The organism is Rubritalea tangerina (genome assembly GCF_042683245.1).
Taxonomy (GTDB): domain Bacteria; phylum Verrucomicrobiota; class Verrucomicrobiia; order Verrucomicrobiales; family Akkermansiaceae; genus Rubritalea; species Rubritalea tangerina.
The window spans coordinates 115,343-230,685 of sequence record NZ_JBHUJB010000021.1 but is presented as its reverse complement, the minus strand read 5'-3'; the positions used below and the strand labels follow the sequence as shown (position 1 = coordinate 230,685).

The window sequence follows — 115,343 nt, the reverse complement described above, 5'->3', positions numbered from 1 at the left end:
CGAAGTGCGAGGGACTGTGACTCATAAGCAGTCTTCGACAGTAGTTCCATCAGTTCCTGGATATTTTGGCGCTTCTGATGTTCTTGGTGATGTTGCGGAGTTGCAGGTCAATACGATGGGGTCGATGCAGGTTGTTGAGCGAGAGATGGTTCTCAATTACACTTTGTATGCTAATGATGAGGGGAAGGTGATGGATGTGAAGCCAGTGGAGGGGGTGGACTATGAGGTGGATAAGGATGAGCAAGCTGTTATCAGCACATTAGTGGATGAACTAGGTTTGCGGGAGATGGATAGCCCGGAGGATGTGGTGGTGGCGATTGAGAGGTATTTTGCGAAGGCCTTTGAGTATTCGACGGATTTTGATCCAGGCGAGCGCGATTACGAACGGACCAAATTGGAGTGGTTTCTAGAGACGGTAAAAAAGGGACATTGTGAATACTACGCAAGCGCAACTGTACTCTTACTTCGAGAAGTGGGCATACCAGCGCGCTACACAGTGGGCTATGCGGTGATGGAAAGAGATGGAGACCGCTGGAATGTTAGAGGGACGCATGCGCACGCATGGGTGAGAGCGTACATTGATGGTAAATGGATAAATGTGGACACGACTCCACCTGATTTCCGAGGTGTTGCAGCGCATAGTGAGATCAATCCAGTGGATTGGTTACGTGAGCAGATTGCTATTCTGCGGGAGGATTTTTTTATATGGCGGATAGATCCGGAGAATCGCAGTCTCTTTTTAACACGTGCAGGTATCGCAGGAGGGATCTTAGTTTTGTGGATTGTCTATCGTTTGTGGAGTGCAAGAAGCCGACGCGAGTCAGATGGGCAGATCGGTTATCTGTGGGACGGGGATGTTGTCGTGACCCCATTGCATAAGTTAGAGAAGCTGGTACGCAAGAAGGTGGGGCCGAGAGGTGCTGGGGAGGATTATGGTGCGTGGGTTGGTCGGCTAAAGGAATTCGGCGAGGTGGATGCTGCTTTGGTGGATTCTGTGGTGATGGAGCACAGGAGGTTAAGGTTTGATCCGCGAGCGGTTGCTGAGATGGCGGAATTGCAGTCGATGGTAGGTGAGCTTAAGTCGCAGTTGCGAAAAGTGTCAGGACCGCGGCATCAGAGTCCTGAAGGTTGAGTTGGAAGTCTGCATGCCAAGATTCGAGTGACCAGCCTGCTAGGTTGAGCAGCGACCTTAGCTCTGGGAGAAGGTACCACTGAAGTGATTGCTCGGTTTTATATTCTGCGGTGGTCGCTCCTCGAGCATCTTGGATAGAATAGTGGTGTTCTCGGTGGAGGGATTGTTCGACTCGATTAATCGAGTGTCTGGTGTGGCAGAGGGCGAGTGAAGAATTTTTGTATGGTGATTGTTTATCGAGGTTCCAGGTGTCGCACTCGAGTTCATCGGTGATTTCAGCCCATGGTATGAAGGTGGTTAGGTAGAGTGCGGCGCCGGGTTTGGCGTGCTGCTTTAGGTTGATGAGTAGAGCGTGGGCGTCTTGGCGGCTGAGGAGTTGGAGGGTGAAAGCGGGAATAGTGATAGCTGCGTAGCAATGGGGGAAGTTGAAGTGCGTGGCGTCACCGAGGTAGTAGTTAGAGGTGTTCGATTGTTTTTTTAGCAATGCGAGCATTTCCTCTGAGGTGTCGATCCCATCGATATCGAAACCTTGTTTGAGCAGAGGGAGGAGGAGTCTACCTGAGCCGCACCCCACTTCTAGAGCACGACCGGGATGGTGGTGTAGAAAGTGTGAGAGGAGTGGGAGTTCGTCAGCGTGCTCTTGTTCCGCGTGCCAAAAGTGGTCGTGAAGTTCAGCTTCGAGGTCTTGGTACATGGCCTATGAGTGTTAGGTTACGCAGGTTGTGCGTCTGATTTCGGGGTGACGAAGGCGTAAATGGTGTGACCTACGGTTGGGGGTTTGGTGTCATCGTGTGCTGGTCGCAGTCCCTTGTCAGGGCTGCTAATGAACATGAGGATGGCATCTGGGTTGCGGGCGAGGAAGTCGTCGTATGTGAACTGTTCAGAGAGGGTGGTTGTTTTAATTTCTCTACCGTCAGCACTCATGCGCGAGAGCTCCTTGTGGTTTGGGCGTTTTGGGAAAATGATTCTACCCCGCATATGGGATGCAACGGCGGTGGTGTGGTGCGCGTTGTCATCGAGTGGAGCGACTTGCCAAACATCTGCGGAGCCGAAGATGTGGTTGAATTCGCTGGCAGCGAGGCTGTTGACTTCGTCGTTATGGGTGCCGGCGATGAGTTGGCCGAGGCCAGAGAAGTCGAGCTCTTCCTCTACGTATTCAGAGAGGATGTTGGCGCGTTTCGCGGGGAGGCCATCCACTGTGGCGGCAGCGATGTTAGAGTAATTTGTGTCGAGGAGGAGGACTTCGTGGCCGTCATTTTGGAGGGCTTTGGCGAGTTTACGGATCCAGCCATCGGCTCCGGCGAAGAGTACGCCACGAGGGTTTTTAGTGGCAATGCCGAGGTAGTTAGCGAGTGGGGAAGCGACGAGGCCGTAGATAGTCACTGTGCCGACGATGACAATGAACATGATTGGGACCATGAGTTTTGCTTGTTCGACGACTTCAGGTGGGAAGCCATTGACTTTTTCTGCGGCGTGGGTGAGCTCAAGAGCAAAGATGGCAGTGACAGCGGCGGCGACGATGCCGCGAGGTGCGAGGGCGGCTAGGAAGGTGCGTTCTTTGAAATTGGTTTGTTTGAGAAAGAGAGTCGAGAGGTAGATGGAGAGTGGGCGCACGAGGATGACGAGGAAGAGGAGGAGTCCGATGCCAGGTAGGAGCGCATTCTGCAGGCTAGTGGCATCTACTCTACCCGATAGAATAATGAAGAGGAGTGAGATGATGAGCGTGCGGAGCGTTTCCTTGAACTCGAGGATGTGTTTGACCGAGACAGATTTCTGATTCGCCAAGGCAATACCAAGTACAGTGACTGTGAGGAGTCCTGATTCTTTTTGGATGGCATTGGAGACAGAGAAAGCCATGGCGATAATAGCCAGCAAGAATACTGAATGCAGGAAGTCGGGGATGAGGTGGTGTTTGAGGAGGGCCTCGATGACTTTAGCGAGGAGGAAAGCGAAGACGACACCCACAAGTAGTGTGATGCCAAGGGCATTGAGGATGGAAGCTTGGGCTTGTTCGACGCCGCCCGCGAGAGCGGTTTGGAATGCGAGAACGGCCATAATAGCGCCGATAGGGTCGACGACAATTCCCTCCCATTTGACAATGGAGCTCATTTTCCTTGAGGGTTTTATGTGGCGCAGTAATGGGGCGATTACTGTGGGGCCGGTGACTACAAGGATTGAGCCCATGATGGCGGCGACGCGCCAATTCCAATCAAAGACATAGATGCCAAGAAGGGTGGTGAGCGCAAATGAAATGGCCACTCCGATTGTGCATAAGCGGAGAACAGGGCCTCCACTTTCCTTAAGTTCAGAAAATTTGAGTGTGAGGCCGCCTTCGAAGAGAATGACGGCTACGCAGAGGCCGACGAGTGAGAGAATGATGGATTCACCATCTGGGCCTGGGAGGAAATCATCGATGTTGACGCCGAAGAGTTGGCCGGCGGCAAATCCGAAGAAGAGTAGGAGAAGGATGGATGGGAGCTTTAGGCGCCATGCGAGCCATTGAGCAAGGATACCTAGACCTAGGACGAAGGTGGCGAAGATGCCGAAGTCAATTTCTATGAATTCAAACATTTAGGATGATAGTGTGAGATGCTAGGCCGTGTGGACAGTAATCCTCTATCCGTTGGCCATTGTTAGGGGTAGTATTTGTAACTTGTGGCTTTTAGGCAATCAAAGTTGGGGATTTGAGGTGATTTTTCTGTCGGAGGTTTTTTAGGAGATGGGGTATTGGGATTAAAAATCATTTACGGGACTGAAGTCTTTCAGACTTCTTGTTGGTTTTTTGCAAGTTCCCAGAGTTGGTGCTCTGGGCTGGGAGTCGAAACCTCGTTGAGGTTTTTGAAGAGTCTGCGTTCAGTATGTCTATTCAGGGATTGGATTTTTAATTAAGTGCTATACAGCCCAGGGGGTCGCCTTCGGTTCGACCTTGGGCTGGGGGAGTTAATTCCGTTGGGATTTTTAGGAGTGATATGTATGGATTTAGGTGGGCTACTTGGTGATAGATAAAGTGGTTTTTGACCCTTTTTAGTCTTAAGTTTGGATTTGCGTATTCTGCAGAAAGGTGGGGTGAGAAGGGGTGAAATGTGTATGATGGATGTAGTGTGCAAGTGGGGATTGGCGGGTGATGTATGGACGATGTGGATGCGTTTTGTGTAGAGCTAGGTAAATCGTGTAAAATTTTCGTTTGCTACCTTGACGTGTGGGGGTGAGTTGGCCAGTGTGCTAGCCATTCCAATGACCAGCGACTGGTCTTAGGGAAAACCCACTAATATATACCCTATCTAGAGAAACCCGTGTATTCGAACGAAGATTATTTGTTAGAGTTGATCATTGAGTCTGGATTGATCAGCCATGATGACATAGCGGCAGCGCGAGCGCAGCTCACCGGCACAGAGAGTGTTGTGGAGCGATTGATTCGCGAGAATCGAGTCAGTGAGGAACAGGTGGCACAGGTCTGTGCACAGAGTTCGAGCATGGAGTACATTGACTTACGCAGTACGGCGATATCGCCTGACATGTTTGATCATATTCCAGAGGATGTGGCACGGAGATTCCGTGTTATTCCAGTGATGGACGATGGGTATGCATTGACGGTAGCAATTTCTGATCCGCTCAACTTTGAGGTGTTAGACACCTTGCCGCACGTGATTGGTCGTGAAGTGAATCCTGTGTGTGCGACTGGCAGTGCGATCGACCAATGTATTCAGACGTACTATGGTGGTGGCACAAGCGACGAGGGAAATTTGGATGAATTTTCGTTTGGTGACGAGGATGCTGACCCGAATGATGCGCCGATCATCAAGATGGTGCAGCAGATATTGGTAGAGGCATTGAAGATGCGGGCGAGTGATATTCACATTGAGCCATTAGAGGCATCCTTGAGGATTCGTTACCGTGTGGATGGTAAGTTGATTGAAGTAGATAATCACCCTAAGAAGCTGTTGCCGGCGATTATTGCTCGCCTCAAAGTGATGAGTGGTACGATGAGTATTGCTGAGAAGCGCTTGCCTCAGGACGGACGTATTCAGATTAAGGCAGGTGATAAGGAGATTGATTTGCGTGTCTCTAGTGTGCCGAGCAACCACGGTGAGAGTATCGTGATGCGTATATTGGACAAGTCAGCGTTGGTGTTAGGTCTTGGCGAGTTAGGGTTCTTATCTGATGACCAGGACGACTTCAGACGCTATATTAAATTGCCCGATGGGATTATCTTGGTAACTGGTCCGACGGGTTCTGGTAAGACGACAACATTGTATGCTTGCTTGAACTACATCAACCAGCCTGACCGCAAGATCATCACAGTGGAAGATCCTGTGGAATATGAGATGCCGGGTATCAACCAGGTGATGGTGAAGTCAGACATTGGGATGACATTTGCGGCGGCGCTGAGAGCGATGCTACGTCAGGCTCCTAACGTGATTATGATTGGTGAGATTCGTGATGCAGAGACCGCGAATATTGCGATTAACGCCTCGCTGACAGGTCACTTGGTGTTCTCTACATTGCACACGAATGATGCTCCGAGTGCGGTAGCGCGTTTGGCGGACATTGGTGTGAAGCGATTTTTGGTAGCCAGTGCGGTGCGTGCGATTATTGCGCAGCGCTTGGTGCGTAAGTTGTGTCCGGTTTGTAAGGAGCCAGCTGTGTTAGATGAGCGTGAAATGCGCATGCTCAATATTGATCCAAATCAGACAGCGAGCACAATTTATGGACCTAGTGGTTGTGAGCAATGCCGCAACAAAGGCTATAAGGGACGTATGGGGATCTTTGAGATTCTCGAAGTAGACGACGAAGTGCGTCACATGATTAATGAGAACCTGACCTCACCGCAGTTGAGGACCAGGGCTCGAGAGTTGGGGATGCGAACCCTCCGAGAGGATGGCATTCGAAAAGTGCAGGCTGGGCTGACCTCAGCTGCAGAAGTAATTAGCGTAACAATGGCTGACAACTAACCCCAAGAGAGCAATGGACAATCAACAAGTTTTAGAAATATTCATGGGTCGTGGCATGGTCGATAAGTACCTTGCGCAGGACATAATGTCTTCAATGGAGGCAAGCGGGAAGACAATGGCAGAGACCTTGCATGACTTTGAGGTCATCTCGCACAAGGATGAGATTTGGCCAGTCATTGCCTCTGAGTTGAGTGCGGAGTTGGTAGATCTGAACCATTTCAATCCGCCGGCTGAGTTATTGAGTTTGGTTCCAGCGGGCATGGCTCGTCTGCACGGGTGTTTACCAGTGAATGTGGGTCCGGAAGGGTTGCACGTAGTATTATCTGACCCTCTCAATCCGCAAGCCGCTGAAGATCTACGCTTTGCGTTAGGTAAAGAGATCATCATTGCGGTAGCACCAGATTACTTGGTCGAAGAGAAGATCGACGAACTCTATGGGGGCAGCGGCAGTGCGATGGATGGTCTTCTAGATCAGATCGATGTTGTTACCAATGAGGATGGTACTGAGGATGTGGCTTCTGAAGCAAACTCCGCCCCGATCATTCGTTATGTGGACCTTGTGTTGTTCCAGGCGATTAAGGAGAAGGCTTCAGACATTCACTTTGAGCCATTTGAGAATGATTTCAAGATTCGCTACCGTGTGGATGGTGGCTTATTCGAGATGGCACCGCCACCGCCGCATTTGGCGAAGGCAATCATTTCGCGTGTGAAGGTGATGTCTAACATGAACATTGCTGAGACACGGGTTCCTCAGGACGGACGTATTGTTAAGCAGATTGGTGATCGCCAGGTGGATATGCGTGTATCATCTCTGCCTACTCAGCACGGCGAGTCAGTGGTGCTTCGTGTGTTAGATCGCAGCAGTGTGAATCTCGACATGGAGTCCGTGGGATTACCTCAGCACATTTACGATTATGTGAATGAAACGATTTTGAAGCCGAATGGTATCTTTGTTGTGACTGGTCCAACGGGGGCAGGTAAGACGACGACATTGTATGCGGCGCTACGTAAGATTAACACGATTGATGCGAAATTGCTCACGGCGGAAGATCCGGTGGAATATGACATTGATGGGATTATTCAGGTTCCGGTGAACGAGCCGATTGGTTTGGATTTTGCGAGAATTCTACGAGCATTCTTGCGTCAGGATCCAGACCGCATATTGGTGGGTGAGATTCGAGACAAGGAGACAGCGCAAATTGCGATTCAGGCTTCACTGACTGGTCACTTGGTCTTGAGTACATTGCACACGAATGATGCACCAGGTGCCGTGACACGATTGGTTGATATGGGTGTAGAACCCTTCTTGGTTGCAGCCTCGTTAGAGGGAGTCTTAGCGCAGCGTTTGGTACGTACGATTTGTCCTGATTGTCGTTCACCGTATGATCCGAACGAAGCGATTCTAACTCAACTGGGAGTATCACCGCATGAGTTAGGCGACAAGGAGTTCTATACTGGTCGCGGGTGTGATACATGTGGCAACTCAGGATACAAAGGGCGTCAGGGGCTCTTTGAGCTTCTCGACATTACAGACCCGATCGGTGAGCTCATCACTGAGAGAGCTCCAACAGTGGTGCTGAAGCAGAAGGCGATCGAGCTTGGGATGCGCACCCTGCGTGAAGATGGACTCGCGAATATCTACTCAGGGCGCACGACGATTGAAGAGGTACTTAAGTACACCTAATAAAAAATGGGAGATTGCATTCTTTAAGCTTTTCATGGGCTGGTGATCCCTCCACATTCACTGACTATAAATATTTAAAAAAACACTCATATGGCGAACTTTCAATATACTGCGCTCGATGCAAAGGGAGAGCAGACAACCGGCTCGGTACAAGCGGGCAGTGAAGCGGAAGCGATTCAGCAGCTTCGCAACCAAGGTTTATACCCGACACAGGTCGTAGAGGAAGGCAAGGGCAGCGTGTCAGCTCCTGCAGCAAAGGGGAAAGGTAAGGCAAAGCCTGCACGCAGCAAGTCCAAGGGTAAGACTAAGGCGAAGAAGACGACAGGGGGTAAGATTAAGCCGAAGACTTTGATGATTTTCACACGTCAGTTAGCGACCTTGATTGATTCAGGTCTGCCATTGATGCGTAGTTTGACAGTGTTGGCGAAGCAGGAACCCAACCCAGTGCTAAAGGGTACATTGAACTCATTAGCTGATTCCGTGCAGAGTGGTTCTACGTTTTCGGAGTCGTTAGCTCAGCATCCACGGATATTCAACAAGTTGTATGTCAACATGGTGAAGGCTGGTGAGCTTGGTGGTGTTCTTGAAGTGGTACTTACGCGTCTTGCTGAGTACATGGAGAAGGCGAACAAGTTGAAGAACAAGATTGTTGCGGCGATGGTGTATCCATTGATCGTGATGTTCATTGCGGTGGCGATCTTGGTGTTCTTGATGTTGGTTATTGTACCTAAATTCAAGGAGATGTTTGATGAGGGGACTCAGCTTCCGAAGATTTCGGAGATTGTGTTTGGATTCTCAGACAACATGATTGCGATGACTGGACCACTACCCAATGCGGTATGGATTCTACTCGCAGTTGGAGGAATTTTTGCAGGTGTGAAAGCCTGGGGCACGACACCAGGTGGACGTAAAGTGTTGGATAATCTCAAGCTTAACTTACCTTTGTTTGGTGATATTCAGCGCAAGAGTGCGATTGCTCGTTTTTCCCGTACACTTGGTACTTTGGTAACATCTGGTGTGCCGATCTTGCAGGCACTAGCGATCACCCGTGAGACCGCAGGCAATGTGATCATTTCTGAAGCAATTGATAAGGTTCACGACAGTGTGAAGGAAGGTGAGTCGATCGTGACTCCGCTGCAGGCGAGCAAGGTTTTCCCGCCGATGGTTATCAGCATGGTAGATGTTGGTGAAGAAACTGGCCAGCTTCCTGACATGTTGCTTAAAATCGCAGACGTCTATGACGATGAAGTGGATGGCTCCGTGACGGCATTGACCTCCATTATTGAACCAGTGATGATTGTCTTCTTGGCGGGTATTGTGGGTTCTATCGTATTTGCGATGTTCTTACCATTGATCAAGATGATTCAGTCAGTGGGCGGCTAGTCGACAGCGCTGCCTCTTGTGGGGTGTGCTAGAATAAGGAACGGACAGCACACCCTAAACCCAAACAAACGCAATTGATGAAGACAAATAAGACGGCGAGCCGAAAGGGCTTCACGATGATCGAAGTGCTCACTGTGATAGCGATACTCGCTGTCTTGGGCGGCATTGGATTTGGCACGTACATGGCGGTGAATCGCCAAGCAAAGGTGACTCAGTGCGAAGTGATGATCGAAAATGTCAGTTCAAATTTGGAGTCACTGAGCTTATCGAAAGCTGATGTTGCCGAGCTTGGTAGCATGTTGGACAGTGAATCTAGAATGCCTACAGGAGATGGTGGCAACACGAGCACTGAAAACCTGTATGCCGTACTTGCTGGCGATTACGACTTGGACGGTGAGGTAGATGATGATCGGACACCAGCTTTTCCCGAGATTGACCCACAGTATGAGGGTAAAGGGCGTTATGTGAATGCTGACTTGTTGATTGTGGATCCGTGGAAGAAGCCAATGCGCTACAACCACAGTTCAGATCCCGCTGCTAATTTAAACAACAATGTTGTGAATGGCTTCGACTTATGGTCTGCCGGTCCGGATGGTGAGTTTGACACCGAGGACGATATTAAGAATTGGTAGTTTGAATGGCCATAAAATTTGGAAAGCGTCTCAATGAGGCGCTTTTTTTGTGGCGTGGTGGCTGGTGTGCTGTCGAGCTGAGCGGCTGTTGGTAAAGAATGGTTAAATTCGTATTGGGAATGGGATATATGCTTTACAGATGGCTGAATATACGGTTTCTCACAGACGGAAAATGTTTGTTAAGAGCCGCATGAGAAAAATGTGGTGCAGACATCTTCGACCATTCAATGGGATTTGAGCCGAGTGAGATAGCGCCGAAGCGCACCGCCGGCCAGATTTCAGGAAATAACATCCATCCAAAAGCTTGTGTGACGTGATTACGCGAGCATCATTATAATGAGTACCAAAAAGACTGCGGCTAAGAAGACAGCCCGCAAGCGTACAGCAAAGAAAGTTGCAGAATCTAACGAGATTGAAGCAAATGAAGTAGTTGCTCCCGAAGTGACCAAGGAAGAGCCAGCTAAGGAAGCCACTGAAGAGGCACCTGTTGCGAAGAAGCGCTCTACGAAAAAGACAGCAAAGAAGGCCGCTAAGGCAGCAGAGGGCGAAACTCAAGAGAGTGAGAAGCCAGCCGAACCTATTCAGGGTGTGCGCGACGTGCGCAGCCAGAAGAGTGACGAAAGCAAGCCTGAGGTGAGTGAGCCTGAGGTAGAAGCAAAGCAAGCTGAGCCAAAGCAGAGCGATGCGAGAGAAGATGCGGATCAAGAGCAAGGTGGAGGTAATAAGCGCAACCGCCGCAACCGTCGCAATCGCAACAAAGGTGAGCAGGGGCAGGTAGCACAACCAGCACCCGTATTGCCGATCGATGCGAAAGAGCTCAGCAAGAAAGCGTGGAAGGTTTTCTTAGGTGAGGTCAACGAGGAAGGGCTTGCGTTGATTGGTGACAAGGAAGGTCGCGATTTGGCTAAGCGTAGTTTCCGTCTCGCTGAAATTTTCTTGGAAGAGCAAGCTCGCAAGACGACACCAAAGCCAGCTGCGCAGCCACGCAGAAGGCAGCAGAATGAGACACCTAAGGCTGTGGAACCAGCTGCTGCCGAAATCAGCGAGGAAAAGCCAGAGGTAGATACTGAGGATTCCTAAGAGCTCGCATTGAAAAATTTGTCAGGCGCATCCGCAGTCGTGGTTGCGCCTTTTTTGTGCTCTAGAACGAATGTGTACAGCGAGAGTATTACGCGACAATTATCCTCAATCCTGTTGGCTTAGAAAATTAGGCGGCAGAAAAGTTGATCATCTGGGTGGTTTTATGTCTCTATAAGGTGAACTATGAACCGATTTAGGAAGTTAATAATGGGGTTGGTATGGTTATCAGCCAGCACATGGGGAATGGCACAGCAGCCGAATATCATCTTATTCATGACTGATGATATGGGGATGGAATGTCTTGGGGTGTATGGAGCTGAGACATACAAGACGCCGGTGCTGGATCAGATGGCTGCGGAAGGGATGCGATTTGAGCATTGCTATAGCCAACCTTTATGCACGCCGTCTCGTGATCAAGATCATGACCGGTCGCTATAATTTCCGTAACTATGAGAAATTTAAGTATCTCAACCCTAACCAGAGGACATTTGGGCATGTGGCGCAGAGTGCGGGATATACAACTGCAGTAGCAGGCAAGTGGCAACTTGATGGTTCGCTTGAGGATGATTTCTCAAGAAAATTTGGATTTGATCAGTATTGTGTGTGGTACTTGAACCAGAAGATGTTTGGATCACGCTATTTGCATCCTCGATTGGCTCAGAATGGTAAAGAAGTTGGTGGAAAGGGATTGTACGGGCCAGACATTGTGAATGACTTTGCGCTCCAATTCATCAGTGAGCATAAAGATGAGAAATTCTTTTTGTACTACCCGATGATTTTGCCGCATTTTCCATTCGAGGCGACACCTGATAGTGATGACTGGGACCCAGCGGCGGCGAAGCCAAAGAAGAATGCGAAGTATTATGTGGATATGGTGGAGTATGCAGACAAACTTGTAGGCAAGGTGTTAGCAAAGGTGGAGGAATTAGGCTTAGAGGATAACACGCTTATTTTATTCACCTCGGACAATGGGACGATGCGTGGGATTCACTCTCAATGGAATGGTCAAGACTACGCTGGCGGCAAAGGGCGCTTAGACAACACAGGTACTCATGTGCCGTTGATTGTGCGCTGGAATAAGGTAGTCAAGGGGGGGCAAGTTAGCAAGGCGCTCGTGGATTTCTCAGATTTTTTCGCTACCATCCAAGAAGTTACTGGAGGTGTGGGACCAAAAGACTACACGATAGATGGCAAAAGTTTTCTACCGCTTTTGAAGGGCGATGTATACTACCAGGAGCGTGCTTACACTTATTGTTATTACGACCCAAAGTGGGGGACTCCAGAGTTAGGAGCATGGGTACGCAACCAGTCGTACAAAGTCTATGGCAACGAGGGGCCATGCTATGATGTTTCAGCGGACTACTTTGAGAAAAAACCACTCGTGGGAGATACTGCGAAAGCAGAGCTGGCCCAGTTAGAAAAAGTAATGGCGGAGAAAGAGGCTGAAGGTGGGGTGTTGAAGTTGAAATTCAATCGCGATGGATTCCCAAAGGAGAAGAAAGGGTCATCCAAAAGAGGTAAATAGCGGGGACGCACTCCTATAGTTTCAGCTAAGCCCTCGATGGCATTTCTTGCGATTAGGTTGAGGCAATGGCTCCAGTTAGGCGCCTCTACACAGCATTCAATGAGCATGACATTGGGGGATAGAGACTAAATTACTTTCAAGTCTTTAGTCTTTCAGACTACTGGTCGGCTTATTGCCATTCCCCAGAGTTGGCTCTGCCACTCTGGGCTTGGAGCCGAAACCTCGTTGAGGTTTTTCAAGAGTTTAAGCCTATTGGTCAGGGAAATCGTCTCTCACAATGATATCCATTACTTTTCTGACACCAGCTAGACTTGCCAGATGTGTGTTTGGATTTCGAAGGGTTGGATGGAAGTCTGATGGGGGATGTTCTCGAGTGGTCTCTCTAGAAGGTCGGTAGGTGTGGGTGCAGCTTGTAGGATGGGTGAGCTAATTGTGATAGGTCCACGGGAGTTTCGCGTTTCCACTATCCGGGTGACTGGTTTTTGGGATTTTTCTGAGAGCTTGAGAGCGGCGAGTTGGACACCAGGTTTATCGATCTTAATGAGCGACTGAGTGGATGGCAATTTGCCCTCGCTTTGCTCCGTGGGCTGGACAAGAAGGGGGGAGTTGAATGCGCTGGCTTGCTCGATTACATCTGATTGTTGGAGTGTGCCGGCATGTGGATAGAGTGCATAGCTGAAGCGGTGGGTGCCTCTATCAGCTTCAGGGTCTGGAGCATTTGCGGACTTCAAGAGTGTGAGTCGCATGGTGTGCTCACGGATATCCATGGCGTATTTTGAGTCATTGAGGATTGCGACTCCGTAGTCGCCCTCTGAGAGGTCAGCCCATTGGTGGACCGGGACTTCAAACTTTGCTGCATCCCAGCTGGTGTTATCATGTGTTGGGCGCTCTACGTGGCCAAATTGGATATCGTAGCTAGCACGTAGTGAATGGATGTTAGTTGGGAAGGCGACCTTTAAGAGTCTGTCGCGCTCTTGCCAGTTGACTTCGGTATCAAAATCTATCCGTTTGGTGCCAGCTGAGATTGTCATCTTCTGGGTCAAAGTGGAATCTCCGAATGCAAATTTCAGTGTGAAAATGCACTGTAAGTCGTTAGTATTGTGTAGGTGTAGGGATTTTGGTGAGTTTAGGTTCTCCGTATTTTCGGTATAGAAGACATCAAGGTCCCAAGCATTCCAGAAGTTAGGGATGTCGTGATGGAGTTGGAACAGGTTGGCTGGTCCACTGAGTGTTTCTCGGTTTAGCTCGAGGTCTATGAGGCTTTGGATTGTGCCGTCATGGTTCAGTGTGATTTCAATGAGGCCATTATTGATAATGAATCCTGAGGGTGATTGGGTGAGTGTGAGTTTAGGAGAGGATTGTTTAGGGGGATTGGATGCAGAGATGGTTGTGTAGCCGCACTGAGGGACTGTGATCTCAGTGAGTTCACCATCAGGGAGAGCAATAATCTCGGTGCGCTCGTGGGCAAGGGTATTCCATACCACCAATGGGTCTTGGATTTCAGAGGTGTCTATTTGTTGGGAAACTCGTTGTGATGCAGAAGTAAGGACGGCATTACCAATTGCTTGGATCGTCTCATAATCACGGTCAGAGTCTTGATAGACCCAATTGATAGATGATCCAGGGATGATGTCGTGGAATTGATTGAGCAAGAGAAGCTTCCAAGCGCGGTCAAGGGCGACGGCGGTTATTGAGCTCTCTTTCTCATGGATATGGGCGGGGACATCATAGACTGCGCGATCAGGTGCTGGATCTGACTCTAGCAGTTCGCCAGGGTTGACGATTGAAGCAATGGTTTGGAGGAACTCAGCATCTCTGAGGAGAAGTTCTCCTTTGCGGTTTCCTAACTTATTTTTCGCTTGAGAGGTGAGAGTGCCTCTATGGAGTTCTAGGTAAAGTTCACCGCGCCAAGTGGGGAGGTCGATAGCGTCCACTTTTGCGGCAGCGAAAAATTCTTTCACAGTAGAAGTTTCGACCTTTGGTAGGCCTTCGAAGTTTTCCCAACGCTTTAGGGACTCGAGCATTTCGTCTGTGGGGCCGCCACCGCCGTCACCATAGCCGTATGGGATGAGCGCGCGTGTGGCACGATCAGTTTCTTGAAAGTTTTCCTCGGAGCGCTTGAGATCCTTTGCTGTCAGTTGGCAGTTATAGGTATCTACTGGTGGGAAGTGGGTGAAGATCTTAGTGCCATCGAGCCCTTGCCATTGGAATGTGTGGTGAGGAAACTTGTTGGTGTCGCTCCACGAGATCTTCTGGGTGAGGAAGGAATCGACTCCAGATTTGACAAGGATTTGTGGTAGGGAAGCGGCATAGCCGAAGACATCCGGGAGCCATAGGTCGGTGATTTCGAGATCAAATTCTTGTTGGTAGAATTGTTTGCCGTGGAGGGTTTGGCGCACGAGCGACTCCCCTGAGGGGATATTGCAATCAGCTTCAATCCACATGCAGCCGATTGCTTCCCATTGGCCACGTTTGATAGCAGCCTTGATATCTTGGTAGATCGATGGGTAGTAGGCTTTCATCCAGGCGTATTGCTGCGGTTGGGAGCAAACAAATGTGTAGTGCGGGTGCTTTTCCATTAAGCGCAGTGCCGAACTAAACGAGCGGGCGCACTTGCGGATAGTTTCGCGCAGGGGCCAGCACCAGGCTGTGTCGATATGACAATGGCCGACCGCTGAGATCTGGTGATTTGTGTCGCCATTGCGTTTGCTGAGGACATTCGCAAGGATTGCGCGTGCGGACTCGAGTGCCTCAGGGGATTGTTTTTCGAGTTGTGTGCAGACTTCATTTAGTGCGCGGAGCAATTGGCCTCGCCTTGGTGAAGTCTCAGGGAGGACAAGCATTGCCTGGTGGCAGCAATTGAAATCAATAGAAAGTTGGTAGGCTGTGTTAGATTTAGTGGACAACTGGGCAGTTTTTAGGGCGTAGAGGTGGTCGCCGCCATACTTTGGGTCGAGTAATTCACCATCTGTCCAGCCCCACTGAGCACCTGGATTGGCTGCAGCTTCGATGAAGAACTCAATGACTTCCCCCCCCTGGGATGGATCTGCGAGTGGGATCGCTTGGCGGTTTCGATTGATTGCAGTGGTTGGTGTGCCGTCTAGGTAAATGAGGCCTTCTCTGCCGAAGCCTTCGTGGTGGTCAAATGAGAGATTGATACGTGCGACAACTGATTCATTGGCCCAATCGTTAGGGATGGTGGTAGTGACTTTAAACCAGGTGGTGTCCCACTGGGCGCCCCATGATTGTCCCTCAGCGATTGGGGCATAAGTAGCGTCTTTTGCCTCTTCATAGCTGATTGGTGGGCCAGCCACTTCATAGGCGGCAATCTCCAAGGGGATAGATTTAGGGTAGATCAATGGGTTGAGTAAACGTTCGGCAGCGGTGGCGATACGCTTTTCGTAAACCTTGGTGAGCTTTTGCATAGTGTGGTAGCTGGAAATGGTGTGGTAGCAGAGACTGAGCAGGTCTCAGTCTCATGAAATTGGGATTGGGAGGAAGAATGTTGTGTGAAGCAGGGGGGATTCGAAGGGTTTAGATGGAGATATTGCGGATGCTTTCTCCTGGCTCGTAGTCCATGAAGAAGAACTTGTGGTTTAGCTTTTTGGAGGGGTTTTCTAGGGCAATGGTGGAGAGGCGAGCGATTTCACGAATCAAGGGGCCACCACGGGTGCTGTAGTAGCCAATTTTAGGAACGAAGGCCTCTAGCAAGGGGTCTGAGCCGATATGCAGTAAGGAGACATCCTCTGGGATGCTGAGTTTTCTCGATGCGAGCCAGGTGATGAGGGTGATGAGTTCCTTCGGGCCTGAAGTGATGAATGCGGTGGGAGGGTTTGGGTGAAGAAAGAGTCTATGCAGGAGTTTTTGGAGGCTTTCGGTGCTGCCTTGGTAGTGAGGGAAGTTAAATTCTTTTTGGACTGGAATGCCCGCTTTGAGCATCACTTCTTCCATGTGGGTGGAACTCTGGGCGTGATGCGTGAGTGGGCGGACAATGCGCCTGTGGCCATTGAGTAATAATTTGTTGATAGCATGGGAGGTTGCCGAAGCGGAGTCGTACGCGACCACTGGGAATTCGGCTTTGACATTGCCACCGCATGCGATGACCTGCTTATTGTTAGCGCGCATGACCTCCGCGACTTCTGAATTGAGTTCATAGACGATCCAGAGTGTGGCGCGGTGGGATTTGATGAGTTCTTCGATGCGTGGGCGAATATCGAGCTTCGCTGAGGTATAAGGGAGGTTATGGAAGTAGATGTTTTCTTCGAGTGCGGGGAGGTGCTGGATGAGTGAGGTGAAGAGGTGCTGCGCCGAGGCATGCATTTGCTTGAGTGGCTGCGGGAGCAGGATTCTGATCACCTCAAGTTCTTGGGCTGGGGTTTTAGTGTGTGATTTCGGGAGGGTGATAGAGCGGCGCTTACCGGGCTCCGCTGGGGAAATGAGCTTTTCACCTTCGAGGATTGTGAGGGCCTCACGAATGGTTTTTCTTGAGACACGCAGGCTGGTTGAGAGTGGGGTTTCGCCGGGGAGGATATCGGCGAATTTGCCATCTAGGATTTGCTGTCTGAGGATTTCAGCAGCTTGGGTGGCGAGGCTAATTTTTTTAGGTGCTTGCATGTTATGTAGGTGTTCTACCACCTCTCGACTCGGATTTGACGAATGGTGAGTGGTTCAGTCTTGGAAATTCTGGGCTACGTGATTTTAGAGTAGAGCGGATTGTTATCCATCAGGTCATTGTTGTCATTCAGTTGTCCCGCGCGTGCGGGACTCCTTCACTCCGATCATTCGTTCATTCCGCTTCGTTCGATGGTATTAATTTTCCGCTTGGTAGAGTTTGGTAAGTTCTTCAAGCGATTTGCCGGTGAGTTGTTGCCAGATGGCATCGTTGTATTTTCCGTCGCTGCAGGCGCACGAGACCTTGGCTGTGATGGGCTTTTTGTAGGTTTTTTCTAACCAGATGAGAAAGGCAGTGGAGCTCCAGTAGGATCCGAGAGGATTCTTTCGGTTTTGGTGTTTGAGGTTTCTGCGGGCCCAGAGGCTTTCGGTGTGGAGCATGTAACGGATGTAGTCGGCTGTGCCTTCGGAGAACCAAGTGGGCGCTTTGCCGCGGTAGTTTTGGACAAAGTGGGTGAGTTCGTGGGTAAAGACTCCGTATGTGTCTTTGGTGTGATTTTTGAGGTGATTGGTACTGATGACCATGGTGGTACCGGAGACATGTGCTGGGTGACCCATTTTCGAGTAGAAGCAAAGATAGAGGTGCTTTGGGGTTGTTGGGAGCGGCGCGTCGAGGAGCTTGGCGATCATTGGCCATTCGATGAAGTAGCGCTCGATGAGGTCATCGATGACCTTTTGTTGGCTCTGCGCTCCATCGATGTCCACGGTGATCTTTAGAGGGATTTTTTTGTCTCCGTAATTGATCGTTTTTTCTTTGGAAATGAGGGTCAGCGGGTCACTGCTGATCTTGATCTCACGGATGACAACCCAGCTCCAGCCGTCGCCATAGAATGCGATGCGCGCTTTGGTGGCATCAAAGGTCACTTTGCCCTGAGCCTTGCCTTGGCGGAATCTACCGATGGTTTTCCATTGCTTACCGTCTGCAGAGACTTGCAGGTTCGCATTGTGAATCTGATCGCGGCCATTGGCTTGGCCAGAGTGGACAAAGACGTTTTTGCCTTTGAGCGATTGTGCAAAGTCGACTTGAAAGATGTCACCACGCCTTGGGTTGCGGTCTGACCAAAAGTGGGTATCTGGTAAGCCATCAGTCGCGAGTGTGCGGGTGTGCTCTTTATATGTTGGGAGTGTGGTGTGGTGGTTTGTCGGCTCTATGGCGTGTGCGCCAAGTGCGGTGGATGCAAGAATGGCTATGCTGAGTGTGTGTTGGTGAACGTTTTTCATGAAATGGATTGGGTCGCTTTGGCTAGTTGTCCCAAATCTATACATGTAGCATAGCGGCAAACTTAGAGGAGATAAACATGTTTCCTTTGTGGACAGGTTTTTTGGCGCAAAAAAAGCCAAGTGCACGGGTGGCACTTGGCTGGAAGTAAAGGGGTTAGATCGGATGGGATTATTCGTCGATGAGGGCGAACTTGAGTTCCCCTGAGGAGACGACCTCACCATTGACGACGCATTTACAGTGGGCGAAGCCGATGTTGCGGCGCATTTTTAGAATTTCGGCTTCGATGAAGAGTGTGTCACCAGGAAGGACTGGGTGGCGCCATTTGACGTTGTCTGCACTCATGAAGTAACCAATCTTTCCTTGGTTTTCTGGTTTGCGCAGCATGAGGCAGGAAGCGACCTGAGCCATGGCTTCCACCTGAAGGACGCCTGGCATGATAGGGTGGCCTGGGAAGTGACCAGGGAAGAAGGGCTCATTGATGGTGACATTCTTGACGCCAGTGCACTTGTTATCACCTTCGAAGTCGATGATACGGTCGACGAGAAGGAATGGGTAACGGTGCGGAAGAATTTTAAGGATGTCGTTGATATCGAGGACTGCCTCACCCTTAGGGATGGCAAGTGGTGGCACCATGGAGCGCATTCGGAGGTACTCCCGCTTGAGGATGGAAGCCATTTTGGTATTCGGGCCGTGGCCAGGCTTGACGCAGATGACGTGGCCTGTGATGCGCTTTCCTGAGAGCATGAGGTCGCCAATAACATCGAGTGCTTTGTGGCGCGCGAATTCATTGTCGAAGCGCAGTGGCTCCTTGCTCATGACTTCTTCGCCGCGGATGACGACGGCATTCTCGAGTGAGCCACCTTTGATGAGACCTTTGTCGAGAAGGGGTTTTACATCTTCGTAGTAGACGAAGGTGCGGGCAGGGGCGATTTCCTTCTCGTAGATTCCAGGGGTGACGATGGATGAGAAGAACTGGGTGAAGCGACCTTCTGGGCCGACATTGGTGCACGAGATGCGGAAATTTTTATCTGGGACGATGGTGATGTATGAGCCATTGCCAGAGTCGAAGTAGAGGGGTTCGCGGATCTCCCAGACTTTGGCAGGGACGTCCTGGGTGACGATGCCGGCTTGTTTGATAAGTTCGACATATGGGGCGGCTGAGCCATCTCCGATTGGGGGCTCGTTTGCATCCATTTCGATAAGGGCATTATCCACCCCCATACCTGTGAGAGCAGAGATGACGTGCTCGACTGTGTGTACCTTGACGGAGCCTTCAGCGAGGGTAGTGGCGCGTTCTACGGTTTGGACTTTATCGACGTCAGCATCGATGAAGGGTTGGTCATCGAGGTCGATGCGGCGGAACTGGAAGCCAGAGTCAGCTGGAGCAGGCTTAATAGTCAGAGTCACTTTCTGTCCCGTGTGAAGGGAGGAGCCTTCGAGGGTAGCTGGAGCAGCGAGTGTTTGTTGCATTTCAGTCGGCATGCGCTGAGTGAAAGCATAGGTGTCGAAACATGCAAGTTTTTTGGGTTTTCAGGGAGAAATCAGCGGCTATGTTGCCGGCATGCAGCCAGAGATCGTGCAATTGATAGATATGGCACTCCGTGAAGACATTGGGAGTGGCGATGTGACTTCTGAATACTTTGTGCCATCAGAGAGACAGGCACGCGCGTATATGTTGGTGAAGGAGACTGGGGTTGTGGCTGGATTAGAGGTGGCTGAGCTTGTATTTAAGACCGTTGATCCTGAGCTAGAGGTACGGATGATGAGTGAGGATGGTGCACGTGTCGCAGCTGGCACGCGGGTGATGGAGATACGAGGTTCGGCGAGGTCACTTTTGACAGCGGAGCGGACGGCTCTCAATTTTGCACAACGCTTGAGTGGGGTGGCGAGCAAGACTCAGCTATTTGTGGAGGCTTGTGAGGGCACTGATGCTGTCGTGCTCGATACGCGAAAGACAACGCCAGGCTGGAGGTTGTTAGAAAAAATGGCTGTAAGTAAAGGTGGTGGAGGTAACCACAGGATGGGGCTCTACGACCGCGCGATGGTAAAGGATAACCATTTGGTTGCTGAGAGTGGGGGACTGCAAGCAGGTATTGATAGGCTGAAGAAGGAAAAGCCAGAAGTAGAGGTTGAGTTAGAAGCTGACACTCTTGACCAGGTAGACGCCTTCCTCAAGCTGCAGGGGGTGGATTACATCTTGCTAGATAATATGAGTAATGAGTCCTTACGTCAGGCAGTAGCGATGCGTGGAGCGGATGGACCTAAACTTGAGGCGAGTGGAGGAGTGAATCTCAGTACCATTGGAGAGATCGCAAAGACAGGAGTCGATTTTATTTCGGTGGGGGCGGTGACGCACTCGGCGGTGGCATTGGATATGTCACTCGAGTTTGTGGATTAGCGCTCACACTGGTGTTGTGCCAACTAAGTCGTCAAAATATCATTGTTTGATATTGGGTGAAGGGTGCCTCCCGTTAGTTGCTTCTATCGAGAGGCTCGCTTGTTTTTCTGATCGCCAAAGTTTAGGGTTCGCGACACTGGCGGTTAGCTTGGGGGGAGTCATGCATTCACCACACCAAGGTGATGAGGGGGGGTATCATTTTCCGGTCTGAAGTCTTTCAGACTTCTCATCGGTTTTTATAAGCCCCCAGAGTTGGCTTAGCCACTCTGGGCTTGGAGCCGAAACCTCTTTGAGGTTTTTGAAGTGTTTAAGTTCTCAGTGTTTATTGAGAACCCCCTCTGGGTTTATTGATCAGTAAAACTAAGCTTTCGCAATGATGTCCACTACTTAGCTGAGACCGCACTAGCCATGGAGTAGGTTTCATTTGTAAGCTTGCAGTCTTACAGACTTCTGGTTGTGTTTTTTATGTGAGCCCCCAGAGTTGGCTTGACCACTCTGGGCTTGGAGTCGAAACCTCTTTTAGGTTTTTGACGTGTCTGGGTTCTTGATGTTTATTGAGGGCTTTTAGTGTGGAGAATCTCTTTGTAGCACGGATATCATGTTGGTGCTTCTCTAACTTTTTCCAGCAGAGATGGTAGTAGGGAAGCGTGGCGGATTCATTCATCGGATGGAGGGAGGCGATGTCGGTGTGGAATCGCTGTGACATTTTGGTTGCAATAATCAAAGTGGTCGCTAGAAGCGCGTCGTGGCTGGCAATAATGTTGGTCACACTCATGGAAGCCTCTGATGGGGCAGGAAATAGATGGGGAATTCGGTGATACCTGAGATGGTTATTCCGAAGCGGTGCCGCCACTGTGATACTAGAGAGTACTAGTTAAGCCAGGTCGCCAGCCATGAGTTAGAGAATTCAAACCCTTGCGGAGCACAAGGAGAGAAAAATGAAAATGACTACATCTAAGAGCCCGAGTGTGGGCGTAAAAGTTGTGGCTGGTCTTATGGTGGCTGGTCAGGTGTCGGCTGTGGCTGACGACGCGAAGAATGCGAGTGTCGGAGCTACGGATACATTAGATCCAACGACAGTATTGGCATCGAGATTTGAAAACCCGGTCGACAAGACAGTGTCCTCTGTATCTGTAGTGCCTGGGCAGGAAATCGAGTTGAAACAGCAAAATCGTCTACTTGACGCTCTCAACGATCTTCCTGGCATTCAAGGTCTATCAACAGCGGGTCAGACTGGAGCCTTTGGTTCCATTATCGTTCGTGGTTTGCCGACCAAGTACACTCAAGTGGTAGTGGATGGCGTGCGTATTACGGACTCCACAAACGGACTGAACAACTTTCTAACAAATGCGCAGACGAGCCAGATTACTCAACTTGAGTTATTGCGCGGTCCACAGAGTGTGCTTTATGGGAGTGAGGCAGCGGCGGGTGTGATTGGTTTCAACACAGCTGTAGGTGAGGGGGATCCTAGCTACAGTCTTTTTGGAGAAGCTGGCTCATTTGACAGTTACCGAGTGGCAGCAAGTGCGCAAGGTCAGGTTCAGGATTTACAATATGCCATCGAGCTCAACACCTCGTTCACCTCTAACGACACCTATGAAGCGTACCCACTGCAGGATTATTCTCAGGATTCGGCAGTTCTCGCCTTGCAATGGTTAGCAAGTGAAGATTTACGTTTCAAGCTAAGCTACCGCGGTTCTAGCAACAAATTTTTGGCGCACACGATTGATAATTTTGGTGAGACGCGCTCTGATACTCAGACCGACATTCACCTCTTAGCATTCAACACGAGTTATGTGGTGAATCCTGATTACCAGACGCATTTGACATTTGGTTATTACGACGAGGAGTCCGAGAGCGATACGGATTATGGATTTGGCCCATCACCGTACAACACGAAGACAGACCGTTTTTCTATCAACTGGAGCAACCAATGGGTAGCACACGACACATTCACGATGGTAGGTGGGGTTGATTATAACAAGTCTGACTACGAAAACACAAACGACCAGAAAGTTGATTACTCTAACGTTGGTTTGTATGCTAACGGTTTCTGGACGCCAGTTGAGAATTTATTGATTGAGCTTGGTGGTCGCTATGACGAGCACGACACGCATGGTGGCGATGTGGCATGGAATGTTGGTGGTGGCTACACCATCGATCAGACTAACACGCGCTTAAGAGCTCGTACGGCACGCTCATTCCGCACACCTACTTTGCTCGATAGTGGTGCCTTTGTTACACCCTTTGGTGTGCAAGTAGAGAATGATGGGCTTAAGACTGAGACGATTCTTGGATATGAGCTTGGTTTAGACCAAGAGATCGTGGAGAACCACGAGCTTCAAGTTACTTATTTCTATCAATCGCTTGAAGATGCAATTGCCAATCAAGTAGTGAGCCCCGGGTCCTTTTTCCCTGTATTCTCACCGACTGTGAGCCAGCGCGTGAATTTGGAAGGCGATTCGTTAGTGAGTGGTGTTGAGTCAGCTCTTGCGGGATCCTTTGTGAACCAGACGGTTCAATACCGATTGGCTTGGACTGCTCAGATCAAGGAAGAGGTTATTGATGTACCCGACCACATTTTCAGTGGTGATGTCTACTACGATGCTGACAAGTGGGTGCTTGGGGCAGGAGCGAGCTATGTGGGTAGTGCGACCTACGGTCAGCCAGGAGGCACGTATTTCTTACCGACTGATAGCCGCTTTGTAGCACGTCTCTATGGCAACTACCAAATCCACGAGAATTTGAAGTTACACGGACGTCTCGAAAACTTGTTTGATGAGAAGTACAACGTATCTGATAGTATTGGCGGTCCGATCCAGGGTCAGGGCTTCGGAGCGTTCGGTGGACTCACTCTGAGCTTCTAAGTTTCTGGTCGGCTACACAGTAGCCACATCAGTTATTCATAAAAACGAGCTGTGCGATTTCGGTCGTGCAGCTTTGTTGTATCTGTGATTGAAGTAAAAGGGTAACATGCGACGCATTCACAACGAATATTTAGACCATCGATTTGAGGTTCCCGAAGAGCCTAAGCGGGTAGTCTGCTTAGTGTCCTCTGCAACAGAGGCCATGGATAGCATGGGGTTTCATGAGCGCATTGTTGGGGTCTCAGAGTACTGTGATCGTTACATCGACACTACTGGAATTCCAGTGGTCGGGCAATATATCACGGCGGATTTCGAGAAGATTAAAGATCTTGATGCGGATCTGGTCCTTTTGACAACTGGGATCCAGCGAAGGCTTAGCCTGAAGCTAGCTGAGCAGGGGGTGCCGATATACAACCTCAATTTGCCAAACAGCTTTTCAGGTATGTTAGAAAATGTTATTTTACTAGGTGGTCTATTAAATGAGCTAGATGCTGCAAGGGGGCTAGCGAGCAAGATGGCTGAGCGTTTCGCAAGCATCAAGAGAGCTTGTGAGGGGGGAAAGCGACCACGTGTGTATGTGGAGTTATGGTTAGGACGTCACCGCAGGGCTGTGGGGGGGCTGAGTTATATACGTGATTTAGTAGAGTGTGCTGGTGGGGAATTAGTTTATGGTGAGAGGGCAGTTGGCTATTTTGAGAATGATTTGGGAGAACTAATGCATGAGCGCCCTGATGTGTATGTGTTCTTCCACGAACCAGAATATTTGGTGGATGGTGAGCTTTTAGTTCATGAGCGGGAATGGGACACACGGATTCCAGTTGTGATGTCGACTGTGAAAATGGGTGAGAATATGATCCAGGATGGGCCTAGTTTATTAGATTCAGCCGAGTGGTTGCAGGCGAGAATGAAGGAGGTTGGTGCATGCTAAAGCGCGTTATTTTGGGGCTGTTAGCCCTGAGTCTCTTTGTGGTGAGTTACCACCTAAGGCAGCAGCGTTCGGTGAGCGGTGGTGGTGCGGACGCGACTATCGTATGCATGGCGCCAAGTTCAGGCGAAGTGGTCTTTGCGCTTGGATTAGGTGATCAGGTGGTGGGGGTGTCAAGTTTTGCTAAATACCCCAAGGAAGCATTGGCTAAACCTAAAGTAGGTGGCTATCTGGATGTTGACCTAGAGGCGATTGTTCGATTGAAGCCACAGGTGGTGGTTTTACTGAAGGAACAAGCTGATCTGGCTGAGCAAATCGAGGGTTTAGGCATGGGTACATTGCTTGTCGATCATATGTCAGTGGAAGGGATCTTAGATTCCATCACCAAGGTTGGTGAGCGATTTGATCGAGTAGATGAGGCTGGTAGTATGCGCAAGGAATTAGAGGCGGCGGTCCGCAGTGCACGCGCATTAGGGTCGAGTGGAAAGAGAGTGCTCATGTCGATTGGCAGAGAACATGGGTCGGGGAAAATTAAGGGAGTGGTTGCGGCTGGTGCAGGTGGCTATCACCAAGAGTTGTTGGATATCGCAGGATTTACCAATGCCTATGAGGGTGAAGAAAATTTCCCGCAGCTAAGTCGCGAGCATCTGGTTAGGATGAACCCTGATATTATTATCGATATGGTGAATCAAGAAGATGCCGACCGTATTGGTGTAGAGAAACTTTTATCTGAGTGGCAGAGCAACGATACGCTTGATGCGGTTCGTAATGGGCGCGTGTACCTACTGGTTGGCGATAAGCATTTCGTCCCTGGACCTCGCTTTATTGATACTTTGGAGTGGTTGTTAGAATTAAGGAAACAAGGGGGTGGAGGTGTCTGATGTAGTCGTTTGTTGCCGTTCAGTGGTGGTTAGGAAGCGCAATAAATTGCTTCTCAATGAGGTTGATTTTGATCTGAGGGCTGGTGCGCACACGGCTATCATTGGACCGAATGGAGCGGGAAAAACGACTTTGCTCAGGGTCATCCTAGGAACGCAGGAGATACAAGGTGGGACTGTGGAAGTCGGGGGTGTAGGAATTAATGATTACAGCCGCAAGGAACTGGCAAAAAAAATGGCCTACGTTCCTCAGTTGTTAGCTGCTGAAGTAGCCTACAGTGTTGAAGAATTCATTGGGATGGGCCGGTATGCCCATGGAGGTAGTGCGGCTGACCCAGAGGTGGCTGAAGCAATGGCATTAATGCAGGTAGATGCGTTTGCGAAGCGCAGAGTTTCATCATTGAGTGGTGGCGAACGTCAGCGTGTGTGCATTGCTGCGGGATTAGCTCAGAGGGCAGGCATTCTTTTACTCGATGAGCCGCTTGCCCATCTAGATCCGGCTCAGAGGTTAGATGTTCAGTCGGCTATTGCTGGGTTACCTGAGTGGGTCACGGTAGTGGTAGTCACTCACGATTTAGTTTGGGCTCAGCAGAGGTTTCAGCGCGTTTTAGCACTGGATTCAGGTGCCGTTTTTGCGGATGAGAAATCCAGTGACTTTTTTAGCGAAGGCGGAGTGGAAGGTTTATTCGGTGGTGCGGTGGTTGAGCATTTGAACGGAGGTGGGAATGAAGCCTAGGGTTTGGTGGATGGTTTTGCTGGCAATGCTGAGTGTTTTTATTGCTCCTAGCATGGGAGAGGCATTTCTGTGGTTACCTGAGAGGTCTAGTACTGAGCATTTGGTTTACTGGGAGGTGCGTGTCCCTAGAGTAATGATGGCATTCCTATGTGGGGCGGCCTTGGCATTGGGTGGGCTTGTTTTTCAAGCGATGTTTCGCAATCCGCTCGCAACACCCTACACGCTAGGAGTCGCTAGCGGATCGACATTCAGTGTGGCCTTATGGATCAACTTTGGGGTAAACTTCTCACTGTTAGGTGTCAGTGGGCTTTCTTTAGCTGCACTTCTGGGAGCCTTGCTTTCGGTCATGTTAGTTTATCATCTCGCTAAATGGGCGGGTGGCTTAGCGACTGTGAGTTTGCTCCTTGGTGGGGTTATTCTTAGTTTCTTTTTCTCTAGTTTGACGATGTTGACGCAATATTTTGCTGATGCTGGCAGCATGTTTAAGATGATGCGTTGGACGATGGGGAGTCTGGGGCAAGCTGATTACGATGGAGTGCTTACTGTGGCTCCCTTTGTATTGGTGGGTGTGATATTTATTGCACAATACAGAAGTGAGCTGGATGTCATTTCTGTGGGTGATGAGCTTGCGTTGAGTCGGGGTGTGGAGGTGAAGCGCGTGAGGCGGGTGTTATTTTTTGCGGTGTCATTGATGATGGCAGGCGTGGTATCAGTCTGTGGGCCGATTGGGTTTATTGGGATTATGGTACCGCACTTTTGTAGGATGTTGTTTGGTGTGGTTCACAGGGAATTGGTGTGGTTAGTGATATTATTTGGCGGCGTGTTTTTGGTTTGGTGTGACACACTAGCACGAGGTGTGACGGTGGGCTCGGATTTGCCAGTTGGCATTATCACGGCCTTGATAGGAGCACCATTTTTCTTAATCGTTCTCTTAAAGAAGGTTCGTCAGTGATGAGAAGGAAGTTATCTAGAAAGTGGAGGAAGAGGTTAGTGAGGTTTGGTGTCATTGTGTTGGCCATATCGAGTGTTCTCTGGTTTTCGCGTCACTGGATTGCCAATATGGTAGTGGACAGAGTGGTGGCAAAGGTTGCTGAGAAGTCGAAAAAGGCTGGAGTTGAGTTGGTAGGATTAGAGGGAGGGGCGATTCAAATCCCAAGCCCATTTGAGGCACGTAGTCAGGGGGTGGTGAGTGAGTTTGATATTGGTATCACCAACAAAGACAAGGTGCGTTCAAGGATTGAGGCTCAGGCCGTAGAAGTTACGGCGGCTGGGATATTTCCACCAAAGATTCGGGTGCAGGTTCAGGATTTCTCGGTGGTGTTACACTCTGAGGATGTGCCGGAGGATTTTCCATTTGGCGGTTTTCGTTCAGGCTCATTCATGAGTGCTCCCATGTCATTATTATCTCCAGAGTCGGCATTGAGGGAGAGCTATGGGAGGTTGGAGGCATTGTTTGATGAGAACGAAGTGGATGCTGATTTTAATTTTTCTGGATATGTATCAGTTCCTGTGGGAGGCGACGTGACGGTGGATGCTTTGTTGTACACGGAGCGGCTGGATAATGGTAAGCGTGCCTTGCGATTCAAGGTGGAAGATCTTGAACAGATCCGCGATAAGGCTCAACTCAATGTAAGTGACGCAATGTTAGAGATTCTAGCAACCTATCCATTACGCGCACCAGTGATCATGTACTTGTCTGATGATGCTAGGAAGCGAGCTAAAGAGAAGAAGGTAGCGAATAGTCAATTTCCAGAGGATGCATACCGGCATGTAAACTGGAGCTATGAGCTAACAAAAGTATTTGGTGGTGGCTTTGCAAAGTTAGTTACGGATGCGCATGAGACTCTGGATGGTAACACGAAGCAGGAGAGGCTGATGGACTATCACAATAATGCAGTGGCACGTGAATTTGCTTTATCAGGGGTGGCTAGAAATCAACTTGAGAAGTTGATACTTAATGACCCACGTGTGATTCGATCTCCGGATGAGGTGGATGGTTATGTTGGTTTGAAGCGTTAGGTATGCAAGCGGCCAAAGGAAAATGTCTAGCCAGAGTGCCAGCAAGTGGCGTAATTTGGCATTCATGCTCTCTAAAGTTTTCATTTTACTAGCACTAATCGCGGGCTTCGCGAGTGGGTCGACGAAGTCTGTTTATCGAGTTTGGCAGCCCTTATCGTTGCATGGCACTGACATCACGAGCGTAATGGGCAAGGAGAGCGGTGTGGACTATACAGTGCTGATGTCACGACCGGTTGTACTATCGGGAGCGCTACCTGAGGATCTTATTAATGCGGTGGCGCTGAGCCACAAGCTTGCGAGCATTGGTGGCTATGATGAGCCTGAGGCTAACTTGATTGTCTTGGCCAAATTAAAGTTGGCAGCAGTGTATGGAGATCAGGGGCTATTGGTCACCGTGGATGTTACTAACGCGGAGGTGCCAAAAGAGTTAGAGGTCTCACTCAGTGATGTTGTAAAGTTGAGTGTGGCCGCCTTGAAGAAGACGATTCAAGATTATGGCGCGGCTTATTTACGCGAGGGAATGCCCTGCGCAATATTGGTTGCGAGCGATAAGAAAGGACCGCAGATTGAGCAACTCAGTAAATTAAGTCAGCGGTTTGTTGCCAAGCAAGGTGAGTAGACTGGTGTGGATAGGGTGCTTGCATCGGGTGAGAGGGCAGATGTGAGGGGCTAAACTGGGGTGGAAGTGACTTTTCCCAGCATTCCTAGATATAGAGATTGCATGAGTCTCGGCAATTTGTTTTTTAAATGTCAGCTGAGCTATGAGTGAAACAAACCGATCCTTCAAACGCGTTGTCCTAAAGTTAAGCGGAGAAGCCCTCCGTGAAGTTGGTAGTCAAGATAACATCTCACCAGAAATTGTAGGGAGGATCGCTCTTGAGATTAAGGAAGCTCATGAAGCGGGTGTGGAGATAGCTATTGTAGTGGGTGGAGGAAACTTTTGGCGCGGCGCCAGTGCGAGTGCACGAGGTATGGACCGAGCCACTGCGGATTATGTAGGGATGATGGCAACGGTGATGAATGCACTGGCAGTGCAGAGTGCACTCGAAGCTGAGGGTGTTCCGTGTATCGTGCAGTCAGCGATTGAGATGAAAAATGTGGCTGAGCCATTTATCCGCCGCAAGGCATCCCGTCACTTGTCTGAAGGCACTGTGGTAGTATTTGCTGCAGGTACGGGAAGTCCCTTTTTCTCAACGGACACGACTTCCGCACTGCGAGCCAGTGAGATGGGTGCGTGCGCAATCTTGAAGGCCACAATGGTGGATGGCGTTTATAGTGCAGACCCCAAGAAAGATCCAGAAGCGACTCGTTTCGACAGCATATCATTCCAGCGTTGCCTCACTGACCAGCTGGCAGTGATGGACTCTACAGCATTCTCCCTGTGCATGGATAACAACATTCCAATCATTGTGTTTGATCTCAACGAGCATGGCAACATTGCCAAGGTAATCAAAGGAGCGCCCATTGGCACAGTGGTAAGTAACGAGGGTTAAATTTAAGATACAGAAATAGATATTATGGAACCATCATCAGTTCTCGAAGAAATCGAAATGTCAATGGAAGCAGCCATTGAACACATGGGTGTGGAGTTTGGCTCCGTTCGTACTGGCAAAGCATCACCAGCATTGGTGGAAAATGTGGTTGTCGACGTGAAATCCTACGGCAGCAAAATGAAGCTGCGTGAGCTTGCTGTCATTACGACGCCTGAGCCACGTCAGATCATGATTCAGCCATACGATGCCAGCACGGTGGAAGATATCGATCGCGGCATTCGCGAGGCGCAGTTGGGCTTCAACCCAGTCAACGAAGGCAAGACTCTGCGACTTCCTATCCCTGAGCTCACAGAAGAGCGTCGTCAGGAAATGGTGAAGCGCGTGAAGACTATCTCTGAAGACATCAAGGTGCGTCTCCGTGGTTGTCGTAAAGACGGCATGGATGCAGGCAAGAAGATGAAAGCTGAGAATGTTCTCACGGAAGATAGCCTTCGCGATTTTGAGAGCGACATCCAGGCTTTGACTGACAAGTTCGTCAAGGCAGCTGACGCGGCCACTGCTGAGAAAGAAGCAGAGGTGATGACTGTCTAATTAGCAGACAGAATTTATTTTTGAAGAAGGCGATCCAGTGGGTCGCCTTTTTTGTTGTTCAGTAGGGGAGCCGCTTTGCTGACCAATGAGTTAGAGTTCCTGATAGGATGAGTTTAGAGAAAACGAGTACGAACCAGATGATGGAGATTCTAGAGTTGTTCCAGCCGGCTAAGACTTGGTCGGTGCACTTGAAGCTGCGGGTGTTATCGATTGCGGTTACTGTGTCGAAGTGATCTGAGTACCAAGCGCCCGGCGAGAAGTACCCGCTAGAGAGGAGTGGGTAGAAGAAATTGATATTATTTGAAAGATAGACCTTTGTTTCTACTAGCTCATTCCAAATCAGAGCATTGGCACAGGTCATCAGAACCATGAAGCACAGGAAAAGCACAAGGTATTTACAAAACTTCTCGAATCGAGGCATTGTTACTTATGCTTGGAGCGGTAGACGCCAGGCGACATGCCAACTGTGGCTGTGAATTGTCTGGTGAATGCTGATTGGTCGCTGTAGCCGCATTCTTGAGCAATTTGAGAGATTGCTTTTTCCGTAGACTTGAGTGCGGTGGTGGCAGCGGCAATGCGTGTTTTGCGGATAAATTGGGCGGTTGAAAGCTTGAAAACTTTGCGCATACGGCGGTCGAGCTGGGTGACTGAAAGGTCGACGCGTTTAGCGATAGATGCGATGTCAATGCTTTCAGCATAGTGTTTTTGGATATAGGTGACGACTTTAGCTACGCCGGCAAAGCGCAAGTCATCATCACAGGGAGTTTGGAGGTCTCGAGAGATAGAAGCAATTCCTAGGATCTCACCATCTTTGCCAATGAGGGGGAATTTGCTGGCAAGGTGCCAACCCAGTCTACCCTTACTGTTTGTGATGACCTCTAGGCGATCGATAATTTCATTGCCGGTGTCGAGAACGTGAGCGTCCTGAGCTGTGTAGATTTCAGCGAGATGGGGAGGGAAGAGGTCGTTGGCGGTCTTTCCGATGATGTCATTTGCGGACTTAAGGTTCAGTTTGTCAGCGAATGCTCGGTTGGTGGTGAGATAGCGACCTTCTCTGTCTTTAATACAGAAGAGAATGTCAGGAATTTGCGCAAAGAGACGGGTCCCAATGAGGGGAGTACTGAGTTGTTCTAAGAAGGTATCGAGATCTGGCGTATGCATTACAGTATGAGATTGGACAGTTTTGGGAGGTGTGACAAAAGAGAAATCGACTGATTTGCCAATTTTCACAAAGAGTACAGTTGCTACGCACAATACGGCAGGGGTGAGCTATACTATAGTGAGGGTATGTCAACGAAGGTAGCACTTTTAGATGGAGCCCAGCTTCAGGGCCTCAGCGACGCAGCACTTGCAGAGAAGGCAATTGAGCTCGCAGAAATCATTTTGAACAAGGCGGCAGGCCAGCAAACACTCTCAGAGAAGTATCAAGCCTGGAAGATGTCACGGATGATGGAAGACCCAGCAGGTAAGGCATTAACTTTAGCAATGGCTGATCAGGTTTTTCGTCCAGCAAACCATGACCGTTCGGCGAACCAGTTTCGTTATTTGATAGAGCAATATGGTGTGCCAACCTATTTGCCACTGCATGAGCAAGTGGCAATGCGCGTGGGAGCGATTGCTTCAGGTCTGGCACCAGACATGGTGATGCCTGCTGTTACTCAAAAGATGCGCGCCGAGAGTGATCAGGTTATTTTACCGAGTGAGGATGAGAAGCTGAAGCCACACTTGGCGAAGCGTAAAAAGCAAGGCACTCGCATGAATATCAACCAGTTAGGTGAGGCGATTCTTGGGGAGCACGAAGCTGAAAATCGTATGCAGCAGGTTCTTGATAGACTAGCAAGTCCTGACTGTGAGTACATCTCAGTGAAAATCTCCGCAGTATTTTCTCAGATCAACTTGGTAGCTTACGATCAGACACTCGAGTTAATTAAAGATCGGATTAGACGTTTATATCGCTGTGCCCAAGAGCATACGTTTGTGAATGAAGTGGGGGAGACATGCCCTAAGTTTGTGAACTTGGACATGGAAGAATACCGTGACCTTCGTTTGACCTGTGATGCTTTCATGCAAGTGTTAGATGAGGAAGAATTCAAGAAGTTGCGTGCTGGTATTGTTCTGCAGGCGTACTTACCTGACTCACACAAAGTACAGATTGAATTAACTGAGTGGGCGAAGAAGCGTACCGCTGCTGGTGATGCATCGATCAAGGTGCGTATTGTGAAGGGGGCCAACTTAGCAATGGAATCAGTAGAGGCGAGTATTCACGACTGGCCACAGGCGCCGTACACAAGCAAGTTAGACGTGGATGCCAACTACAAGCGCATGGTGCTCTACGGCTGCAAGCCAGAGAATGCAGAGAGCGTTCAGTTAGGCATAGCGTCACACAACCTCTTTGAGATTTCTTATTCCTTACTTGTGAGAGCGCGCGAGGGCGTAGAAGAACACGTTGAGCTAGAAATGCTGGAGGGCATGGCAAACCATCAGGCACGTGCAGTGCAAGACTTAGCAGGTGGTTTATTGCGCTATGCCCCAGTGGTTAAGAAGGAAGATTTCCACTCAGCCATTTCATACTTGGTGCGTCGTTTAGATGAGAACACGCACGAGGAGAACTTTTTGCATGACATTTTTGGAATGAAGCCAGGGTGTCCAAAATGGAACAAGCAAAAGCAGATGTTCTTTGATGCCTGTGCTATTAAAGACACGGTACAAGACACACCTAACCGTACAATGGACCGTGCAAGCGAACAGTATGAAGTAGATTACACCAAGCCATTCCACAACAATGCTGACACGGACTGGAGTTTGCGAAAGAATGCCTATTGGATTCAGGATAAGGTCGAGCAGGTGAAGCAGGCGGCTATCGCTGACATTCCACTACAGATTGGTGGTGAGTTGATCGTTACTGAGCAAAAAGGGCAGGGGATTGACCCATCGAAGAACGAGAACCTCTATCAGTATTCATTGGCCAGCGCCGAGGAGGTTCAGCGCGCTTTAGATGTAGCCGAGCAATCGCAGGGAGCGTGGGCGCAAAAGAGCATCGAGGAACGCGCCAAGATACTCAAGGACGTTGCGATAGAGATTGAGCGCAAGCGCGGCGAGTCAATTGCTGTCATGGTCCAGGAAGCAGGAAAAGCTGCTCCCGAAGCTGATGCAGAGGTGAGTGAGGCTGTGGATTTTGCAAATTACTATGCCGACAGTCTCAGCTGGGATGGCATGTTAGACGGCACAGAATTTAAACCATTAGGCACGGTTGTGATTACACCGCCATGGAATTTCCCCTACGCGATTCCGTGTGGAGGCATCTTAGCAGGTTTGATGGCAGGCAATAGTGTGATCATGAAGCCTGCGCCAGAGTCTGTGTACACAGCTTGGGTGATGGTGAATCAACTTTGGGATGCGGGTGTGCCGCGCGAAGTACTTCAGTTTGTACCGTGTCCGGACAATGAGATTGGGCGCAGCTTGGTATCTAGCGATCGCGTTGGAGCGGTAGTTCTCACTGGTGCGTATGAGACTGGTAGGATGTTCCAGAACTGGAAGGCTGACATGCGCCTTTACGCGGAGACATCAGGTAAGAACTCATTAATCATCACAAATGCAGCGGATCCAGATCAGGCAATTAAAGACTTAGTTAAGGGGTCATTCGGTCACGCTGGGCAGAAGTGTTCCGCTTCCTCGTTAGCGATCATTGAGGCTGATGTGTATGACAATCCTGCATTTATGCGTCAGCTGAAGGATGCAGTTGAGAGTTTGACTGTGGGTCAGTCATGGGACCCATCCTCGATTGTAACCCCATTGATGTTGAAGCCTGAGGAAAAGCTACAGCGTGCGCTCACGACACTTGATGAAGGTGAGGAATGGTTGCTAGAGCCTAAGATGTTAGAAGGTAATCCACATCTCTGGTCACCAGGCATCAAATTGGGAGTGAAGCAGGGTAGTTGGTTTCACAAGGCAGAATGCTTTGGTCCAGTGCTCGGTTTGATTCGCGCGACAGATTTGCAGGAGGCAATGCGCATTCAGAACGACTCTGACTTTGGGTTGACTGGAGGCATCCACACTCTCGATGATCGCGAGATAGCGATTTGGAGAGAACAAGTGGAGGTAGGTAATGCTTATATCAACCGTCCGATAACAGGAGCGATTGTACGCCGTCAGCCATTTGGTGGATGGAAGAATTCCTGTTTTGGGCCTGGAGCAAAAGCGGGTGGCCCTAACTATGTTTCGATCTTTGCGGAGTGGGAGCAAAGTGGACTTCCAAGCAACCGTGCGGGTGTGCGTAAAGATGTGCAGGCATTATTGGAGGAGCTCAAGAAAGGTGCAGTTCAGGGTGAATTGCTCGATGCAGCAGCGGGTAGCTTTGCCTATTGGATGGCAAAGGAATTTAGCCTTGAGCACGACCCAACACAGCTTCATGGCGAAACGAACCATTTCCGATACGTTCCATTGAAGCGTCTTTTGGTGCGAGCTGATGGACTGGAAGGTAGTGAATTCGCTGTGGTTCTTTTAGCTGCAAAAACTGCAGGCGTACCTGTCGAGGTGTCTTCAAGTGAGAAACTATCGCAGACGGGAGGTGCGGTTTGCTCAGTGGAATCTGAAGCCCAACTGATCAAGCGACTTGGGGCTGATGCAAGTAAGTATGCGAGCATTCGTGCTGTAGGAGCTTCTGAGGGACTCCGTAGGGCAGCCAATGATGCCGCGACGCAGCTAATAGACTGGAAGGTGCTCTTAAATGGCCGTATTGAGTTACTTCATTACTTCCGCGAGCAATCTATTTCGGAGTGCACCCATCGCTACGGCAACACGATTCCTAAGCCGCATGAGATTTAGCAAAGCAGCATAGGTCGAGCAGGTGCATTCTTACATCTGCCGGCCTATGTAGGCATCATTCAATACACTTGTAAGCATAAAGAATGCCCGTTAGGAAGCAACCTAACGGGCATTCTATCTTTATAATCACGAAGTGGTATTACTTGCGTCTTCTCAGGATCAGAGACACCGCTCCGAGGCCCAGAAGAGCAGTAGTGCTAGGCTCAGGTACAGCAGTTGTCCCGCCGAAGCGAACATCTCTGAGCCAGTCCTGAGTAGCCGTATATACACAAATGGCTCTTTGATTAAATCAAGCGGGGGCGGCTGCAGCTAATTATAAAAGACCTAAGCCTATTTTTTTGGGAGGAGTTCGATGCAGAGGACTTCGAAGGGCTGGAGCTTGAAGGTGACATCACCACTGAGCGGCCCCTCTTTAAAGCCTTGGTCATTATATGCATTCTTAGCAATGAAGTGTGTGCTGAAGCCCTCGGGGATTTCTAAAGCCTGAGCAAGGTCGAGAGTGAGTTCTTTTGGAGCATCAGCTGAGTTACGCAGTGTGATTACGCTTTTCTTAGGATTCCATGAAGCCCATCCGTAGACGCAAAGATCCTTTGGATTGCCTCCGACCCAATGTGAGTCGACAAGAATTTCTTCGTTTTCTTTGGCCCAGCGAGCGGCTTCAGCCACTTGGTCCCATGCGCTGTCGGTCATGAGTTCAGGGGTGAGGTAGAGCTCTAACAAGTTAGCACCAGTACCGAAGTAGGAGCGCGCTGCGTGCTTCATATTGACGCCGGCCTTGGTGACTTTGGTAGCTTGGTAGTGGCGGCCAACGACGAGTCCGTGGTGCATGACTGAATTAAGTGGGTAGAGTGGGGCGATTTTTACAAATTTTTCATAGCAGCCCCAATCTCTGAAAGTAAGCCATTGTTCACGTTCATCACCGACACCCATCCAGGCGACATCACCGGTACCGGTACGCCAGGTTGAGTCAATGTGATTGAGCCAGAATGGTGAGGGCCAGGTGCCAACAGTGACATTGATGAAGAGTTTCGGGTTGTATTTTTTCAGTTCTCTTCCGCACTGGATCAGAGCCATGAAGTGTGGGCTCACACCACTTCCTGCTTTATCCCATTTGTAGTAATTGACCCCGTGGTCCTTCATGAAGCCAAGGCATTTTTCGTAAAACCATTGGTAGTATTTTGGTTGTGAGAGATCGAGAGTGTCCTCGATGAGGCCCATTTTTTTTGCGTGTGCAGTGCGTTGGTCAGCACCGCCGTAACCACCCAGTGGTGAAATCCAGACGCCGAGATTGCTCTTTGCTTTACGTGATGCAGCCGAGACTTCATCAAATCCGTTAGGAAATCGTTTCTCGTGGTATTCCCAGAGGCCAGCATTGTAGTCGTCCCAACCATCGTCCATGACAAATGAGTCGAGCACCACACCACGCTTTACTGTCATTTCCTGATAGAAGGCCTCAATGACTGCGAGGAATGCCTCACGGCTTGGAGCGAAGTCGTACCAGTTGTTGTAGTGGAGGAATTGGTGAGAAGGAGTCGAGCGCTCACGCTCAAGGTAATAGTTGAATGCACGACGTAGTTGGCCAGTGGGGTAGGTGCCGATAACCGATTTAAATTCATATTTTTGATTTGAATCGATTGGCAACTCGCATGGGAATCCGCTGGTCAAGTGATCTGGATCGATACGGTTTGTGGTGAATGGCATTTCGACGCCAAAGAAGAGCGAGCTAGTTGCGGCTGGGCTGCCAGGGACCTCACCAATTTGTTGGGCTCCTTTTAGTTTACCATTGATGAATTCGAGCCCGAAGATGTGGTTTTGTTTTGAGCTAGCAATGGTGTAGCTCTGTTGAATGTAGTTCGACCCATCTCGCAAAGAGGCATTCCACCGGACAGCTAGTCCGGAGTTTTTATCCAGAAATGTAGCAGTAATTGCCTTACCGTTTTCGAGATCAACAAGTTTGGCCGGTGAGCTCAGAGTGAAGGAACTTGCCTTGAGGTCACAATCGAGTGCTGCGCTTGTTTTTCTGGTGACGATTTTTTCACCTTCACCAGAGCGGATAGTGTATTGGTCTTTGCCTCGGATGTTAGCGAGAATGTAGGAATCATCATCAAAGATGACAGTGACACCTGGACCCCAACTGAGTCCCTTGTCGGAAGCTTTTTTGATGCGACAGCTGACAAGTTGCCAGTCATTGCTCCCAGCATACTCGGCATAGGTGGCACTGTTGGCATGGGCATCGATCCGGATGAGTTCGTTGTTAATGCTGAGCTTTGTTCCCTCACGTTTTGATTTATGGATGGATTGAGGTTTTGAGGTAAGGTCATTGCGTTTTCCTGAACTATCAGTGATGGCGACGCGTTGGAACTCGCTGGAACCTAGCTCACCAGCATCAGAGTAATCATCAGCTTTTCCTTGACTGCTGGTCTTGCCAACACGAATGGCTTTGATAGATTTGCCGAATGTTGACATTGGATAGGAAGCAATGGGCTCCCAGCTTTTCCCATCACTGGAGATGACAGCCTCAATGATCTCATTGTTCTTGCGGATCCCGACGTAAACACGATCGGGGTCGAGTATTTGTTTCTGAGTAGCGATGGCGAAAAGATCACGGTCCGCCACAAAGTCTTCCTTGCTGATTTTATTGGTGAAATGCGGGCCGCGCAGTTGGCCGTCGTTGAGTTGCCAAGTAGCTTGGAGGTGGCTATTTTCGAGTGTGAAATTTTTTCCGTCTGAATTTGAAGTCGCTTTATTGGGAGCTTCACCGGGATAGGGATAGGCAGAAGCGAGCGTGCTCAGGCAGAGGCTGGTAAGTGTGATGCTTTTCATAATATTTGGGATTGGTCTGATTGCATAGGCGGGGAGGAAAGCTGGGTCAAATGGTAGCCTTGAATTGACATAATATGATAAAAATTAGCATCATCATTTTGTGCCAATGACCCAGAACAAACCGACGGTAGCCACTCTTTTATCTCCACGATACGAATTAAGTTATCGTTTCCACGATGCTTTACTCGAGCTTCCGTGGGTTGCTCAGCGTTATGCTATCCAAATTATACCATACAGTCCTGGGGACGAATTGATGCCGGATCTCTCTGCATATCGGATTGATGGTTTGATCACCTCACTGGATGCGGACATTGAGAATATGGCACCACTGCAAGCGCTTGGTGTGCCAGTGGTTAACCTCGCGGCTTCACGTTGTGAAGGGATCAGCAGTTTACATTTTTGTCCTGAGAGTTTGGCGCAAGTGGTAGTGCGTCACGCTGCTGGAGCTGGGTTTGAACAAGTGGCCTTCTTGCCTACGGTGGGGATGCAGAGTCAGGAAGTTGAGCAGGGTAAGGTGATTCAAGCATGTGCGAGCGAAGCTGGTCTCGGGTACTGGCAGCTTAGTGTGGAGGAGAGACCCTTAGGGGTGAGTGTCGGGCATTGGATGGAAACGCATAGTGCCTTGGTCGAGCGCTTGAAGATGCTCGATGAGAGGACCATGATTTATGCGTTTCATGATTGGCGAGCAGTTACCCTTGTAGAGGTGTGTAAGGAGTTGGGGGTGAGTATTCCCGAGAGTGTTGGTATACTTGGGCGGGCGAATTCGTTAGACACCAAAGTTGGAGTTCCGAATATAAGTTCCATCAATCATCCGTACCTGCATATGGCGCAGAGTGCGATGGAGTTAATTCAAAATGGTTCTCCGAATGATGTTAGAATTGCCTGTGGAGAAGTTGTACCAAGGGCATCCACGGTCAGTACTCCTGAGCAAGGGAACTTTGCGCTCCGATTATCGGAGATGATCCGCAGTTATGGAATCGAGGGGATTTCCGTAGATGAGCTAGCTAAGCTTGCGGGCGTTTCTCGCAGCACATTGGAGCGACACTACCGAGAGATTCATGGAGAGGCACCATCCGTAGCGCTGAAGCGCGTTCGCATGCAACATGTTGAACGCCTATTGAAATCAACCGATCTCACGGTGCACGCGATTGCCGAGATGGTTGGTTTTTCTTCCACTCGTTCATTTTTCACGATGTTTGAAAAGGCGCATGGGGTGACTCCGGGCCGGTGGCGTCAAATGCAGACTGAACAATAGCGCTAAGGGATAAGGAACTAGTGGTATGGGTGTTAGCTAGCTGAGGTCTGGGGCTTTACATGATGAGAAAAAATAAGGGGACTGTAAACTTGCTGGAGTGACGGGCGTAGGTAATCTGGAAATGATGCAAGGGGAGCCAACGAGTCAGACTTTATTGATGTTAGTAAAGGAGCAAGGTGATGCAAAGGCGTGGCAACAGTTTGAATTAGTCTACCGGCGGTATGTCTGTGCTGTTTTGTTAAAGAGCGGAGCAGCGCATGCGGATGTGGAGGATTTAGCACAAGAAGTGATGGTTCGCGTATGGAAGGGGCTTGAGACCTTTCTCTATCAACCTGAGCGTTGTCGCTTTAGAACATGGTTGGCGCGTGTGGCTAAGAATACATTGATCAATTTTTCACAGCTCAAGAAGAATAAGGTGGTTAGAGCGCAGTTAGATGACAGTAAACTCTATTTAGAGAGTATCTCACAAGAGTCGGAAACGGATGTGCTTGCAGAAATTGAGTGGAAAATCTTTGTCGCAAAGTCGGCATGGGAGCATGTTCAGTCCCAATTCAAAGAGGCACAGCTTCAAGCCTATGCAGGCATGGCAGAGGGGGAGAGCGCAGGGACTGTCGCCAGTAGATTAGGCATCAAAGAAAACACCGCCTACGTCTATCGTAAGGCGGTGCAAGAGGCGATGGATCTCCACATTAAGCGCCTCAACTCAGAGTTGGACGCCTAGTTTGGTGTATTTAAAGGAATCGCGACTTTATTTTTTCGCTTTATATTTCCCTTCAATAGTGAGGGTGTTGCCCGTCAATGTGTGTTTATATTTGCCTTCTACGATGATTGTTTTGGCATCGGTTGCGACAAAGGGTTTGGACCAAATGACTTTCTCTCCCTTTCTTAAGATACATTTCCCATCGGCAGTAAATTCTCGGCTATGGTCGTCATTTAGGTAGTTCCACTTACCCAGAATTTTATGGCCTTTATGGCTGATAGTTGACGGTTTCTTCTGTTTGTTAGGCTTAGGAATGTAGTCGTCTTTGGTACGCGTTTGCAGTGCTTTGAGCTTCGACCAAGTTCGTGGATTTGGGTCAAAGTTTAAGATGCGAATTTCTGCGGGATCTAATGTGAGTGTGATGGTGTCACCGTATTGGTATGTTGCTTCTAGGTCTTTGAGGCTATCTGAGAGGGGAGAGCTCAGGTGGTAGCTTTTCTGAGCAGGCTGGAGGCCGAACTTACGATCGAGTGTGAATGTATAGCTTTTAGCTTCGTTTGAGGGATTATGTAGAGAAACGTAGCCTCGAGAGTCATTCCATGCGGTGTAGCCGTATACCTCACCTGCTTTTGGTCTACCTCCGTGCATGCGAGAGCGTGCGAAAGTGGGGAAGACATCGTGTACCCAGAGCATGCCTTCAGCGAGTACATCCCAGTCGTACTCAGCGAGATTGAATGTCTTGAGGTAGAGCTCTACGAAGCCAGTGCCTCTGGACATATTCATGTAGAGGTATTTACGGAATGTGTCTTTTGTCTCGTGGTTACGCTTCTTTTTCGGCTCGTGATTGAAGAGGGAATTCATGGGGTAGTGGGTATTTTCTTTCACCCAAATATTGTGATAGACCTCATCTCTGTAGACGAGTTCGCCTGTACGGTTCGCACCGCCAGCTGCATCACCTGCATTGATCATCCAGACGGCATCACAGTGCATCATCCACCAAGGGCTTAGATAGGCGCCGTTAGAAATAACAATATACACCTCAGGATTTGCAGCACCCATTTCCTTGAAGATCTTCATCATGCGTTCGGATCCAACAGTTAGGTAGTAGGTCTTAAGCTCGTCATATTTACTATCGTTAAGGCGTTTATCGTCAGTGGTGAGACCATCCAAATCCAACTGAGGCATTTCTGGGACGCCATGTGCTTTTCCATGAATATCGAAATCGCGGGTATGGAGGTGGCCGAATGTGCCATCGAGTTTGAAGTAGGTGACGCCTTTTTTGGTGAGCTCGACCATCCTTTGCTCAAGCATATCCATGTAGGGGGTGTCGGCGAGTGACATGTAGTTTTTAAGCCCTCCCATGCCCTTTGCTCTGAGGCTAGGGACGATGGGGCGGGCGTTGAAGTTACAACCTGGGCTAAGCCAGAGGCCGAGGGTGGATTTTGCGTTAGCGACAGCTTTTTCTGAAGGAGTGAAGTTATTGTCAAAGCGTTGGTTTACTTTCCAGACTTTGTCACTCCAGTCGGATTGCGCTGTTGAATCTTGCCAACCGTCATCAATAACGTAGCAGCGGAGCGGGGGGACGCCACGTTCTACACAGAGTTCCTGATTGACCTTATCGACACTTGAGACGAATTGGTTTTCGTTAATATTTCTGCCGTAGTCGAACCAAGAATTGTATTGGGTTTGAAGCCTGAGTGGGCGCACCCGAATTTCATTGATATAGTCGTAGAATGCGTCTGCATTAAAATCTGGATCATCGCTCACACCGACAACAGAAGCATAGCTTGTATAGGTAACTCCTGGTTTAAGGAATCGTCCGTGGAGGTAACCACAGCGTAGTTTTTCACCTTGTACTGTATTGACGGCAGCTGGAAATTCCACACCCCAGAATGTCGCAGACTCCTTTGTGAAGAGTGGTTGGCCAAGTCCCGGTCTCCATGGGCCACGCGCATTGATTTGAGAAATTTGATAGGGTTGGTAGGCATCCGCTAGAGAGAGGGCATCGATATCAACTCGCTCAAGGCATAGGTTTTGAGAACTCGTGATTTCTAGATGTTTACGTGCATAAAAGTCGTCTTTGTTGAGCGTGTAGACCACCTTTACTTTGAGTCCGTGTTGCTTATTTTCGAGTTGGCAGACTAATTTCTGGGGAGATGTTTGGGTGACCTCCACCACAGTAAAGTCGTCGGCAGTGAGGGTAATGTCCGTGTCTGGTTTGTCGGTGCCTTGCGAGATACGAAGGAGAAATTCGGCACAAGCGCTGGGCTTAAGCGTTGTAGAGGCCGCCTTATTTTGAATTTCGAGTGTTTGCAGCCTCTTCCCGTCGGTGCTGAGGACACGTTTGAGCGATGCGTTTTCTAGGGAGTATTGCTTCGCGCTCAGCGGAGCGAGAGTTGCAATACAGGTGAGTGTGGCAATGGTGTATTTCATGATGAGTGGGATGCAAGGTATTTAGAGGCGATTCTCAGAGTGGTTGCGAGAGGTGCCTATTGAGATAAACCGTGGTTTCGATGCATCCTTGATGAAATTCGTAAAAAACATGATTTTAGTAATCGGCTGGCTCTGTTGGGCATGCGGAACAGCATGGGAGAGCTGTCGCAGTTTGAGTCTCATGTGTGTGAAGTTACGGCTGTGTGGGAACTGCCCCTCCCACTTTGTGCCTGGGCTTAATTTTGGCATTAGTAGGGGGGAGGAAATGTTTTGGTTTTGGTGATGAGGTGGAGAGGGCTTGGTCGTCTCCGTATCGTTGTTGTTCAGATTCGAGTTGCTTCCAGAGTCTAGCAACTATCTCAGGGTGCTTGTCTGCTAGGTTGTGGATTTCATCAGGATCATTTTCTAGGTCGAAGAGCTGGTGTTGGTTGATTTCTGGGAACACCATGAGCTTCCATCTAGAGTCACGGATGGATCTTTGAGATCTTTGGTAAGCGAGAGTGAGATATGGGCGAGTTTGCTTCGGTTGGTCGCCACAGATTGTTCCCTTATGGCTGATGCCGTCATGTGGTTCTGTGAGCTTAGCTCCAGCGAAATCTGCTAATGTTGGGAAAATGTCATGCAGGTATGTGAGCGTCTGGGTTTCGCCATGAGCAATCCCAGGTCCGGAGATAAAGAATGGGACTTTCATGCCTATTTCATAGGTGTTTTGTTTTCCGAAGAGCCCGTGGCTACCGAGGGCTAAGCCATGATCGGAACTGAAGAGGATAATTGTATTTTCAGTGAGCTTCTTGGCATCAAGGTAATCGAGGAGTCGACCGATGTCATAGTCCATGGCACTCACCAGTGCATAATAATCGAGAATGTGCTCACGTGTGGCCTGCGGGGTTCTAGGCCAGGCCTCTAAGCACTCATCTCTGATAGTCATCGAGCCGATATCCCAATGGTGTTGGGGGCGGAAATTTTTGGGCAATGGGATTTCATCTAACTTATAGAGGTCTCTGAATTGTTGTTGGGCGAAACGTGGGTCGTGAGGTCCCGCGAGACCTAGGTACATGAGAAATGGCTTGTTAGGGTCACGCTTCGACTCAAGGAAGGTGATTGCTTGATCAACAAATGGCTGGCATGCGCGCCCGGTCATGAGAGCTTTGACATTATGAATGTCGGCAAAATCATCAAATTCTTTCAGGAGAGTGGGGTGGTTAGCGCGGCCGCTCTTCTCACGATAGAATGTTTGGTAGCCTGCTTGTTTCATAACACGCGGGAGGTTTTCCATTGTTGAGGGGTGGTGGGTTTTTCCTGACCAGCGATGCCAAGTGTTCCCTGTCATGAGTTGGTTGCGCGAGGCAATACAGACGGCGCCTGTATGTGCTCCATAACAATAGGCATTCGTGAATACGAGTGAACGACGTGCCAGTTTATCGAGGTTTGGCGTATGAATATGTGGATTGCCGAGGGCATTGATGGTGTCGTAGCGTTGATCGTCCGTGAACAGGATAATTATATTAGGTTTTGCATACGTCCATTGAGTAAGACAGAAGAAAGAAATACAGGTGCTCAGTGTGCGAATTAGGGTGGTCATAACTCTACCAACCTGAATTTTTCCCGCCACTTGATGAGCTATTATGTATTGGTCTCATTTTTTAGAACGAGCTTCTGTTTCGGCATATTTGGGAGTGCTTTTTTGATTTGTTCAGCCTGAGCGGGAGTGCAAATAAGCTGCTTAAGTTCTTCGAGTTTTTGAAGTGCTGTGAAATTCTTAATCTGGCATCCGCGGATATCGAGTGTTTCGATGGGGAGATCGGCAAGTGCATCGAGTTTCGTAATCGAGCACGAACGTAGAGCTAATTTTCGGAGGGGCTTACCTCTCAGATGCTGCATCCTTGCGTTGGTAATCAAGGTGTTGCTGACATCGAGTTCGACCAAAGGCATTTTTTCGATGTGGTAGAGGTCTGAACCAATTTTCGTGTTTGCGAGGTTGAGGTGTCGCAGGGGGAGGTTTTTAATCATGAAAATGAATGTCATCTCTGGATTGTCAGATAAATCTAATGACTGTGATTTTTTATCGTAATGGAAGTGGAGTCTACCAGTGGGGCTGGGGTTGCGCATGTTGAGGCTCTCTTCGATAAATGAGATTAGTTTCGAGTCATTGCGTTTGGTGAAAATGGTCAAGAACATGAAGTCGTGGATGAGCCGGTTGTCCTGGGTGGGGACGAGCTGCCACAGCATGTTTGAGAGCTGATCAAGATCCGTGAGATCACTATTCTTGAATGAGCGACACACATCAAGGTGTGTTAGGTATTGTTGGCCAGCTCTTTCAAATGCTTTCTCAGCGACATCCAGCCGAAAAGTGAGCATGGAAAGGCGTCCTTTAAGGGCCCAAGCCTCTTCATTAGAGGGGTCAAGCTCGAGTGCTTTAGTGACGAGTTGGTAAGCGCGTTCATCACGTCTGGTGATATAGTCGTGACGGCCACGTGTTCCGTCGTAGTAATAACTGATTGACTCTTTGAGGTAATCGTTGGCGAAGGCGACCCCTTGCTGTTCTTTTTCGGCTTGTGCTCGTTGGTACTGGAGGAGGGTGGTTTCAGCTTGGTTTTGATGGAATTGAGCTAGATTCTCTGAGTGGGTGAGTCGGTAGATGAAAAGAAGTGTGAGGAGGGTGAAAATGATGAGAATTACTAAGGCCGAGATGAGGGTCTTTTGATTACGCCTGTAGAGCGCTTTGAGGAGTTTCAGCGTGCTGACATTTTCTGCAGTGGTGAGATAGCCCGATCTGAATGCTTTAATATCCGCCAATAAGCCATCTACGTTAGAGTAGCGATGATTAGGATCTTGAGAGAGGGCTTTGAGCGAGATAGCGCGCAGGGCTTCAGGTATATCCTGTGAGAGAGAATCGAGCTTAGCCTCTTTAGTCGCCAGCATCATTTGTTCGGTTGAGCCAGTAACTGGCGGCTTACCGGTGAGTATGAACACGAGCAAGGCGCCAAGGGAATAGATGTCAGTCCGAATATCTTTTTCAGAACCTTTGGTGCATTGTTCTGGGGCCATAAAGCCTGGTGTGCCACTGAGGTAGCCATGCCGTGTGAATTGCCCCTGATTTTGTTCTACGAAAGTCTCATCGTTTACTGCATGGGCACGAGCGAGGCCCCAGTCACCCACAAGGACCTCACCATGGTCGCTGAGCTGAATGTTGGCAGGTTTCAAGTCCAGATGAAGAACCTGATTCGCATGGGCGAATGCGACGGCGTCACAAACCTTGACAAAAATATCTATCAAGGTGTCTCGTTGCTCAGCTTGGTTCAAGGAGCTAGTGTTGAGCTTCACATAATTTTCAAGAGTCTGCCCTTGGATGAGCTTCATGCAAAAATACGGAACTTTTTCATCCACTCCAAGATCATAGAGTGGGATGATGTTAGGATGTTCTAACTGAGCATGAAGAAGGGCTTCTCTAATAAATTCGTCGTGGGTTTGCGGTGTCTTGGGGAAGGCTCTCGCCACTTCGCGTTGGGTCCAGGAATCTTGACTCAGGTAGATACGTTTGGCTCCTCCTTCAGCGATGGGTTCCTTATCGTGGTACCGCGGAGTTGTCATTTTTTGTGTGAGCGATTCGACTTCAGAGAATTTCTCAGCGGCTTGCTGGAATGCCTTTAGTAAGGCATCGCTTGAGAGTGATTGATCGCTCATATATCAAAGTCAGCATAGAGAGAGGGGGGCTGAAAAGGTTGGATTTTTGAAAAGTAATTCGCTAGAAGTCAGTCATGCGTCTGTTTGTGCTTCTATTATTTCTTTGTGGCGGTGTGGCATTTGGCAATGGTGGGGGCTACCATCTGGGTGTGGAGTTCACTGGTGACATTGCACCATTTACGCCAGAAGGCGCTGAAAATGTTCAAATCATTGACGAGAAACTAGAGATTCACCTTCATCCTCAGCACGCGCATGTCGCTGTGCGTTACATCATGCAAAACGTGACAGGCAAGTCCGCGCGAGTAGTGTTTGGTTTTCCTGTGGAAAATGTTAAAGACCACTGGAGTATGCCTCTGGGCTTCGGGCATAAAAAGGGACGCCATGAATACTGTCGCGACTACAAAGTGTTATTGAATGGGAAAGCGCTCAAAGCTGACTATCAGGAAGAACCCTTTGCGAAAGGTAAGGTGAAGCCCTTTGAAGGAGATGATGTGTTACGTGGGATTGAGGGTTGGATGGTGAGCAAAATCAAAGTGCCTGCAGGAGAACAAGTGATCGTGCAGATTTCGTACAATTCTGATTATGATTTTTCAGCCACTTATGTGAGTGACGACGGGCATGAGGGGCCCTGGAGGTTTAAATACCGCCTCTCTAGCGGTGCTGTCTGGGATGGTCCGATCAAGCGAGGTGTGGTTAGTGTGTTCAACAAGGGAATGAATCCTGACCATATTCTCATTACCAAACCGAGCAATCGCTTTCAGAAATCTGATAACAAGTGGAGCTGGGAATTCGAGAGTCTTGAGCCAAGTCTTGAAGACGATATTGAGATTATCGCTCGGCAGTCTATCCATACGTACAGCAGAGGCTATGATCGAAAAGCTGACGACCCATGGCAAGGTGGGAACTACTATCAACTGGGTGAAGCCTTCTATGCCGGCCATGGGCAATTTGATGTGCGTGCCAGTTCCGAGTTGGCGCCTGAGGGGAAATTTAACTATTCAGCCGATAATTTAAGCTCAAAGAACTACGAAGACGGCCATCATGCGTGGTCAGAAGGGGTTGATGGGGACGGCATCGGCGAGAGTGTAGAAATAGAGCTTAGTGAGGCCCAAATACTGACAGATATCCTGATTACTAACGGCTACAGTAAGTCCGAGACGAGCTTCAAGAATAATAACAGGGTGAAGGATGTGACACTCACCATCAATGGTGAAAAGACCATGAAGTATAAGCTCTACGATCATCCTTTCTCACAAAAGGTTTCATTAGGAGGTTACGCTAAGCCAGTGAAGAAGCTTAAGTTAGAAATTGGGTCTGTTTACCGCGGCGAGAAATTTCGTGATACCTGCCTATCTGACATTGTGGTGCTGAGAAAGTTAGCGAAGGAGCCGAAGCGTTATGGAGCGCGTTAGATTAACTATTCTATTTTTTCTGTCCCTCACGTTCCATTCCTGGGCGAAGGTGCTTCCAGTATACATCGAGGACTCACATGCGGGCTCATTCGAGTTTTTGTGTAAAGAATTAGATTTTGATGAGAGTTACACGCTTGTCTTATTTGACGCACATTCTGACGCGTCGGCTGTAGATGCCAGTGATACGATACGTAAAAGCCTACACAAGGCACGCTCATCATCAGCGAGGGTGGCGTCTGCTAGAGAATGGCGTGAGAGGGGACTGATTCAACCTTATTCATGGATTGAGCCATTGATGCCAAAGCCGATCGAACGCGTACTTTGGGTTCCTAGTGGTGATCCTAGCCAAGAGGAAATTGAAAAATTGGAGGCTGAAGCAAGGAGGCACTTAGACTGGAAGTTAGAGGTCGCTCCACGTGAGGCGGGGCGATTTGGTGAGCGCTTTCAGGTGGTGCGGTTTGCAGACTTGAAGGAAATGGAGATTCAGGGGAAGTTGGTTGTGAGTGTCGACATGGATAGTTACACGGACTGTGCTCGCCGCTTTGATGCGCATTGGAGGTGGTTTATTCAACAAAGCAAGCTGGAGACTCTGACCTTTGCCATATCTCGTCCTTGGCTTAAGAGTGATCAACAAGGTTTCCAGTTGTTAGAGCAATGTTTGAGAAAGGTTTTTTCAGCAAGAAATATCAGAGTTGAGTACGAGCCCTATCGGAGCGACAGGTTTGATCGTAGCGAGAGAGCTAGGGAGTTTATTAGTCGCGGCGAGTCAGTCCCCCGAGTCAGCATTAGCGAGGCGCCACCAAGTCTTGTGCAGGTCTTGCTGCGTCACAGCTCAAAAATCATGGTTACGACCAGGCGTGATGAGTGGTTAGATCAGTTAGAAAGTTGGCAAGGCATCCATGGTAGTGTGCGGATGAGTGTGGATGGAAATGAGCAATCTACTGACGGAGTGTGGAGAGTTCCACAGGAGAAGTTGGGAACTATTAGGGTGCATGCTGAGGGAGTTGTTGAAGAAGTGTGTTGGTATGTTTGGGAGCCTACGTGCACCAGTTATCACGTTCTTCCTGAGCTTTCTTTGGGTAAGCAATTTTCTGGGGAGGATGTATCGAGTTACGTCACCTACGAGTCACGACTCATTACAAGGACTGAGGAGGGAGCCTTGAGCAAGCGCATTTGGGGTGATGAACTTCCATGGAAGCAAACCGCGGGTGTCCTGCGTATCCATGCGGAGGTGCGTACTCGAGATGGAGTGTTCGAATCAGAAGTGATGGAGATTCGAGTTGGCTATGGTGGTGGGATCAGAGCCGCCTTGAGTGAACAAATGGGTAGCCCCTATGTTTTTGGGATTGGAAAAGTGCATTTGCATGGCGAATCGGGACCTGAGACGAGGATAGGCAATGATTGCGCAAACTTCTTAGTCTATGCCTTTAGGCAAAACGGGGTTAGGATCGGTTGGTGCAACCCAAGACAGCTAAGATCGCAACTTCGATTGATTTCACGGATGGGGAGGCCCACTGAGATTAATCCGCGGATGATTGATAGTGGGGTGGTCATTGACTTCGATAGTCATGTGGGAGCGCTGTGGGCGGATGAGGGTGTCAGAGGGATTCTTGATCCTGAAGATATGGTAATTCATCATTTGGGTGGATTTCCGGAAATTGTGAAACTGCGGACATTGATGGGGGCGCACGGCGGTTATCGGGTTTATACGCTAGAAGCTATGGATGAATGTTTGCAGCTGTGTTTTGGAGGTGATGTGAATTTAGATGGATCGGAGGGCGAAATTTTCTCAAAGAAACTGGCGTGTAAACTAAAGCAAAGTGACTTGAGTGTGGTGAACTTAGAGTGCGTGCTCGCTGATTACCAGGAAGTGTCACATGAGGGAGGTGGCTTCCACTATGTGGCGGATCCAGCCTCTCTCAAGAAGTTAGAGAATGTGGGGGTAGATGTTGTTGGTATTGCCAACAATCATATCTATGATTCTGGGTCTGATGGGTTGACTCAGTGTTTGGGGTATCTCCAAAAATCTGGAATGCATGTTGCAGGTACGCGTGATGCACTGGAGGTGGTGCATGTCAAAGGTATGCGCATTGGTTTTCTGGCATTCAATGCAGTGACAAGCCGAAGGCAGGCGAGCGATGAGAGGGTGCTCCATTACCCTAGAGATGCTCAAAGAATTTCAGAGCTTATTGATAACCGATACGAGCATTGTGACATGCTCATCGCCTTACCTCATTGGGGGAAAGAATACACACGGGAAGTCACACAGGATCAGAGAGAGGTGGCAAAATGGCTTTGCCGTTCCGGAGTAGATGGCATCGTTGGTTCTCACACGCACATGAGGCAGATGGAAGAATTTTACAGAGGTATCCCTGTTATTTATTCACTAGGTAACCTGTATTTTCCAAATAAAGGACCTAAAGGATTCAACGATTACGCATTGCTGGAGATGCATATTTCGCCTAAAAGCCGGCGAGTCAGCATGTGCTGGCAGTTAGAAAAATGATTTACGCATTACATGGAGCTGTGGGGATGGCAGCGGATTGGAAAAGCTTTGCACTAAGTATGAAGCAGGAAGGTGAAGCAGTGGCGCGGGTTGATCTTTGGCAATTTCTTGCATGTTGCCCTATGCCACTTGCTCAATTTGGCAATGCTTTCAATCGCGAAGTCCACAGTAAGCAGCCCGTGCTACTGGGTTACTCAATGGGGGGGAGGCTGGCTCTTCATGCTTTGCTCAGCAATCCCAAAATGTACAAAGCCGCCATCATCGTTTCAGCGCATACAGGCATTGAAGAAGAGGATAAACCTGCACGTCAGGCTCAAGATGCAGCATGGGCCGCTAAGGCTCTATCAGGTGACTGGGATGATTTTTTAAATGCTTGGAATCGTCAGGGAGTGTTGGAAGGAGGGATTATGCCAGATAGAAGCGCGCTCAAACGACAGCGCGAAGCCGTGGCTCGCTCCTTCATGGATTGGAGTGTTGGTACACAGGAAAATTTACTCCCTCGGCTAAAAGAATTGTCTTGCCCGATTTTATGGGTCGTCGGTGAAAATGATCAAAAGTTTTTAGCGGTTGCGAGGCGTGCGATGCAGGAACTAAGTAATGGGCAATTGGTGGTAATCCCTGACTGTGGTCACCGAGTCCCATGGGAACAAGCTGAAGCATTTCACGCGGTGGTCACCAAATTTCTTCAATCGAATAGTGAATCAAGGCTATCTCAATGAAGAGAAGTGTGCCTAGATGGCTCCGACCATGAATGAAACATTGAAATCATGCATCCTAGCTGCGCGGCCGAAAACTCTGCCAGCAGCCATTGTGCCAGTATGGTTAGGGTGTGTGCTAGCGTGGAAAATCAGTGGGAGATTTGATCTTTGGTTAGCTATTTGCACATTGATGGGGGCTATCTGGATTCAGATAGCTACTAACTTCTTTAATGATGCCATTGATAACGATAAAGGGGCTGACACCGAAAAAAGGTTAGGCCCTGTGCGAGCGACTGCATCGGGAATGTTGAGTCGAGGGCAGGTCTATGGCGCTGCCACCCTATGCTTGTGTATCGCTGCGTTTTTTGGATGGTTTTTAATTGAAGAACGTGGGTGGGTAATGTTGGCGATTGGCATTCCCTCACTCTATTTATGTTATGGGTATACTGGTGGCCCCATCCCGTTAGCGTACCGTGGGCTCGGTGAGCTCTTTGTTATCTTATTCTTTGGTGTGATAGCAGTGATGGGAACAATCTTTGTGCAGTTGGGAAGTTGGCCAATGGAGGGCATACTGTTAGGTCTTCAATTAGGTTTGCTGAGCTCAGTGCTTATTTCCATTAACAATCTGAGAGATAGAGAAGAGGATGCTGGCAATGCAAAACGTACTTTGGCGGTGAAACTTGGTGAGCGTTGGGGCAAGCGTGTGGTAGCAGTAGAGATCTTTGGAGCCTTTGCTCTTTCGATAGCATGGGTGTATTTCCAACTTCCTGAGCTATGGCTTGCTACTGCTTTTTTCATCCCGCTAGGTGTCAAAATATGGATTGGAGTCCGTGACGAGCCAGCCAGCCAGCGCTACAACCAATTTTTAGCGATGGGGGGTGCTCAGTTGATCCTTTTTGCTATTTTGTTTACTGTAGCCTGCGTACTCTAACGCCCAGTAATTTCTATGAGCGCGCCTATTTACATCCACCGTTACACCTTACACAGCAGAGATGGCCTGAATAGTCGCTCTGACCAAAGGTCACACAAGGGGCTCTTGATACGCATTAACGAGGGTGTCGGCTGTATCCACCCTTGGCAAATTTTTGGAGACCCAAGTATCGAAGAGGTAATTGAGGATTTGAAAAAGGGACGCTTCTATCGTCCGCTTATTCGCCCAGCAATTAAGTGTGCTATGGTGGATGGAGCGATGCGTAGAGAAGGCGTGAGTGCTTTTCAAGGTGTAGAGATTCCTAGATCTCACGCAACGATAGTGGGAGGGGGCGAGGCGATAGATTCGGCTGTTGGTAATGGCTTTGAGGTCATTAAGATGAAGGCTGGTCGCAATCTTGAGGAGGAGGTTGAGTTGCTAAATGAGGCATCGAGTCGACATCCTGGGCTTAAATGGAGGTTGGATTTCAACAACGTGCCAGGAGCTGGTCAGCTTAAGCAATTCATTGAAGCGCTGGATGAGGGGGTGAGAGAAAGCATTGATTTTTTTGAGGATCCAAGTCGCGTCGATGACCCTGTGTGGCAGCAAATCCAAGACGTGTATGGCATTTCAGTTGCGATGGATAGAGAGGAACCGCCACATGGAGTGCGCTATCAATATTCTGTGATCAAACCTGCTGTGGACGATCTTACTAGCGTGTGTACACGGGCAATGGTTGGTGGCCAACGTGTGGTACTAACGAGTTACATGGACCACCCGATTGGCCAATGTTTTGCGGCATGGTCGGCGACGAAAATTGAGAAGCGATTTTACGGATTACTTGATCCAATAGCGGGATTGATGACGCACGGATTATTTGAGGCAGATGCTTTTATCGAAAGGATGGGAGACATCACTCCCGACTGGAAGTCGCCAGGTGGCACAGGCTTTGGCTTTGATGATTTGTTGGAAAGCATAACATGGGAGAAGTTAGGATGATAGATTGCCACTGTCGTTATCTTGAGCCGGCATTCTGGCACGCGCGAGAGGTGTGTATAATGCACAATACACAAGTGGCAGTGAATGAGTCATTTGGTGCGTGGTGTGTTGGACAACTGGCTTTGTTAGGTCATGTACTCTTTCAGACATCAGGCTCTTCAGGGAAGGCAAAATGGGTAGCACTGAGTAAGTCGGCGATGTTGGCATCGGCACGCGCAGTCAATACGCACATAGGGGTGAAGGATGGTGATAGTTGGGGGCTCGCATTACCTATCTATCATGTTGGTGGCTTTGGTGTATTAGTGCGCTCATTTTTAAATGGCGGACGGTGTGCGGTCTTTCACAGAAAGTGGGATCCTGTTGCTTTCAGTAAGTTTGTGTATGAGGAACATTGCCAACATCTTTCATTAGTTCCCACACAATTGGTTGATCTCGTTAGAGCACGCTGCGTGGCCCCTGAGTGTGTCGACTCTGTAGTAATTGGCGGGGGTAGGCTAGAGGATCGCATTTTTGAGGATGCCAAAGCACTGGGTTGGCCAGTGTTGAGAAGTTATGGGATGACGGAGGCATCCTCTCAGATAGCCACTGGTGATAATGGTGACGGCTATTTACGCGTTCTTGAGGGTTGGTCGCTAAGGCTTAGTGAGAGCGGAGAGCTGGAGTGGAAGGGTAAAGCTGGACTAAGCTTTTATGTGGTACAGGACGGCTCCTCCACCGGTTGGTCGATCGTAGACCCAAAACGCTCGGGGTGGTTTCGTACACAAGACAGGGTCTTATTGCGCAATGGGGAGGTGAAGGTGTTGGGACGCAGTGACCACTTGGTTAAAATTCTGGGGGAACTCGTCGACATTCAAGAAATCGAAGAGTTGGTAGAACACCACTGCCGCTGTGCCTGTGTGATTTTTGCGCAAGAGGACCAACGTAGAGGGGTTCGCCTTGTTCCTGTGCTGGAGACCGATGGAGTGGCCACACTACCACCATTGGCGGGATTACAGCGTTTAGAGGCACCTTTATATGTGCAATCTTTTCCTCGCAGTGGACTTGGAAAAATTCAGAGGGAAAAGCTTAGGGCTATTCTGAATGTATAGGCGTCTGAATATGAAGAGCTCTGTTGGAAGGGGGAGTATTCTACACAAGGTTCGCATACTCAAAGGTGAGGCGATGTTGATTCATTGCTTCACAGTGCGAACAGGAAGAAAATGAAATGAAGAATCATCAAGTTATGTAAGCAAATTTCGTGCTTTGAGGCTGATTTGGTACCTCGCTGTGTTGGAAGTTGTGCCATTCTTAGGGCATCATGCATTTAGCGAAAAAATCAGTCGAAAATTGTGTCTGAGTCTGATTATGCTGCTTAGAGATGACACTTGAGGACATTGGTTGGAACGATGAGTTTGAGAAGGAATTTCGCCCCTATGCAAAGAAGGGATGGGTTCCTGCGAGGTTGATCCGTGACAACAAGATTAGCTATGGCGCCTTACTCGATGGCCCACGCGAGCTAGAGGTCATCATGAGTGGCAAGGTGTATCACGATGCCAGCTCTGACGCTGAACTTCCGGCTGTTGGAGATTGGGTTGCGCTCGATCTTGGTGGCGATGATGAGGATCATGTCATTCGCGCAAGGTTGGAGCGACAAACCTGCTTCTCGAGAAAACTACCAGGCAAGAGTAGCGAGGAACAGGTGATGGCAGCCAATGTATCAGTCGTAGTGGTGGTGACAGATGCGGGTTCCGATTTCAACCCGCGGCGCATGGAGCGCTACTTCATGCTGATTGACCGCAGTAAGGCGAAACCCGTCGTGCTTGTAAACAAGAGCGATTTATTCCCTGAGGAGCTTAACATCTCGGCGAAGGCTGAAATTGAGGAACTCAATCCGGATGCTGACGTGTACATCACAAGTGCAGCCAAAAATGAGGGACTTGAGGTGCTTAAGCAGTACTTAAAACCTGGTGTGAGCATCACTATCGTAGGCTCCAGTGGTGTTGGTAAATCGACTTTAGTAAATCAATTAATGGGGGAGGAGTGGCAGTGGACCAGCGAGGTGAACGAGCTCACAGGCAAAGGTCGTCATACAACTACTGCACGTGAGCTCATCGTCCTCGATGAAGGTGGAATCTTAATTGATAATCCAGGCATTCGCGAAGTTCAAATGTGGACGGATGAAACCACCTTGAGAGAGAGCTTTCTCGATATCGATGCGATTGCGGCGCAATGCCAATTCCACGATTGTAAGCACGGCAGTGATAGAGGGTGTGCCATACGGGCTGCAGTGGAGAGTGGTGTCTTGCCCGTCGAACGCTACGAGAGCTATCTCAAGTTAGAGGAGGAGATTGAGAAGCTAAAGAAGCGACGGAAGAAGCGCCAAATGAACACCGAGCGACGTGCGAAGCGTGACCACAAGGTCAAAGCCCGCAATCTGGCTGATCGAATCGATTACGAAAAGCGACAGCGACCAGAGAGGTATTGATTTGGGGGAGCATTACCCTCGTTAGTGCCTTCTTGGAAAGGCGGCTATGGCAAATGATGTCATCACTAAGTCTCACTCAGATGTAGTATTGTGAGTGATGTTAGGCTGTAGTGATGTGTCTATCTCAACCTCAGTGTGCCAAACTAGGTCGTTATGTTTTCCTAATTTAGGTTAGTAGTACGAAGGTGAAAAATAGTGCTTGCGGCAGAAATATCTGTCACATAGTTCTAATATTCTTCACGCCATGTATTTGCTACTAATCCGTTATGTCATGCTATTCACCTTGTTAGGGGGCACCTACTTATCCTCAACATTGGCTGCAGAAGCCAATAAAACGATCGACGGGGTGTGGAATCAGAAACCTTGGTCTGCGGAAGCCATGCAAGAGGGAATAAAGGTTGGAAGTCCAGATGCATTAGCCGAATGGGCGTTCTGTTCGTTTTATGGGGAAAACAAGGTACAACATATTCCTGAGCAAATTTTTCTGAGAGCGAAACAAGCAGCTGAGCAGGGGAGCATATTAGGCAAGTGTATGCTAGCTACCTGCTACTTTTCATCAACTGGCGTTGAACTTAACCTTGAAAAAGGAATTGCTATCGCTGATGAGCTAGAGGGAGTTACACATCCATTTGCTCAGTGGCGGATTGCTAGAATCTATGCATTTGGTGAGGGTAAATATGCAGATCGTGAAAAAGGAATACGTCTCATGCGAGAGTTAGTGAGAAAAAATGTACCACAAGCGTATACGAGGTTAGCTATTTTACATGGAGACAAGAGCAGTGGTCACTATGATCATGAAAAGTCCATAAAGCTCTACCGAAAAGCGGTTTTTAAATTTCGATCCGTTGAAGCAGCCTGCGAACTTAAAATTCAGCGACACAAGCTAGATAGTCATTTAGGCGAAAAAGAAAAGGTGGTGTTGGAAGAAATTGTTTCTGAAGCAGCTGCCCTTCAATACCCAAAAGCGCTTTTTGCATTAGGGTATAGCGCATACAAAAACAACAACCCAGACCAAGCTATACCTTACCTCATTGAAGCTGCGAACAAACGAAGTATACGTGCAATGAGCATTCTTTCCATCATTACGAGGAAGTCTCGTCAAGGCACTTACAATGTTGCGGATGGGGGTGCTACTATAATTGATGAGATGTCACACCTTAGTTATCTAGCTGGAAAGCGGAGTTCTACTCTTGTAGAAAATCACATTTCTTACCTGATTAAAAAAATTAATAAGACCAAAGATCGACAAGTATACAAAAAGCAGTCTCAGGAAGTCCTTAAGCTTAGTAGAAATCTCATAGCTGATAAAAACTGCAACGCTCATCAGCTTTTAGCTAAATTTTATCTCTATGATGCAATCGATCACGGTGGACCAGAAGAGCATCTAAAAAGAGCTGAAAGCCACTACATCTATCACATCAATCATGTGCCAACCAATAGCATAGCGATTGGAACTCAATTCATGCAGAAATCTGGACGCTTCAACAATCTACCAAAAGCTTATGCAGCATTAAAATCTAGCACATCCTTAGGTAATGACTACGATAAGAAATATAGTGCGAGACTGCTAGAAAGGTTGATCAAGAAGATGACTCCAACGGCAATCGAAGAGGGGGAGGAGTTGCATGATAATGGATACCCCTTTGCAGAGGAATATCGACTAGAAGCTCTCAAGCACCTTATCGAGGTTGGTGATATTCCAAAGGACACTCAACTAGACACCTCTACAAGTCACTAATTCCTCGAACGCAGAGCTATGAAATTCACGTTATTCATCTTGGTAAGTTGTTTTATCAATACGTTATCTACCCTTGGTGCCCAAGATCTCGATGTTAATATTATCGAGAAATACGTTGAGGGAACTCTCAACAAGGAGGAGTCAATCGAGTTTGCATTACACACCTCAGTAAATTACGAGCAGGTCATGAATCAGCTCGAGGCTTTGCAGAACACGAAGGCACAATCGCTGTCCACAGAGAAGCTTCAGCAAGTCATCAAAAAATTAAAGGAGGTTGGAGAAGTTTCTAAAAAGAGTGAAAAACCCGAGCGTTCACTTACAGGAATGCATATTGCTTGGTTCATAGTTTCTAAAGATGACACCTTATCTTCACTGCCATTAATTTACAAAGTCGATCAAAGCAGTGCGGCATATAAAGCGGGCCTTAGAGCAGGCGATGTTATCCAGAAGGCGCATGGAAAGAATCTTACAGGTTCACATTCTGCGATTGAGTTCCGTCGGTTGCTCGCACTTTGGCCCACTGACTCTTCACTCAAACTCAGTATATTAAGATCTCCCACAACTGTTGGAAATGGCTTCTCTGGTAGGGATCGAAGAAAGCGGATGACATTTGAGTTTACACCCTGAGTGTATTTTTTCATTTAATGAACGGGTTTCTTCAAAATAATGGTACGTCTTAAGCGTGTTGAGGTGTGTGTATGCTAATGTTAAATTCCTCGAAGTCGGTGCTTTACGTAGCGAGGAAATCTGGCATAGGTAATGCGCTCTCGTTTTGTGGGCACAACAATTAGACTAAAGAAGATTTATGGATATTCAAATTGCAACACTCTGCGACTTCGCAGCTGACTACAATGGCAAGATGGTGATCAATGGTACATTTGACACACTTGCAGCCCCTCAAATGCCTGTGGTTCACCCACATTGTTGCCTTGCGATGCGTCTTTGCATCACTCCTGAGGACTCTGGCCAGCGTAAGTTCAGCGTAAACATCATTGATGCAGATGGCAATTCACTCGACGACAAGATGCCAATCGAGGCAGATATGCCAATCGAGCTTCCTGAGTCAGTTCCATTCATGACGCGTAACTTGATTCTCAACCTTCAGGGGCTTCAGTTCCCAGAGGACGGCATCTACTCTATCGACATCAGCATCGACGACGAGTTGATGACACGCATTCCATTACGCATTGTTGAGCACGACCCAAGCGCTCAGCAAGCGGAAGCATAAATTTTAGATTTCCCAAATCGCGATGACGGAGACCCTCCACTACCGTTCTGTAATGATCACTGGCGCCTCAGCTGGTCTCGGTGAAGAATTTGCACGCCAGCTTGCTGGCAATTGTGATCAGATGATCCTGATTGCACGTCGCGAAGATCGCTTGCTTCAGCTAGCAAGTGACTTGAAGCAGGGGAATCCACACCTTGATGTGTTGCACTTCGCGGTTGATTTGATCGATCGTGAAGCGCGCACAGCATTCATTCAGCTGCTCGCGGATCATGGTGCGAGACCTGATCTGCTGATCAACAATGCTGGGATGGGGGATTATGGTGAATTTGCGGAGGCAGATTGGCCAAAATTGGAGCAAATGCTTGAGCTCAATATTAATGCTCTTACCCACCTCACTCACGCCCTCCTCCCCTCCATGAGGGAGTTAGAATTTGGCGATATTATCAACGTGAGTTCCCTAGCGAGTATTTTGCCAATCCCTGATTTTGCTGTGTACGCTGCTACTAAGGCCTATGTCACCAGCTTTTCTGAAGCCATTCGGATGGAATTGGCTGAGTCCGACATCAACGTGATGGCTTTATGTCCCGGGCCTGTCCACACGGAATTTGGCACGGTCGCCATGCGTGGCGAGGATAAGAATAAGATTCCAGGGAATGAATTTTTCTACACCCCAAAAGAGGTGGTTGTAGCGGAAGCGATTTCTGGCCTCATCAAGGGACGGGCACGCGTCTACCCAAGTTGGAAGATTGGCTTAGCTGCTATAGCCATTTCGGCGATTCCAATTATTGGGATACGACTCCTTATGGGGACGCGACCGCGGCGCGAAGCCTAGTCGAAGCTTAGTTTGTGGCAAAATCATTGGATTTTGCAAAAATAATGCAGTGCTGGCACCATCAGTGCTTGCATGCTGATGTGCTTTGAAGCAATTTATCCGCCCTCAGGGAAATAAGTCCCTAGGAGAGAATTTTACTATGTCACAGCAGAATTACATTCCTGATGATGCTCCATTCACGGCCGAACAACGCCAGTGGTTGAATAACTTGGTATCCAACTTCATCAACGACCTCACATCGGGGCGTGGCCTTGCGGGGCAGAGTGCTGGACCTGCCGTTCCCGTCACTATTTTGGTCGGCTCCCAGACTGGCAACTCCGAAGCTCTCGGCAAGAAGCTCTCTAAAGCGATGGCTAAGATGAATTTCAACCCAGAGCTTAACGATCTTGGGTCCTACGAGATGGAGAAGCTTCCCAGTGAGCAAAATGTCCTGATCATCACCTCTACATACGGTGATGGTGAACCACCAGACAATGCGGCAGATTTCCATGAGTGGATCCTCAGCGACGCGGCACCGAGTCTCGAAGGGGTGAATTTCTCAGTCCTCGCTCTAGGCGATACCGAGTATCCAGATTTCTGCAAGTGCGGGATCGAATTTGACCAACGTTTTGAACAGCTTGGCGCGAAACGCATCTACCCGCGCGTTGACTGCGACGTTGACTTTGATGAGCCATACGAGGAGTGGAAGAAGGGGGTTCTTGACGCGCTCGGCGCTTCTGCGGCACCAGTTTCTACTTTCGAAGAACCAACGGAAGATGGATACAGTAAGAAAAATCCATTTCCGGCACCCATCTTGAAAAATGTGAACCTCAATAGCCTCGATTCTGAGCGTGAGACACACCACATTGAACTTTTATTGGATGGCTCAGGTCTTGAGTATGAAGTGGGTGACGCCTTAGGTGTCTATCCACGCAATGACGAGGGCGTGGTTGATGAGATTCTCAGCAATCTGCCATTTAAGCCAACGGAAGAAGTCCCACTACCCGGTGGTGGTGAGACAAGCTTGCGTGATGCGCTTATCAATAGCTACGACATCCGCAATCTCAATAAGACATTCATCCAAGCATGGCAGGCCCGCAGTGGCTCACCTTACTTGAGAGCGCTCGTTGAAGGAGATGATAAGGCATCATTCGATGACTTCTGTTGGGGGCGTGAGTTAATTGACCTTATCACAGATCACCCAGCTGACTTTGAAGATGCAGAGGAGTTTGTGGGCGTGCTTAAGAAGTTGCAGCCGAGGTTGTACTCGATTTCTTCGAGCCCGAAGGCGCACCCGGGTGAAGTGCATCTCACGGTAGGTATTGTCCGCTATCACAGCAAGTTCCGCGATCGCGGCGGCGTGTGCTCTACGTTCCTGTCTGACCGCTCTAACGATGTTAACCCTGGGGTGTTCTTGCACTCAAATAATGCATTCAGGCTTCCAGAGAATGGTGACACGCCAGTCATCATGGTGGGTCCTGGCACAGGGATCGCACCATTCCGAGCCTTCCTCGAGGAGCGCAAAGTCACTGAGGCCAAAGGTGGAAACTGGCTATTCTTCGGTAACCCGCACGAGGCGCAAGATTTCCTCTATCAAGATGAGCTCGAAGGGATGCAAAAGGATGGCATCCTTACGAAGCTAAGCACAGCTTTCTCACGTGATCAGAAAGAGAAAGTTTACGTTCAGAACCGTATGCTTGAAGCAGGTGCTGAGCTCTGGAAGTGGCTCAATGACGACAAAGCGAGCTTCTACGTCTGCGGTGATGCCTCACGCATGGCCAAGGATGTCGACGCAGCATTGCATACGATCGCTCAGGAGCACGGCGGCCTCAATGAAGAGCAAGCGGTAGACTTCATTAAGCAATTAAAGAAAGAAAAGCGCTATTGTCGCGACGTCTACTAAGGCATTCATCGCAATCAACTTACAAAAGGCCCACACCTCTAGCAGTTAGAGGGTGGGCCTTTTTTCTGTAGCGGCGTGATGATTCCTCGCCTAACGTGGAGGTATGAGTAAAAAACACCACAAAGATGTACCCCAAGAGAAGGATTTCACTGGGGGGATGATCCACTCCGCATCCTGCTCTTATGTAGGATCCACAGGCGAGAAGGAGCTAGACGACAAAATTATGCAGTGGGCCAAATCTATGGATCACGACGGCAATTTTTGTTTGTTAGCTGAAATGCTCACCACTGCTGTGCGTCTCACGAGAGGTGCTGTGACGCAGGGGGACTTCAAAATGATGAATCGCGCACTTAAAGAAATGCGGATTTCTTCTGAGGTCTTCTACCCGTATCGCAAAATTAAGAAGGTGGGAATCTTTGGATCTGCGCGCACCAAGCCTGAGGAAGTTGAATATCAGACTACGGTGAAATTTGCGGAAAGGATGCGTGAGGAAGGCTTCATGACTATCACTGGTGCGGGTCCCGGTATCATGGCTGCAGGTAATGAAGGGGCAGGTAAAGACTTCAGTTTTGGACTCAATATTTCGTTGCCGTTTGAGTCCTCTGCAAACTCCTTCATTATTAACGATGAGAAGCTTATAGATTATAATTACTTCTTCACTAGAAAATTATCCTTCGTGAAAGAAGCTGATGCAGCGGTAGCATTACCTGGCGGATTTGGCACGATGGACGAGATTTTTGAAGCATTAACACTCATTCAGACTGGTAAGGCTCTGGTGTATCCCATTGTGCTTCTCGATGCCCCAGGTGGCACCTATTGGAAGTTCTGGAATCAATTTGTGGAGGAGCACCTGATGCGCTTGGGCTTAATCTCTGAGTCTGACTTTTCACTCTTCCGCGTTACGGACGATATAGAAGTGGCTGTGAAAGAGATTGTCGATTTCTACAGCAACTTCCATTCGTATCGTTACATTGGCGACAAGCTGGTGATTAGGCTTCAGGAGAAATTAGACAGCAAAGCATTCGCTAAATTGAGCAAAGATTTCTCAGATATTGTGAAATCAGGAGAGATGACACAATGTGGCGCTCTATCCGAAGAGAGTGGGGAAGAGGAATTAGCAGTCTTGCCACGGATTGTCTTTAGGCATGGTCGCAATGACTTTGGAAGACTCAGAGAATTTATCAATGCGATTAATTTAGCAAAGACAGCAAAAAACTAAGGAGGGGAAATACCGGCGGCCGGGATCGAACCGGCACTCACAAGGAACTCGATTTTGAGTCGAGCGCGTCTACCAATTCCGCCACGCCGGCTACTCCTTAGTGCGGACGAATAGTGCGAATTTCACAGGAAATGTCAACTTGGGAGATGTACTTTTTTGCTGCAATATCATAAGGGAGTAAGCTTAATCAACTTACAATCGACCAAGGTGAGAGACGTTAGCGCGCACTCTCCTTTATTGTGGTTATTGCTTTGCAATTCCATGCCAACCGGGGGCTTTCGCGAACAATTCTTTCAACAAACTTTTCTCATCCTTATGCGGACTGAAAAGTTGAATACCCTCAAGAGTCTCAGTGATGGTGGGGATGACGAGCTTCTCTTTTTCGATTTGGCGCAAGTCTCTGGTGAACGTCCTATTCGGAAAATACCGCTCGATGAGGTGAAAACAGGTCCAGGCCCGGGCGATTCTCAATCTTGGATTTGGCTGCTTCCAATTCATACGACTTGCTAGATGCTGGAAATGGCGTACCGGGTTGCCGATGAAGCCTTCGGCCTCACTGTGCTCTACAATCCAGAGAATAGCGGCATAAGGCAGCGGATATTGAGTTAGAGTTGGGTTATCTGGTCCAAGGGTGGCCATCATCGCCTTGTCGAGCTGCAGGATTGCTTGGGCAGGCTTATGAGATAGCCAGAGTGACTGTGCAAGCTCGAGACAGGATAGGTAGAATTGCTCAGAACACTCGTTTCGGTGTTGGCGTGTGTGGTTGATAGGCAATGAGCTGCTAACCTGTGGCAAGGTGGGACAAGCGATAACTTGATGCATGATTTGACTTGAAGATATGGAGTGGGCGAGACATGAAGTCTTTCGCTTTGAATACTAGCCCGACATCCTCACTACGCAATATTTGGATTGGGGTAGTGTTTTTTTTAATTTCAGTGCCACCAGGGCTGTGGAATCCGGCACTGCCTAATATCTTAGAAACCTATAACGCGCTGTGGGTGATCCCTTACGCCACAGCGGTCGGCCCGCTCGTGGCGATCTTCTCCAGCCTGATGTTCACCTCACTCGCTGATAGACGTATTGAGGCTCAGAAGTTGCTCGGCATCCTCACCCTCTCAGGATCGCTCTTTTTATGGCTTTCATTTTCGGTGTTATCTTGGGGGTGGAACCCATGGTGGTATGTTTTCATGCAGGGTTGTAATGCGCTTATCTCCGCACCTATGTGGGCATTGCTCACCAAGATTGCACTCGTTAACACAAGTGACCCCCAAAAGAAATTCCCTCTCTACAGAGTGTGGGGGACAGTGGGGTGGCTCTTTGCGGGTGTTCTTGTTAGCTGGCTCCATCTTGACGCTTCTGCTGAGGCTGGAAAAATTGGAGCATTCGTAAGATTGGGCCTTGGTGGACTTTGTTTCATGCTTCCGAGAACTCCAGCGCGCGGCGAGAAGGCAAGCAATTGGAAACAAGCTCTTGGTTTGAGTGCCTTTAGTCTTTTTTCTAACCGATCTCTGCGAGTGTATTTTATCACGGCGACCTTGTTCGCCATTCCCTTGGCGGCTCACTACATGTATGCGCCGCAACTTCTCAAGCAACTGGCAGAGCAACCTCAGCAGTCTGATTGGGCTTCAGAATTAGTGCGTTGGCTTCTCCCTGGCCCTACGGCTCAAATGTCACTGGGTCAAATGACCGAGTTGGTAGCCATGTTAATTATGAGTTGGTTGGGCGCTCGGGCGAAGGTGAAGCCATTAGTTATTATAGCTATGTTGTTTGGTGTCACACGCTTTGCACTCTATGCGGCAGCTGGTCACTATGGCCTCATAAGTTTGATGTGGTTGGGCGTGGCGCTACATGGCCCCACTTATACTTTTTTCTCGATCACTGGACAGATGTTCGTGGACCGGCGGGTTTCGGAGGACATGAGAGGGCAGGCGCAAGCCTTGTTAGGTTTGATGAGCACGAGTGTCGGCCACACGACCGGTGCACTTAGCTGTGGATTACTCTATCAGTGGAGTAATGCGGGAAAAACCATCATTGGCTGGACTCTATTCTGGGGCATCCTCAGCATCAGTATAGTGCTGTGCTTTGCTTATTTTGTCGTGGGTTACAAGCAACGCGATGCACAGGCTTCCTAAAAGCGTCGCAACTCGGTATCACGTTGGTAGCTATCAACCTTATCTGGGTAATCGAGAGTGTAATGGATGCCGCGGGATTCTTTTCTCCGAATCGCACAGTCGACAACCAGAGCTGCGACCGTCACGAGGTTTCTTAACTCTAGAATATCGGAATTTACTTTGAACCCCCAATAGAACTCTCTGACCTCTTTGCGGAGATTGCGGAGACGATGAGCAGCTCTTAAGAGGCGGTTATCGGTGCGCACGATGGAGACGTAATTCCACATGAGTCGTCTGATCTCATCCCAGTTGTGGGTGATTAAGACTTGTTCGTCCAGTGGTGTAGCATCACCAACCTCCCACTCAGGGATAGGCGGTGATGAAGGTGAGGGGTGATTTGGTGGATAACTCTTCATCATTGCGCATAAGGCCCTTCGAGCCACCACGTTACCTTCTAACAGTGAGTTTGAGGCAAGGCGATTTGCGCCGTGCAAGCCTGTGCAGGCGACTTCACCTACAGCAAACAAGCCGCGAATTGTCGTTTTACCATTCACATCTGTACTCACACCACCACATTGATAATGTGCAGCAGGCACAACTGGGATAGGCTCTTGTTCACAGTCGAGGCCGAACTTCAGGAGAGTGTTGTAGATGTTTGGAAAGCGCTCTTGCATGAAACCTTTTGGTTTATGCGTGACATCAAGATAGACGCAGCTGGCCCCAGTCTTTTTAATTTCGTGATCAATGGCGCGAGCGACAATATCACGTGGTGCGAGTGAGCCACGTGGGTCGTGCTCATAAGTAAACTCTTCACCTTTGCCATTAATGAGGCGACCACCTTCTCCGCGAACTGCTTCCGAAACAAGAAATGAGCGAGCTTTTGCTCCCGTGGCAGCAGGGTTGTAGAAGCAGGTGGGATGAAACTGGACGAATTCCATATTTGCAATGGTTGCACCTGCACGCCAGGCCATCGCTAGGCCGTCGCCAGTCGAGCTATCAGGATTTGTTGTGTAGAGGTAAACCTTGCCGCATCCGCCAGTAGCTAAGACGATCCTATCAGATCTGAAAATGTTTACTTCACCGCTCGCCTCATCAAGCACATAGGCTCCAAGGACTCTATCTTCAGTGACGGCACCTAGTTTACCGGTGGTGATGAGGTCGATGGCGAAGTGATGCTCTAGGAGGGTGATGTTGGGGTGCTCCTTGGCTGCATCTATCAAGGCTGAGGCTATCGCATAACCAGTAGTGTCTTTTGAATGTAGCACACGCCTTTTTGTGTGACCGCCTTCATTGCCAAGATTGTATTGGTCTGATTGCTTCTCATCTTTATCAAAATGCACTCCGTGACTAACGAGGTCGTCAATACTGGCGGCACCTTCTTCAACAATTTGCCTAACAACGTCCTCTTTGCAAAGGCCCGCCCCTGCATCTATGGTGTCTTCGATATGTCTATCATAGGTATCACCTTCAGCTCGCAGCGGCTCATCGAGCACGGCTGATATTCCGCCCTGAGCCCATGCTGTATTAGAATCTAGCGCTTCACCTTTAGTGAGTATGATAACAGTGCCGTGTTCTGCAGCTTTTAGAGCAAATGAAAGCCCAGCTATGCCGGAGCCGATAACAAGGAAATCTGAGTGCATGAGGTCTAAGGATGAATGCTAAAATTGTGACGTAAGCTCAATATTATCAATGAGTCTAACATTGCCAAAGAATGCAGCAATAGCGATGACGCACTTTCTGTCGATCTGATTGATAGATTGAAGGGTGGCAGCGTCCACGCACTCCAGGTAGTCAAGGCGCGCATCTGGCGCGCTTTCACTTAATTGCTTTTGAATTAATTTTAATAGAACGCTTGGCTCAACAGCACCTTGAGTGACACGGTCGGCCGCGCACTTCAGAGCTGCATAGATACCGGGTGCTTGTTTACGGTGCTCAGGGGTGAGGCGAACATTACGCGAGGATAGCGCTAGGCCATCAGCTTCTCGGACGGTGTCGACTCCATGAATGATAATGGGAAAATTGAGATCTCGCACGAGGCGGCTGATGATAGCGAGCTGTTGGTAATCCTTTTTGCCAAATACTGCATCAATGGGGGTAAAGAGGTTGAATAATTTCGCGACCACGGTGCAGACCCCATCAAAATGGCCGGGGCGTGTGGCGCCACAAAGTTTTGACGAGAGTGAGGACTCACTAATAAGAACGGAACGATTCTCGGCATAGAGGCTCGCCGTCTCTGGAGTGAACACAAGATCTACACCCAGTCGCTCACATGCGGCTAGGTCAGCCTCTAGGGTGCTCGGGTAGTTTTCTAAGTCGCTCGCATTATTAAATTGGATAGGGTTCACGAAGAGTGAGACGACCACAACTCCATTAGGTCCAGCAATATCACGGGCTTTATGGATGAGAGCAAAATGCCCATCATGGAGAGCTCCCATTGTAGGTACAAGCACTGGAGGAGTAGCGAATTTCTTCTTAGCAAGAAGTAGCTCTGGGATAGTCTTTACAATTTCCATAGCGAAATACGGCGGCAAGGTGGCTGCTGGTGGGCTAAGAATAAAGCAAAAAGATTGCGGAATGGGCGTTGACGTCGAGCCTGTGAGTATGCACATTGATGCCGATCTAATTTCATCGCAAAGATTCTAATATCCATGAAAAACATTGTAAAATCCTTCCTAGTTGTCGCAACAGCGGCAATGAGCCTCACTTCTGCTGTTGCTGAAGAATTGAAAATTGCCTCCGTCAACATGGAGAAGCTTTTCAATGAGTTTCACATGACAAAGAAGGTTCAAGCGCAAGTAAAGGTCGATCAAGAGCGCATCCAGAAAGATAACGCAAGCCGACTTGAGCACATCCGTGGACTCCAAGCTGAAATTGAAAAATTGAGCAAGCAACGCAGTGATGCAACCATCAGCGACAAAAAGCGTCTCGAGATCGAGCGTCAGATTAAGCTCAAGGTTAGCGAGGGTAATGCTGCAGACAACGAGCGTCGCCAGTGGCTTCAGCGTCAGAGCAAGGCTCTTGGGGAGCAAACTGCAGAAGAACAACGCGTCATCCTTGAAAAGATTCAAGGCAAGATCGCTGACTATGCTCGGGAGCAGGACCTCGACATGGTTGTCGACCAATCATCACGCAGTGCCACCCGCACACCCGTATTTGCCTTCATGAAGGACAAGTATGATGTGACAGAAATTCTCCTCAAGGATCTCAATAAAGATGCTCCTAAAGAAGAAGCTAAGCCGGCTGAAGAAAAGCCAGCGTCTGAGTAAAATACTCTGAATCTATTTTCCCAAAAGCGCCAGCAGCCCCCACGACCACGCTGGCGCTTTTTTCATTCTCCATGAAGTAGAATTCCACCAGCAGAGCACCAAGAGCATATTAATACTTCACAAGGTGTTGGGATCTAGATAATGATACTAAAGATGCAATTCCTGCTAGAACATTGGCGAGACGGCGTAGAGATTCTTATTCTCTGGATAGGTATCTATCAGCTCTACAGAGCATTTAGAGCAACGAGGGGGGCTAGCATTCTTGTGGGGATCGTCATGATTTTGGCAATCGCGACCTCCTTAGCATTCATATTCCAACTTAAGGTCATTGCCTGGATTCTGACGAGATCAGTCATCTATGGAGCGTTTGCGCTCGTCATCATCTTCCAGCCTGAGTTGCGTAGCGCCCTTGCAAAATTGGGCAGCAGCAAGTTGTTTTCCTTTTCTAAAAACCAACGCTTGGAGTTCACCAGCATCCTAGCAGATGCAGCAATTCAACTTTCAAAACATCGGATCGGGGCGCTTTTCGCATTGGAGCGCGAGATCAACTTACGTGAGCACCAAGACACTGGGGTCAACCTTGATGCTGAATTTTCCCCTGAGCTTGCACAAAGCATCTTTTACCCAAAAGCTGCTCTTCACGACGGAGGCATGATCCTCTCACAGGGGAGAGTTGCCGCTGCTGGCTGCGTATTTCCCGTAAGTCAGCGAGAGATGAGTGATCGAACGCTCGGCCTGCGTCACCGAGCTGCCATTGGCCTCACCGAGGAGACAGATGCTGTCGCTATCGTGGTGAGTGAAGAGACGGGGCATATCTCGATTGCTATCAATGGTGAGTTGAGGCGCAATCTGTCCGAGTCTGAGTTCAAGGAGATGCTAGAAGATATCTTCCTGCCTGAAGAAAAGAAAGAAGAAGAAAATGCTAAGAAAACACTGGATAGCGAAGATAACAGCCTTGATCCTAGCGATCGTGATATGGTTTCTGATTAGTGGGGAGATTGAAGGGATTAGCTTCTCGAAAGAGTCAAGTGAGCAACTTCCTGCGGAGTAATAGCTGTAAGTTTCTAGATGCCTGTACTTGCATGTTCCTCAATCTTGCTGCAGTAGGAACGGTATAGCGCAAACAGCTAAGCACATGGGCAAAGGACTTTTCATTACTGGCACCGATACGGACTGCGGCAAAACGTACGTCACCTCACTCATTATTAGGTCATTACGCGCTGAGGGGTATGATGTAGTCGGGTATAAGCCGATATGCTGCGGTGACCGAAATGATGCGCTGGAGCTGGTTGACGCTTCAGGAGACACCCTCACGGTGGACGAGGCAAATCCGGTATGGCTAAAGACGCCGGCAGCCCCCCATGTTGCGTCGATGTTTGAGAACACCCCGATTGACACGAACGCTTTGCTCAAGCAACACGAAAATCTAAGCTCAAAGCATCAGGTGGTGATTACCGAAGGTGCAGGTGGTGCTCTCGTGCCCATAGCTGGCAGAGAAAACACTATTGCCGACTTCGCTAAGGAGGTTGGTTCACCAGTGATTATTGTAGTGGGTAATAAGCTCGGGGCACTCAACCACACCTTACTCACTGTCGAAGCTTTGAGAGCGCGTGATATCGAGCCTGCTGGCTTGGTTTTCAATAACCTTGTGGATGAGCTGGATACCGCAACGATCACCAACAAAGGGATTGCGGAAGAAATGTGCGGAGTGGAGGTTCTTACCGACGTGATCCGAGGTCAGGAAGAAATTGAAGCTTGGCCATTTCTTGAGCTTTTAGGTTTGTAAGCAATTTTCAGCAATCTAACTTACCGTCATGATTGACATGCTTGTAAACCTCTACGAGTTACCCGACTCGTCAGAATTATATCAAAAGCTTCATGATCAAGGCATCATTCTTCGTAGAGCCAATGCCTATGAAAGGCACATTGTTGCGGATTGGGTAGGGGAGCATTTTTCTCCAAAGTGGGTAAGCGAAGTGAAGGTGGCTTTCAGCCGGCAGCCTATCACGTGTTACATAGCCACCAGAAACAAAGAGATTTTAGGATTTGCGTGCATTGAGACGACAGCAAAGGGATTCTATGGACCCACTGGCGTATCTGATGCTGCACGCGGCACGGGGATTGGAAAAGCACTCCTACTCCGCACCATGGAAGCACTCAAGGAATCTGGCTATGTGTATGGTATTATTGGGGGTGTTGGGCCTATTGAGTTTTATAAGAAAGCGGTCGGTGCCGTGGAAATTCCCAACAGCACTCCTGGAATCTATCGAGACATCCTGCCCGACTAGAGCAAAGCAAACTTCAGCGTCACACTAACAATGCAAGATCCCACCTACGTCAAAAATGCCTTCAGCAAGATAGCAGACAGGTACGTCCTGACCAACCATGTGCTCAGTCTAGGAACCGATATCTTATGGCGCAAAAAAGTTGGACGCATGGTACGCGCTTGGTCTCCTGATGAGATTTTGGACGTTGCGACTGGCACTGGGGATTTGGCGCTTGAATTACAACGCGTCTGTCCAAATGCGAATTTGATAGCCTCTGATTTTTGTCCTGAAATGCTGGCGCATGCGACAGAACGTGGGGTCAAGCAGACGCTTGTGGTCGATGCGATGAATATGCCATTCCAAGATGATGCCGCTGATGTGCTCACTGTGGCTTTTGGCTTGCGCAACATGGCTGATTATCCAGCTGCATTGACTGAGATGCGCCGTGTGATCCGCCCAGGTGGCCACCTTTTGATTCTCGATTTCTCTACGCCTGAGGGGATTTTAAAGAAGCCCTATGGTTTTTATTTGAACAAGGTTCTCCCCAAAATAGCTGGCCTGCTAACAGGTGAGGAGGGAGCATACAGTTACCTTGCGGGCTCTATTGGTGATTTTCCAAGCGGGGATGCTATGATCAAACTCATTAGCCAGCAGGGGTATAGTGATGTGCAATGCACGCCATTGAGTGGGGGGATCGCCTCCATTTACACAGCTGTTGTGTAAGCTTTGGATACTGAGACAATGCTTTCGCCACCATGGTGAGTGATGCATTATGATTTTGCATTTCAATCTAAGTTAAAAAAGAAAAGCTCTCACTGCTGCGGCAATGAGAGCTTTGTGTTTTCTAGTGGGTGAAGTCAGATTATTTTTTATCTGCAAGGTAGCTGATCACATCAACAAACTCTTGAAGTGTGAGGTCATCGAGCAGGTGTGGCCCCATGATTGTTGAGCCAGCTTTCTTGACTGAGCTTACATCTGAAGCCTTCAGCTTTGTTTCAATCCCTGCAATGTTGCGCACAATCACGATGGCGTCATCTTTTTTAACGAGAGTGCCATTATGAATCGTGCCATCCTTCATTGTCGCATCGACCCAGTTCTCCGCAATCGTCGCATCTGGTTTAAGGATGGCTTCAGCGATTGCTTCACGATCGAGAATCGAGCCAATCTTGTTCATGTCAGGACCTTTTTTAGGGTCTGCCGCTTCAATACTGTGACAACCGATACATGCCTGAGTCTTGAGAACTTTTTTACCATTCGCCTTGTTAGGCTTATACTTCTCAAATGCTAACATAACATCTTCGATGGAGGTTTCACCGACCTTGGGAAGTTTTGGCCCCTTGTCGACGACTACATCATTGATACCTGGGATGAATGCCTTGTTATTCTTAGCAATCACGGTGTAGAGCGCCTTGTGCGCGGCATCAGCCTTCGCCATCTCAGCAAGGTAGGCTGAGGCAATCTTATCAGATTCTGACCAAGTAGTAGTTTTGTAGTATGGACCATGCGGGTCAGGTTTGGTGCTCCACCACCATGAACCATCATAAGGTGCCTCCTTGCTGTAGAGGCGAGCAAGCGCATCCATCAACTTCACTTTGAGAGTTTGGTCACTGCTGCTATTGAGCTTAGCAATCAGACCGTCGACACCCTTGCTGTCGTGCATGCGGCGTAGTGCCCAGATAGCACCATCCTGAGCAGGAGAGTCAATAGCGGCCAATGATGCGTCGACGCCACCAAGCTCGCGCAATGTCTGCACCGCGATATGTGGAATGACGATCTTAGAATTCGGAGTGGCGTGTGGTCCTTTCTCACGGCTGGAGCCACCAGGAGCGCTGTGGCTCACGATGAACTTCGCTTTTGCGTTAGCGTTAGATGTGTTTGCAAAGCCAATGGTGGCACTGAATGTCCCATGCATAAATTTCTTCGGGACATTAAATTCGATGGATGAGTTAGTGTGTGAACCAATGCCATATGCGAAAGATTTGCCGCCGTATTGCTTCAGTGGCTTGTTGCTGGCGGATTTATTCAGGGCAGTTTTGCCCCATCCTTGCTTCGCTTTTTTCCACTTTTTAAGCTCAAGCACCTTGCCGTCGGCGTTGGTGATTTTTGGCTCAAACCAGACAATGTGGTCACCACCGTTATCACCGTCTTCATCTCCAATGAGGAATAGGCGGTTACTTTCACCATCTAACTTGACGCTCACTTGCTCAGTCTGATCCACCTTGATAGACGATGACTCAAAAAGTGGCTTTGTCACTGATGGGACAACGAATTTACGTGGCTCGGTGATAGCTAGCTTTACAACTTCGCTTGCCACTTCCTGTTTACCAATACGCCCCAAGCCAACGAGAGCGGCAACTTGCACGCGAGGCTCGGTATCTTTAAGAGCTTTCAAGTAGGGCTCAACTGGCACGTGCTTAGCGACTTCCTTTCTGTCAGTTGCTGCACGTAGGGCAAATTCTCTCACGGATGCATCTTCAGCGAGAGCCATGAGTGCCTTGATGCCATCTTTCCCCGTCATTTGGGCGTAGGTGAAAATAGCGGCTGTGCGACACTCCAATGAAAGTGATGCGTCCTGGGCAATCGCTAACACGCTGTTAGGCGCTACCTTTGAGCCGCGATTCAGGATCTCTTGTTGAGTCGCAAGGCGCGCAGTGGCTGAAGGGGATTTTAACCCTTTAACTAAGGCTTCACCTTTGAGTTTTGAAAGTTCTGGGAATGGCTTGTAGTTGAGACCTTTAGGAGTCACGCGCTCTACAAACCCTTTATTAGGGTTACCTTTATACCCGGCTCCTTGCCAAGCTGCGATATACATGCGGCCAGATCCATCTACATCGAGATCAGTGGGTTGGGAGAGTCCAACAAAGTCCTCAACATCTTGAGTGAAGGTTGGGCCATCTTTGGTGAGGCGGTGGATGTAGACGTGATTACGCCCCCAGTCAGCCATCATTGGTTGTTTGTTGTACTTGGCAGGCCAGGTTGGTTCGTCCATGAAAAGGGCTCCAGTGCCAGAACCAGATCCCAAGTCACAGAGTGCTGGGATGATTTCATCGGTGAAGTACATATAGAGACTAGGATAGCCGTAGTCACCAGTTTGAATTTGGTCGATGAAACGGATCCACCAACCCACACCATCGTTGGTGTTACCACGAGTGTAAACGTTCATGAATGGATCAATGGCTACATCGTAGATGTTGCGCAACCCGTAGGTATAAAGTTCCATTTCACCGCCATCTGGACGCACGCGTAAGATACCTCCACCAAGCATTGTCATTTTGGTGCCGTCAGTGCCCTCAGCGTCCACAAATCCGAAATCGCCAACAGCGATATAGATCCAACCGTCAATCCCCATGCGGATGCCATTCGTGGTGTGGTCGGCACCGCGCGATCTATTAAATTTAATCGTGGAGACGTCTTTGATGAGGTGCTTTGCTGGGCCGTCCGCGACTCCATCTTGATCTTTATCCTCAAGCACTGAAAGGTACATCCCTTGCATCTCTTTTTGATCAGCGTAGTCAGCGTGTAACACGTAGACTTTGTCGCCCATCGCTACTATACCACGAGGGTGACCTAGCTCAGCAAAGACCGTGTGCTTGTCAGCTTTGCCATCATTATTGGTGTCTTGAAGCTTAACGATGCTACCTTTGCCTGGGCCTTTACCCAGAGAACCAAGCAAATCGATTCCCACATAGACATCACCATTGGCGTGCGCAGCCAAACATGCTGGGGATGGAGTGAGTGAGCTATCCGCAAACTTCGTAAATTCCAAATCACTTGGATTGGCCTGAGCAAACCCGAGAGTCGTCGCGTAAGCTAAGAAGCTCTTGAGTGTCTTTTTAGACGGTTTTTTCATAATTTCTGTGGGATTGGAGCCCAAGTGGTTGAGTGCGAGCCTCACCCGGGCTTAACATTTCTATAATCACATATGCCAAATCGCAATGATACCTTACACTGGTGGTGTAATTTTTTCGATCAATTGTTGGCAAAGTCTGTCTGATTCGCTAATTCGGTCTCACCATGTCAGTAGATCCATTACTTCAATTGCTGAGCCAAAAGGCGCGGTACTCGCACAAAGAGATAGCAGAACTCCTCAAGCTTGATGAACAGGAAGTAGCAGCGCGTGTGGCAGCATGGGAAGATGATGGTACTATTTTAGGTTATCACGCCGTGATCAACCGTGAACAAGCTGGCGATAGCAACGTGGCTGCATTTATCGAAGTAAAGCTAACTCCAGAGCGTGGAGGTGGATTTGATAGGCTCGCTATGCGTATTGCACGCTTCGACCAAGTTGAGGCATGTTACCTCGCTAGTGGTGGCTACGACTTAATGGTAATTGTCGAAGGGCCAAGCTTAAGAGAAGTGGCTCGTTTCGTAAGTGAAAAGTTAAGCACTATCGACGGGGTGCTCTCCACAGCAACCCACTTCCGACTCAAAGCCTACAAAGAACATGGCTTTATTTTTGAACAAGAGGAGCCAGAGGGTAGGCTTGTCGTTTCCCCATAAGCAGCACCATGGATTACACCAGTAAAATAGCCAAGCAGGTCGCTGCAGTACCTCGCTCAGGAATTCGAGATTTCTTCGAGCTTGTACAGGGGCGAGATGATGTCATTTCGCTCGGAGTGGGGGAGCCGGATTTCCGAACACCATGGAACATCCGTGAAGCTGCCATTTATTCCCTAGAAAAAGGGCATACCAGCTACACTTCTAACTTAGGGCTTCTTCAACTAAGAAAGCTCATTTCTGAGTATGTGAGCGACTTTTTCTCAGTACATTATAAAGCTGAGTCTGAAGTTCTGGTGACAGTGGGCGTGAGTGAAGCTATCGATCTAGCATTGCGTGCATTGTTAAACCCCGGCGACGAGGTGATCTATCACGAGCCTTGTTATGTATCATATAGTCCAAGTATTGCTATGGCGTACGGCAAAGCTGTACCCGTTGCGACATTTAAAGATGACGGATTTTCGCTCAAAGCAGACAAGCTTCGTGATGCGATCAATGAGCGCAGTCGCGTTCTGATGCTTAACTTCCCGACCAACCCGACAGGTGCAACTATAGAGCGCGAAGACTTAGAGGAGATCGCGCAACTTTGTATCGATCACGACTTCATTGTCATCAGCGATGAGATATACAGCGAACTTCGTTACGACGACCCAAACCACGTTTCGATAGCGAGTCTTCCTGGGATGAAAGAGCGCACCATCTTGCTGCATGGATTTTCCAAGGCTTTCGCGATGACTGGTTTCCGACTTGGGTATGCTTGCGCGCCACAGCCGATCATCGAGGCAATGATGAAGATTCACCAGTACTCGATGTTGTGTGCTCCCATTACAAGTCAATCAGCTGCAATTGAAGCGCTTCAGAATGGAACCGAAGCTGTTGAGAAAATGAAAGCGAGCTATCACCAACGTAGGGATTACATGGTCAAGCGACTCAATGAAATGGGATTACCTTGTCATACGCCAGGGGGGGCATTCTACGTCTTCCCTGAAGTCGGACACCTTGGCTTATCAAGTAAGGAATTTGCCATGCAATTACTGGATGCTACTAATGTAGCTGCTGTACCAGGTGATGCATTTGGTGGATGCGGTGAGGGATTCCTGCGTTGTTGTTATGCCACTTCAATGGAGGAAATAGTTATTGCCATGGACCGGATGGAAGGATTTGTTAGGAGCCTCTAGCAACCTGTATGAATCTCAAAGAAATCCGAGAAAACAAAAGCTACGCCCATGTTGTCCCTTTAGCGGCCTTCATGGTGCTGAGTTTTTTGATGCAGATTGCCGGCGAGGCCGGGCTGGCTTGGGATCATCCGGATGCACCTTGGTGGCGTGAATGGCCTGAGCAATGGATGTATCCGATCCAGACTCTGATCATAGCCGTTGTCCTCGCCTTCTTTTGGAAACATTACACATTTAGACCTTGGAAGGGGAGCGGGCTTGCCGTCCTTTTTGGTGTGGCTGGCATTGGCTTTTGGATTCTCCCTTCATGGCTTTACGATCACTACCAATTTACCGAAGAGACAGTCGGTATATGGAGTAAGTTTGGTTTAGCTCCGCGCGATGATGGCTTTGACCCCAGTGTGCTCAATGAGGAATTTGGTCTATCGGGTTATTGGCTGTCTACTCTCTTTCGCTTCCTACGGGCGGTCGTCATTGTCTCATTGGTCGAAGAAATTTTTTGGCGTGGTTTCCTTATGCGCTTTTTGTTGGATCGTGACGGCGACTATTGGAAGATCCCTTTCGGTAAGCCTAGCTGGCTCACCTATGCGGTAACCACTGGGGCCTTCATGTTAATCCATGCGCCCGTCGACTATCTGGGTGCCTTCATTTTTGGATCCATGATGTACTATCTAGCCATTAAGACCAAGAGCTTGGGCGCTTGTGTGATTATGCACGGTGTCGCCAACCTCCTTATGGGCATCTACGCTCTGCAGTTCGAAAAATTCGGACTTTGGTAATCAGACTAATAAGATTACGCTAAAAACCTCTCCACATGAAAATCGGTATAGCACAGATAAATTCTAACGTCGGCGATTTCCCCCGAAACGCGAAGCGTATCATGCAGGCCTATCGTGCCTGCATCGATGCAGGGGCTGAAATTGTAGTGACACCAGAATTGTCTCTGGTTGGCTACCCACCACGGGACCTCGTGACCAAAGATCGCTTTGTTGAGAAGTGCCTTCAAGCACTCGATTACATCGCTGATGAAACTGGGGATGTTCCATTGATTGTCGGATATATTGACTACCACGATTTCATTCACCCTGGAAAGCCGTGGAGAAATGCTGCAGCTTTTCTACACAAGGGCCGTATTAAAAAGAAAATCTGGAAGACCTTGTTGCCATCGTACGACATGTTCGATGAACACAAGTATTTTGAGCCATCCGCCAAATGCAGCACCTTTTCGTATAATGGTAAAAAGATAGGTATTACCATTGGGGAGGACATCTGGCTTGAAGACTACATTCGCCGCCCCATCTACCAGCGTGATCCTATCGCGGAGCTTAAAGAGGATGGTGTGGAGCTCATTCTTAATATCAGTGCTTCTCCATTCCACAAGGGAATGCCTAAACATCGCGCTAGCCTCCTTGAGGTGGTTGCTTGTGGCGCCAATGCACCTTTGGTATGTTGCAATGCTGTTGGAATGAATGAACAGCTCGTTTTTGATGGGAATTCTTTAGCCCTAGATAGTGACGGAAATGAAATTTCTAACCTGCCGGGCTTCAAGTCCTGTTTCAAGGTTGTCGACGTCGCCAAACGAGGATCAGACGCTCCCAAAATTCGCAGCATCGACGTTGAGGATGTGCACAACGCGCTTGTTCTCGGCATCCAGGACTACACTCGTAAGGCGGGATTCGCTACGGTTACTCTGATATTGAATGGTAATATTGAGTCTTCACTTGTCGCTGCACTAGCCGTTAGAGCACTCGGAGCAAACCAAGTCAAAGCCTTAATTATGCCAGATGAGGAACAATCTTCTGAGTCTATTTGTAGAGCTATTGAGGTTGCTGAGAAGCTTGGGATTGAGCACAAAAATGTCTCCGTCGATGTGGTGAAGCAGTCTGCTGATCTTGTGATGGGGGAAATTATTCCAAACTTGGACCATCCACTCGTCAACCAAGGTATCACGTCAAGAATTCGCGCCATGCTACTCATGGCGTACGCTCGCAACAACAACTACCTCATCCTCTCTTCAGCCAACAAGTCTGACCTAGCGATTGGTCACCAACTTCTTGGCGGTGATAGTTCCCATGGGCTCGCTGTACTAAGCGATGTCCCTAAGATTATCGTCCACAAGTTGGCAAATTACGTAAATGTCCGACATGAAGTCATTCAGAGGTCGATTGTTGAGAGGGAGGAAGAACTTTCTAAGAAACCGCATAAATACGGCAAGGAAACAGCACCACCATATGTTCTACTGGATCTCATCCTAGAGCTCTATGTTGACTATCAACTCTCGTGTAATGACATCATCAATGGGCATGGTTACGATGAAAATACTGTGCGCTGGGTGCAGCGAAAAGTGGATCTCAACGAATGGAAGCGACAACAGGCAGCTCCTGGAATCAGGGTCACATCTAAGGCTTTTGGGATGTGCAGACGCATGCCTACAGTACAAAGCTTTATAGACTAACTTCACAATATCTGTTAGTCCTTTGTGCTGACATGACAACACCTGTCATATGCCACCACATTCGACGTGGCTTCGGAGTGCTCAAGCTGATCTTATTTTTATTGGTCGGCTTACTCATTGTCGGCGGAATTCTACTGAAGTTACGTCAGGATTCGCTCATAGAGATAAAGCAAGTCCAGAAGGATCGCATGGCGGAGGTTGAGCGCGCTCATAGGCTTAAGATTCAGGAGGAAATTGAACTAGGCCGCAGCACCATTGAGGCTCGAGAATTTGAAGCAGCTAGAAAGCATATCAAAACTGCCAGCATTCTTGATTCACAGGCAGAGTTTAGTGCTGAAATTCAAGCGCTCAAATTCATTTGTGACAGAGCGCAGCTCATCCACCAACGCGAGCAGGAGTTGGTGGCTCTCAAACGAAAGCTAGATGACTACTTATCAAAGCAAGATACACGGCAGGCGAGAGCTGCATTGGCACAGATGGGCGAGTGGTTTCACTCAGAACATCCTATGCGCGTGACATTCGAGCAACGCATTGTCACCATTGAAAATCGCCTCAAAGAGAAACAACAAATCATAGAAGCTTTCGAGGGTGAGCTTGCACAATGGCACTTGGCTAAAGCCAAGCAATCTCTCGCAAAGCTTAAGGAGCTTACTGATCCAAGTTCTTACGAAACTTTTCACGCGAAACTTCAACAAAAGTGGGCAGATGACACCCTTGCGAGACAAGATGTGAGAAAGTTTAAGGCGATGGACTCCGGCATCTATTCAAAGGCATTATTTGATGCCATCCAAGTCAGCTTAACAAAATTCCCAAAACACCCGGATCTCATTGCCCAGCGAGAGCTTGTTGCATCCAGACCTCAGATATTGCGCGTTCCGGCTGATTTTCCTTCCCTCGATGAGGCGATCCTTCAGGCCAAAGCGGGTGCCATTATCGAACTTGGCATCGGCAGGCATTACGTTGAAATCCAATTAAATAAGCCCATCACTGTCCGCGGAAAGGGGAGGTTGGAGTCAATAATTGAATCACGTTGTTCTGGTGGCTCAGCGATAACAATCTCACACCCGAATGGTGAAACAACGATTGAAAATCTGGCAATTCAAGGGTTTCAGGGCGATGGTGGGCAGCACGGTCTCGTCACACTCTTAGACGGAAAGCTTCACATCAAAAACTGCACTATCAGCAGAGGTGGTGGGCATGGGATCGCCGTAGTCAAAGGTAGTCTTAAACTCGAAAATTCGCTTTCACAATACCACCTATGGGATGGAGTCGCAGTGGCTGGCGAACAAGCACATGCCGAAATCACAAGCTCCGAATTTCGTGAGAATGGTGGCCATGGTGTGTCACTCTGGAATCATGCTCATTTAGTAGGCAAGAATATCACTAGCCAGCTCAACGGGCAATCCGGTGCTGCCATTACTGCGAGCGCAACCCTGACAGCAAAGGGAGTGATTAGCAAAAAGAACAGGGAGGGTGGCATCTACGTAGCGGACCACGCAAAGGTCTTATTGGCCCATTCTCAAGCTGTAGACAACGGTTTATCTGGACTTATCCTTCAAAAGAATGCTCAAGCGCAACTCGATCATGTCATCCTCCAAAGAAATGGCGAGTATGGCTACATCAATGACCGCAGTAGCAAGATTTCAGGGCTGAAGCAAATTGACACCAAAGGCAACAAGTCGGGGCACTTTCTACAAAAGCGACTCGATTGATATTCCATATTTGACAGAGAGACGCTCGAGAGTTTCCATCTCGGCACATGTCCACCGGGTTCTCATTTTCCAGCCTCAACGATGCGCAACGCGACGCCGTCAACTCACTTGACGGCCCAGTACTTATCCTTGCGGGGGCAGGAACGGGGAAAACACGTACGGTTACCTGTCGGATTGCCCACATGCTGCAAAAGGGGATCCAGCCAGAGAATATCTTAGCGGTTACTTTCACGAATAAGTCAGCAGTCGAGATGCAAGAACGCGTGTGTGGGATGGTCTCAAAAACTGCTGGGGAGGCAATGACTGTGTGTACTTTCCACTCACTCTGTGTACGCATCTTGAGAGAGGGTATCGAGAAGCTAGGCTATAAGAAAAATTTCACCATCTACTCTGGCCAAGATCAGGTGGGGATGATCAAGCAATTGATTGTTCGTAAAGGTGGCAAAGATCTCAATCTTGAAGCCAATCAGGTGATTAGCCTGATTTCGAATAATAAAAATGCCGGTATCCCAGCGGAGGATCAGGCTGATGATTTGATTGCTGAGATCGCGAAAGCATACAACAATGAGCTGCGTGCTCAGAATGCGGTCGATTTTGATGACCTTCTCTTGCTGGCTGAGAAGTTGTTGCGCGAACACGCGGACGTGCGTGAAGCTATTCGCAAGAAGTACACCTATGTTACGGTAGATGAATTCCAAGACACCAACGGACTGCAGATGCAACTACTCCAGCAGCTCGTGGGCCCACCCTACAACGTGTGTGTTGTGGGTGATGATGACCAGAGCATCTATGGCTGGCGTGGAGCAGATGTGACAAACATCCTCCAGTTTGAACGCTTTTTCCCAGACCCTAAAATCATCTTGCTAGAGGTGAATTACCGTAGTTCCGCAGCGGTGCTAAATACCGCCAACTCCCTGATTAAACATAACTACGGCAGACGCGAAAAGGAGCTTAAACCCTTCAAAGATGGAGGTAAGCCCCTACGTCTCATCACCATGCCAGGTGACGAGGAGGAAGCCGAATTTATCGCTGAGGAAATGCACGAGCGCAATGCGACTGAGAAAGTTCCCTGGGAAGACTTTGCCATCCTTTTTCGTACCAATGGCCAAAGTCGCAATCTAGAGGCAGCAATGCGCAACTTAAAAATCCCCTACAGAATGGTTGGAGCACAAAGCTTTTTCGACCGCAAAGAAGTAAGGGACTGTATTGCGTACCTACAGGTTCTCAATAGTCCTATCTCTGATGTTCCATTACTGCGTATCCTCAATGCGCCGCCGCGAGGGATCGGTCAAGGGTCTGCTTTGTTGATTACGGAGGCAAGTAGGGAGAGAGAATGCAGCATCTGGGAAGCTATGGGTGTGGAGGATGTGCTTAACCAACTCAGTACAAAAGTGCGCAATAGCGTGAACAGCTTTGTGGAGCTCATCCTCAAATATCATGAGCGCTTCAGCGCGGGTGAAGAATGCATGGGAAGCTTATTCAGAGAGTTTATTGAAGAGGTTGGCTACGAAGAGTGGATGAAACGAGGGTGTAAAACCGACGCTGAAAAACAACAACGAGCCGAAGGTATTCATGATCTCCAGTCGGATCTTGCCCACGCATCCACCAAAAAACGCACGCTCCAGAAGTTTCTCGACCAGATGGCCCTCCAATCTGACAAAGACGATGACATCGAAAAACAAAAAGGCGTTTGCATGATTACGCTCCATGCGTCTAAGGGTCTGGAATTCCCCATCGTATACCTTGTCGGCTTGGAGAATGGAATTCTCCCACATAAGCGAAGCCTCGAAGAGGGGACTACTGATGAGGAAAGGCGCTTGCTCTACGTCGGCATCACGCGTGCGCAAGATGAGTTCACCATGTCTTACTGTGCCTGGCGCACGAAATACGGTGATAGAACAAGCTGCGAACCAAGCCAGTTCCTTAAAGAAATGTCGTTCGCTGATATCATCGAAGAAGATTACGATGACATTATGGGGGCCGAAGCCTCAGAAGAAGAGACAGAATCCTTCTTCGATGGGCTCAAAAGCTTGCTTGAGTAGATTTCTATCAGAAAGTTCTCGCCAAGAGAATTGCTATCAGTAATGTGTTAGATGCTTAGCTGAGTTAATTATACTCAGTTATGTATAAACCCACACTGATAGGTATGAAATTACACTCCCTTACAGCACAATGTTGTGCAGCACTAGCTGCTTCGGCGGTTGCTCTAGCAGCTCCTAGCAAAGACCAACTTCAAAAAGTAGCAGAACAAGCCCATGCTAAGTTCAAAGACGACAAAAGCGGTAAGAATGCTGACTACATTCCTGCCCTTGCAAAAGTCCCAAGCGAGCTCTTCGGCATTGTGATTATCACCAAAGATGGAGACGTGATTAAGGTGGGGGATGTCGACACACCTTTCTCGATCCAATCGTGCTCTAAGGTTTTCACCATGTGTTTAGTGATGCAGGAATCAGGTGATAAAATTGTCTATGACAAAGTCAATGTCGAGCCTACCGGAGAGGCATTCAACTCGATCACAGCCATCGAGGAAGGAGACGGTAGAGCTGACAATCCATTTGTGAACGCCGGAGCGATAGCTACCGTTAGCTTGATTAAAGCAAAGTCACCTGAAGAGCGTTGGGACAAAATCCACAAAACTTATGAGAAATTCGCTGGCAGCAAGCTCATTGTGATGCCGGATATTTTCAAGTCTGAAGCTGACACTAACTTCCGAAACCGGGGGATTGCTCATGTATTATTTAATTCAGGGAACCTTTTCTGTGACCCGCTAGAGGCCACCGAGGTGTACACCAAGCAATGTTCGGTGGGAGTTACGGCTGAGCAACTAGCAGTCATGGGATCCACACTGGCAAATGGCGGAGTCAATCCAATCACTAAGGAAAAATGCATCGATAAAAAATATGTCCCCAAAGTCCTAGCGACTATGACCATGAATGGGTTCTACGATGGCTCTGGTCAGTGGGCTTGGAATGCTGGTCTACCCGCCAAGACGGGAGTAGGTGGAGGCATCGTCGCAGTCGTTCCAGGAGAACTAACCATTGTTGGTTTTGCTCCTCCGCTCGACACCTACGGCAACAGCGTGCGTGCTCAGAAGGCAATAGAGTTCATCGCAAGCGAGTTAGATCTCAATATTTTCGGTTCTACCAAATAAACACACAGCCACTGAAACTACTATGAGAATACATCCCCACCAAATACGCTCAGGCGCGCTCCCGCTCCTTCTCTGCGCAGCTTTTCTGCCGACTAGCATCCAAGCTGATGATTCTGCCGAGATTGCTGAGCTACGTAAGTCAGCGCTCGAGATGCAAAGGATGATGGATAGAATGCAGGCGCGCATTGATGAACTGGAGAAGAAGCAAGCCAGTCAGGCCCAAGCGCTATCCCAAGCTCAGAACAGCAGAAAGCCTCAACCGATACAACCTGTCGAAAAAGCGGCAAGAAACAACACTGCTGAACCAACTAATCTCGTCGAGGCTATGGTGCCGGAGCGAATTGGCAAACGCAGTCCTGTGACCTACAGGCAAACGCTTAATGATAGACAAATCCCAGCATCGAGACCACTCGACTATACCGTAGATCCCGAATACAGAGGCTTCTTTGCAATTCCTAACACACCTGCAATCATCAAGCTCAATGCTAAGGCACGTGTTGATATGACTTATGATAACCGCAATGCAGGTTCAAAGGCTCGCTTTGTTCCCGCAAAATTCCCGCTCAAAGGGAGTCCTGAGTTCGGAGGCGGTGGTCAATTTAACATGAATGCCAATGGCACCCAACTCAGCGCTGACGTGCGTGCACCAGACCAACCTGGAGACTTCCGCTTTTACTACCAAAATGACTTCTTTGGAGATGATAGCGCGGATATGAAATACAGGCTCCAGCACATTTATGGTCAATACTTTGGGCTCAAAGTAGGCTATTCCCAATCGGTATGGGAAAATCCGGATGTTTGGCCTGATACAGTCGACTATGAAGGCCCCAACTCAGTGATTTTTGCTCGTCGCCCAGTCGTGCAGTACACGCACGCGATGAATGATTGCTGGAATGCCTCTTTTGGCATTGAGAAGCCGGACTTTTTTGTGGATGCGCCGCAAAAGCAGACACGTATACCCGATTTTGCCCTCAACACGCGCTGGGAAAACGCGAAGTGGGGTCACGTACAGTTAAGTACGATTTTGCGTGATATCGGTGCGCGTGATAGCTTTGGCCAAGACCACCACGATTTTGGATGGGGGGTGAACCTAGGATTCAACCTCAATGCTACTGAAAAAGACTCCTTCCAGTTCCTTGGGGTCGTTGGTGAAGGTATTGGCGGTATGGGGAATGACACCAGCTTCTTAAATAGTGATGGCGGCTTCAACTCCGATGGCAGCTTTAAAGCATTGCCATACTGGAGCCTTATGGGCGCTTGGACACATCATTGGTCTGATAGATACCGCTCTAACCTTGTGTTTGGACATGCCGATCTCGACCCAGCATCTGGAATGGACCCTGAATTTTACGATTTCAGTAACTATGCAGCAGCCAACATGATATGGCAAATCCGCGAGAGATGGTCACTAGGTGTCGAATGCCTCTATGGTTTTAAACAGGCTCAGAATGGCAATGATAGTGATGACGTATTCCGATTCCAGATGGGAATGGTCTATTCGCTCTTCTAGTCAACACCTCATTCATTTGTTATTCATACTCAATGCGGTTGCTAGTCTATCTGGCCACCGCATCTTCTTTTCTATCATGTAGGGTTGAAACTCAGCCCCAACTTGATTCAATACCTCTCACATGAGCGTACCAACTATAGGCATCATTGCAGGAAATGGCATATACCCTGAAACATTTATTGCGGCTGCACGCAAGAAAGTCCCTGGTGTCAAACTGGTAGTTGCTGGCTTCCATGGCGAAACTACACCAGAATTGGAAGAACTTGTTGAGGCAATGGAATGGTTCCGCGTCGGACAGCTCGGAGCTGTAATAAAATTCTTCAAAAAACAAGGGGCAAGCCAAGCTATCATGGTAGGCCAGATCGCTCCACGTAATCTCTTTGATCTACGTCCAGACATGCGCACCCTCATGATGCTCGCAAAAGTTAAAGAGCGAAATGCAGAGACTCTTTTTGGAGCTGTTGCCAATGAGTTACAGAAAGATGGGATTGAGCTCATGAACGCAACCACCCACCTCGAAGACCTTCTCCCAGAACCCGGTCACGTCTGCGGGCCTAAGCTCAAGAAGCGCGCCATCGAAGATGCTGAGTTTGGGTTCCGCACCGCAAAAGAAACAAGCCGCATGGATATCGGCCAGAGCGTCGTCGTCCGTCACGGCACAGTTCTTGCCGTCGAAGCATTCGAGGGCACCAATGCCTGCATTAAGCGGGGAGGGGAGCTAGGGCGCGGTAAGAGCTGCACGCTCGCCAAAGTTTCAAAACCCAAACAAGATTTCCGTTTTGATGTACCTTGCCTTGGCGCTCTCACCATCCAAGCCTGCTATGACGCCGGCGTCCAAGTCATTGCATGCGAGGCGCACAAAACACTCATCCTCGGACGAGATGAGGTCGAAAAGCTTTGTGATGAGCGCGGAATTACCATCATTGCTCTCGAGGATTAGCAACTCACTTTCCTCATAATTGTTAGGTGTGCAAGTTAGGCACACCTTGCTAACTGCTTGCAACTGGGGACATCATCCACTATGAGTCCCCACATGAAAATTAAGGCAGGTGTAGCAGGTACGGGTTCAATGGGGAGAAATCACGCGCGCGTGTATTCACTGCTAGAGAACGTAGAGCTTACAGCCATATACGACCAAGATATTGAGAGAGCGAAGCAAGTAGCTGACGAATTTGGTGGAGTAGCAGTCTCATCCTTAGAAGAGTTAGCTCAGCACGCTCAAGCTGTCAGCGTTGCTGTTCCAACAGTGGTGCACCGTGAAGTTGGATGCAAACTCATGGAGCTTGGTTGTGATGTGCTTATGGAGAAGCCGATTGCTAACAGCCTCGATGATGCTCGTGCACTCATTGAGACCTCGCACAATAAGGATCGCATTCTTCAAGTGGGGCACATTGAACGTTTCAACCCTGTCATGCGTTCACTAGAAGCGAAGCTCACTGAGCCGAAATTTATCGAAGCCCACAGATTGTCTCCATTTCCGAACCGCAGCATGGATATCGGTGTCGTTCTCGACGTTATGATCCATGATCTTGAGATCATTTTACATCTTGTGAAGTCGCCTGTGGTGAATATTGATGCTGTGGGTGTCAACGTCCTCACTCACCGTGAAGATATTGCTAACGCGCGCCTTCGTTTCGAAAATGGCTGCGTAGCGAATGTGACTGCAAGCCGCATTTCACCTGAAAAAATGCGTAAACTACGCGTTTTCCAAGGTGATTGCTACCTATCACTCGATTACCAAGAGCAAAGCGGTGAAATGTACTGGAAAGAGGGAATGCAAATCATGAAAAGCGACGTTGAAATTGAGAAGGACGAGCCACTGAAGCTCGAACTTGCATCTTTCATTGATTGTGTCGCGAAGGGGGAAACTCCTGCCGTCACCGGCCATCATGGCGCGGCCGCTCTGGATGTGGCGCTTGAGATTACTAACAAAATTGCTGATTCACTCTAACGCAGAGCAATATTGCCTCAATTCCCCATTTACTATACAGTGAATATCCGTGGACAAAGTTGAAATACCCAGAAAAGCAATCTACCGCATCTCAATCTACAGTCGCTGTTTACGCAGGTTGAGCGAGAAGGGTATTGAGACGGTTAGTTCATCCGCATTAGCTTCAGCAGCAGGAGTGAAGCCTGCACAGCTGCGCAAGGATCTTGGGTATTTTGGTCAATTTGGCACCCGAGGGCTCGGGTATCCTGTCGAGGTGCTTCTCACAACTTTTAGGGAGGTTCTTGGCAGAGCCACTCTCCAACCCGTTATTTTGGTTGGAGCGGGGAACCTAGGCCGAGCCCTCCTGCGTTATGAAGGTTTCATGAAAGAGGGTTTTGAGATGCTTGCAGCCTTCGATAAAAACGCCAAAAACATCGACACGAGTAGGGTGCCAGTTCCTGTATACCCAGATAAGGAAATGGTGCCCTTCATCCAGAAAAACAATGTGCGCATGGCTGTTTTATGTGTGCCAGCTGAATACGGCCAGCAAGTCGCAAACACACTTGTTGAAGCAGGAGTCCAAGGGATTCTCAACTTCTCACCCACCATTCTTCAGACTCCCGACAATGTTGTCGTGACGCGAGTCGACCTCGCCATGGAATTGGAAAACCTCTCATTCTTCATCGATCAATAAATTTGCACTTGTTGGGATGGCGATCACTGTCATCTTCACGCAATGACCATCATTGAGAAAGGCACAGAGGCATTTTCAGTTATCGAGGAACTCCTCGGTGAATACCCAGACAGCACTGAGTATGAAGGTGTGACGGGAATTGACTGCGATGAAGATGATCTAGAAGCGCAGCGCCAAGATGGAGATGACGATCCAATGGCCATCATCGAAGTCATCGCGCATTGGAACCCCAATACTAAAGAGGGGATACTCGATTGGTACTTTGCTCGTGAGTCGACAGTAAACGATGCTGAACCCAACATAGAACACGGCGGCCCATTGCTTGCCTTCCGTTACGACTCAGATGAGCCTGATCTCGACAATTTGCTCGAAGCAGCAGTGCCTGCACTCAATGATTCTGTCGAATGGGCTGAGTTCCAGCTCAATGACGATGAAGATGAGGTTTAATTCGCATTATTTCACGAATATTAAATTGCTCTGAAGCGCAATATGTGCTGATCTCATCGCAGTTATGGCCAATGCAACAAACGTACTCGCTAGCGGAATCGAAATCACAGGTTCGATCAAGTTCTCCAATGACATGATCATCGATGGCAAGATCGATGGTGAAATCACTTCCGACAAAGGTAAGGTGACGATTGGTGAGAACGCTAAAATCAAAGGCGACATCAAAGCTGGCGAGGTTAAGCTCTACGGAAAAGTCGAGGGCACTATTAATTCTGAGCGTTGCGAGCTCAAGAGCAACTCAAAGCTCGAAGGCGATATCAAAACTAAAATGCTCAGCATGGAAGAGGGCGCATCACTCTCAGGACGCACTGAGATTGGCGGCTAACTCCATTACTTGAACAATTTCCCCAGAGACGTAGCTGAAAACCAACAGCTACGTCTTTTTTCATTCTATGACTCGCGCTCGTAAATACCCGCTGTCATTGTCAGTGCCCATCTTCGGTGAGATTCCGCTCCACCCAAAGATTATCTTCGATGAGCTAAAGCTGAAAGAGGGGCCACTCTGGGCGCAATTTTTTAAATACGGCATCTGCGGTGTGCTTTCCACCGTTATCCTCGCACTCGTCGTCAGCATGTTTCACTGGTACGCACCAGAGTTCATGTCTAACGATCTGCCTGTTGAGACGAAAAAGGTCAATCTGCGCATCGCTCTCTTTACCGCATTTGTCCCCGCCAATTTATTCGCCTATTTCACAAACCGTTGGCTCGTTTTCACCCCCGGCAAACTAAGCTTCTGGAATGAAATAGGCGTATTCACATTCATTTCCGCTGTTAGCTTTATCGGCGGGGAAATTGGTAAGAATGTGATGTTAGATCTAGGCTTTGCCAACTGGCTTGCCACGGGTGCCTTTGCGGTCAGTTCTGCACTAGTGAACTTTATTGCCAGAAAATTCTTGGTCTTTTCTAGATAATATTGTGAATGGGGGCGCCCCGATTCAGAGATTCAACCAATTTACCCATCATCATGAGCTCTACCACCATCGAGAAGCCACTAAGTGTCGTCATCCCAGCCTATAATGAGGAGAAAACCGTGGCTCAAGTCATTGACTCAGTCCTCTCGGTCCCCCTCGTAGGGGAGGTCATCGTGGTCGATGATTGTTCACGTGACCGCACCTCCAATATCGTCCAAGCCATTGCTGATAGCAACGACTCAGTGAAGCTGCTAAGACATGAAGTCAACCAAGGTAAAGGTGCAGCTCTAAGAACTGGCTTCCAAGGTGCCACATTACCCTTCGTAATCGTTCAAGATGCGGATCTTGAATATGACCCCAATGAATTCCCATTGGTTGTACAGCCGCTCATCAATGGTGACTGCGATGTATGCTACGGATCACGCTATCTACGTGACAATCCACGCCGAGTTCTCAGGTTCTGGCACACTATGGGAAATAGATTCCTAACAACACTCTCCAACATGGTGACAGACTTATATGTCACTGACATGGAGACGTGCTACAAAGCATTTCGCAGAGAGGTTATCCAGAATATTGAAATCGAAGAGAACCGCTTCGGATTTGAACCTGAAATTACAGCCAAAATTGCTCGCCGCCGTCTACGCGTCATGGAGGTGGCAGTTTCTTACTATCCGCGCTCTTTCGATGAAGGGAAGCACATAGGCTGGAAAGATGGCGTACGGGCGATCTACTGCATCTTCAAGTATGGTCTTTGGCGACGCAATGCCAACGTCATGGTAATTGACCAATAGAAGCCATCCACTATGACGCGCGTCGAAAAGTACGTGATGTGGTTCAGCATCCTTTTGGGGGTGACTTGGATCACCTATAGGTTGCTCTCTAACTCTGGATGGATTCTAGATGACGAAGTTAGCCACTATCTTTTTTCAAAGAGCGTCTGGGAGAACCCGGACCAACTCTTCAATCACTGGACACGTCCGGGACGCAATTTCATCCACCTATTCATCGCGCCACTTGGATTTACTGAGACACGCATATTCACCTTCATTCTGGCGCTTTTCGCCACTTCGATCACGTACAAAGTCGGCAAGCTTCTTGAGATTCGGGCGCTTTGGTCGGTTCCCATGCTGCTGCTTTTCCAGTCTTGGTTCCCTGAGTTGAGCTACCCGATTCTCACTCAAACACCATTCATGCTTTTCTGGATCTTGGGAGTCTGGCTGGGGATGACGAAGCGTTGGCATCTTGCTGGATTCTGTTTTGGCTACCTTTCACTCATCCGCCACGAAGGCATTCTCATTACTGGAATTTGGGGCTTATGGGTTACCTTCAGTGAAGGGGGCTTTGGCCGCCACTGCCTCCAAAGACTTAAAGGTGAGATAAGCGCAGCAAACATCTTACCTGCATTAGGTCGAGATGCACTCTACGGTGTGAGCACTGTATCCGCCATCTTTGCATATAATCTTGCAGCGTTCATAATCCAACGAAGCATTCCATTCATGGTCTACTTTGAGTCGAAGCCCACGACCATGTATGGAAGCGGCACGATTTATCATTATGTCCCACTTTATATAGGTGGGGTTGGCCTCACGGTATTTATCTTAAGTCTTGTTGGGAGTTTCCGTATCCGCAAGCGACTATCACAGTGGAGCCTTCTGCTAGCTACGTTTCCAGTCTACTTCATTCTCCACTCACTTATATACTGGAAAGGAGCATTCGCTTCGGGAGGTTACTACCATTTTTTAATGCCGATGGCTCCATTCGTGGCTTTGCTCGCCGCTGAGGGTGTCAGCCAAATCCAAGAAAATGTGAGAGATGCATGGCGCGTCCCAGTACTTGCCACCATTTCTATCTTCATCGTATTTCAAGGGCTCAACATGGCGCATCACCAAGTGGTCTACCAAGATTGGGAAGCCATCATGAAAGGGGAGGCTGAGCCTGAATACCAACTCATCGCTAAACCACTCGAGCAAGGGACTTACCCCAAAATTATTACTGAAGCATCCCGCTGGGCCAGTGACCAATACCCCGATCGCATCATCTTAGCTAAACACATCGCCCACAATTTCCACCAGCGCACCACAATGACAAAAGAGAGGGAGCGCAATGAAAACTTACCACTCTATCAAATGGAGCTTGGGACTATCTACATCTGGGATGGCAAATACTGTGAGCACGAAAATCGCATCAAGCACGCATCCTTCCATGAAAGCCAAGACTGGAAACGCGTCAAAGCCTGGCCAAAGCGATTTCCCGGAAATAGCACTGCAGTTACCGACCAGTTTGATGTGATTATTTTTGAGAAGGTCAGTAAACTAGACACCCAAGATAAGGTGTATGCCGAGTTAGGGGAAGCTGATAAATACGATCAAGCCTACGGAGCCGCGAAGCAATAAGTGTCGATTCATGTTAATCACTGTGATACAATGGTTAATAATTAATAAAAATCGACAATTATGAACACGCATCGCGAAATAATGGAAGCGTGGTCGCACGCGGACCGTAATATGATTGCTGGATTTCTCAGCGTAATCCCAGGACTTGGCCACCTCTACAAACATCACTATGTCGCAGGCTTAGGTATTCTTGTGGGAGGTAACCTCTTCGTTACCTTCATTACCGCATGGCTCTCGCTCGCCACCTTCGGCTTTGCACTCATTATTGTGCCGCTAATGTATATCTGCGCGGTAGCTGCTAGTGCCTACTACGCCGAAGACTTCCACGGAAAACATCATTCTTTGCACCCTTGGCGCAAAGAGGATGGCAATCAGCCACACTAGCCAGGCTCAACCTCTTTAGCACTATTCTCAAAGCGCATAAGCTCTTTGATGAAGGTGAGGGGGATAGAGCCGGTGGGCCCGTTACGATTTTTAGCAAGGTTAAGTTCAGCGATGCCGTCCTGCTCATCGCGTTCCTCTTGGTTTTCAGCGTAGTATGCAGTACGGAAAAGCAGACCGATCATATCAGCATCCTGTTCGATAGAGCCAGATTCACGCAAATCTGACATCCTGGGAGAGCCGCCACGGTTTTCAGGACCACGGTTCAACTGCGCCAAAACAATCACAGGTATCGCCAACTCCTTGGCAAGCGCCTTCAAACCAGCTGAGATTTCCGCAATTTCACGTTCGCGAGACCCTTGCGCTTGCTTTGAGGTCGACTTCATCAACTGCAAGTAATCGATCGCGATAACTTGAATATCCTCTTCCTTTTTCTTACGGCGTGCCTTCGCTCGCAACTCGGAAATAGAAATACCTGCCGTGTCATCAATGAAAAGTTTCGATTCGGCAATCTCCTGAGCAGCATTCTTAATTCTAACGAGCTCAGATTTTGTTGGCGCCATACCATTACGTAGATTGGTAATCTTGTACCTCGCACGCGCGAAAAGGAGACGTTGGACAATCTGCTGGGAGGTCATCTCACACGAGAAAAACATGGAGGGAAGTTTGGCGTCGAGGCAGATGTGCTCGACGATATTCATCACGAATGAAGTCTTACCCATCGACGGACGAGCTGCGATAACGAACATTTCACCAGGCTTTAAGCCGTTACACATGGTGTCGAGCTGGGTGTATCCAGACTTAATCCCCATAGGGGCACCGCCGCCAGCGAGGAATTTTTCAAAGTCCTCAATCACCTTGCGCACATCCTCCTTCACTGTTGGGGCTTGCTCGATGTCCGCCCCCTCACGGATAGCGAATATCTTCTGCTCAACCTCATCCAACAAGGCGGCAACCTCTTCTTGATCCTCGAATGAGCGGCTTATGGCATCAGTACATGATGAAATAATGTTACGTAGGATGAATTTATCCTTAACGATTGCCAGGTGATGGTCGAAATGCGCCGCAGTTGGCGCGTAGGTGTAAATCTCAGTGAGCGCGGAAGGGCCTCCGATATTATCCAATACACCCTTATCCATCAGGATTTGCGTCAAAGACACCAACTCGATCTCAGTGCCAGCATCAGAAAGCTCCTTGACCACTCGGTGCAATGTTTGATGAGAAGGGTGGTAGAAATGCTCGGACGTGAGGCCCATTTCCTCAGAGCGCATGACGTACTCAGAGGGGTCCTGCAGCATGGATGAAAGCAAGGACTTCTCTGGACCCAATGCGTTGGGTAAAGAACGTTGTGCAAACTTCTCTTCCTCGTTCTGAGGTGGACCATTCTGCAATTCCGGACCATTCTTTGGAGTGAACTTATTGGGTGCTTCAGTCGCCATGTGAATTCGAATCTGACGCGATATTTTCTATCATGCAACCCAGTAATCCTATCAACTCAGAATTCCCAACACCTCAACCCCATACCCTCATAGAAATAAAGAAACTGAGACGCTGAGTTGACGAAGCTGCGCTGAGACAGTAGTTCTAAATCGGCCAATCTATGGACTCCATCTCTCACAGCACCTTTGCCTACTTTTTTCTATCCCTTTTGCTAGAAGGTGCACCCTTCATTCTTCTGGGAACCATGGTGAGCGGCTTCATCGATGTCTATATGCCTTCAGGCGTTCTAGAAAGAGTACTCCCAAAAAGAAAACTTCCAGCCATTCTGCTTTGTGGCTTTTTAGGCATCATTCTTCCAGTTTGCGAATGCGCGGTCGTACCAGTGATCCGAAGACTCGTAGCGAAAGGTCTGCCAGTTTCATGTGCTTTCACCTACATGCTTGCTGCTCCCATCGTAAACCCAGTAACAATTCTCAGCACCTGGAGCGCCTTCAATGAACAGCAAGCCCTCTATGTTACTCTATCAAGGGTAGGCATCGGCTACCTCATAGCTGTCATTGTTGGCCTTATTCTCATGTGGGTGCCGATCGAAAAAGTCATTCGCGCCTCACTGCTTAAAACAATCAAAAACAAAGAAGGGGAGCAGGATCACTGCCAGGCTGCACACACTTGCTGCAGCCACGATCACTCACACGATCACTCACACGATCACTCACACTGCGACCATCGTCATGAGCATGAGCACGCACCGCAGAATCGTTTAGTAGCTGCTATGCGCTCGGGGATGAAAGACTTTGTGGATGTAGCTGTGTATTTCACTATAGGTGTGTGCCTCACAGCCATGTTCAACATCATTCAGGTTGACTATTACGAGACTATCAATGGATATGCGGGGGATCCACTCAAAGGAACCATCCTGCTGATGACCTTGGCATTTGTGTTAAGCGTCTGCAGCACCTCTGACGCTTTCCTTGCCGCCTCTCTAGGCACCTTCAGCTACGCATCAAAAATGGCTTTTATGGTGTTCGGCCCCATGCTGGATGTGAAGCTACTCTTCCTATACCAAACAGTAATGCGAAAGCGCTTCTTGTTCATCTTCTCCATACTGCTTTTCCTTGGCACATTAGGTATTTGCCTTGCATGGAGTGAGTGGGATGGCCTTTTCAGGTGGAGTCAAAATATTGAATCACAATGGAGCTCAGAAGGGAGGGGCTTATGATTCGCATTCAACGCATCGCATTCTCACTCAGCATGCTCATTTGGGGCGGGGTCATGTTGTACTTCTATCAAGGTCCGCACATCGATGCTTACCTCTCTCCCAAGTTTCAAACTCCACTCTTGATTGGAGGAGCTGCTACTGTCGTTGTTGGCCTTTTCAACCTCTTCACCTTCAAGGTAGAGAGCTCCTGCCACCACGGCGGCGACTGTAGTCATGATCACGAAGGTTCTGATCTCAACCCCTTCATGGCACTCTTGATCATCCTCTTGCCATTACTTGTCGCCCTGAATTGGACCGAGCACAAAGTCGCAGACGAACACATTGCTAAGCAATCGGCGCAAGACCTCGACCCAGCTTCTATGCGCTTCTTGGCCGACCTGCCACCATTCACTAAAGAAACACTCGACGAAACCCGTCAAAAATCTGCCGACGGTTTCTACCAGATGAATCTATTAGAGCTTTTCTATTCAGCAGGAGACTCTGAGTTAGAACGGGTCTTTACTGGCTTAAATTTCGAGACCACTGGGATGATTCGCACTGAGCCAAATCGCAACCCTGACGGCAAGCGTATGCGTCTCTACCGCCTCTTCATGACCTGCTGTGCTGCCGACATGAAGACAATCCCACTCTCTATTGAGTTTGATGGTGAATTACCCCAATTCGATGACAACACATGGGTGCTCGTGGGTGGCGAAATGTATTACGAGACAATCGAGGGGGTGACATATCCAGTAATGAAAATCAAACGTATCGAGAAAACGGAATCACCTGAAAGTGAGCTCGACTACAAATAAAATGAGGCTACCTGGAATCAGGCAGCCCCATCAAAGAAATCATTCAGAACTATTCTAGTTCTTGGCAGCTGTAGAGTTAGTAAACTCTGGAACTCGGAAAATCTTAGCCGTTGAAAGGTCGGGTTTGCCAGTCGACTTATCAACCTTCGCTGTTGAGACATCTCTAGCCAGGTGGCCTGACTTTAACCCTTTAACATTAATCACATTATAGGGTTTGTAGGGGCTGATGACTTGAGTTTTGCTATCCTTATAGGGGAATGCAGCTGGGAACTTTTTGTCAGCCACTACTGGATTGGTCTGATCAGAAACCGTCGTGCTATTGGAGCAGGATACCAATAGGGCAGCAGCCAAACTACTCAATGTGATAGCAATTTTATTCGTGGGCATACATGGCCTATAGCGATACCCAGCCACTTGTGCGAGCAAATTTCTTTAAAATTAGGCAGCAAAGCTCTCCCCGCACGAGCAAGTGACCTGTGCATTCGGGTTGGTAACTTTGAAGCCGCCTTGCTGAAGGTCGTCAGAATAATCGAGCTCACTTCCCGCTACAAATAGAGCACTTTTGGGGTCAATCACTACATTCACTCCATTACTTGGAATAAGAATATCGCGATCTCTGGGGCCATCTACTAAATCCATTTTGTACTGTAAGCCCGAACAACCGCCCCCGACAACCGCAATGCGTAACGCTCCATCGGCACGCCCTTGCTTCTCAAGTAAACCACATAGGTGCTCAGATGCACCATCGAGCACCTTGATGAGCTTTTCATTCCCCAATTTGTAATTCACGGCTGACATGTGCGCACTATGCAAAGGATCCCCTATATTAGAAGGGGAATTCTGTAAAAAACTCAAAAAAAGCTGGGGACCTACCCAAATTGAGTAGGCCCCCAGCCGGATCGGTAGTAGGTGTGCTTGTTATGAAGCGTGAATATATTGTCACCTATCAGATTCTACGCCAAGGATGAAATTTAAAAAAATGAACATTCAAAGCATCATCTGCTGTTTTTATACAAATATGCATTCCATTAAGCACGAGCGACAATAGAAATAAATACTGCATACTCTATTAGTTAGAAAGTGTCGAAAGCCCTCAAAGACATCGATAGAAGAAATGCACAATTATAGACCTAGTCGTTAAACAAATACTGACAATACCAACAGATGATGCTTGTCTAATTACGTGGAACTAACAATTGAAACTATCACGAAGCTGACTGGCGGCAAAATGCTTCAAACAGGCAGCAGCACAACTTTCCAAGGGGTTGCCTCACTTGACGAAGCTCAAAAAACTGACATCTCATTTCTCGGTAACGAAAAGTACTATAATGATTATCTCGCCACCGAAGCTGGAATCGTTCTAGTTCCACCCATTGTTGACACCTACCCTGAGGGGGTTGGAATCGTTGAGGTAGAAAACCCCTCACTCGCTTTTGGCGAAGTGATGAAGAAGCTAGCTGCAGATTCGCGCCCCTTCACCGCAGGAATCCACCCGTCAGCAATTATCGCAGAGGACGTCACACTTGACCCTAGCAAAGTCTCCATCAAAGCAGGAGTGATTATAGAGTCTGGTGCCTTTATTGGTGATCACACTGAGATCGGCCCCGGCGCCGTCATTGGCGAAAATGTTAAAATAGGCGATGCATGCCTCATTTATGCCAACGTCACCATCCGTGAAAACTGCCAGCTTGGTAACAGAGTCATCCTGCAGCCTGGTTGCGTCATAGGAGCCGATGGCTACGGCTACGAATTCGTCGATGGCAAGCACCTCAAAATCGATCAAGTCGGGATTGTCACCATTGCTGATGACGTCGAGATCGGAGCAAACTCAACTATCGATCGAGCGAGATTTGGTAAAACCTCAATAGGTGAGGGCACCAAGATCGATAACTTAGTTCAAATCGCTCACAACGTTAAGATTGGGAAGCATTGCCTCGTTGTAGCACAGACTGGCATCGCTGGAAGTGCGGAATTTGGAGATTATGTCACATGTGCCGCACAATCTGGCATCGCTGGACACCTCAAGGTGGGTGATAAAGCCACACTCATGGGCCGCACTGGCGTCATGAAGAGTCTCGATGGCGACCAAGTCTACTGGGGGCTCCCAGCTAGACCAGCAAAAGAGGAACAGAAAAAACAAGCAGCACTCAGCCGGCTACCATCACTCATAAAAGAAGTGAAGTCGATTAGACAAAAATTAGACAAAATTGATTAAGTGATTTGACAGTATTGAATCCCTCTCTTTTGTGAAGAATACTTAAGGATAAGCATGCACTCTAAAAAGAAAGTACTCGTTATCGGAGCAGGTCCTGGCGGCCTAACATCAGCAATGTTATTAAGTCACCGTGGTTTCGATGTGACTATCGTGGAAAAGGCCGACAGAGTAGGGGGGCGCAATGCTGAACTTAAAGTTGGTCCGTATTCTTTTGATACTGGCCCAACCTTCCTCCACCAGAAGTTCACCCTTGATGAAATGTTTGCTGAGGTGGGTAGAAAGACCGAGGATTACCTCGACATTGTCCAGCTCGACCCAATGACCAAGCTCACATGGTCAGACACATCTCTAGAAACAAGTTCTGATCTAGAGACAATGTGTCAGAATATTGAGGCTTCATTTCGTGGGCAATCAGACGGATTTAGGCGCTTCATGGATGACCATGGGAAAAAGATGAATGCTGTCTTCCCATGCCTGCAAAAGCCATATCACAAGCTGAAAGCATACTTCACCCCCGAGATGGCGAGAGTCCTAAAGTATGTTGCCACCACAAAAAACGTAGTAGACGTACTCAAGGAATACTTTGATGACGAGAGACTCATGCTCGCCTTCACATTTCAGGCGAAATACCTAGGTATGAGCCCGTGGCACTGCCCCGGCTTATTCAGCATCTTGTCCTACCTTGAATACAAGTATGGGATCTTCCACGTCCAGGGTGGCTTATGTAAAATCTCAGACGCAATGGCCAAGGTTGTGGAAGAAGAGGGTGGTAAAATACTCTTAAATACCGCTGTCAAAGAAGTGCTCTTTGAAGACTCTCAAGCAAAAGGTGTGCTACTTGAGAATGGAGAAACCATGATGGCTGATGACGTCATAGTGAATGCCGACTATGCTCAATCAATGGTTAAGATCATGAATGGCCATGGAGCCTCAGAAGCAGACATGCGGAAGAAAAAGTTCTCCTGTTCCACCTTCATGCTCTACTTAGGTTTGGACACCATTTACAAAGAAGAACCGCACCACCACATTCTCTTCGCCGACAGCTATCGTAATAACGTAGAGGACATCACTGGCGAAAAGACCGTCTCCGAAGATATGTCTGTCTACGTGCGCAACTCCAGCGTCGTCGACCCCCATGTTGCACCTGAAGGACACTCACAACTCTACATCCTCGTGCCAACCATCAATACGCGACACGGCTTCGACTGGTCTAAGCATGGTGAAGAATATCGCAACAAAGTGCTCGATAAGATTGAACGTCAAACTGGGATGAAGGATCTGCGCCAACACATTGTCGCTGAGCGATGGATCACACCAGACGACTGGGCCAGTCAAGACATCTTCCTGGGAGCCACTTTCAATCTCGCGCACACCATGGACCAAATGCTCTACTTCAGACCACCCAACAAGCTTCGTGAGTTTGATAATGTCTACCTCGTTGGCGGAGGCACACACCCCGGTAGCGGTCTCCCAACCATCTACGAAAGCGGACGCATGTCTTGCAATCTCCTCTGCGACTCAAGAGGGGTGGACTACGACATGGTCCAGTTTACGCCTGATTTTACCGTATAAGGCACGAGGGCGGCGCGCCAAAGGTTAATCCTGGCGCGTAAGCTCTACAAACACCTCTTCCAAGGTGGACTTATGGCGATGCAGCGAGCGAATTTGCCATCCATATTGAGATGCAAGCTGCGCCACTTTTTCTCGTGAATCCGTACCAGAGTCACAGAGTATTGAAAAGTTGAGCCAGTCTGTATGCGTGGGGTTAGCGATAACCTTCTTCACGTTATCAATGCGCTCCAAAGCAGCCTGAATGATGGCGGCATCTCCACGCACCTCCAATTCGATATGCCCAGCTGCACGCATGTTGCGAATCAAGTTCTCAGGGGTGTCAGATGCCTTGATCTTTCCAGAGTCAACAATCACCACGTGGTCAGCAACCATCTCAACCTCGCTTAAGATGTGCGTAGAGACTAAAATGGTGTGCTTCTCACCAAGCCTCTTAATCAACTTACGAATGGAGCGGATCTGATTCGGATCAAGACCATTAGTTGGCTCATCTAACACAAGCAAAGGTGGCTGATTTATTAGCGCGTCTGCCAAACCCACACGCTGGCGATATCCTTTAGACAGTGTCTTGATCATGCGTCTACGCATATGTTGGAGGCCACACATCTCTAGTGCATCACCCACGTGGTTCCGAGCGTCGCGTCCACGCAAACCTTTCAAATGCGCGCGGAAACTCAAATATTCCTTTACTCGCACATCATCATATAGGGGCACATTCTCTGGCATATATCCGATAGAACGCCGCGCCTTTATGGAATCTTTGAAGACGTCAAAACCATTGATGCTCGCCTTGCCTGAAGTGGGAGGAAGGAAGCCCGTTAGCATACGGAGGGTTGTTGTTTTGCCTGCGCCGTTAGGCCCAAGGAAGCCCACAACTTGCCCATTACCAACTTCAAAGCTGATGTTATTCACGGCCGTAAATCGGCCATAGCGCTTCGTGAGGTTCTGGACTTCTATCATGATGAGATAATTTTATGGAAATGATGAATAAATCGTCAAATTTGCGACGAAAATGTCAGATGCGCGATTGACTCTTTAGTGTTGGACTCCTAAGTAAAGGCATCTTCCGTGATGACCAAGCACTAAATGCCGCACACGGACAAGTTTACAGCCTATAAATCCACCAAAATGAAATCATCAGTCTCTGCCCGACTTAATGCAGACTTGCTCGACGAAAAGTACGAACAGTGGTGTGACGACCCACGCTCAGTTGAAGAAAATTGGTCCGCCTTCTTTGAAGGTTTTGAACTGGGGTCCGCGCAAGTTAAACAAAAGGGAGGGGCTGCTAACTCAGCCAGCTCAACAACAGGAGCAACCAACGCCTCCGAGCAAGATCTCGCATTCCGTGGAAAGTGCGTCAGCCTTGTCTACAACTACCGCACGCTAGGTCACACCCAGGCACAGATCAACCCGCTTCTCGATGAAGCACCACGCAACCCTCGCCTCGAACTCAGCCAGTTTGGACTCAGTGATGGCGACCTCGAGCGTGAGGCCTCCACACCATTCTTCCGTGGCGGCAAAAAGATGAAGCTCAAGGAAATGGTTTCAGGTCTTGAGGAATGCTACTCAAGCAAGATCGGCTTCGAATTCATGCACATCCACAACACGGAAGTGCGCCATTGGATCCGCACACGCATCGAAAACCGCTTCACCGAATCACAAGCTCAAAACTTCGACGCAGAAAAGACACTTAAGTGGATTCTCGAATCAGAACTCTTCGAGTCTTTCCTCGGTAAAAAATTCCTAGGTGAGAAGCGCTTCTCGCTCGAAGGGGGAGAAGGTCTCATGGTTCTCCTCAATGCCGTATTGGAGAATTGCCCGTCATCTAACGTTAAGGAGATCGAACTTGGAATGGCTCACCGTGGCCGCCTCAACGTTCTACGTAACTTCCTCCAGAAGTCACTCACCACCATTCTTTATGAATTCACTCCAGACTATGTGCCAGCAATCGTTGCGGGTGATGGCGATGTGAAATACCACCTCGGATATGAAAAGGTGCGTCAACTCGCTGACGGCGAAGTACGCCTCAGTCTCGCAGCTAACCCATCTCACCTCGAAGCCGTCAACGCAGTCACAGAAGGTAAAGCACGCGCGAGACAACGCATCATCGGAGACGATGGCGTTCAAACTGACCGCAAGCAAGTACTCCCAATCCTTATCCACGGTGATGCAGCATTCGCTGGTCAAGGCTCCGTCGCAGAAGTTCTCAACCTATCACAGCTTCCAGGTTACCGCACAGGCGGCACAATCCACTTCATTGTAAATAACCAGATTGGTTTCACCACAATGCCTGCGGATGCTCGTTCGTCTGCCTACGCTACTGATGTAGCAAAGATGATCGAAGCTCCGATCCTTCACGTCAACGGTGAGGACCCACAAGAGCTCGTTTGGGCAGCACTCTTTGCTCTCGAATTCCGCCAAAAGTTCGGTCGCGACATCGTCATCGACATGTACTGCTACCGCCGCCAAGGCCATAACGAAACCGATCAAGCGGCATTCACCGCGCCACATATCTATGGCAAGATTGCGAAACGCAAAACACTTGGCCAATCGTACAAGTCCAACTTGGTAGAAAATGGCACACTCACACAAGCTGAAGCTGACGCCATCCAAAACTCCATCTGGGATAAACTCGAAGAGGGATACCAAACGATGCGTGAACTTGAGAAAGAAGGGGATCGTTCCCAATTCTCTGGATCAACTGCCGAACCACAACCTCCGTATTCACATGCTGCTGTCAATACTGGCCTCAAGCTCGAAACTCTGAAGCACATCGGTCAAACACTCACAAGTGTCCCAGAAGGCTTCACACTTCACCCAACACTCGCTAAGCGTTTCGTGCCACGTCGCGCAGACGCACTTAATAGTGGGGAAGGGATCGATTGGGCATTCGCTGAATCGCTTGCCTGGGGTGGTCTCTTGCTAGAAGGTCACCCAGTGCGTCTTTCTGGCCAAGATTGCCGACGCGGTACTTTCTCACAGCGTCATGCTGTATTCTACGACAACAAGACACGTGATCGCTACTTCCCACTCCAGAACCTCTCTGAAGACCAAGCGAAATTCTGTGTCTACAACAGCTTCCTTTCAGAGTTCGCTGTATTAGGTTTCGACTACGGCTATTCACTCGGCTGCCCTAACATGCTCGCCATGTGGGAAGCTCAGTTCGGTGACTTCTCAAATGGAGCTCAGGTCATCATCGATCAATTCATCTCCTCAGCAGAATCTAAATGGCAAACACCAAGCTCATTGGTGATGCTTCTACCTCACGGATACGAAGGCATGGGGCCAGAGCACTCCAGTGCGCGCCTTGAGCGATTCCTTCAACTTTGCGCTGAAGACAACATGCAGGTGGGCAACTTCACCACACCAGCTCAATACTTCCACGCACTCCGTCGCCAGAAGAAGCGCAATTTCCGCAAGCCACTCATTCTCATGACTCCTAAGAGTCTCCTTTCAAGGGCTGAGGCTGTATCCAAGATCGACGATTTTGTTGATGGCACCTGCTTCCAGGAAATCCTCCCTGACGATAAAGTATTCAGCACTCCAGAGAAAGTGGACCGCATCGTATTCTGCACCGGTAAAGTCTACTACGATCTAGTCCAACACCGCGAAAGCATCGGAGATGAATCTACAGCTATCCTTCGCGTTGAGCAGCTCTATCCATACCATGAAGAAATGGTCAAAGCGCTCTCTAGCCAATTCCCGAACGCCGCTAAGTTCGTTTGGTGTCAGGAAGAACCTAAGAATATGGGTGCTTGGAGCTTCATCAACCCACTTCTAGCAGACACCTTCGACGCTCGCATCCGATACGCTGGCCGCAAAGAGGCATCCAGCCCTGCGACCGGCTCCAAAGCAATGCACAAGAAGGAGCAAAAAGCCCTCCTTGAAGAAGCATTCAGCATCTAATCCGTTAACAACTTAACCAACTTTACCCACACAGACACATCATGTCATTCGAAGTAACAATCCCAAACGCAGGTGAATCCGTCACTTCTGCCAACGTTGCCCAGTGGCACGTCGCAGACGGCGCCAACGTCTCAAAAGGAGACATCCTCCTCACTATCGAAACCGACAAGGTTTCCTCAGAGCTTGAAGCCGAAGAGTCCGGCACCATCAAGATTCTCGTTCAAGAAGGTGAAGAGGTAGCAATCGGTACAGTAGTAGCTAACATTGATGCCGCCGGATCCGCAGCAACTCCTGCTGCACCAGTCACGGCTGAGACACCAGCAGCCACACCTGCAACAGAGCCCACTCCAACACCTGCCACTAACACAGGTGAAGTGGTTGACGTACTTGTGCCTGCCGCTGGTGAGTCTGTCACATCTGCGAATGTTGCAAATTGGCACGTCTCTAACGGAGATCAGGTCTCCAAAGGGGATATCCTTGTCACTCTCGAGACCGACAAGGTATCTACAGAGCTGGAAGCTGAAACCTCCGGCTCAATTGAAATCATCACACCAGAAGGTGAAGAGGTCGAAATCGGCACATTGATTGCTAAAATCACTGTTGGTGGTGCAGCTCCTAAGAGCACTCCTACTCCTGCCACGCCAGCAAGTACGCCTGAACCTGCTAAACCAGCAACGCCTGCAGCAAGTGCACCAGCAACACCTGCTCCAAGCACTCCTAGCGTTAAGCCACAACTCGATGCCACCACTGGCACCAAAGGTGAAAAAGCCGGCACCCCAGTCCAAGAAGGTCGCACCACGCGCAAGAAGATGTCCATGCTGCGTCGCAAGATCTCCACACACTTGGTGAATGCACAACAAACTGCAGCAATCCTCACAACATTCAACGAAGTTGACATGACTGCCATCATGAAACTTCGTAAAGAAGTTCAGGATGACTTCGTCAAAAAGCATGGTTGCAAACTTGGCTTCATGTCCATTTTCGTGAAGGCTGTTACGCAGGCCCTCAAAGATGTGCCTCAGATCAATGCTCGCATCGAAGGCACTGACATCATTGAGAATCACTTCTACGACATCGGATGTGCTATTGGCACGGAGAAGGGACTAGTGGTTCCAGTCTTGCGCGATTGTGACCAAAAAGGCTTCGCCGACATTGAAAAAGACATCATTGATTACGCAACAAAGGCGCGTGAAGGGAAAATCGAAATGGCTGACCTCCAGGGTGGCTGCTTCACCATTTCCAATGGCGGTGTGTACGGATCACTCCTCTCCACTCCTATCCTCAACCCACCTCAGTCTGGAATCCTTGGCATGCACACCATCCAACAACGCCCAGTCGCTGTGAATGGCAAAGTTGAGATTCGCCCAATGATGTATCTCGCTCTCAGTTACGACCACCGCCTAGTGGACGGTAAGGAAGCTGTCACTTTCTTGATTCGAATCAAGGAGTGTCTCGAAAACCCTACTCGCATGATGCTCGAGATGTAAGCGCATCTTCATAGGTAACTATTTACACGAACAGCGCACCCTATCAGGTTGCGCTGTTTTTACTTAAGTCGCAGAAAATGAATTTAGTAGGAGTCTTTTTTAAAGGGTTTGCTATGGGAGCTGCCAATGTCATCCCCGGTGTATCTGGTGGCACCGTGGCCTTCATCACAGGGATTTACGAGCGGCTCATTAACGCCCTCAAATCCTTTGATGTCACCGCCATCAAACTCCTCACCTCAGGCAAAGTAAAAGAGTTCATCCAACATGTTGACTTTTTCTTCCTAGCGACACTGGGTGCCGGCGTCATCTGCAGCGTTCTCACATTGGCGCGATTGTTTGAAATTGGATACGATAAATACCCAGTCTATGTCGCCTCACTCTTTTTTGGTCTCATTCTGGCATCCATCCCTTCGGTGGGAAAAATGGTCCGCCATTGGTCAACTTCACGTTACATCTCATTGGCTGTGGGGCTCGCAATTGCCGCCAGCATGGCATTCTCGCCAGAAGCCCCTGAAAACACAAACCTCCTATACCTCATGCTCTGCGGAGTTGTCGCAATGTGCAGCATGATTATCCCAGGTGTTTCTGGCTCCTTCGTTCTTCTCTTGATGGGAAATTATCAACTCATCATGATCCAATCGGTGAATAAATTGAGAGAAGGCAATCTTGCTGAATCCCTCCCAATCATTCTACCCGTCGGCGCCGGAGCAATCATCGGACTTATCGCACTCTCTCACTTTCTCTCATGGCTCTTCAAGCGATACCATGACAATGCTGTCGCCGTAATCACAGGTTTCGTCACTGGATCACTCGCCATTATCTGGCCGTGGAAAACTCCCGCGCAGGTGATTGTCAAAAATGGCGAGGAAAAGGTACTCCGCTATGCGAAACAAATACCCGATCTCGACTCAAGCTTTGCAATTGCTCTTCTCATCATTTGCGCAGGTGCCGCCCTTATGTGGCTCACAGAGAAGTTAGGAGCTGCTAAACCTGATTAAATACGAAGAGAACTGAAGAGGGGAGGGACTCACTTACCCAAGGGTGCCTGATTCGCCCACTCCAACACCTCTTCATCAAGGTAAGCCTCATCAATCACATTTTGAGCCCAGGGGTTCTCAAGCGCCAAATATTGCAACATGCGGCACACCATTACCTGCTGCGCCGGCAGCTCGCTCCAAATGAGCTCACTAAGCTGCCCCCGCCATTCACTCGCTTGCATCTTGGATGGACGCTCAAGCACCTCCCTCACTTCATCAGCAATCAATAGACAGTGACCGAGGCTCGACTCTTTCGGAGCAGGCTCCACTTCATAGGGGCGAAGTGAAACACCTGCGCGACCACTGAGTTCACATTTTGATTTCGCCCTCCGGGCTAGTTCTTTACCCAATAGCGATAACGCTTGGAGTCGTTCCTGATGTTGATCGTAGCCCTTAGCCATGTGGTTTGTATCTTAGAGATTTCTTAGCTTGATAGAAATTGCTGCTAGCAAAGCCCCCAAACAGACTGCGGACATATCCCAACAGATAGCGCCGTAACTACCAGCTGCTCCTTGGAGGAACCATAATTGAATATAAAACTCAACCAATTCATTCAACGCTCCATATCCTACAGCTGAGCTCATCACTAAAACTAACAAGCCAAAGCTTGGCATAAGACGCCTTTGATATCGACTATGGATCAACTGACACAGAGTCTGCCAACTCACCCATGTAGCCACTCCAAAACCATACACATGCACCAAGTTGGAGAAGTTTATGCTAGGGGTAAGCAGCCACAACTCACCTACACAGCTCGAGGAGCGCGGAACATTCACACTCAGTGAATCAAGATCGACAAACCCCAATAAATTCAAAAAACCCCATAAACTTAACGCCCACAGCAGCGTCCTTGAATATCCCACATTCCGATGAGCAACCACTAAACCAATTGTCAAAAGGAGCTGTGCGCCAAAATACCAAAGAAAACAGTACCCACCAGTCATGATGGCAAAGGCCAAAAAGCACGCCAAATACAGTGCTGTAAAAACGATCACTCCGCGTGACTTTGGTTTCTTATGCTGGATGAACATCCTGTGTTAGAGTAGTAATTCTTAGCATTATCAAAGCCTTAGAGATCTGGCAAAGATAAAGCTGTAAGAGCTGCTAGAATTTGCATTATCTTCACATCATGAACGTCCACCACCTCGAGCTCTTCTACTACGTTGCTAAATATGAAGGCATTACAGCAGCAGTTAGAAAAATGCCATATGGCATTCAACAACCTGCAGTGAGTGGACAGATTCTCCAGCTAGAAGAAGAGCTAGGTGTTAAACTTTTCAATAGACGTCCCTTTGCACTCACACCAGCAGGTGAGATGCTCTATGACTTTGCCTATCCATTTTTTGCCGGCTTACCAGATGTCGAGGAGCGCTTGAGAGGGGAGGACGGCAAACACCTTCGCATTACAGCCTCAGCATCGGTTCTGGGAAACCACCTTCCTTACGTCCTTGAGAAACTTAAGCTGAAAATTCCTGAACTAAAGCTCACACTCAAAGAAGTAGAGCCCTCTGAGCTACACACCCAACTCACCACCCAGCAGGCCGACATTGCCCTCACCGTGCTTCACGGCAAGCTCGATGAGGGGCTACGCTCCTGTGAGCTCATGACAATCCCTTTGGTGCTATTGGTCCCCAGCACATGTAAAATCAACACACTTGAGCAACTCATTCGACCCTCAGATGTCGGAGATCATCTCGAATCAAAACTCCCACTTGTGGGGCTCCCAGAGAATGAAGCTTTGAGCCAAATCTTCCAATCTGGACTCAGGGAGAAAAATATCCAATGGCAGGCATCAATGGAGGTGAATGCCTTGGATATCATCCAACGCTACGTCAGTCGCGGGTTTGGCGCGGGTATCGGCGTGGGCATCCCCGGAGTGAAGCCCATTGAAGGTGTGGACGTTATCCCACTCGACGGTTTTGACCCATTAGTAGTCGGGGCCATTTATCAAGGCAGCATGAAACCGATTGCCAAAGAATTCTTACAAACCGCCCAAGAATACGTCGCAGGCATCGCCAGCAATAAGTGAGCAGGATTCCTAGAATTCCTCTTGCGCTAGGAGGCTTCATCACTACACTGCCGCGCCTATGGCAACTGAGAGCAAAACAAAACGCCCTGCAATCCTCATCCTCGGTGCTCCAGGATCTGGTAAAGGCACTCAAGGTAAAGCGCTGGGCATGGTTCCACGCTTCTTCCATTGCGCCTGCGGCGACGTCTTCCGATCCCTTGATACTCGCACTGAACTCGGCAAAAAATTTGTCGAATACTCCAGCAAAGGCCAACTCGTGCCTGATGAACTCACCATCCAACTCTGGGAAGCCCAAATCCAAAACTGGAAAGACAGCCACGTCTACTTCCCCGATACTGACATCCTTATTCTCGACGGAATCCCGCGCAACGTAAAGCAAGCGGAGATCCTCAGCGAGTATATCGACGTGCACCACATCTTCCACCTCTCATGCCCAGATCGCACTGAGTTGGCTCGCCGTATGCGCAAGCGTGCCCTGCGCGAAAATCGCATGGATGATGCATCCGATTCCGTCATTGAAGACAGAATTCGCACCTACGAAGCAGAAACCAAGCCGATCCTCGAGTTCTACCCAGATGAAATCCGCACTGACATCGATGCGACACAGCAACCCATCAAAGTCATGCACGATATCATCAGCAAGATCATCACTCTCCCAATCTATGAGGAGATGGATAAGGTCTCAATCTAAGCACCTAATCCAAATTTCGTTGAAAGAGCTGCTCCGGCAGCTCTTTTTTAGTTTTCCCTCATACCGTACTTTTGGAAGCTAGCGCATTGATCTATAAGCTCTGCAAAGCATCCTCTCACAACCACTTTTTCTATGTCCAGCAAACGTATCGCCTTCATGGCAACAGGGGATATCGCCATCCCATCATTCCTAGCGCTGATTAATGACCCACGCTTTAATACCGTCGCACTCATCACTCAGCCAGATAAACCCGTTGGAAGAAAACAAATCCTGACTCCACCGAAGGTGAAGACGATTGCCGAGGAATCCAACATCCCTGTACTCCAACCACCTCGCGTCAAAGCCCCTGAAGAACTCCAGCTCATTCGTGACCTCAACCCAGACGTGATCGTCGTGATGGCATATGGTCAAATTCTTCCCAAAGCGCTGCTGGAGATCCCCAAAGTCGCTATCATCAACCTTCACGCAAGCCTCCTTCCCAAACATCGCGGTGCATCCTGCATCCAGGCCGCTATCGAACAGGGGGATACTCATTCTGGCATGACCGTCATGCATGTCACTGAAGGGCTCGATGAAGGCGACATCATTCTCAATAACCCCTTCAGCTTACCTTCAGACATCACGGGTGGGCAACTCCACGATCGCCTCGCCGAAGATGGACCCGAATGCCTCTTGCTTGCACTTGAGCAACTCTTCAACGGCACCGCAACACGCACCCCACAAGATGACGCGCTCGCAAACTACGCTCCCAAACTCCTCCGTTCACACGGTGAACTCGATTGGTCACAAAGCGCCGATCAACTCGAAAGACAAATCCGCGCCTACCATCCATGGCCAGGCACATCAACCACCTATACCGACTCAAAAGGACGCACAAAACGACTTAAAATCTTCCCACCTGCCACTCACATCTCTGGCACCCAATCCACTCCAGGAAAAATTCTTAAAACCGACGGAGGTCTCACTATTGGTTGCGGTGAAAATGGATTGCACATTACAGAACTGCAGCCTGAAGGGAAGCGCCGGATGACGGCTGAGGAATTCCTCAAAAGCGGTCAACTCAAAAAAGGTGACACGCTTGGTAGCTAAAAATTCATCTCTCCTTTTCTAGAAAGATACTCTACTCTAACACCCATGTCGGAGAATTCACAACACGAGGAAGCATCTCTCAAATGGGCAATGATTGGCAATATCTTCATGGGGATTGCAGGTGTCACGGCATCCTACCTGTCGAATTCTGACGCCCTTTTGATCGACGGCCTTTATTCCCTTGTAAACTTTGCATCGGCCCTCGTGGCGATGAAGGTGGCCAAGAACGTACAGCAAATGCCAAATCCTGAATTTCCATACGGATACTATGCCAACGAGTCACTCTATGTTCTCTTCCGCAGCCTAGTGCTAATGGGTATTCTACTCTTTGCCTGCTTTGGAGCCCTCGACAAGATTTTCCACTACCTCTCTGGAGGTGAAGTGCCCAAGATCGTTTTAGGACCTATCATCACATACTCAATCCTCATGGTAGCAATTTGCTTTGGCCTCGCCGCCACTCACCATCGCAACTGGCTTAAAACACAAAAACAAAGCAACATCCTGCAGACAGAAAAGTCAGCCGCTATTGTTGACGGCTTCATGAGTGCTGGGGCAGGGGGAGCGCTTCTAGCAGTCACTCTTCTCAGTGGCACCTTCTTGGAAGGCATAATCCCCATTGCAGATTCCATCCTTGTCCTCATCCTCTGTTCGACGATGTTAGGCACCCCAGCTTCCTTATTTCGTAAGAGTATGGCAGAAATCCAAGGGAAGGCTACCGATCCCGAACTTGCCCAAAAAACTCGTGACGCCATACACCAGACTATCGATCCAGATCGTTTTGAATTGATCGATTTCAACATGACAAAGCTGGGGAGGGGGTACTTTTGCGTTTCTCATATCCGTCCGAAGGATAAGGTCGATGTTTCGGAGCTCGACACTACCCGTCAAGCGGTCACCCTCTGCTGCCAGGAAATCGTTGGCCATCCAATGTCTGAAGTTGTCTTCACATCCCGTACTGCATTCCAATCACCTGATGACCCGAATGAAAGATCTTGAACCATCACTGAAGCAAGAGGTTATTACCCTCTGCAATAAAGCACTCGAAGCCCAAGAAGAAGAACGCTTCCACGCCTCAAACCGTGACCTCTACAAGGTCTTTGAATTGCTGCCTGAGCCAAAAAAAGATTGGAAAGCCTACATCTGGCTCATCTCAAACATCGCTGATAACCACTTTGAACAAGAGGAGTACCAGCAAGGATTGACCCACCTCAACACCGTCTTTGAGCTCGATGAAGAGGCTTCGCAAAACGCCTACCTCTGCCTCAGACGTGGCCAATGCGCACTCGAACTCGGCGAGGAGACACTCGCCAACGAACTCCTCACTCAAGCATTCAAGCTTGAGGGTAAAGAGCTTTTCGAAGACGAGCACTCCAAGTACTTGAAGTTCATCAAGCAAGCTGCAGAGTAGAAATCCCATGGCGCGCGAATACCAACTCAGACCGAAACAAAACGGCGGCTCCAGCTCAGGCATCGACTACCGTGCCGAACTAAACGAGCAACAACACGCGGCAGTCACCTCAAAGCCCGGACATGCTCTCGTCATCGCTGGTGCTGGCAGCGGGAAGACGCGCACCCTCACATATCGCGTCGCATACCTCCTTGATCAAGGGGTCGCTGCCAAAAACATTCTTTTACTCACCTTCACCAATAAAGCGTCACGCGAAATGCTGGAACGTGTCAGAGAGCTCATTCCGCAAGACACTTCGGATCTATGGGGAGGCACCTTCCACTCGGTGTGCAATCGCATTCTGCGCCGCCATGCCGACGAACTCGGCTTCACCCGCAATTTCTCCATCCTCGACACAGATGATCAGAAGTCGATCCTCAAGGCGCTCATTGCCGAGGCAAAAATCGACACCAAAAATAGGCGATTCCCCAAGCCCGACGTCCTACTCTCCATCTTCAGCCTCTCAGAGAATACCAAGACATCGATTCGCGACATCATTGATGTTTCCTATCCTTACTTTGAAGAATGGCATGATGAAATCAAACGGCTCCATCGCGCCTATACAGCAAAGAAGCTTGATTCCAACAGCATGGATTTTGATGACCTCTTAATCCTCACCTTGAAACTCCTAAGCAAAGATGATGACTTGCGAGATCTCTATCAGAGAAAGTTTCGCTACGTCCTCGTGGACGAATACCAAGACACTAACACTATCCAGTGCGAACTTATCGACGCCCTAGTCGGAGCAAATAACAGCCTCATGGTAGTAGGGGATGACGCTCAGTCTATCTACTCGTGGCGGGGTGCCGACATGAATAACATCCTTAGCTTTCACGCCCGCTACCCAGATGCTGCAGTCTACAAAATTGAGACAAATTATCGCTCGCGACCTGAGATTTTAGAACTCTCAAATGCAGCAATCAAAGCAAACGAAAGCCAAATCCCCAAAGACTTGCGTGCTGCCAGAGAGAAGGGGGCTATGATCCCAGCCGTCATCCCACTCAGCGACCCACGTGCTCAGGCAGACTTTGTCACCCAGCGTATTGAAGACCTGATTGGGGAAGGTGTGGACTTGAACGAAATCGCCGTCCTCTACCGTGCCCACTACCAAAGCATGGAAATCCAAATGGAGCTCACCACCCGTGACATCCCATTTCAGATTACCTCAGGCCTGCGCTTCTTTGAGCAGGCACACATCAAAGACGTCTCCGCATTCATTCGATTCGTCGTCAATCGGAAGGATGAAGTCTCGTTTAAGCGCATTGCGGGCATGCTTCCAGGTATCGGCCCCAAGAGCGCTGACAATCTCTGGAAAGCATGGATAGCTTGCCCAGTCAGCCAACACGAGGACCCACCTCTCTCATTCTCAGAATACCTCAACACATTCAAGGTGCCTAAAAAGGCCGCCCATCATTGGGAGCAACTTTGCTTCACACTCGACGAACTCGTCACCAGAGAAGGTTTCCAAGCTCCCTCAGAAATGATCTTCAGCATCACAGAGGGTGTGTATGACGATTATATGCGTGAAAGTTTCGATAACTACGAACAACGCAAACAAGATGTCCAACAGCTTATGCAATACGCGCAAGGCTACACCGACATCAACGAGTTCCTCTCCCAACTTTCACTGATGAGCTCAGCGGATGGAGATCCGAAAGCGAACACGAAACAGGAAAAGATTGAAGATGCAGTCACCCTTAGCACAATTCACCAAGCAAAAGGTCTCGAGTGGAAGGTCGTATTCCTCGTCTGGCTCGCTGACGGCATGTTCCCGAATCAGCGGATTCTAGAAACCGAGGACGCTGACCAATTCGAAGAAGAACGCCGGCTTTTTTATGTCGCCCTCACGCGCGCCAAAGATGAGCTATACCTCACCTATCCAATGATGAACCCCAGAAGTTACACGGGCGAAATCATGCAAACCCCATCGCGCTTCTTCGAGGACTTTGACCAAAACCTCGTTGAGGAATGGCAAGTTCAGAGTGGGTGGTAAGTGAGCGTCAACCCCATCAGGGGTTACAGCTTGGCCACCACTAAAGCTCTTCGTAACGGCGCTTGCCTTGATGAAGTAGCACCGTCTCTTGATAGCCTGCTGCACGCGCCACCTCCTTAGCTCGCTCAAAATCGCGAGCAACCTCGCTAGGGTGGTGGGCATCTGACGAAATCACGAGATCGATACCTCCGTCACGTGCCAGCTCCAGAAAGTCACTGTGAGGGTATTGTTCTGCACACGGTTTATGCCAACCCGCTGTATTGAGCTCGATAACAGCACCTGATGTCGCTATCGCATCCACTGCCGGCTCATAGAATCGCCTCAGATCACCCTCAGGCCGGTGTCCAAACTTTTTGATCAAATCAGGGTGCCCAAAAATATCAAACAGCCCACTGTCAGCCATAGCAATGTATGCTTGCCAATACCTCACCCACACATCCTCAACGTCTGATTCGGCCCACTTAGAGCCCACCCATTTTGGGTTATCAAAATCCCAGGCTGCACCATCATTGATGTAGTGCACAGAACCAATAAGATAATCCCAAGCATAACTGCCACGCAGTTGCTCAATCCATTCCTCACAGCCGGGCAACCAATCGCATTCCATCCCCACGCGAATGGGGAGACGGTCACCAGCGTGAGCCTTGGCGCGCTCTACCCACGCGAAATAGTCAGGCAACTGAGAATACAACATCCGCCAATCATCAAAGACCTCCAAGCCAGTGGGGGCGTGGTCCGCAATTCCGTACTCAGTGACACCAGCCGCTATTGCAGCATCAATGAATTGCTCAGGTTCCCCCTCAGCATGCATACACAGGGGAGTATGGGTGTGGTAATCTGCGGGCATCTCTCGATTGGTTTCTTTGGAAAATGTACTACCTAACGGCTCGGGGCTAACTCAAAGGTGAATCCCTTCAGGTATTCCGTCTCAGGAATCCCAGGCAACACTGGATGGTCGAGACGTTGACCGTGGTTTTGAATCAATCGCAATGTGCGCTTCGCATCTACCGAGGCTTGCACCACATTTTGCAAAAATAACTCGCGCGTCGCGTGGTGAGAACAACAATAGGTTGAGAGGATCCCGTCCCGGTTCAGCAACTTCAAGCCACGTAGGTGGATCTCTTTGTAGCCACGCATGGCATCATTCAGCGTCTTCTTGTTCCTAGTAAAAGAGGGTGGGTCTAAAATGATGAGGTCATAGCTTTCCTCATGATGCTTTAAAAAGTCGAAGGCATTGTGCTTGATCGCTTCGATCTCAACTCCATTGAGCTCAGCATTCCTCTTCGTAGCCTCTATCGCCGACTCAGACACGTCCACAGCAGTCACGCTGGCAGCACCAGCTTTGGCGCAAGCCAATGCAAAACCACCCTGGTTACAAAACACATCCAACACCTTCTTACCCTTAGCAAGCTTCGCAATAGCCGCATGCGCATCAAGTTGATCCAGATAGAGACCAGTCTTCTGTCCATCTAGCAAATCAACCTCAAAGAGCACCCCATTAGCATCCACCGTGAATGCTCCTGGATTCTCACCGTGGAGCAAAACAATCTCATTCTCGATACCCTCAGCCTTCAACATGGGGGAGTCGTTGCGCAAAATAATGGTCTCAGGCTCAAGCAACTTCAAGAGCGCTGAAACTATCAAGTCGCGCCTCTGATGCATTGCCAACGTCAATGTCTGTAGTACGAGATGATCGCCATAGCGGTCCACAATTACACCAGGGAGAGCGTCAGATTCACTCCACACTACCCGGCATAAACGAATATCAATCCCCTCAGAGCGCTCACGCAAGTCAATCGCTTGCTGAATGCGTCTCTCAAAAAATTCTTGATCCAACTTCTGCTTCCGACGCGATATACGACGTGCCACAATCTGTGATTGCGGGTTGTATATCGCCGTCCCAAGGGGACGATCACGAAAATCTTTCAGAGAAATCACATCGCCAGGCTCTGGATTTCCAAAAGTTTTCTGAATTTCAGATGCATAGACCCAATCGTGCCCGTGGAAGACGCGTGAGCGTGGTTTGATGATCAGTCCAGCCATGATGTCGTGTTGTGTTTCAGTAAGTTAATCCAAACTAGCCATAGACTTCTCAATTCCATCTATCGGCATGCGAGCCCAGAGCTAACGACATCAAGGGCTACGGTCAACACTTGAGCAAAGATTCTACATGCATTTTCCTCTTGATAGAAGAGATTTAGAAAGCTTAAGTATATGGCACTATTATGGGACAACAAAGTAATAAAATCATCAAACGTCGCCGTCGTAAGCAATACCTTCGTCGCAAAAAGGCTGCAGCCAATGCTGCACCAGCTACTTCCGTAGCTAAAAAATCCACCCCGAGCGAAGAAGAAAAGCCAGTAGCTAAAAAAGCTGCCAAAAAAGCAGCTAAAAAGGCCACCAAGAAAACTGCAGCTAAAAAGACTGCGAAAAAAGCCGCTAAAAAAACTGCAGCTAAGAAGACAGCGAAAAAAGCTGCGAAAAAAGCCGCTAAGAAATCGGAAGAATAGTACGCACTTTATCGAGCATAGACTCACAAAGAGGTCGCCACGAGATGGCGGCCTTTTTTATTGTCAGAAACTTGTAGTTTGAATCCCCGGCTTGGATGCGCTAGTTATGAAAAGCAGCTTTTCTATGAAACCACTCTCCACCATAGCCCTCCTAAGCCTCTTATCATACTCCCAATCCTACGCAATTGGCGAAAATGCGCCTCAACCAAAGGGCAACACCAACTCTACTGAGCTGAAGACATCCAGTGCGAACAACTCGGATAACCCCCTCAAGCTCCACCCGCAGTATGGACTATTGCAACAATTGAGTGACCCATCATACACCAAACGCGAGGAAGCCACCAAACAGCTCTGGGAGCTCGGCGAAGAAGGTCTACCACTGCTAAAATTCGCCTTCCGCTCCGATGACCCTGAACGCTCAAAGCGCGCTGAAATCCTTATTAGAAATATCGAATCGGGCGTACTTCCTACTACCGACAAGAATGTCATCAAGGCCATCGACGCCTACCGAGCTGCCAGCACGACCCAAGGTAAACTCAAAGCCATTGATACCCTCATAGAACTGAAAGCTCGCAAACAAGTCCTCTACCTCCTTCACTGGGAAGAAAATGATGCGATGAAAGCGGAGATTAGCCGCAACCGCAAGCTGCGCAGCGTCGCCCTCGCGGCAGCACATGAAGCCCTCGCTGAAGACAACATCGATGATGCCATCGCCTTGCTGAGAATTGCACCGCATGAAACATTCAATATGCGCGCGTTAGCGCACTTACTCCTACACACAGGCGGAATCGACAAAGAACTGCTCAGCATTGACCCTAAATCACCCGAAGCCACTGATTGGAAACTTATCCTCCTGAAGGCAAAAGGGGATCTCCCAGCCCTCAAGCAGTTCGCCCAACAAGAACAACTCAAACCCACACTTGCAACTATCGCTCTGCTTGAAGGGAACGCGTCACCCATTCTTGAACACTTCAAGAAAGAGAGTAATGACGCCAGCCAACGCATCATCCTCGACACCCTCACGCGGCATTTCCAAAAGCGCGACCAGCAAGAAGCCCGTGATGTCATCGAAAAACTCGCCGAGCAACTCGATGAAGAAGCAAGCGACGGCAGTGATGCTGAATACATCGCTCGCAATGCTATGTTCTTCGGCTTCCGC

The 115,343-nt window shown here is 48.9% G+C and carries 98 protein-coding genes, 1 tRNA gene and 1 riboswitch (2 of these 100 running past the window's edge); of the genes, 72 read left to right on the top strand and 27 right to left on the bottom strand.

Annotation, left to right across the window (positions count from 1 at the left end):
• A protein-coding gene (locus ACFSW8_RS05230; protein ID WP_377090481.1) for a transglutaminase-like domain-containing protein crosses the window boundary here: on the top strand, positions 1 to 1,132 show its 3' portion. It extends 980 nt beyond the left edge of the window; only the last 1,132 of its 2,112 coding nucleotides appear in the window; its start codon lies off the left edge, out of view; it ends in the stop codon at positions 1,130 to 1,132.
• On the opposite strand, the gene ACFSW8_RS05225 is transcribed toward ACFSW8_RS05230, so the two are convergent.
• Both ACFSW8_RS05225 and ACFSW8_RS05220 read right to left on the bottom strand, forming a co-directional pair.
• Entirely contained in the window at positions 1,077 to 1,826 is a 750-nt protein-coding gene (locus ACFSW8_RS05225; RefSeq protein WP_377090480.1) for a class I SAM-dependent methyltransferase, read from the bottom strand. The genes ACFSW8_RS05230 and ACFSW8_RS05225 overlap by 56 nt on opposite strands.
• Positions 1,827 to 1,843: 17 nt before the next feature.
• Entirely contained in the window at positions 1,844 to 3,703 is a 1,860-nt protein-coding gene (locus tag ACFSW8_RS05220) for a cation:proton antiporter (protein WP_377090479.1), read from the bottom strand.
• 722 nt (positions 3,704 to 4,425) lie between these two features.
• Between ACFSW8_RS05220 and ACFSW8_RS05215 the strand changes: the two genes are divergently transcribed.
• The 7 genes from ACFSW8_RS05215 to ACFSW8_RS05185 all read left to right on the top strand — a co-directional run bounded on the left by ACFSW8_RS05215 (position 4,426) and on the right by ACFSW8_RS05185 (position 12,388).
• Complete coding sequence (locus ACFSW8_RS05215) at positions 4,426 to 6,084, top strand: GspE/PulE family protein (protein WP_377090478.1); 1,659 nt, start codon at positions 4,426 to 4,428, stop codon at positions 6,082 to 6,084.
• Between the two features lie 13 nt (positions 6,085 to 6,097).
• Complete coding sequence (locus ACFSW8_RS05210; RefSeq protein ID WP_377090477.1) at positions 6,098 to 7,768, top strand: GspE/PulE family protein; 1,671 nt, start codon at positions 6,098 to 6,100, stop codon at positions 7,766 to 7,768.
• Between the two features lie 90 nt (positions 7,769 to 7,858).
• Positions 7,859 to 9,151 (top strand): type II secretion system F family protein, encoded by a 1,293-nt coding sequence (locus ACFSW8_RS05205; RefSeq protein WP_377090476.1) that lies wholly within the window; start codon positions 7,859 to 7,861, stop codon positions 9,149 to 9,151.
• Between the two features lie 77 nt (positions 9,152 to 9,228).
• The gene (locus ACFSW8_RS05200) at positions 9,229 to 9,783 is read left to right on the top strand and encodes a prepilin-type N-terminal cleavage/methylation domain-containing protein (RefSeq protein ID WP_377090475.1); all 555 of its coding nucleotides are present in this window, start codon (positions 9,229 to 9,231) and stop codon (positions 9,781 to 9,783) included.
• A gap of 336 nt (positions 9,784 to 10,119) precedes the next feature.
• On the top strand, positions 10,120 to 10,863 hold the full coding sequence (locus ACFSW8_RS05195) for a hypothetical protein (protein WP_377090473.1): 744 nt from the start codon (positions 10,120 to 10,122) through the stop codon (positions 10,861 to 10,863).
• A 183-nt stretch (positions 10,864 to 11,046) separates the two neighbouring features.
• Positions 11,047 to 11,301, top strand: coding sequence for a sulfatase-like hydrolase/transferase (locus ACFSW8_RS05190; RefSeq protein WP_377090472.1), 255 nt, complete (start codon positions 11,047 to 11,049; stop codon positions 11,299 to 11,301).
• Positions 11,234 to 12,388, top strand: coding sequence for a sulfatase-like hydrolase/transferase (locus ACFSW8_RS05185; RefSeq protein WP_377090471.1), 1,155 nt, complete (start codon positions 11,234 to 11,236; stop codon positions 12,386 to 12,388). The genes ACFSW8_RS05190 and ACFSW8_RS05185 overlap by 68 nt, the downstream gene beginning before the upstream one ends.
• 305 nt (positions 12,389 to 12,693) lie before the next feature.
• Here the strand turns inward: ACFSW8_RS05185 and ACFSW8_RS05180 are convergent, their stop codons facing one another.
• From ACFSW8_RS05180 to ACFSW8_RS05165, 4 genes are all read right to left on the bottom strand, one after another.
• Positions 12,694 to 15,813, bottom strand: a complete 3,120-nt coding sequence (locus tag ACFSW8_RS05180) for an alpha-mannosidase (RefSeq protein ID WP_377090470.1) — start codon at positions 15,811 to 15,813, stop codon at positions 12,694 to 12,696.
• Positions 15,814 to 15,922: 109 nt separating this feature from the next.
• Positions 15,923 to 17,002: a GntR family transcriptional regulator gene (locus tag ACFSW8_RS05175; protein ID WP_377090468.1), complete on the bottom strand. Its 1,080-nt coding sequence runs from the start codon at positions 17,000 to 17,002 to the stop codon at positions 15,923 to 15,925.
• 195 nt (positions 17,003 to 17,197) lie between these two features.
• Positions 17,198 to 18,280 (bottom strand): basic secretory protein-like protein, encoded by a 1,083-nt coding sequence (locus ACFSW8_RS05170; protein WP_377177618.1) that lies wholly within the window; start codon positions 18,278 to 18,280, stop codon positions 17,198 to 17,200.
• Positions 18,281 to 18,449: 169 nt separating this feature from the next.
• Complete coding sequence (locus ACFSW8_RS05165; RefSeq protein ID WP_377090465.1) at positions 18,450 to 19,763, bottom strand: bifunctional UDP-3-O-[3-hydroxymyristoyl] N-acetylglucosamine deacetylase/3-hydroxyacyl-ACP dehydratase; 1,314 nt, start codon at positions 19,761 to 19,763, stop codon at positions 18,450 to 18,452.
• 79 nt (positions 19,764 to 19,842) lie between these two features.
• On the opposite strand from ACFSW8_RS05165, the gene nadC reads away from it, so the two are divergent.
• On the top strand, positions 19,843 to 20,679 hold the full coding sequence (nadC, locus tag ACFSW8_RS05160) for a carboxylating nicotinate-nucleotide diphosphorylase (RefSeq protein ID WP_377177616.1): 837 nt from the start codon (positions 19,843 to 19,845) through the stop codon (positions 20,677 to 20,679).
• 463 nt (positions 20,680 to 21,142) lie between these two features.
• Here the strand turns inward: nadC and ACFSW8_RS05155 are convergent, their stop codons facing one another.
• Entirely contained in the window at positions 21,143 to 21,385 is a 243-nt protein-coding gene (locus ACFSW8_RS05155; protein WP_377177614.1) for a hypothetical protein, read from the bottom strand.
• 51 nt (positions 21,386 to 21,436) lie between these two features.
• Positions 21,437 to 21,589, top strand: a riboswitch (cobalamin riboswitch).
• Positions 21,590 to 21,623: 34 nt separating this feature from the next.
• Here ACFSW8_RS05155 and ACFSW8_RS05150 point away from each other — a divergent pair.
• The 9 genes from ACFSW8_RS05150 (at position 21,624) to frr (ending at position 30,188) form a co-directional block, all read left to right on the top strand.
• Entirely contained in the window at positions 21,624 to 23,546 is a 1,923-nt protein-coding gene (locus ACFSW8_RS05150) for a TonB-dependent receptor plug domain-containing protein (RefSeq protein WP_377090461.1), read from the top strand.
• 106 nt (positions 23,547 to 23,652) lie between these two features.
• Complete coding sequence (locus tag ACFSW8_RS05145; RefSeq protein WP_377090460.1) at positions 23,653 to 24,474, top strand: ABC transporter substrate-binding protein; 822 nt, start codon at positions 23,653 to 23,655, stop codon at positions 24,472 to 24,474.
• Positions 24,468 to 25,352, top strand: a complete 885-nt coding sequence (locus ACFSW8_RS05140) for an ABC transporter substrate-binding protein (protein WP_377177612.1) — start codon at positions 24,468 to 24,470, stop codon at positions 25,350 to 25,352. The genes ACFSW8_RS05145 and ACFSW8_RS05140 overlap by 7 nt, the downstream gene beginning before the upstream one ends.
• A complete protein-coding gene (locus tag ACFSW8_RS05135; RefSeq protein ID WP_377090458.1) occupies positions 25,345 to 26,085 on the top strand; it encodes an ABC transporter ATP-binding protein in 741 nt (246 codons plus the stop codon). Before ACFSW8_RS05140 ends, ACFSW8_RS05135 begins: the two co-directional genes overlap by 8 nt.
• Positions 26,075 to 27,037 carry a FecCD family ABC transporter permease gene (locus tag ACFSW8_RS05130; protein WP_377090457.1) on the top strand — a complete coding sequence of 321 codons (963 nt, stop codon included), beginning with the start codon at positions 26,075 to 26,077 and terminating at the stop codon, positions 27,035 to 27,037. Before ACFSW8_RS05135 ends, ACFSW8_RS05130 begins: the two co-directional genes overlap by 11 nt.
• A gap of 107 nt (positions 27,038 to 27,144) precedes the next feature.
• On the top strand, positions 27,145 to 28,104 hold the full coding sequence (locus ACFSW8_RS05125; protein ID WP_377177610.1) for a DUF6973 domain-containing protein: 960 nt from the start codon (positions 27,145 to 27,147) through the stop codon (positions 28,102 to 28,104).
• A 22-nt stretch (positions 28,105 to 28,126) separates the two neighbouring features.
• Positions 28,127 to 28,723 carry a hypothetical protein gene (locus ACFSW8_RS05120; RefSeq protein ID WP_377090455.1) on the top strand — a complete coding sequence of 199 codons (597 nt, stop codon included), beginning with the start codon at positions 28,127 to 28,129 and terminating at the stop codon, positions 28,721 to 28,723.
• Positions 28,724 to 28,865: 142 nt separating this feature from the next.
• Positions 28,866 to 29,597, top strand: coding sequence for a UMP kinase (gene pyrH, locus ACFSW8_RS05115; RefSeq protein ID WP_377090454.1), 732 nt, complete (start codon positions 28,866 to 28,868; stop codon positions 29,595 to 29,597).
• A 24-nt stretch (positions 29,598 to 29,621) separates the two neighbouring features.
• Positions 29,622 to 30,188, top strand: a complete 567-nt coding sequence (gene frr, locus ACFSW8_RS05110; RefSeq protein ID WP_377090452.1) for a ribosome recycling factor — start codon at positions 29,622 to 29,624, stop codon at positions 30,186 to 30,188.
• A 58-nt stretch (positions 30,189 to 30,246) separates the two neighbouring features.
• On the opposite strand, the gene ACFSW8_RS05105 is transcribed toward frr, so the two are convergent.
• Together ACFSW8_RS05105 and ACFSW8_RS05100 are read right to left on the bottom strand one after the other, a co-directional pair.
• On the bottom strand, positions 30,247 to 30,609 hold the full coding sequence (locus ACFSW8_RS05105; RefSeq protein WP_377090451.1) for a hypothetical protein: 363 nt from the start codon (positions 30,607 to 30,609) through the stop codon (positions 30,247 to 30,249).
• A gap of 2 nt (positions 30,610 to 30,611) precedes the next feature.
• Complete coding sequence (locus ACFSW8_RS05100) at positions 30,612 to 31,349, bottom strand: AraC family transcriptional regulator (protein ID WP_377090450.1); 738 nt, start codon at positions 31,347 to 31,349, stop codon at positions 30,612 to 30,614.
• 126 nt (positions 31,350 to 31,475) lie between these two features.
• Here ACFSW8_RS05100 and ACFSW8_RS05095 point away from each other — a divergent pair, with 126 nt between their 5' ends.
• Positions 31,476 to 35,012: a bifunctional proline dehydrogenase/L-glutamate gamma-semialdehyde dehydrogenase gene (locus ACFSW8_RS05095; protein ID WP_377090448.1), complete on the top strand. Its 3,537-nt coding sequence runs from the start codon at positions 31,476 to 31,478 to the stop codon at positions 35,010 to 35,012.
• A 139-nt stretch (positions 35,013 to 35,151) separates the two neighbouring features.
• Here the strand turns inward: ACFSW8_RS05095 and ACFSW8_RS05090 are convergent, their stop codons facing one another.
• Together ACFSW8_RS05090 and ACFSW8_RS05085 are read right to left on the bottom strand one after the other, a co-directional pair.
• A complete protein-coding gene (locus tag ACFSW8_RS05090) occupies positions 35,152 to 35,286 on the bottom strand; it encodes a PEP-CTERM sorting domain-containing protein (RefSeq protein ID WP_377177642.1) in 135 nt (44 codons plus the stop codon).
• Positions 35,287 to 35,342: 56 nt separating this feature from the next.
• Positions 35,343 to 37,835 carry an alpha-galactosidase gene (locus ACFSW8_RS05085; protein ID WP_377090446.1) on the bottom strand — a complete coding sequence of 831 codons (2,493 nt, stop codon included), beginning with the start codon at positions 37,833 to 37,835 and terminating at the stop codon, positions 35,343 to 35,345.
• Between the two features lie 106 nt (positions 37,836 to 37,941).
• Here ACFSW8_RS05085 and ACFSW8_RS05080 point away from each other — a divergent pair, with 106 nt between their 5' ends.
• Positions 37,942 to 39,090, top strand: a complete 1,149-nt coding sequence (locus ACFSW8_RS05080; protein ID WP_377090445.1) for an AraC family transcriptional regulator — start codon at positions 37,942 to 37,944, stop codon at positions 39,088 to 39,090.
• A gap of 121 nt (positions 39,091 to 39,211) precedes the next feature.
• Entirely contained in the window at positions 39,212 to 39,811 is a 600-nt protein-coding gene (locus ACFSW8_RS05075; RefSeq protein WP_377177608.1) for an RNA polymerase sigma factor, read from the top strand.
• Positions 39,812 to 39,838: 27 nt separating this feature from the next.
• Here ACFSW8_RS05075 and ACFSW8_RS05070 read toward each other — a convergent pair whose 3' ends face one another.
• From ACFSW8_RS05070 to ACFSW8_RS05060, 3 genes are all read right to left on the bottom strand, one after another.
• Positions 39,839 to 42,223, bottom strand: a complete 2,385-nt coding sequence (locus ACFSW8_RS05070) for a hypothetical protein (protein ID WP_377090443.1) — start codon at positions 42,221 to 42,223, stop codon at positions 39,839 to 39,841.
• 193 nt (positions 42,224 to 42,416) lie between these two features.
• Positions 42,417 to 43,805 (bottom strand): sulfatase-like hydrolase/transferase, encoded by a 1,389-nt coding sequence (locus ACFSW8_RS05065; RefSeq protein ID WP_377177606.1) that lies wholly within the window; start codon positions 43,803 to 43,805, stop codon positions 42,417 to 42,419.
• 41 nt (positions 43,806 to 43,846) lie between these two features.
• Positions 43,847 to 45,907 (bottom strand): protein kinase domain-containing protein, encoded by a 2,061-nt coding sequence (locus tag ACFSW8_RS05060; protein ID WP_377090439.1) that lies wholly within the window; start codon positions 45,905 to 45,907, stop codon positions 43,847 to 43,849.
• Positions 45,908 to 45,981: 74 nt separating this feature from the next.
• Here ACFSW8_RS05060 and ACFSW8_RS05055 point away from each other — a divergent pair, with 74 nt between their 5' ends.
• From ACFSW8_RS05055 to ACFSW8_RS04995, 13 genes are all read left to right on the top strand, one after another.
• Complete coding sequence (locus ACFSW8_RS05055) at positions 45,982 to 47,319, top strand: NADase-type glycan-binding domain-containing protein (protein WP_377090438.1); 1,338 nt, start codon at positions 45,982 to 45,984, stop codon at positions 47,317 to 47,319.
• Complete coding sequence (locus ACFSW8_RS05050; RefSeq protein ID WP_377090437.1) at positions 47,306 to 49,825, top strand: CapA family protein; 2,520 nt, start codon at positions 47,306 to 47,308, stop codon at positions 49,823 to 49,825. The genes ACFSW8_RS05055 and ACFSW8_RS05050 overlap by 14 nt, the downstream gene beginning before the upstream one ends.
• Positions 49,822 to 50,544 (top strand): alpha/beta fold hydrolase, encoded by a 723-nt coding sequence (locus tag ACFSW8_RS05045; protein WP_377090436.1) that lies wholly within the window; start codon positions 49,822 to 49,824, stop codon positions 50,542 to 50,544. Before ACFSW8_RS05050 ends, ACFSW8_RS05045 begins: the two co-directional genes overlap by 4 nt.
• Positions 50,545 to 50,572: 28 nt before the next feature.
• On the top strand, positions 50,573 to 51,454 hold the full coding sequence (gene menA, locus ACFSW8_RS05040; RefSeq protein ID WP_377177604.1) for a 1,4-dihydroxy-2-naphthoate octaprenyltransferase: 882 nt from the start codon (positions 50,573 to 50,575) through the stop codon (positions 51,452 to 51,454).
• A gap of 15 nt (positions 51,455 to 51,469) precedes the next feature.
• Positions 51,470 to 52,432: a hypothetical protein gene (locus tag ACFSW8_RS05035; RefSeq protein ID WP_377090433.1), complete on the top strand. Its 963-nt coding sequence runs from the start codon at positions 51,470 to 51,472 to the stop codon at positions 52,430 to 52,432.
• Between the two features lie 59 nt (positions 52,433 to 52,491).
• Positions 52,492 to 53,520: an AMP-binding protein gene (locus ACFSW8_RS05030; protein ID WP_377177602.1), complete on the top strand. Its 1,029-nt coding sequence runs from the start codon at positions 52,492 to 52,494 to the stop codon at positions 53,518 to 53,520.
• A 269-nt stretch (positions 53,521 to 53,789) separates the two neighbouring features.
• Positions 53,790 to 54,896 carry a ribosome small subunit-dependent GTPase A gene (gene rsgA, locus ACFSW8_RS05025; protein WP_377090428.1) on the top strand — a complete coding sequence of 369 codons (1,107 nt, stop codon included), beginning with the start codon at positions 53,790 to 53,792 and terminating at the stop codon, positions 54,894 to 54,896.
• A 244-nt stretch (positions 54,897 to 55,140) separates the two neighbouring features.
• Positions 55,141 to 56,634, top strand: a complete 1,494-nt coding sequence (locus tag ACFSW8_RS05020; RefSeq protein ID WP_377177600.1) for a tetratricopeptide repeat protein — start codon at positions 55,141 to 55,143, stop codon at positions 56,632 to 56,634.
• A gap of 18 nt (positions 56,635 to 56,652) precedes the next feature.
• Positions 56,653 to 57,261, top strand: coding sequence for a PDZ domain-containing protein (locus ACFSW8_RS05015; RefSeq protein WP_377090423.1), 609 nt, complete (start codon positions 56,653 to 56,655; stop codon positions 57,259 to 57,261).
• A 178-nt stretch (positions 57,262 to 57,439) separates the two neighbouring features.
• A complete protein-coding gene (locus tag ACFSW8_RS05010; protein ID WP_377090422.1) occupies positions 57,440 to 57,862 on the top strand; it encodes a DUF6941 family protein in 423 nt (140 codons plus the stop codon).
• 22 nt (positions 57,863 to 57,884) lie between these two features.
• Positions 57,885 to 58,694, top strand: a complete 810-nt coding sequence (locus ACFSW8_RS05005; protein ID WP_377090420.1) for an SDR family NAD(P)-dependent oxidoreductase — start codon at positions 57,885 to 57,887, stop codon at positions 58,692 to 58,694.
• Positions 58,695 to 58,833: 139 nt separating this feature from the next.
• Entirely contained in the window at positions 58,834 to 60,576 is a 1,743-nt protein-coding gene (locus ACFSW8_RS05000) for a sulfite reductase subunit alpha (protein WP_377177598.1), read from the top strand.
• A 103-nt stretch (positions 60,577 to 60,679) separates the two neighbouring features.
• On the top strand, positions 60,680 to 61,795 hold the full coding sequence (locus ACFSW8_RS04995) for an LOG family protein (RefSeq protein WP_377090416.1): 1,116 nt from the start codon (positions 60,680 to 60,682) through the stop codon (positions 61,793 to 61,795).
• A 10-nt stretch (positions 61,796 to 61,805) separates the two neighbouring features.
• Here ACFSW8_RS04995 and ACFSW8_RS04990 read toward each other — a convergent pair.
• Positions 61,806 to 61,886 (bottom strand) — tRNA-Leu (locus tag ACFSW8_RS04990).
• A 152-nt stretch (positions 61,887 to 62,038) separates the two neighbouring features.
• Complete coding sequence (locus tag ACFSW8_RS04985) at positions 62,039 to 62,617, bottom strand: hypothetical protein (RefSeq protein WP_377090415.1); 579 nt, start codon at positions 62,615 to 62,617, stop codon at positions 62,039 to 62,041.
• Positions 62,618 to 62,649: 32 nt separating this feature from the next.
• On the opposite strand from ACFSW8_RS04985, the gene ACFSW8_RS04980 reads away from it, so the two are divergent.
• The gene (locus tag ACFSW8_RS04980) at positions 62,650 to 63,927 is read left to right on the top strand and encodes an MFS transporter (protein WP_377177596.1); all 1,278 of its coding nucleotides are present in this window, start codon (positions 62,650 to 62,652) and stop codon (positions 63,925 to 63,927) included.
• Here ACFSW8_RS04980 and nadB read toward each other — a convergent pair.
• Positions 63,924 to 65,546: an L-aspartate oxidase gene (nadB, locus tag ACFSW8_RS04975; protein WP_377090412.1), complete on the bottom strand. Its 1,623-nt coding sequence runs from the start codon at positions 65,544 to 65,546 to the stop codon at positions 63,924 to 63,926. The genes ACFSW8_RS04980 and nadB overlap by 4 nt on opposite strands.
• A gap of 18 nt (positions 65,547 to 65,564) precedes the next feature.
• A complete protein-coding gene (gene panC, locus ACFSW8_RS04970; protein ID WP_377177594.1) occupies positions 65,565 to 66,419 on the bottom strand; it encodes a pantoate--beta-alanine ligase in 855 nt (284 codons plus the stop codon).
• 135 nt (positions 66,420 to 66,554) lie between these two features.
• On the opposite strand from panC, the gene ACFSW8_RS04965 reads away from it, so the two are divergent.
• From ACFSW8_RS04965 to ACFSW8_RS04945, 5 genes are all read left to right on the top strand, one after another.
• On the top strand, positions 66,555 to 67,172 hold the full coding sequence (locus tag ACFSW8_RS04965) for an OmpH/Skp family outer membrane protein (RefSeq protein WP_377090409.1): 618 nt from the start codon (positions 66,555 to 66,557) through the stop codon (positions 67,170 to 67,172).
• A gap of 141 nt (positions 67,173 to 67,313) precedes the next feature.
• The gene (gene cdaA / locus ACFSW8_RS04960; protein WP_377177592.1) at positions 67,314 to 68,162 is read left to right on the top strand and encodes a diadenylate cyclase CdaA; all 849 of its coding nucleotides are present in this window, start codon (positions 67,314 to 67,316) and stop codon (positions 68,160 to 68,162) included.
• Between the two features lie 145 nt (positions 68,163 to 68,307).
• Positions 68,308 to 68,958 carry a dethiobiotin synthase gene (gene bioD, locus ACFSW8_RS04955; protein WP_377090406.1) on the top strand — a complete coding sequence of 217 codons (651 nt, stop codon included), beginning with the start codon at positions 68,308 to 68,310 and terminating at the stop codon, positions 68,956 to 68,958.
• Positions 68,959 to 68,986: 28 nt separating this feature from the next.
• Positions 68,987 to 69,460, top strand: coding sequence for a GNAT family N-acetyltransferase (locus ACFSW8_RS04950; RefSeq protein WP_377090405.1), 474 nt, complete (start codon positions 68,987 to 68,989; stop codon positions 69,458 to 69,460).
• Positions 69,461 to 69,490: 30 nt separating this feature from the next.
• On the top strand, positions 69,491 to 70,162 hold the full coding sequence (locus tag ACFSW8_RS04945; protein WP_377090404.1) for a ubiquinone/menaquinone biosynthesis methyltransferase: 672 nt from the start codon (positions 69,491 to 69,493) through the stop codon (positions 70,160 to 70,162).
• Between the two features lie 139 nt (positions 70,163 to 70,301).
• On the opposite strand, the gene ACFSW8_RS04940 is transcribed toward ACFSW8_RS04945, so the two are convergent.
• Positions 70,302 to 73,289 carry a DUF7133 domain-containing protein gene (locus ACFSW8_RS04940; protein ID WP_377090402.1) on the bottom strand — a complete coding sequence of 996 codons (2,988 nt, stop codon included), beginning with the start codon at positions 73,287 to 73,289 and terminating at the stop codon, positions 70,302 to 70,304.
• Between the two features lie 164 nt (positions 73,290 to 73,453).
• Here ACFSW8_RS04940 and ACFSW8_RS04935 point away from each other — a divergent pair, with 164 nt between their 5' ends.
• The 17 genes from ACFSW8_RS04935 (at position 73,454) to ACFSW8_RS04855 (ending at position 90,761) form a co-directional block, all read left to right on the top strand.
• Positions 73,454 to 73,939, top strand: a complete 486-nt coding sequence (locus tag ACFSW8_RS04935) for an Lrp/AsnC family transcriptional regulator (RefSeq protein ID WP_377090399.1) — start codon at positions 73,454 to 73,456, stop codon at positions 73,937 to 73,939.
• An 8-nt stretch (positions 73,940 to 73,947) separates the two neighbouring features.
• Positions 73,948 to 75,114 (top strand): aminotransferase class I/II-fold pyridoxal phosphate-dependent enzyme, encoded by a 1,167-nt coding sequence (locus ACFSW8_RS04930; protein WP_377090398.1) that lies wholly within the window; start codon positions 73,948 to 73,950, stop codon positions 75,112 to 75,114.
• Positions 75,115 to 75,122: 8 nt separating this feature from the next.
• Positions 75,123 to 75,890 carry a CAAX prenyl protease-related protein gene (locus tag ACFSW8_RS04925; protein ID WP_377177590.1) on the top strand — a complete coding sequence of 256 codons (768 nt, stop codon included), beginning with the start codon at positions 75,123 to 75,125 and terminating at the stop codon, positions 75,888 to 75,890.
• 35 nt (positions 75,891 to 75,925) lie between these two features.
• Positions 75,926 to 77,566, top strand: a complete 1,641-nt coding sequence (gene nadE / locus ACFSW8_RS04920) for an NAD(+) synthase (RefSeq protein WP_377090395.1) — start codon at positions 75,926 to 75,928, stop codon at positions 77,564 to 77,566.
• Between the two features lie 32 nt (positions 77,567 to 77,598).
• Positions 77,599 to 79,278, top strand: coding sequence for a right-handed parallel beta-helix repeat-containing protein (locus ACFSW8_RS04915; RefSeq protein WP_377090394.1), 1,680 nt, complete (start codon positions 77,599 to 77,601; stop codon positions 79,276 to 79,278).
• Between the two features lie 47 nt (positions 79,279 to 79,325).
• Positions 79,326 to 81,320, top strand: coding sequence for an ATP-dependent helicase (locus tag ACFSW8_RS04910; RefSeq protein ID WP_377090393.1), 1,995 nt, complete (start codon positions 79,326 to 79,328; stop codon positions 81,318 to 81,320).
• A gap of 104 nt (positions 81,321 to 81,424) precedes the next feature.
• A complete protein-coding gene (gene glsA, locus ACFSW8_RS04905; RefSeq protein ID WP_377090392.1) occupies positions 81,425 to 82,429 on the top strand; it encodes a glutaminase A in 1,005 nt (334 codons plus the stop codon).
• A gap of 22 nt (positions 82,430 to 82,451) precedes the next feature.
• Positions 82,452 to 83,939: a DcaP family trimeric outer membrane transporter gene (locus ACFSW8_RS04900; protein ID WP_377090391.1), complete on the top strand. Its 1,488-nt coding sequence runs from the start codon at positions 82,452 to 82,454 to the stop codon at positions 83,937 to 83,939.
• 121 nt (positions 83,940 to 84,060) lie between these two features.
• Positions 84,061 to 84,879, top strand: a complete 819-nt coding sequence (locus ACFSW8_RS04895; protein WP_377090390.1) for an LpxI family protein — start codon at positions 84,061 to 84,063, stop codon at positions 84,877 to 84,879.
• A gap of 93 nt (positions 84,880 to 84,972) precedes the next feature.
• Entirely contained in the window at positions 84,973 to 85,890 is a 918-nt protein-coding gene (locus ACFSW8_RS04890; RefSeq protein WP_377177588.1) for a Gfo/Idh/MocA family oxidoreductase, read from the top strand.
• A gap of 49 nt (positions 85,891 to 85,939) precedes the next feature.
• A complete protein-coding gene (locus ACFSW8_RS04885; RefSeq protein ID WP_377090388.1) occupies positions 85,940 to 86,563 on the top strand; it encodes a redox-sensing transcriptional repressor Rex in 624 nt (207 codons plus the stop codon).
• A gap of 42 nt (positions 86,564 to 86,605) precedes the next feature.
• Complete coding sequence (locus ACFSW8_RS04880; RefSeq protein ID WP_377090387.1) at positions 86,606 to 87,010, top strand: hypothetical protein; 405 nt, start codon at positions 86,606 to 86,608, stop codon at positions 87,008 to 87,010.
• 64 nt (positions 87,011 to 87,074) lie between these two features.
• Entirely contained in the window at positions 87,075 to 87,395 is a 321-nt protein-coding gene (locus ACFSW8_RS04875; protein WP_377090386.1) for a bactofilin family protein, read from the top strand.
• A 67-nt stretch (positions 87,396 to 87,462) separates the two neighbouring features.
• Positions 87,463 to 87,981 carry a GtrA family protein gene (locus ACFSW8_RS04870; protein ID WP_377090385.1) on the top strand — a complete coding sequence of 173 codons (519 nt, stop codon included), beginning with the start codon at positions 87,463 to 87,465 and terminating at the stop codon, positions 87,979 to 87,981.
• Between the two features lie 53 nt (positions 87,982 to 88,034).
• A complete protein-coding gene (locus ACFSW8_RS04865; protein ID WP_377091568.1) occupies positions 88,035 to 88,775 on the top strand; it encodes a glycosyltransferase family 2 protein in 741 nt (246 codons plus the stop codon).
• Between the two features lie 12 nt (positions 88,776 to 88,787).
• Entirely contained in the window at positions 88,788 to 90,377 is a 1,590-nt protein-coding gene (locus ACFSW8_RS04860) for a hypothetical protein (protein ID WP_377090384.1), read from the top strand.
• 60 nt (positions 90,378 to 90,437) lie between these two features.
• Positions 90,438 to 90,761, top strand: a complete 324-nt coding sequence (locus ACFSW8_RS04855; RefSeq protein ID WP_377090383.1) for a hypothetical protein — start codon at positions 90,438 to 90,440, stop codon at positions 90,759 to 90,761.
• Here ACFSW8_RS04855 and dnaB read toward each other — a convergent pair.
• On the bottom strand, positions 90,758 to 92,197 hold the full coding sequence (gene dnaB, locus ACFSW8_RS04850) for a replicative DNA helicase (RefSeq protein WP_377090381.1): 1,440 nt from the start codon (positions 92,195 to 92,197) through the stop codon (positions 90,758 to 90,760). The two genes, ACFSW8_RS04855 and dnaB, sit on opposite strands and share 4 nt — an antisense overlap.
• Before the next feature lie 161 nt (positions 92,198 to 92,358).
• On the opposite strand from dnaB, the gene ACFSW8_RS04845 reads away from it, so the two are divergent.
• Complete coding sequence (locus ACFSW8_RS04845; protein WP_377090379.1) at positions 92,359 to 93,417, top strand: permease; 1,059 nt, start codon at positions 92,359 to 92,361, stop codon at positions 93,415 to 93,417.
• Complete coding sequence (locus tag ACFSW8_RS04840; protein WP_377177586.1) at positions 93,414 to 94,211, top strand: TIGR03943 family putative permease subunit; 798 nt, start codon at positions 93,414 to 93,416, stop codon at positions 94,209 to 94,211. The genes ACFSW8_RS04845 and ACFSW8_RS04840 overlap by 4 nt, the downstream gene beginning before the upstream one ends.
• Positions 94,212 to 94,265: 54 nt before the next feature.
• On the opposite strand, the gene ACFSW8_RS04835 is transcribed toward ACFSW8_RS04840, so the two are convergent.
• Both ACFSW8_RS04835 and ACFSW8_RS04830 read right to left on the bottom strand, forming a co-directional pair.
• Entirely contained in the window at positions 94,266 to 94,598 is a 333-nt protein-coding gene (locus tag ACFSW8_RS04835; RefSeq protein WP_377177584.1) for a hypothetical protein, read from the bottom strand.
• Positions 94,599 to 94,649: 51 nt separating this feature from the next.
• Complete coding sequence (locus ACFSW8_RS04830) at positions 94,650 to 95,009, bottom strand: HesB/IscA family protein (protein ID WP_377091567.1); 360 nt, start codon at positions 95,007 to 95,009, stop codon at positions 94,650 to 94,652.
• A 373-nt stretch (positions 95,010 to 95,382) separates the two neighbouring features.
• Between ACFSW8_RS04830 and lpxD the strand changes: the two genes are divergently transcribed.
• Together lpxD and ACFSW8_RS04820 are read left to right on the top strand one after the other, a co-directional pair.
• Positions 95,383 to 96,426, top strand: a complete 1,044-nt coding sequence (lpxD, locus tag ACFSW8_RS04825) for a UDP-3-O-(3-hydroxymyristoyl)glucosamine N-acyltransferase (RefSeq protein WP_377090376.1) — start codon at positions 95,383 to 95,385, stop codon at positions 96,424 to 96,426.
• Positions 96,427 to 96,480: 54 nt separating this feature from the next.
• Positions 96,481 to 97,998, top strand: a complete 1,518-nt coding sequence (locus ACFSW8_RS04820) for a phytoene desaturase family protein (RefSeq protein ID WP_377090375.1) — start codon at positions 96,481 to 96,483, stop codon at positions 97,996 to 97,998.
• Between the two features lie 24 nt (positions 97,999 to 98,022).
• Here the strand turns inward: ACFSW8_RS04820 and ACFSW8_RS04815 are convergent, their stop codons facing one another.
• A complete protein-coding gene (locus ACFSW8_RS04815) occupies positions 98,023 to 98,955 on the bottom strand; it encodes an ABC transporter ATP-binding protein (RefSeq protein WP_377090374.1) in 933 nt (310 codons plus the stop codon).
• A gap of 168 nt (positions 98,956 to 99,123) precedes the next feature.
• Here ACFSW8_RS04815 and ACFSW8_RS04810 point away from each other — a divergent pair, with 168 nt between their 5' ends.
• The 3 genes from ACFSW8_RS04810 to ACFSW8_RS04800 all read left to right on the top strand — a co-directional run bounded on the left by ACFSW8_RS04810 (position 99,124) and on the right by ACFSW8_RS04800 (position 104,386).
• On the top strand, positions 99,124 to 101,901 hold the full coding sequence (locus ACFSW8_RS04810) for a 2-oxoglutarate dehydrogenase E1 component (protein ID WP_377091565.1): 2,778 nt from the start codon (positions 99,124 to 99,126) through the stop codon (positions 101,899 to 101,901).
• 41 nt (positions 101,902 to 101,942) lie between these two features.
• On the top strand, positions 101,943 to 103,388 hold the full coding sequence (gene sucB, locus ACFSW8_RS04805; RefSeq protein ID WP_377090373.1) for a dihydrolipoyllysine-residue succinyltransferase: 1,446 nt from the start codon (positions 101,943 to 101,945) through the stop codon (positions 103,386 to 103,388).
• Positions 103,389 to 103,465: 77 nt separating this feature from the next.
• The gene (locus ACFSW8_RS04800; RefSeq protein ID WP_377090372.1) at positions 103,466 to 104,386 is read left to right on the top strand and encodes a DUF368 domain-containing protein; all 921 of its coding nucleotides are present in this window, start codon (positions 103,466 to 103,468) and stop codon (positions 104,384 to 104,386) included.
• Positions 104,387 to 104,415: 29 nt separating this feature from the next.
• Here the strand turns inward: ACFSW8_RS04800 and ACFSW8_RS04795 are convergent, their stop codons facing one another.
• Together ACFSW8_RS04795 and ACFSW8_RS04790 are read right to left on the bottom strand one after the other, a co-directional pair.
• Positions 104,416 to 104,826 (bottom strand): phnA protein, encoded by a 411-nt coding sequence (locus tag ACFSW8_RS04795; protein ID WP_377090371.1) that lies wholly within the window; start codon positions 104,824 to 104,826, stop codon positions 104,416 to 104,418.
• Positions 104,827 to 104,838: 12 nt separating this feature from the next.
• Positions 104,839 to 105,039, bottom strand: coding sequence for a hypothetical protein (locus ACFSW8_RS04790; RefSeq protein WP_377177582.1), 201 nt, complete (start codon positions 105,037 to 105,039; stop codon positions 104,839 to 104,841).
• A 515-nt stretch (positions 105,040 to 105,554) separates the two neighbouring features.
• Between ACFSW8_RS04790 and ACFSW8_RS04785 the strand changes: the two genes are divergently transcribed.
• The 6 genes from ACFSW8_RS04785 to ACFSW8_RS04760 all read left to right on the top strand — a co-directional run bounded on the left by ACFSW8_RS04785 (position 105,555) and on the right by ACFSW8_RS04760 (position 111,674).
• The gene (locus ACFSW8_RS04785; protein WP_377177580.1) at positions 105,555 to 106,454 is read left to right on the top strand and encodes a LysR family transcriptional regulator; all 900 of its coding nucleotides are present in this window, start codon (positions 105,555 to 105,557) and stop codon (positions 106,452 to 106,454) included.
• 58 nt (positions 106,455 to 106,512) lie between these two features.
• Positions 106,513 to 107,145: an adenylate kinase family protein gene (locus tag ACFSW8_RS04780; protein ID WP_377090367.1), complete on the top strand. Its 633-nt coding sequence runs from the start codon at positions 106,513 to 106,515 to the stop codon at positions 107,143 to 107,145.
• Between the two features lie 132 nt (positions 107,146 to 107,277).
• Entirely contained in the window at positions 107,278 to 108,234 is a 957-nt protein-coding gene (gene fmt / locus ACFSW8_RS04775; RefSeq protein WP_377090366.1) for a methionyl-tRNA formyltransferase, read from the top strand.
• Positions 108,235 to 108,279: 45 nt separating this feature from the next.
• Positions 108,280 to 109,230, top strand: coding sequence for a cation efflux transmembrane domain-containing protein (locus ACFSW8_RS04770; RefSeq protein WP_377090365.1), 951 nt, complete (start codon positions 108,280 to 108,282; stop codon positions 109,228 to 109,230).
• Entirely contained in the window at positions 109,217 to 109,642 is a 426-nt protein-coding gene (locus tag ACFSW8_RS04765; RefSeq protein ID WP_377090364.1) for a hypothetical protein, read from the top strand. The genes ACFSW8_RS04770 and ACFSW8_RS04765 overlap by 14 nt, the downstream gene beginning before the upstream one ends.
• Positions 109,643 to 109,649: 7 nt before the next feature.
• Positions 109,650 to 111,674 carry an ATP-dependent helicase gene (locus ACFSW8_RS04760; protein ID WP_377090363.1) on the top strand — a complete coding sequence of 675 codons (2,025 nt, stop codon included), beginning with the start codon at positions 109,650 to 109,652 and terminating at the stop codon, positions 111,672 to 111,674.
• 40 nt (positions 111,675 to 111,714) lie between these two features.
• Here the strand turns inward: ACFSW8_RS04760 and ACFSW8_RS04755 are convergent, their stop codons facing one another.
• Positions 111,715 to 112,521, bottom strand: a complete 807-nt coding sequence (locus ACFSW8_RS04755; protein ID WP_377090362.1) for a histidinol-phosphatase — start codon at positions 112,519 to 112,521, stop codon at positions 111,715 to 111,717.
• Positions 112,522 to 112,553: 32 nt separating this feature from the next.
• A complete protein-coding gene (locus ACFSW8_RS04750; protein WP_377090361.1) occupies positions 112,554 to 113,717 on the bottom strand; it encodes a class I SAM-dependent rRNA methyltransferase in 1,164 nt (387 codons plus the stop codon).
• 182 nt (positions 113,718 to 113,899) lie between these two features.
• Between ACFSW8_RS04750 and ACFSW8_RS04745 the strand changes: the two genes are divergently transcribed.
• Entirely contained in the window at positions 113,900 to 114,184 is a 285-nt protein-coding gene (locus ACFSW8_RS04745; protein WP_377090360.1) for a hypothetical protein, read from the top strand.
• 124 nt (positions 114,185 to 114,308) lie between these two features.
• A protein-coding gene (locus ACFSW8_RS04740; protein WP_377090359.1) for a tetratricopeptide repeat protein crosses the window boundary here: on the top strand, positions 114,309 to 115,343 show its 5' end (the start). 1,740 nt of this gene lie beyond the right edge of the window; the window shows 1,035 of its 2,775 coding nt (coding positions 1-1,035); its start codon is at positions 114,309 to 114,311; its stop codon lies off the right edge, out of view.

Bases quoted from the DNA above. Each gene is read 5' to 3' on its own strand.
- dnaB (WP_377090381.1), bottom strand. From the start codon at position 92,197: ATGGCGACTGAAGCACCCAATAAGTTCACTCCAAAGAATGGTCCGGAA.
- nadC (WP_377177616.1), top strand. From the start codon at position 19,843: ATGCAGCCAGAGATCGTGCAATTGATAGATATGGCACTCCGTGAAGAC.
- ACFSW8_RS04755 (WP_377090362.1), bottom strand. From the start codon at position 112,521: ATGCCCGCAGATTACCACACCCATACTCCCCTGTGTATGCATGCTGAG.
- ACFSW8_RS05060 (WP_377090439.1), bottom strand. From the start codon at position 45,907: ATGAGCGATCAATCACTCTCAAGCGATGCCTTACTAAAGGCATTCCAG.
- ACFSW8_RS04800 (WP_377090372.1), top strand. From the start codon at position 103,466: ATGAATTTAGTAGGAGTCTTTTTTAAAGGGTTTGCTATGGGAGCTGCC.
- ACFSW8_RS05150 (WP_377090461.1), top strand. From the start codon at position 21,624: ATGACTACATCTAAGAGCCCGAGTGTGGGCGTAAAAGTTGTGGCTGGT.
- ACFSW8_RS04760 (WP_377090363.1), top strand. From the start codon at position 109,650: ATGGCGCGCGAATACCAACTCAGACCGAAACAAAACGGCGGCTCCAGC.
- menA (WP_377177604.1), top strand. From the start codon at position 50,573: ATGAATGAAACATTGAAATCATGCATCCTAGCTGCGCGGCCGAAAACT.
- ACFSW8_RS05085 (WP_377090446.1), bottom strand. From the start codon at position 37,835: ATGAAAAGCATCACACTTACCAGCCTCTGCCTGAGCACGCTCGCTTCT.
- glsA (WP_377090392.1), top strand. From the start codon at position 81,425: ATGAAATTACACTCCCTTACAGCACAATGTTGTGCAGCACTAGCTGCT.
- ACFSW8_RS05105 (WP_377090451.1), bottom strand. From the start codon at position 30,609: ATGCCTCGATTCGAGAAGTTTTGTAAATACCTTGTGCTTTTCCTGTGC.
- ACFSW8_RS05190 (WP_377090472.1), top strand. From the start codon at position 11,047: ATGAACCGATTTAGGAAGTTAATAATGGGGTTGGTATGGTTATCAGCC.
- ACFSW8_RS04745 (WP_377090360.1), top strand. From the start codon at position 113,900: ATGGGACAACAAAGTAATAAAATCATCAAACGTCGCCGTCGTAAGCAA.
- ACFSW8_RS04750 (WP_377090361.1), bottom strand. From the start codon at position 113,717: ATGGCTGGACTGATCATCAAACCACGCTCACGCGTCTTCCACGGGCAC.
- ACFSW8_RS04855 (WP_377090383.1), top strand. From the start codon at position 90,438: ATGAACACGCATCGCGAAATAATGGAAGCGTGGTCGCACGCGGACCGT.
- ACFSW8_RS05095 (WP_377090448.1), top strand. From the start codon at position 31,476: ATGTCAACGAAGGTAGCACTTTTAGATGGAGCCCAGCTTCAGGGCCTC.
- sucB (WP_377090373.1), top strand. From the start codon at position 101,943: ATGTCATTCGAAGTAACAATCCCAAACGCAGGTGAATCCGTCACTTCT.
- ACFSW8_RS04820 (WP_377090375.1), top strand. From the start codon at position 96,481: ATGCACTCTAAAAAGAAAGTACTCGTTATCGGAGCAGGTCCTGGCGGC.
- ACFSW8_RS05180 (WP_377090470.1), bottom strand. From the start codon at position 15,813: ATGCAAAAGCTCACCAAGGTTTACGAAAAGCGTATCGCCACCGCTGCC.
- ACFSW8_RS04910 (WP_377090393.1), top strand. From the start codon at position 79,326: ATGTCCACCGGGTTCTCATTTTCCAGCCTCAACGATGCGCAACGCGAC.
- ACFSW8_RS04985 (WP_377090415.1), bottom strand. From the start codon at position 62,617: ATGCATCAAGTTATCGCTTGTCCCACCTTGCCACAGGTTAGCAGCTCA.
- ACFSW8_RS05015 (WP_377090423.1), top strand. From the start codon at position 56,653: ATGAAATTCACGTTATTCATCTTGGTAAGTTGTTTTATCAATACGTTA.
- ACFSW8_RS05125 (WP_377177610.1), top strand. From the start codon at position 27,145: ATGGTAGTGGACAGAGTGGTGGCAAAGGTTGCTGAGAAGTCGAAAAAG.
- bioD (WP_377090406.1), top strand. From the start codon at position 68,308: ATGGGCAAAGGACTTTTCATTACTGGCACCGATACGGACTGCGGCAAA.
- ACFSW8_RS05070 (WP_377090443.1), bottom strand. From the start codon at position 42,223: ATGAAATACACCATTGCCACACTCACCTGTATTGCAACTCTCGCTCCG.
- ACFSW8_RS04790 (WP_377177582.1), bottom strand. From the start codon at position 105,039: ATGCCAAGCTTTGGCTTGTTAGTTTTAGTGATGAGCTCAGCTGTAGGA.
- cdaA (WP_377177592.1), top strand. From the start codon at position 67,314: ATGATACTAAAGATGCAATTCCTGCTAGAACATTGGCGAGACGGCGTA.
- ACFSW8_RS04765 (WP_377090364.1), top strand. From the start codon at position 109,217: ATGAAAGATCTTGAACCATCACTGAAGCAAGAGGTTATTACCCTCTGC.
- ACFSW8_RS04830 (WP_377091567.1), bottom strand. From the start codon at position 95,009: ATGTCAGCCGTGAATTACAAATTGGGGAATGAAAAGCTCATCAAGGTG.
- ACFSW8_RS05195 (WP_377090473.1), top strand. From the start codon at position 10,120: ATGAGTACCAAAAAGACTGCGGCTAAGAAGACAGCCCGCAAGCGTACA.
- ACFSW8_RS04900 (WP_377090391.1), top strand. From the start codon at position 82,452: ATGAGAATACATCCCCACCAAATACGCTCAGGCGCGCTCCCGCTCCTT.
- ACFSW8_RS04940 (WP_377090402.1), bottom strand. From the start codon at position 73,289: ATGAAAAAACCGTCTAAAAAGACACTCAAGAGCTTCTTAGCTTACGCG.
- ACFSW8_RS05120 (WP_377090455.1), top strand. From the start codon at position 28,127: ATGTCTAGCCAGAGTGCCAGCAAGTGGCGTAATTTGGCATTCATGCTC.
- ACFSW8_RS05205 (WP_377090476.1), top strand. From the start codon at position 7,859: ATGGCGAACTTTCAATATACTGCGCTCGATGCAAAGGGAGAGCAGACA.
- nadE (WP_377090395.1), top strand. From the start codon at position 75,926: ATGAAAATCGGTATAGCACAGATAAATTCTAACGTCGGCGATTTCCCC.
- ACFSW8_RS04770 (WP_377090365.1), top strand. From the start codon at position 108,280: ATGTCGGAGAATTCACAACACGAGGAAGCATCTCTCAAATGGGCAATG.
- ACFSW8_RS04965 (WP_377090409.1), top strand. From the start codon at position 66,555: ATGAAAAACATTGTAAAATCCTTCCTAGTTGTCGCAACAGCGGCAATG.
- ACFSW8_RS05155 (WP_377177614.1), bottom strand. From the start codon at position 21,385: ATGTCACAGCGATTCCACACCGACATCGCCTCCCTCCATCCGATGAAT.
- ACFSW8_RS05130 (WP_377090457.1), top strand. From the start codon at position 26,075: ATGAAGCCTAGGGTTTGGTGGATGGTTTTGCTGGCAATGCTGAGTGTT.
- ACFSW8_RS05035 (WP_377090433.1), top strand. From the start codon at position 51,470: ATGAGCGCGCCTATTTACATCCACCGTTACACCTTACACAGCAGAGAT.
- ACFSW8_RS04815 (WP_377090374.1), bottom strand. From the start codon at position 98,955: ATGATAGAAGTCCAGAACCTCACGAAGCGCTATGGCCGATTTACGGCC.
- ACFSW8_RS04795 (WP_377090371.1), bottom strand. From the start codon at position 104,826: ATGGCTAAGGGCTACGATCAACATCAGGAACGACTCCAAGCGTTATCG.
- ACFSW8_RS04865 (WP_377091568.1), top strand. From the start codon at position 88,035: ATGAGCTCTACCACCATCGAGAAGCCACTAAGTGTCGTCATCCCAGCC.
- fmt (WP_377090366.1), top strand. From the start codon at position 107,278: ATGTCCAGCAAACGTATCGCCTTCATGGCAACAGGGGATATCGCCATC.
- ACFSW8_RS05000 (WP_377177598.1), top strand. From the start codon at position 58,834: ATGTCACAGCAGAATTACATTCCTGATGATGCTCCATTCACGGCCGAA.
- ACFSW8_RS05145 (WP_377090460.1), top strand. From the start codon at position 23,653: ATGCGACGCATTCACAACGAATATTTAGACCATCGATTTGAGGTTCCC.
- ACFSW8_RS04840 (WP_377177586.1), top strand. From the start codon at position 93,414: ATGATTCGCATTCAACGCATCGCATTCTCACTCAGCATGCTCATTTGG.
- frr (WP_377090452.1), top strand. From the start codon at position 29,622: ATGGAACCATCATCAGTTCTCGAAGAAATCGAAATGTCAATGGAAGCA.
- ACFSW8_RS04915 (WP_377090394.1), top strand. From the start codon at position 77,599: ATGACAACACCTGTCATATGCCACCACATTCGACGTGGCTTCGGAGTG.
- ACFSW8_RS04895 (WP_377090390.1), top strand. From the start codon at position 84,061: ATGAGCGTACCAACTATAGGCATCATTGCAGGAAATGGCATATACCCT.
- nadB (WP_377090412.1), bottom strand. From the start codon at position 65,546: ATGCACTCAGATTTCCTTGTTATCGGCTCCGGCATAGCTGGGCTTTCA.
- ACFSW8_RS05065 (WP_377177606.1), bottom strand. From the start codon at position 43,805: ATGACCACCCTAATTCGCACACTGAGCACCTGTATTTCTTTCTTCTGT.
- ACFSW8_RS05100 (WP_377090450.1), bottom strand. From the start codon at position 31,349: ATGCATACGCCAGATCTCGATACCTTCTTAGAACAACTCAGTACTCCC.
- ACFSW8_RS05010 (WP_377090422.1), top strand. From the start codon at position 57,440: ATGGATATTCAAATTGCAACACTCTGCGACTTCGCAGCTGACTACAAT.
- ACFSW8_RS05045 (WP_377090436.1), top strand. From the start codon at position 49,822: ATGATTTACGCATTACATGGAGCTGTGGGGATGGCAGCGGATTGGAAA.
- ACFSW8_RS04875 (WP_377090386.1), top strand. From the start codon at position 87,075: ATGGCCAATGCAACAAACGTACTCGCTAGCGGAATCGAAATCACAGGT.
- ACFSW8_RS04945 (WP_377090404.1), top strand. From the start codon at position 69,491: ATGCAAGATCCCACCTACGTCAAAAATGCCTTCAGCAAGATAGCAGAC.
- ACFSW8_RS04880 (WP_377090387.1), top strand. From the start codon at position 86,606: ATGACCATCATTGAGAAAGGCACAGAGGCATTTTCAGTTATCGAGGAA.
- ACFSW8_RS04890 (WP_377177588.1), top strand. From the start codon at position 84,973: ATGAAAATTAAGGCAGGTGTAGCAGGTACGGGTTCAATGGGGAGAAAT.
- ACFSW8_RS04780 (WP_377090367.1), top strand. From the start codon at position 106,513: ATGGCAACTGAGAGCAAAACAAAACGCCCTGCAATCCTCATCCTCGGT.
- ACFSW8_RS05210 (WP_377090477.1), top strand. From the start codon at position 6,098: ATGGACAATCAACAAGTTTTAGAAATATTCATGGGTCGTGGCATGGTC.
- ACFSW8_RS04935 (WP_377090399.1), top strand. From the start codon at position 73,454: ATGTCAGTAGATCCATTACTTCAATTGCTGAGCCAAAAGGCGCGGTAC.
- ACFSW8_RS04870 (WP_377090385.1), top strand. From the start codon at position 87,463: ATGACTCGCGCTCGTAAATACCCGCTGTCATTGTCAGTGCCCATCTTC.
- ACFSW8_RS05165 (WP_377090465.1), bottom strand. From the start codon at position 19,763: ATGCCGACTGAAATGCAACAAACACTCGCTGCTCCAGCTACCCTCGAA.
- ACFSW8_RS05175 (WP_377090468.1), bottom strand. From the start codon at position 17,002: ATGCAAGCACCTAAAAAAATTAGCCTCGCCACCCAAGCTGCTGAAATC.
- ACFSW8_RS04785 (WP_377177580.1), top strand. From the start codon at position 105,555: ATGAACGTCCACCACCTCGAGCTCTTCTACTACGTTGCTAAATATGAA.
- ACFSW8_RS05220 (WP_377090479.1), bottom strand. From the start codon at position 3,703: ATGTTTGAATTCATAGAAATTGACTTCGGCATCTTCGCCACCTTCGTC.
- ACFSW8_RS05030 (WP_377177602.1), top strand. From the start codon at position 52,492: ATGCACAATACACAAGTGGCAGTGAATGAGTCATTTGGTGCGTGGTGT.
- ACFSW8_RS05225 (WP_377090480.1), bottom strand. From the start codon at position 1,826: ATGTACCAAGACCTCGAAGCTGAACTTCACGACCACTTTTGGCACGCG.
- pyrH (WP_377090454.1), top strand. From the start codon at position 28,866: ATGAGTGAAACAAACCGATCCTTCAAACGCGTTGTCCTAAAGTTAAGC.
- ACFSW8_RS05170 (WP_377177618.1), bottom strand. From the start codon at position 18,280: ATGAAAAACGTTCACCAACACACACTCAGCATAGCCATTCTTGCATCC.
- ACFSW8_RS05140 (WP_377177612.1), top strand. From the start codon at position 24,468: ATGCTAAAGCGCGTTATTTTGGGGCTGTTAGCCCTGAGTCTCTTTGTG.
- ACFSW8_RS05080 (WP_377090445.1), top strand. From the start codon at position 37,942: ATGACCCAGAACAAACCGACGGTAGCCACTCTTTTATCTCCACGATAC.
- ACFSW8_RS04835 (WP_377177584.1), bottom strand. From the start codon at position 94,598: ATGCCCACGAATAAAATTGCTATCACATTGAGTAGTTTGGCTGCTGCC.
- ACFSW8_RS04925 (WP_377177590.1), top strand. From the start codon at position 75,123: ATGAATCTCAAAGAAATCCGAGAAAACAAAAGCTACGCCCATGTTGTC.
- ACFSW8_RS04845 (WP_377090379.1), top strand. From the start codon at position 92,359: ATGGACTCCATCTCTCACAGCACCTTTGCCTACTTTTTTCTATCCCTT.
- ACFSW8_RS04930 (WP_377090398.1), top strand. From the start codon at position 73,948: ATGGATTACACCAGTAAAATAGCCAAGCAGGTCGCTGCAGTACCTCGC.
- ACFSW8_RS05020 (WP_377177600.1), top strand. From the start codon at position 55,141: ATGTATTTGCTACTAATCCGTTATGTCATGCTATTCACCTTGTTAGGG.
- ACFSW8_RS05055 (WP_377090438.1), top strand. From the start codon at position 45,982: ATGCGTCTGTTTGTGCTTCTATTATTTCTTTGTGGCGGTGTGGCATTT.
- ACFSW8_RS04810 (WP_377091565.1), top strand. From the start codon at position 99,124: ATGAAATCATCAGTCTCTGCCCGACTTAATGCAGACTTGCTCGACGAA.
- ACFSW8_RS04950 (WP_377090405.1), top strand. From the start codon at position 68,987: ATGATTGACATGCTTGTAAACCTCTACGAGTTACCCGACTCGTCAGAA.
- ACFSW8_RS05005 (WP_377090420.1), top strand. From the start codon at position 57,885: ATGACGGAGACCCTCCACTACCGTTCTGTAATGATCACTGGCGCCTCA.
- ACFSW8_RS05050 (WP_377090437.1), top strand. From the start codon at position 47,306: ATGGAGCGCGTTAGATTAACTATTCTATTTTTTCTGTCCCTCACGTTC.
- panC (WP_377177594.1), bottom strand. From the start codon at position 66,419: ATGGAAATTGTAAAGACTATCCCAGAGCTACTTCTTGCTAAGAAGAAA.
- ACFSW8_RS05200 (WP_377090475.1), top strand. From the start codon at position 9,229: ATGAAGACAAATAAGACGGCGAGCCGAAAGGGCTTCACGATGATCGAA.
- ACFSW8_RS04995 (WP_377090416.1), top strand. From the start codon at position 60,680: ATGAGTAAAAAACACCACAAAGATGTACCCCAAGAGAAGGATTTCACT.
- rsgA (WP_377090428.1), top strand. From the start codon at position 53,790: ATGACACTTGAGGACATTGGTTGGAACGATGAGTTTGAGAAGGAATTT.
- ACFSW8_RS05075 (WP_377177608.1), top strand. From the start codon at position 39,212: ATGATGCAAGGGGAGCCAACGAGTCAGACTTTATTGATGTTAGTAAAG.
- ACFSW8_RS04860 (WP_377090384.1), top strand. From the start codon at position 88,788: ATGACGCGCGTCGAAAAGTACGTGATGTGGTTCAGCATCCTTTTGGGG.
- ACFSW8_RS04980 (WP_377177596.1), top strand. From the start codon at position 62,650: ATGAAGTCTTTCGCTTTGAATACTAGCCCGACATCCTCACTACGCAAT.